This is a genomic window from Amycolatopsis plumensis, assembly GCF_042652605.1.
GTDB lineage: Bacteria > Actinomycetota > Actinomycetes > Mycobacteriales > Pseudonocardiaceae > Amycolatopsis > Amycolatopsis plumensis.
In genome coordinates, this window is sequence record NZ_JBHSJY010000001.1 from 6638258 (window position 1) to 6750586 (window position 112329).

Consider the following 112329-nt stretch of genomic DNA (forward strand, 5'->3'; position numbering starts at 1 on the left):
TGGTCCGCGCGCCAGCGGTGGATCGCGACGGCCCACAGCGCGTAGCCGCGGGACCAGCGTGCCTCGTGCCGCTCGGTGAGGGCGAGCGCCTCCTCCGCGGCCGCCGCGCCCCGCGGGTCGCCGAGGAAGAAGCGCGCGGCGGCCAGCAGGATCAGCGTGTCGAACACCAGCAGCGCGTCCCCGGCCGTGCGGTACCCGGCCAGCGCCCGCTCCAGCAGGTCGGCTCCGCCGGTCAGGTCGCCGGTGAAGAACGTGGCCATGCCGGCGCACTCCGCGTGGCCCGCTCGGAGCCGTTCGTCGTCGAACTCGGCGGCGAGCTCGCCCAGCTCCGCCAGCAGCTCCGCGTGCGGCGCGCCGGTCTGGATGGCGAGGAACGCCATCGCGTACAGCCCCCGGGCCCGGACCAGGGTGCGCTCCCCGCACAGTTCGAGGCCGCGCCGCAGGTACCCGCAGCCCTCCGGGACGAGACCGCCGCCGTACCAGAAGTTCCACAGCGAAGCCGCGATGTCCAGTGCCTGGCCGGCCCGCCCGGGATCGGCCAGGCAGTGGTCCAGCACGGCCCGGAGGTTGGCGTGCTCGCGGCGCAGCCGGGCGAGCCACTCCGACTGCCGCGGCCCGAACCCCTCGGCCCGGTAGCGTCGCGCGAGGTCCGCGTAGTACCCGGCCTGCCGGGCCCGGACGCCGGCCTCGTCGCCGTCCGCGGCCAGCCGGGCGCCGCCGTATTCGCGGACCGTCTCCAGCATGCGGTACCAGGCGTGCCGCCCGAAGGTGCCGTTCTGCCTGCTGAGGACCGACTTGTCCACCAAGCCCGTCACGACGTCCAGCGCGCTGTCGTCGTCCGCGGGGGAGCAGACGTACTCGGCGGCGTCGAGGTCGAACCCGCCGGGGAACACCGACGCCTGCGCCCACAGCCGCTGTTCCGCGGGCGTGCACAGCTCGAAGCTCCAGTCGATCGCCGCTTCCAGGGTCCGGCGGCGGGGGCGGACGGCGGCGGGCCGCGAGGTGAGCAGGCCGAGCCGGTCGTCGAGCCGCTCGAGCACCTGGTCGACCGACAGCACGCGCACGCGGACGGCGGCCAGCTCGATGGCCAGCGGGATCCCCTCCAGCCGGCGGCAGATCCGGCTCACCGCCGCCCGGTTGTCCGGGATGAGCTCGAAGCCGGGGGAGACGGCGGCCGCGCGGTCGGCGAACAGCGTCACCGCCTCGACCGGGCCGCCGGTGTCCCCGGCCCGGGGGACGGGCAGGGGCTCGACGTGCAGGAGGTGCTCGCCCTCCACGTGCAGCGTGTGCCGGCTGGTGGCCAGGACCCGGAGGCCGCCGGAGACCGCGAGCAGTTTCGCGACCAGCGTCGCGCACTCGTCGGCGACGTGCTCGCAGTTGTCCAGCACCAGCAGCAGCTGCTTGTCCTCGAGGTACTCGGCGAGCCCGGCGGCCTGGTCGCTGGTGCCGCGCAGGCCGAACGCCGTCGCCACGGTGTTCGGCACCAGGTGCGGATCACCCACGTCGGCCAGCTCGACCAGCCACACGCCGTCCGGGAACGCCCGGCGCACGTCGGCGGCGACCCGCAGCGCCAGCCGCGTCTTGCCGACGCCGCCCGCCCCGGTCAGCGTGACCAGCCTGGCCGCGGACAGCAGGCGTTTCGCCTCGCCCAGCTCGTGGCGCCGCCCGACGAAGCTGGTCAGCTCGGCCGGCAGGTTTCCGGCGCTCCGGCGGGAACGGACAGCCATGCGCAAAGTCTAGGTCCGCCACCCCGTGATGCCCCGCCGATCACGCGTGATGCCCCTTCAATCACGCGTGAAGCCTCTCGGAGCACACGAGATGCCTCTCCGGACAAACTTCGTCGTAGATATTGTTAACAATCTCATCGACGATTACTGTGCCGGTATCGAGACCCGAAGCGACGAGGACCCACCTTGATCATCGACTGCCACGGCCACTACACCACCGCTCCGCCCGCCCTCGCGGCGTGGCGCGACCGGCAGATCGCCGCGCTGGACGGCGCCGCCCCCGCGCCCACCGCGGCCGACCTGCGAATCAGCGACGACGAGATCCGCGAGAGCATCGAGGGCAACCAGCTCCGGCTGATGGACGACCGCGGCATCGACCTGACGATCTTCTCGCCCCGCGCCTCCTTCATGGCCCACCACGTTGGCGGCTTCGAGATGTCGGCGGCGTGGGCGGCGATCTGCAACGAGCTCTGCCACCGCGTCAGCACGCTGTACCCAGAGCGGTTCGCGCCTGCGGCGATGCTGCCGCAGTCCCCGGCCGTCGACCCCGCCACCTGCCTCCCGGAGCTGACCCGCTGCGTCGAGGAGTACGGCGCCGTGGCGCTCAACCTCAACCCGGACCCCAGCGGCGGCCATTGGACGGCCCCGCCGCTCACCGACCGGTCGTGGTACCCGATCTACGAGAAGATGGTCGAATACGACATCCCGGCGATGGTGCACGTCAGCACCAGCGTCAACCCGGCGTTCCACACCACCGGCGCGCACTACCTGAACGCCGACACGACCGCGTTCATGCAGCTCGTGCAGGGCGACCTGTTCACCGACTTCCCGGCGCTGCGGCTGATCATCCCGCACGGCGGCGGCGCGGTGCCCTACCACTGGGGCCGCTTTCGCGGCCTGGCGATGGCGCTGGGCAAGCCCGACCTGGAGGAGCACGTGCTGAGCAACGTCTTCTTCGACACCTGCGTCTACCACCAGCCGGGCTCGGACCTGCTCTTCGATGTCATCCCGGCGCGCAACATCCTCTTCGCCTCGGAGATGATCGGCGCGGTCCGCAGCGTCGACCCGCGCACCGGGCACCACTTCGACGACACCCGCCGCTACGCCGAAGCCGCGAACCTGTCCGAAGAGGACTGGGCGGCCATCCGCGAGCACAACGCCCGTGCCGTCTACCCGCGGCTGGACGCGCTCCTGAAGGGCCAGGGCCGGTGACCGCCCCCAAGACGCCCGGCTGGCTGGACTGGTGCGCCGAACCGTCCACACCGGACTTCCGGCTGCCGCCCGGCACCGTGGACGCCCACTGTCACGTCTTCGGCCCGCAGGCGGAGTTCCCCTTCGCGCCCGAGCGCAAGTACACGCCCTGCGACGCGAGCAAGGACCAGCTGTTCGCCCTGCGCGACCACCTCGGCGTCGCCCGGAACGTGATCGTGCAGGCCACCTGCCACGGCGCGGACAACTCCGCGATGGTCGACGCCGTCCGCGCGTCCGGCGGCCGGGCGCGCGGGGTCGCCACCGTCCGGCCCGACGTCGGTGCGGCCGAACTGCGCGAGCTGCACGCGGCCGGCGTCCGCGGCGTGCGGTTCAACTTCGTCAAGCGGCTGGTCGACGCCTCGCCCCGCGAGGACCTGAGCGCGATCGCGAAGAAGATCGCCCCGCTCGGCTGGCACGTCGTGCTGTACTTCGAGGCCGCCGACCTGCCCGAGCTGGGAACCTTCTTCGGCGCGCTGCCCACGCCGCTGGTGATCGACCACATGGGACGGCCCGACGTGACGAAGCCCGTCGACGGCCCCGAATTCCGGAGGTTGCTGGACTTCGCCGGGACCCACGACGTGTGGGTGAAGGTGAGCTGCCCCGAGCGGCTCACCGTGACCGGGCCGCCGTCCTACGCCGACGTGGTGCCGTTCGCCCGCCGCGTCGTCGAGGAGTTCCCGGACCGGGTGCTGTGGGGGACCGACTGGCCGCACCCGAACCTGAAGAGCCACATGCCCGACGACGGCCTGCTCGTCGACCACGTCCGCCACCTCGCGGACACCCCCGAAGCGCAGCGGAAGCTGCTCGTCGACAACCCGATGCGCCTCTACTGGCCCGGCGAAACCGCCTGAAACCCCCGAAGGGCATGCAATGCAGCACGCCAACGCGCTCAACCGGCTGAACCGCCTGCCGATCGCCCGATTCCACAAGTTCACCCTGTTCGCCGTCTCGTTCGCCTACTTCTTCGAGTTCGCCGACATCAACAGCTTCGCCACCACCGCGCCCAAGCTGATCAAGCTCTGGGGCGTCACGGTCGACCAGGTCGCGTACGTGACGTCGCTGTCGTTCGTCGGCATGTTCTTCGGCTCGGTCATCGCGAGCACCATCGCCGACCGCTGGGGCCGCAAGAACGCGCTCGTGCTGACGACCGTGTGGTTCGGCGTCTTCTCGTTCGCGGCGGTGTTCTCTTGGGACATCGTGTCCCTCGGCGTGTTCCGCGTGCTGACGTCCGCGGGCCTCTCGGCGATGACCGTGGTCGCGGTCATCTACGTCAACGAGCTGTACCCGGCGGCGAACCGCGGCAAGTACCAGGCCTACGCGATCGTGATCGGCATCTGCGGCACGCCGGTGACGAACCTGATCGCCAGCGTCGTGGTCCCGCTCGGGGACTGGGCGTGGCGGCTGGTCTACCTGTGGGGCGCGCTCGGCGTCCTGCTCGTGCTGTTCACGCGGCGGTTGAAGGAGTCGCCCCGCTGGTACGAAAGCCGCGGCGAGCACGCCAAGGCCGACGCCGTGCTGCGGGAGATCGAAGCCCAGGTCGCGGCCGAGAAGGGCCCGCTGCCGGAGCCGGCGCCGCCGGCGGGGGAGGCCCCGGTGGCGAAGGCGCCGCTGCGGTTGCTGCTGCGCAAGAAGTACCTGCTGCCGACGCTGCTGCTGACCGTCCTGTGGGTGACGCAGACGATCGGGTTCTTCGGCTATTCGAGCTGGGCGCCGACCCTGCTGGCCAAGGAGGGCTTCAGCGTCGAGAAGTCGGTGTTCTACGTGGCGCTCACGACGGTCGGCGCGCCGCTGGGCTCGTACCTGGCCGCCCTGGTCACCGACCGTTTCGAGCGCAAGTGGTGCCTGGTCGCCTTCGGCACCGTGATCGCCCTGTGCGGCCTGCTGTACGGGCTGACGTTCAACCCGGTCCTGATCGTGGTGTTCGGCTTCCTGGTCAACATGTTCGAGCGCGGCTACACGGCCCTCGGGTACGCGTATTCGCCGGAGCTGTTCGACACGCGCGGCCGCTCGCTGGGCACCGGCGTGTCCTACGGCCTGGGCCGGCTGTCGAACGCGGCGGGCCCGCTGATCGTGGCGGGGCTGTACAACGGCAGCGGCTACCGGAGCGTGTTCTTCTTCATCGCCGGGACGTGGCTGGTCGGCGCGGTGGTGCTGGCGGTCTTCGGGCCGCGGACCCGGCAGGCACGGCTGTGGCGCGTCACCGAACCGGCCGCCGTCTAGAACGCGTACCGGACGCGTAGGTAGGGCGCGTGGACGGCGATGAGATCCAGGAGCTCGTCGAGCAGGGCCCGCTTGTGGCCCGCGCGGTAGCGGACGTTCACGCCGCCGCCCTCGCTGCGCTTGGTCTCCTGCAGGTCGGGCCGCCAGAGGACCTGCTCGGCCTTCGGGTGCCAGCCGAGGTTGACCTCGTGCAGGGCGCGGTTGTGGGTCAGCATGATCACCTCCGCGGCCAGCTGGGCCTTGGTGACGTCGTTCGTGGCGTCGCCGAGGTCCCGCAGCAGCCGCGTCCAGTCCTCGAGCCAGCCGTCGTAGACGACGACCGGGCTGAGGTTGACGTGCACCTCGTACCCCGCGGCGACGAAGTCGTCCAGCGCGCGCAGGCGGTCGGCGATCGGGCTGGTCCGCAGGTCCAGCAGCTTGGCGGGCCGCTCGGGCATCAGCGAGAACCGGACGCGCGTACGGCCGCGCGGGTTCAGCTCCAGCAGCCCGCGGTGGACGTACTTCGTGGCGAAGGACGCCTTCGCGGTGGGTTGGCCGGCGAACAGGCCGATCAGGTCGGCGACGTTGTCGCTGACCAGGGCGTCGACCGAGCAGTCGGAGTTCTCGCCGAGGTCGTACACCCACGCGGCGGGGTCGCACTGGTTCGGCTCCGGCTTGGGGCCCTGCCGGGCGATGTGGCGGGTCAGGTACCCGGTGATCTGCTCGATGTTGGCGAAGACGGTGATCGGGTTGGAGTAGCCCTTGCGGCGCGGGACGTAGCAGTAGGCGCACGCCATCGCGCAGCCGTTGGACGTCGACGGGGCGATGAAGTCGGCCGACCGGCCGTTGGGCCGCGCGGTCAGCGACTTCTTGATCCCCACGACCAGTGCTTCGCGCTTGATGCGCACCCAGCGGCGGACGTTGGTCTCGTCGCCGTGGAGCTCGGGGATGCGCCAGTGGCTGTCGACCTCGACGACGGTCGCGCCGGGGAAGCGGTCGAGCACCTGGCGGCCGCGGGGAAGCTCGGCGGCGGCGGCCTCGACGTAGATGCGCGACGGCGCGAGCAGCTTCGCCCGTTCGAGGTCCGCATCTTCCACGGGGAGTTCACCTGCGCAGTTCCGGGGCCTCCGAGTCTACCCGCGGCGCTCGCCGGCGCCGGGCGTCGCCAGGTGGCGGAGCTGGTCGCGGGCCGCCGCGGCGACGTGGGGCCGGACGCCGAGCTCGCCGAGCATCTCGGCGGCGGCCGCCATCTCGGCGGTGCGGCGGACGGCGTGCCGGTACGAGCCGTCGACCAGGCGGTTCACCGTGGCCGCGTCCGCCGCGGTGAGCTCGCCGACGATGATCTTCCGCAGCCAGTCCTCGCACCCGGCCGCGCGGGCAGCCTGGAGCGCTTCGACCACGGCGGCGGACATGCCCTTGAAGAAGACGCTCCGCAGCAGCTTGCGCTCGGCGGCGAGCCCGGCCTCCCCGGGCATCGTCTCGACGGCCGCGCCGAGCGGGTTCAGCGTCGCGGCGACCGCGTCGGCGGCCGGTCCGGTCGCGAGCATCGGCACCCGCAGCCCCCGGCCGGGGACGGGTGCCATGATCGCCACGTCGGCGAACGGAACGCGGTGCTCGGCGGCGAGGGCGGCGAGTTCGCGTTTGGTGCCGGGGGAGGCGGTGTTCAGGTCGGCCCAGGCGCCCGGCAGTCCGGCGAGCCCGGCTTCGAACGCCCGGAGCGCGGCTGACGCGCTGTTGACGCTGAGGACGAGGTCGGCGCCCCGGGCAGCATCGGCTTCGGAATCGGTGGGGACGACTCCGTCCACGGCGGAGATCGCCGGGTCGTAGCCGCGCACGACGGCGCCGGCGGTCACCAGGTCTCGGGCCAGTGCGCTGCCCGCTTCGCCCAGTCCGAGTACCGCGATGGTTCCGGTCATAGCAGAATCCTCCTCGCCAGCTACGATCGAGTACACGATGTGCTCGACAAAATTGTCAACAAACGGAGCCGAGGGTATGACGGAGAGTGCGGCGGACCGGCAGCCGGGGGAGCGGTCCGCGGTGGCGGCCATCCGCGACGCCATCGTCCGCGGCGAGTTCGCGCCCAACCAGCGCCTGGTGGAGGCGGATCTGTCGGCGCAGTTCGGAGCCAGCCGCGCCACCGTGCGGGCGGCGCTGATCGAGCTGACCAACGAGGGACTCGTCGAGCGCGTGCAGAACCGGGGGGCGCGGGTCCGCGCGGTGTCGCTCGAGGAGGCCGTCGAGATCTCCGAGGTCCGGATGATGCTCGAGTCGCTGTGCGCGGCGAAGGCGGCCGAACGCGTTTCCGCCGCCGAGGTGGGGGAACTGCGCGAACTGGGCGAGCGGATGCAGGCGGCCGTGACGGGGGGCGACGTCGTCGGGTACTCGGGGCTCAACCAGCAGCTGCACCGGCGGATCCGCGAGATCAGCGGCCAGCGGACGGCGGAGCGGGTGCTGGAACGGCTGCGCGGGCAGAGCGTCCGCCACCAGTTCCGGCTGGCCATGCGCCCCGGCCGGCCGCAGGTCTCGCTCCCGGAGCACCTCGCGATCATCGACGCCATCTGCACGCACCGCCCGGAGCAGGCCGCCGAGGCCGCGCGAACCCACCTGGCCAGTGTGATCGAGGCCCTGAAGGCCGCCGACGCCGAGGTGTCCCCACTGCACCCCTGAGCCCCCGGCCGACCACCCGACCCTCCAGGTACGCAGGCCGACCCTCCAGGTACGCGAGCCGACCGTCCAGGTGCGCAAGCTAGCCCAGTTAGCCGCCAAAATTGTTGACAATTTCGTCGACCGAACCCTACGGTGGCGGTATGAAGCCCGTCATCGTCACCGATCCGCCCCGTGCCGACCTCGACCAGGTGGCGCGGCTGGGGGACTACGGCGTCGCCACCGTGCACGAGGCTCTCGGCCGCTCCGGTCTCCTCTCGGCCGGGCTCCGGCCGATCCAGGACGGCGTCCGCGTCGGCGGCACCGCCGTCACCGCGCTGTGCTGGCCCGGGGACAACCTGATGATCCACGCCGCCGTCGAGCAGTGCCGGGAAGGCGACGTCCTCGTCGTCACCACCACTTCGCCGTGCCAGGACGGCCTGTTCGGCGAGCTCTTCGCCACCGCGCTGCGCCACCGCGGCGTGCGGGGGCTGGTCACCACCACCGGCGTCCGCGACGTCGCCGACCTGCGGGCGCTCGGCTTTCCCGTCTGGTCCGCGGCGATCAGCGCGCAGGGCACCGTGAAGGCGACCGCGGGCGCGGTGAACGTCCCCGTCGTCGTCGGCGGGCAGCTCGTCCGCCCGGGCGACGGCATCCTCGCCGACGACGACGGCGTCCTCTGCGTCCGCCGCGAAGACGTCCCGAGTGGACTCGAGAAGGCTCGGGCGCGGCTGGAGAAGGAAGCCGCCGCCCGGGAGGCGTTCGCGACCGGCCAGCTCGGCCTGGACCGCTACGGCCTGCGCGAAAAGCTCGAGGCCCTGGGCGTCCGCTACCTGACCGCCGAGGAGTACGAGAAGGAGCAGGCATGACCGGCGTGCGCTGCATGCTCATGCGCGGGGGCACCTCGAAGGGGGCCTACTTCCTCGCCGAGGACCTCCCGGCCGACCCGGCCGCCCGCGACGACCTGCTGCTGCGGATCATGGGCACCCCCGACCCGCGCCAGATCGACGGCCTCGGCGGCGCCCAGCCGGTCACCAGCAAGGTCGCCGTCGTCTCGAAGGCCGCCGACGCCGGACACGACGTCGACTACCTCTTCCTGCAGCTCGGTGTGGAGGAGCCCACCGTCTCCGACCGCCAGACCTGCGGCAACCTGCTCGCCGGCGTCGGGCAGTTCGCCGTCGAGCGGGGGCTCGTGCCCGCCGGCCCGGAGCGCACCACCGTCCGCGTGCGGCTGCTCAACACCGGTTCGATCGCCGTCGCGACGTTCGCCACGCCCGGCGGCGAAGTCGACTACCGAGGCGGCACCGCCATCTCCGGCGTCCCCGGCACCGCCGCCCCGGTCGAGCTGGACTTCACCGGCACGGAAGGGTCGGTGTGCGGCAGCCTGCTGCCCACCGGCCACGTCCGCGACGACGTCGGCGGCCTCGAAGTGTCCTGTGTGGACAACGGGATGCCGGTCGTCGTCGCGCGCGCCGAAGACCTCGGCGGCGAGCCGGGCCTGGCCGAGCGGATCGACGCGCTGCGCATCGAGGCCGGGAAGCTGATGGGCCTCGGCGACGTCCGCGGCTCGTCCGTCCCGAAGACCACGCTGGTTTCCGCGCCCCGCCACGGCGGCGCGATCGCCACCCGCACCTTCATCCCGGTCAAGCCGCACCCGTCGATCGGGGTGCTCGGCGCGGTGAGCGTCGTGACGGCGTTGCTGCTGGACGGCGCGGTCGGGGCCGAGCTCCTGCGCAAGCCGCCGGCGGGCGAGCCGATCGAAGTCGAGCACCCGAGCGGCAAGCTCGCCGTCGCGATCGAGTTCGACGGGTCCCGCGTCCGCCGGTCGACGGTCATCCGCACCGCCCGGAAGCTGTTCGACGGCACCGTTTTCCCCCGTTCCTGAGGAGCCGGCCTTGTCTTCGCCACGCCACGAGGTCGCGCACCTCGGCCACGTCGAGCTGTTCACCCCCGAGCCGGAGCGGAGTCTGGACTTCTTCGTCCGGGTGCTCGGCCTGACCGAGAACGGCACCGACGGCGACTCGGTGTACCTGCGCACCTGGGACGACTACGAGCACCACAGCCTGAAGCTCACCGCGGCGAAGACCTCCGGCGTCGGGCGGACGGCGTTGCGCGCCTCCAGCGAGGAGGCGCTGCAGCGGCGCGTGGCCGCGCTGGAGGAGCGCGGGCTCGGCGTCGGCTGGGTCGACGGCGACACCGGCATCGGCCCGACGTACCTGTTCCGCGACCCGGACGGGCACGAACTCGAGCTCTACTGGGAAACCGAGCGCTACCGGCCGCCGGAGTCCCTGCGCCCGGCCCTGAAGAACCAGGCGCAGGCGTACCCGGGCCGCGGCGTCGGCGTCCGCCGCCTCGACCACGTCAACTACCTGGCCCGCGAGGCGGAGCCCAACGGCCGGTTCGTCTGCGACGTCCTCGGCGGCCGGGTGACCGAGCAGATCCGGCTCGACAGCGGCGTGATTTCCGGGCAGTGGACGCACTTCGCGCAGAAGTCCTACGACCTCGTCTACACGAACGACCGGACGGGTTCGCACGGGCGCCTGCACCACATCGCGTTCGCGACCGACACGCGTGAGGACATCCTGCGGGCCGCGGACATCGCACTGGACAACGGGGTCCACATCGAGACCGGGCCGCACAAGCACGCGATCCAGCAGACGTTCTTCCTGTACGTCTACGAACCCGGCGGCAACCGCATCGAGCTGTGCAACCCCACCGGACGGCTGATCTTCGCGCCGGACTGGGAGCCGGTCACCTGGACGGAGGCCGAGCGCGCGAAGGGGCAGGCGTGGGGGCTGAAGACGATCGAGTCGTTCCACACCCACGGCACCCCGCCGGTCTGAGCCCGGAAATCACCCGGCGGTGGCTGACATCCCGCCGCGGCGCGACTACCGTGGGCTACGGGGAAATCACCGGCGCAAGGGGGAGGCGCTGCGATGGGGGAGAATGCCGGCTGGGCACCGTCGGGATGGCCGCTGTGGGCCTTGCCCGGGCGGGTGCGGGTGCTCGTTCTCGGTGTGGTCCTGGCGGTCTTCGGCCTGATGGGGCTCGCGGCCCGGACGGTCCCGACGCCGGAGCAGTGGACGGCCGCGGGCTGGCTCGCCGCGGCGGCGCTGCCGCACCTGCACGCCTCGCACCTGGTCCAGCGCCGTCGCCGCGCCCGGGCCGGCACGCCGTACCTCGACCTCTGCAGCGTCTGGATCTTCGCCGGGGTGATCGTGCTGCCCCTGGTGCTCGAGCTGGCGCTGGTGGCGGTGCTGTACGCCCACCGCTGGGTGCTGGTCAACCGGTTCGACGCGGTCCGGCCGCCGCACCGCGCCGTGTTCACCGCCGCCACGCTCGCGCTGGCCGCGGCCGCCGCGGCCGGGGTCCTGCACTCGAGCGGCGTCCAGGAGCACCTCGCCGACGGCGCCCGGCCCGGCTGGCCGGACCTGGCCGCCGTGGTCGCCGCGGCCGCGGTGCAGTGGGCGGTCAACACCGCGCTCGTCGGCACGGTCATCGCCTGGACGGTCCCCGCCGAGGACCCCCGCCGTCCGCTGGGCAGCGCTTCGGACAACCTGCTGGAGGTGGGCCAGCTGGCGCTCGGCGTGTTCGTCGCGCTCGCGCTGCTGTGGTGGCCGCCGGCCGCGCTGCTGATGGTCGTCCCGACGTTCGCGCTGCACCAGTGCGTCCAGCTCGACCAGCTGAAGCTGGCCGCCCGCACCGACCAGCGCACCGGGCTGCTCAACGCGGCCGCCTGGCACGAGCAGGCCGAGCGCGCGCTCGAGCGCGCCCGCGGGCGGATCGCGGTGCTGATGATCGACCTCGACTGGTTCAAGCGCATCAACGACACCCACGGCCACCCGGTCGGCGACGACGTCCTCGCCGAGGTGGCCACGGCGCTCACCCGGGCCGTCCGGCGCGGCGACACGGTCGGCCGGTACGGCGGGGAGGAGTTCGCCGTCCTGCTGCCCGACGTCGACGAAGCCGAGGTCCGCGCGATCGCCGAGCGGATCCGGCTCCGGATCCGGGCGTTGCGCATCACCGCGAAGACGGGGGAGCCGGTGACGCTCTCGGCGACGATCGGCGCGGCGCTGCGCCCGGCGGAGCCCGGTGGAGGTCTCGACGGGCTGATCCGCGCGGCGGACGACGCGCTCTACGCGGGCAAGAAGGCCGGGCGGGACCGGGTGGCGGTCGCCACGCCTCAGTTCTGACCGGGATCGGCCGGGCCGCGGTGGTGCTGCAGGGCCAGCCCGCGGTCGTGGTCGAAGGTCACCGGGACCTCGGCGCCGACCAGGGGACACAGCCGCAGCGCCTCGCGGGTGACCGCGTCGTAGAGGTCGTCGGTCGCCGCGCCGGGCAGGTAGATGCCGACGGCCGCGCGGAGTTCGTAGCCGCCGTCGTCGCGGTGGGCCAGCGTGGCTTCGGCCGTGACCACGCTTTCGGCCGGCTCGACGTCGAGCGAAGTCGCCGCGATCGTCAGCGACTGGTGCAGGCAGGTCGCCAGCGCGGCGGCGTAGAGCCGCTCGGGGTTGAGCGCGTCGGCGGTGCCGTTGCCGCTGGGCTCGCCGACCGGGTAGGCGAGGTCGCCGCGGCCGTCCACCCGGACGCTGCCGCGGCTCGACGTCGCTTCCGCCGAGTAGATGTCCCGTGCCATCGCGTCCTCCGGGGTCGTTTCCGCGCGGTTACCCGGCGAAGACCGCCCCACACGCTCAGCTCGTCTCCCGCACTTCCAGGCGGTGCGGCGCGACGATCGACCGGGGCGGTTCCGGGTCGGCCGCCTGCCGCGCCAGCCGGTCGAGGGCGAGCTCGGCGATCCGGTCCTTGTCCGGTGACACGGTCGTGAGGGCCGGCACGCTGTAGCGGCCGTCTTCGATGTCGTCGAAGCCCGCCAAGGCCACCGATTCCGGCACCCGGACACCGCGGTCGGCGGCTGCCCGCAGCGCGCCCAGGGCCAGTTCGTCGGTGAAGCAGAAGACGGCGTCGGGCGGCCGGGGCAGGTCGAGCAGGCGCAGCATCGCCTGGTGGCCGTCGGCCCGGTGCAGGCGCCGCACCGGCACCTCCAGCTCCGGCTCGGCCGGCAGGCCCGCCTCGGCCAGCGCCTGCCGGTAGCCGTCGAGACGCTGGCGCGCGGTCGCGTTCAGCGAGCGCGGCTGGATGCCCAGCGCCGCGACCCGGTGGCGGCCCGCGGCCAGCAGGTGCCGGGTGGCGTCGCGGGCGGCGGCGACGTTGTCGATCGCGACGTGGTCGACGCCGGCGGTGCCGTCGTGCTCGCCCAGCAGCACCAGCGGGACGGGGTCGGTGCGCGCGGCCAGCTCCGCCGGGGCCACCGCCCACGGACTGAACAGGACACCGTCGACCAGCTGGCTGCGGCGGCCGTGCAGCAGCTCCTTCTCGCGCTCGGCGTCGCCGTCGGTCTGGTCGATGAGCACGGTCAGGCCCCGGGCACCGGCGATCCGGACCGTCCGCGCGGCGAGCTCGGCGAAGTACGGCGAGTCGATCTCCGGGATCACCAGCGCCACCAGCCCGGTCCGGCCGCGCCGCAGGGTGCGGGCGGCCAGGTTGGGGCGGTAGCCGAGCGCGTCGATGCTCGCCTGCACGCGTTCCCGGGTCGCCGGGGCCACGTACCGGAACCCGTTGACCACGTTGGACACCGTGCGCACCGAGACGCCGGCGTGCTCGGCCACGTCACGCAGTTTCGGGTTCACCCGTGCAGCGTACCTCTTGCAACGTGGCATGCCACGTTGCAAACTGAGCTGCCACGCCGTCGAGCTCCCAGGAGGCCAGGATGACCGTGCCCGCCCCGCTGCCCGCGGCCGAACTCGCGGCGCTGACCGAACGCCTGCACGCCGACGGCATCATCGGCCTGCCGCAGGCGTTCACCCGTGACTGGGTGCGCCGGCTCGGCGAGGACATCGACACGGCGTTCGCCGAGGCCCGCGCCCGGCCGGACGGCGCCGTCGGCCGCGGCCCGAACCGCTTCTACGTCGAGATCCACCCGGAGCAGCTGCGCGGGTTCACCGACCTCGTCACCCACCCGTGGATCACCGCCGTCGCCGAGGTGGTGCTGGGGCCGGAGTACCGGATCGTCGAGGTCGGCTTCGACGTCCCGCTCGCCGGCGCGGCCGACCAGCCGTGGCACCGCGACTTCCCGATGCCCGGCGAAACCGCCCGCGAACGGCGGCTGACGTCGCTGGCGGTGAACGTGACCGCCGTCGACACCGAGCCGGACATGGGGCCGTTCGAGATCGCGCCCGGCACGCACTGGGACGACGGCGGTGCGTTCGAGCACGGCATGTTCCCGCCGCGCGCGGCCTACCCGCGCTACCGGGAACTGGCGACGCGCAAGTACCCGCGGATGGGCGACATCTCGATCCGCTCGGCACTGACGGTCCACCGCGGCACCGCGAACCGGTCGGCGAAGGCGCGCCCGGTGCTCGTGCTGGGGCTCGACGCCCCGGGAGCGGGCAACGACGAGCGTCACGACACCGCGGTGACGAAGGAGTTCTGGGCCTCGCTGCCGGAATCGGTGCGGGCGCACCTGGACTGCCCGGTCGTCGACGTCCTGCGGCCGATCACCCAGAAACACACGATCGAGGGGCTCGTGATGGGGGCCTGATGTTTGGCGGTCCCGGACGCGGGCACCTGGTGGCCATGGCTGAAGCGGGAATCACCGAAATGACGGGCCGGGCCGGCGTCGTCGCGGCGCTGCGCCGCGTACTGCTCGCCTTCGGGGTCGGCGGTGCACTGGCGTGCCTCGCCTGGATGGCGTTGTGGCTGGCCATGCACGTCTAGCGGACGGCTCCGGCCACGCGAAGTGGCCGGAGCCGGGGTTTCACTGGCAGGCTTCGCAGTCCGGGTCGTCGATCCGGCAGGCGGCGCCGTCGGTGAGCGGGAAGTCGAAGTCCTCCAGCTCGGGCACGGCGACGGACTCTTCCGGGGTGGTGGTGGCGGACATGGCCCTCCCTTGTGGACGAACGGGTTCTCCTGTGTGTAGCGCCGAAGATCGCCGCGCATTCCGTGACGCGCACCACACCCGGGGATGACCGGCCGCACGTCGGACGATGTCCGTGTCGACGGCCGTCCTGGTGGGTAGTCCCTCTGCGGATGATCCCGGACGGAAGGTGCTCTCGTGCCGCAATGGGTGGGGGCGGGGCTGTGGGGCCTCGTCGGCGGGGTGGCGCTCGTGCTCGGCGCCGCCGTGGCCTGGTGGGTGCGGGTCTCGCGGCGGGGCGTCGCCGGGATCATGGCCTTCGGCGCCGGGGTGCTCATCTCCGCGCTGGCCTTCGACCTCGTCGACGAAGCCCAGCGGTCCGGCGGACTCTGGCCGACCGCGGCCGGCTTCCTCGGCGGCGCCGCCGTCTACGTCCTGATCAACGTCCTGCTGGCCCGCCGGGGTGCCCGGCACCGCAAGCGTTCCGGTGCGCAGCAACCGTCCGAACAGGACACCGCGGGCAGCGGGGCGGCCATCGCCGTCGGTGCCCTGCTCGACGGGATCCCGGAATCGGTGGTGCTCGGCGTGTCCCTGCTCGGGGGCGGCGGCATCGGCGTCACCGTGCTCGCGGCCGTGTTCATCTCGAACGTCCCCGAAGGCCTCTCCAGCGCCGCCGGCATGAAGACCGCCGGACGCAGTGCCGGGTACATCTTCGGCGTCTGGAGCGGCATCGCGGTCGCCAGCGGGATCGCGGCCCTCCTCGGCAACCTGCTGCTGCGGACGGCGTCCCCCGCGACCGTCGCCGCGATCACGGCGGTGGCCGCGGGGGCGATCCTCGCCATGATCGCCGACACCATGATCCCCGAGGCATTCGAGCGCACCGAGCTCTACACCGGGCTGCTCGCCACCCTCGGCTTCCTGACCGCGTTCGTCATCGGGCACGTCGGCTGAGCGCGACCGCGACGCCCGCTTCGCTGCGCCGCCGGGCCCACCGCTGGTGGGCCCGGCGCGGACTCGCCGCGGGCTACGCGGCCGCGCTGACGACGTGGCTGGCCGGGCCGAGCAGCGCGCCGAGCCTGTCGAAGTACCTGAGTCCTCTGGCCACCGCGGTATTCGGCGCGGACGGTCATCGGTTTCCCTCTCGGCGGCCTTCGGCGGTGGTCTTGAGGTCGGCGAGCCAGGCGTCGAGCCCGGCGGCCAGATAGCGAAGGGCGGTGGCGGGGTCGGCCTCGAGCTGCGCGCCCGTCCAGCTCTCCTCGGTGCGGACGAGCACGCCGCCGCGCACCGGGGTGAACGTCCAGACGTGCACGCCGCGGTCGATGCGCAGCCCGTCGCCGATCGCGGGACCGGTCCAGCGGACGCACCGGCCGGGCTGCATTTGCCCGACCGTCGACGTGATGACCAGCGTGGTCGCCGGGGTGGTGGGTGTCGCCGGGGCCGGGGTGGTCCAGCGGAACCGCGAACCCGGGCGCAGCGGACCGGCGTCGAGGCGCTTCGCGCTTGTGACGGACGGCTGCCACGCGGGCCAGCGCACCACGTCGGTGTGCAGTCTCCAGACCGCGGCGGCCGGCGCCCTGATGACCGTTTCGGTCCGGTGGTGCAGCTGCGCGGCCGGGTCGATGCCCGCGCCGCGGCAGCTCAGGGCCGTCGCCGGGGTGGCCTCGGCGACGGCGGCGGTGCCGGTGAGCCCCGCGGTGACCGCCAGCGCGAGCAGTGCCGAACTCATCATGACGTCCTCCGGTTGTTAGTGCCTGTCGTGATGGTTAGAAGCTATAACCACAGTCGTGTGAGTGTCAATAAGAAAAGTGATAGGGTCTAACAGTGATGACCGAGAGCCCGCGAGAGCGGTATCGAGCCCAGGTGCGCGAGGAGATCAAGCGCCACGCGTGGGAGCAGATCGCCGCGGCCGGCGTGCCCGCGCTGTCGCTCAACGCGATCGCCAAGCAGGTCGGCATGAGCGGCCCGGCGCTGTACCGGTACTTCGCGAGCCGGGACGAGCTGATCACCGCGCTCATCCGCGACGCCTACCGCAGCCTCGCCGACACCGTGCGCGTGGCGCGTGACGCGGGGGCGGACCTGGCCGGGCTCGCGAGCGCCATCGGGGACTGGGCGCGCAGCGACCCGCAGCGGTACTTCCTCATCTACGGCACGCCGGTGCCCGGCTACCACGCGCCCGAGGACACCACCGCGATCTCGTTCGAGGTCATGGCGGTGCTGATCGAGGCCTGCGCCGAAGGGACGGGCGACGAGCCGCCGACGCCCTTCGACACGCACCTCGAGACCCACCGCGACTGGGCGGGCGGCCACCCGGCACCGCCCGCGGTCCTGCACCGCGCGCTGTCCTTCTGGACCCGCCTGCACGGCGTGCTCTCCCTCGAGCTGGCCGGCCACTTCGCCGGCATGAAGTTCGACCCGGACCTGCTGATCACCGAGGAACTGGCCGCGCTGAAGCGGCGGTGATCACCCGGTCTGCTCCCGGATCCAGTCCGCCACGACGTCCACCCGGGCGATCGTTTCGGCGCCGGGCTGCGGGCACGGCGGCCCGGTGTTGACGATGGCCACCAGCGTCGCGGTGGCGTCGTCGTCGGAGGTGAAGAACGGGCCGCCCGAGTCCTCGGGGCAGGGGCCGTTCTCGACCGTGCGCCGGCCGACCGGCTGGGCCTCCAGGGTCGCCTGGCCGATGCCCGACACGGTGAAGCGGCCGCGCTTGAGGTGGTCGGACGGGCCGAGCACGGTCGCCGAGAGCGAACCCCAGCCGGCGAACTGGAGCTGCTGGCCGATCGACGGCCGGGTCGTGGCCAGCGTCACCGGCGCGATGTCGTCGACCGGGCTGCCGAGCTTGGCCACCGCCAGGTCGTTCACCGGCGACTGCCGCACGTCGACGACCTCGCTCGTGCGCCCGCCGGGGTCGGTGTCCTTCAGCCGCCCGACGGTGACGGTCATCGTGTACGGCGGCCGCCCGCCGATCCGGGCGTCCGCGATGTCGTGGAAGCAGTGTCCGGCGGTGACGATCCACTGCGGCGCGACCAGCGCCCCGCTGCACGCGCCGCTGCGCACCCCGCCGCCGGGGACCGGGATGTCGCCGGACGTCAGCTTCGCGTTGAACGGCAGGATCGGGTTGGGGGCCGGCCGGGCGGACGTCGTCACCGGTTCCCGGGCCGGGGCCGCGGGGTCGGGCCGGGTGTGCCCACCGGCCGCCGCGGCCGGGATCGGGCCCACGGCCGTCGTGCCGGTCACCGCGTGGGCGAAGGCGAGGCCGGCTCCGGTCAGCACCGCGACCGCCACCGCTCGTGCCCGGAACTGCCGCCGTCGATCCGAAGTGGTCCTCACACCTCTGATGCACGAGCGGGAGCCCGGAATGGTTGCGAGAAGCGGGCGGCTTTCGCGTTCGCGCCGGTCAGCCGCGCCGGCTGCGGGCCGGTTTCGCCGCCGCGATCGCCGGCCACAGCACCGAGACGACCGCTTCGGGGATTCCGGCCCGGCTTTCGCCGCGGTAGAAGGCGGCGAAGTAGCTGCCGAAGCACAGCGTCGCGATGGTGTGCTTGTCGATCTCGGCGGAGACCGCGCCGCTCTCCTGCAGCCGGGACAGCACGTCCTCGACCAGGGCGACCCGCGGTTCGACGGCGTGCTCCCGGAGGATCCCGAGCAGTTCGGGGGTCCGGATCGCCTCACCGGCGAAGTTGCCCATGAGCACCATGGCGTCCGGGTTGAAGTACGCGGGATCGAGCCGCCGGACGGCTTCGGTGAACGCTTCCCGCGGCGCCAGCCCGGTCAGGTCGACGGTGTAGGAGTTCCGCTGCTTGCGGAAGCCGTAGTCCAGCGCGTCCACGACGAGCTCGAACTTGGTGCGCCACCGCCGGTACAGCGTCGGACGGCTGACGTGCGCGTCCGCCGCGATGTCGCCGATGGTCATGAGCGAGTAGCCGTCGCGGACGAGCCGTTCGCGGGTCGCCAGGATGATCGCTTCGTCGAGCGCCGCGTCACGGGGACGCCCGCCGGGCTTCGGCGCGGTCTCCGCGGTCGGCTCCGGTTCCCGTGCTGACGCCATGGGAGAAATGTAGTGCAACGGCTCACTTGGCGCGGTCGCCCCGCACCGCGGCCCGGTAGGCCGACGGCGACAGGCCGATCTGGGCGCGGAACGCCGAAGCGAACCGGGACGGCGTCGCGAACCCGCACGCCTGCCCGATTTCCGTCACCGACAGGTCGCCGCGCTCCAGGTGGCGGCACGCCCGCTCGACCCGGACCCGGGTCAGGAACCGGTACGGCGTCTGCCCGGTCGCCGTCTTGAACACGCGCAGGAAGTGGAACGGGCTCAGGTCCGCCGCGGCCGCCAGGTCGGCCAGGGTCAGCGGGAGGTGGTGGTTCTCGCGGATGAACCGCACCGCGCGGCGGGTGCGCAGCTCGTCCCGGCCCGGCTCGCGCGGCGGGGGCGCCGCGGCGTGGTGGGTCAGCAGGTGGACGGCCAGGAACGTGCCCGCCGACTCCGCGTACAGCTCGTCCGCGCCGTTGAGGGCCGCCGCGCCCAGCGCCCCCGCCACGGACGCCAGCACCGGGTCTTCGACGGCGAGGGCGTCCGGGCGGCCGAGCCGGTTCGCGTCCCGGCCCCAGAGCTCGAGCGCCGTGCGGTCGACCAGCGCGGCCGGTAGGTGCACGTGCGTCGTCAGCGTCCGGCCGTCGCCGTGCCAGCGGAGCCGGGCCGCGTGGCCGGGCGCGGTCAGGCCGATCGAGCCGGGCCCGTAGTCCGCGCGCCGCCAGCGGGCGCCGTGGCGCGACTCGATCGTCTTGCTTCCCGCGGTGACCAGCACCAGGACCTGCTCGTCGACCGGCGGCACGTCGCACTCCGCCGTCACGACGTTGTCGAGCAGCCGCACGGCCAGCGAGGACCAGCGGCGGCTGAGCCGCACGCGGGTTCCCGGAACGATCGCCGAGGCCTCTTCCGACACGGTCCGATCCTAGCCGCGGGAAAGTCCTCAGCCGGCCAGTTCGGGCAGGGCCAGGGTGTGGTGGGTGTGCCGGACCTTGGCGTCGAGGTACCGCAGGTTGTCCGGGGTCGCGTGCACGCCGGTGGGCACCGTCCCGGCGACCGTGATACCCCGCTCGCGCAGCTGCCGGACCTTGTCGGGGTTGTTGGTGAGCAGGTCCACCTCGGCGATGCCCAGCGCGGCGAGCATCTGCGCCGCGGCGGTGTAGTCGCGGGCGTCCTCGGGCAGGCCCAGCGCGGTGTTCGCCTGGTAGGTGTCGAGCCCGGCGTCCTGCAGGGCGTAGGCGTCCAGCTTGGCGTACAGGCCGATGCCCCGGCCCTCCTGGCGCAGGTAGAGCAGGACGCCGCCGGCGCCGTCGATCCGTTCCACGGCTTCGCGCAGCTGCGGTCCGCAGTCGCAGCGGGCGGAGCCGAACACGTCGCCGGTCAGGCACTCCGAGTGCAGGCGCACCAGCGGCCGGACCGGGTCGCCGAACACGAGGGCGACGTGCTCGGCGCCGTCGGCCAGCCCGTCGAAGGTGACGACCTCGGCCGAGGCGGTGTAGCCGTCGGTGAAGCGCAGCGGGACCCGCACCCGGGTGCGGACGGTGGCGACGGGGATCATGGCGACTCCGTTCAAATTTGAACCTTGATCGCACCGTACCCCTTGAGTTCCAATTTGAACAACAGGTACCGTTGTGACATGGGTCGTCCGCGGTGGCTGAACGCCGAGGAGAAGCGCGCGTGGAACGCGTTCCTCGGCACGTACGAGCTGCTCAACCGGCGGCTGGACCAGCAGCTCAAGCAGGACTCCGGGATTTCCCACCTCCAGTACGTGATCCTCGCCCGGCTCAGCGGCGCCCCGGACCGCGAACTGCGGATGGCCGAGCTCGCCTGCGCCGTCTCGAACTCCAAGAGCGGGCTGACCTACCAGATCGGCCAGCTGGAGCAGGCCGGCCTGGTGCGCCGCCGCCCGTGCCAGAGCGATCCCCGTGCCGTCTACGCCGTGCTCACCGACGAAGGCATGGCCCTGCTGGAGCGGGCCGCGCCCGGGCACGTCGGCCTGGTGCGCGAGCTGCTGATCGACGTCCTCAGCCCCGAGCAGCTGCGGGCGCTGGCCGACGGCCTCGGCGAAGCGAACCGCCGCATGCTCGCGACCGGCGACACCGCCGCCGGCTGCTCCTGACCGCGATGGGTGCGATCGCAGCGAGTCCCGCGGCCCTGGTGGTCTACGTCGTCCTGCTCGCCGGGTTGGCCGGGTTCCTGGCGTACGCGTGGTTCACGCGGTACCGGGAGAACTGGGACGAGCTGCTGCGCAAATGGTCGGCCAAGCGCGACGGCAAGCGCCCGCCGGAAGACGAGGATTCGTGACCTGAGTCACTTCCGCCGCCGATTCCGGAACCCGCCCCCCGCCGCCTGAGAACAGCCGATGACACTGGCTGGACCGAAAGGCGGGCGATGACCCCGGAAGACCCCGATTCCGACGACGACGCGAGCGTGATCGCGCGGTCGCGGCAGGAGCCGAGCCTGTTCGCGGTCATCTTCGACCGCCACTCGCGGCACATCCACCGCTACCTGGCCCGGCGCCTCGGCCCCACGGCCGCCGACGACGTCCTGGCGGACACGTTCCTCATCGCCTTCGACAAGCGCGCGAAGTTCGATCCGGCCCGGTCGGACGCCCGGCCGTGGCTCTACGGCATCGCCACGAACCTCGTCTCGCGGCAGCGGCGGACGGAGGTGCGCGAGCTGAAGCTCCGGCTGGCCGTCGGGCCGCCGGCCGCCGACGAAGGGCACGCCGACCGGGTCGCCGACCGGGTCAGCGTGCAGGCCCTCGGCGTGCGGCTCGACCGGGCGCTGGCCGCCCTGCGGCCCCGCGAACGGGACGTCCTGCTGCTCACCGCCGCGGAGGGCCTGGCCTACCAGGAAGTCGCCGAAGCACTCGGCATCCCCGTGGGCACCGTCAAATCACGGCTCAACCGGGCCCGTGGCCGCGTCCGCGCCGAGCTCGGCGCCTTCGACCTCGTGAAGGAGACCTCCCGTCATGGATGAACTCGACCTGATCCGCGACCGCGCGGAGACCGTCGGCCTCGCGACGGCGGAGCACCTCGCCCCGGCCCGCGAACGGCTGCTGGCCGCCGCGCGCGGGGAACGGCGGCACCGGCCGGGGCGCTGGTTCTGGCTCGCCGGCGCCTCGATCGGCTTGGCGGCGGCGATCACCGCCGTGGTCGCACTGGCCCCCGCCGACCAGGTCGGTGTCGGGCCCGGCGTGGCGCACGCCGACCCGGTCAAGGTGCTGACCGCGGCGGCGGACAACGCTCTCAAGGAGCCGGCCAAGCCGCCGCGGCCCGACCAGTTCCTGTACGTGAAGACGGAGAACCCCGACCACCACGTCCGCGAGGTCTGGCGCTCGATCGACGGCACCCGCGACGGCCTGATCGGCACCGTCAAGGTGGGTGGCTGCCGCGACGGCAAGGCGCCGATGTACGGCACGAACGACCCGCGCGCGGAAGGGACGCTCGAGGACTGCCGGCCCTCGCCGGTCTACCGGACGGACCTGCCGACGACCGCCGACGCGATGCTGGCCTACCTCTCCGAGCACCAGGCCGATCGCGACGGCAAGGCCACCTACATCGGCAAGGACGTCTACAACCTCGCCTACGAGCAGGTTCTCCAGCCGGCGTCCTACGCGGCGCTGTTCGAGGCGGCGGCGCGGGTGCCGGGACTGACGGCCCTGGACCACGTCACCGACGGCGCCGGGCGCCCGGGGGTCGGGATCTCGTTCCCGATGCCGCCCGGCTCGAGCCCGCAGGCGAAGCCGATCGTGATGGTTTTCGACGCCACCACGTTCGAGTTCCTGGGCACCACCGACAGCGCGGTGACGGTGAAGACCTACGTCGACCAGGTGGGGCAGCGCCCCTGACGGCGCAATAAACGGCCGCCCCGGCAGCAATCACGGGAAAGCGCTGCCGGGTGCGCGCCGGTTAGCGTCGCCGGGTGTCCACTTCGGAAATCAGCGTCGAAGCGACGGTCAACGGCGAGGCCGTCCGGTTGCGGGTCGACCCGCGGGAGTCACTGCTCGACGTGCTGCGCGAGCGGCTCGGCCTGACCGGCACCAAGAAGGGCTGCGACCAGGGCCACTGCGGAGCCTGCACGGTGCACCTCGCCGGGCGGCGCGTGGTGTCCTGCCTGACCCCCGCCGTGCAGGCCGACGGCCGGGACGTCACCACCATCGAAGGGGTCGCGGGCCCGGACGGCGGCCTGCACCCGCTGCAGCAGGCGTTCGTCGACCACGACGCCCTCCAGTGCGGGTACTGCACGCCCGGCCAGATCATGTCCGGCCTGGCCTGCATCGCCGAAGGCCACACGCGCGACGACGACGAGATCCGCGAGTACCTCAGCGGCAACCTGTGCCGCTGCGGCGCCTACGCCGGCATCGTGGCCGCGGTCCGGCAAGCCGCGGGGGAGGCCTGATGCGTCCCTTCGCCTACTACGCGCCCGACAGCGTCAGTTCCGCCATCGACGCCTTGCGCGACGCCGGACCCGGCACCAAGGTGCTCGCCGGCGGCACCACGCTCTACGACCTGATGAAGCTCGGCATCGAGACCCCGCCCGCCGTCGTGGACGTGCACCGGCTGCCGGAGCTGGCCGCGATCGAGGCCGGGGACCGCGAACTCGTCTTCGGTGCCGGCGCCCGGATGGCCGACGTCGCCGGGCACCCGGCCGTCCGCGACGGCTACCCCGCGCTGGCCGAATCGCTCTGGCGCGCCGCTTCGCAGCAGCTGCGGAACATGGCTACCGTGGGCGGAAACCTGCTGCAGCGCACGCGGTGCGGGTACTTCCGCGGCGGACCGGAGTTCCCCTGCAACAAGCGCGAGCCCGGCAGCGGCTGCGCCGCCCGCGAAGGCCACGACCGCACCCACGCGCTGCTCGGCACCCGCGACTCCTGCATCGCCACCTATCCCGGCGACTGGGCGATCGCGTTGCTCGCCTTCGACGCGGTCGTCGACGTCGCCGGCCCGGACGGCGAGCGCACCATCCCCCTCGGGGAACTGCACGTCGAGCCGGAAGACCCGGCGCGGGAACACGTCCTGGACGCGGGGGAGCTGATCCTGCGCATCCGCGTCCCGGTGACCCCGGCCGGCCGCGGCTCGACTTACCTGAAGATCCGCGACCGCGAGTCCTACGCCTTCGCCCTCGCCTCGGCCGCGGTCGCGCTGACCGTCGAGGACGGCGTCGTCGGCGACTGCCGGATCGCGCTCGGCGGTGTCGCGACGCGCCCGTGGCGGGCCGCGGAAGCCGAACGCGTGCTGCGCGGGGCCCCGCTCACCGCCGGGAACGCCCGCCGCGCCGGGGAAATCGCCTTCGCCGGGGCCCGTCCCGGCACCCACAACGGATTCCGAGTCGAATTGGGCATCCGCACGGTCGCCGACGCCGTGCGGGTGGCCGGGGAGAGAGCCACCCGATGACGCCTCGTGCCGACGCCGTCGAGAAGGTCACCGGCCGGGCCGCCTACGGCACCGACCGCGTCCCGGACGGCCTGGCCCACGCGGCCCTCGTCCCGGCGCGGATCGGCCGCGGCCGCGTGTCGCAGGTGGACACCGCCGCGGCGGAGGCGGTGCCCGGGGTGCTGCTGGTGGTGACCCGGTTCGACGAGACGGAGCTGCGCGGGCCGGGCTTCATCATGGGCGGCGGGTTCTCCTTCCAGAGCCTCCAGCCGCTGCTCGACGACCGCATCGCCTACCGCGGCCAGCCGATCGCCCTGGTCGTCGCGGAGACGCCGGTCGCCGCGACCGAGGCCGCCGAGCTGGTCACCGCCCGGTACGAGCCCGAACCGGTTGCCGTCCACCTCGACGCCGAGGGCGCGACCACCCTGGTGCAGGAAGAGGCGATCCCGCTGCCGTTCCTCGCCGACATCAAGGTCGGCGACGCCGACGCGGCGATCGACGCGAGCCCGGTCCGGATCGAGGGCACCTACGAGCACGCGGCCCAGCACGCGGTCCCGATGGAGCTCAACGGCGCCGTCGTCGCCTGGCGCGGCGACACGCTGGTGGTCCACGAGGGCACCCAGAACGCCGCCGCGGTCCGCCACGGGCTGGCCCGGCAGCTCGGCCTCGACCCGGCGTGCGTCGAGGTCCGCTCGCCGTACGTCGGCGGCGGCTTCGGCCAGAAGAATTCGCTGCAGCCGCACCTGGCACCGCTCGCACTGGTGGCGAAGCGGCTCGGCCGTCCGGTCAAGCTCGTGCTGACGCGCACCCAGACCTTCCACAACGGCAGCTTCCGCCCGGCCACCCGCCACCGCGTGCGCCTCGGCGCGGACGAGACCGGGAAGATCCTCGGCGCGGTGCACGAGGTCGACCAGCAGACCTCCCGCCACGACCTGTTCCCGGCGATGCACACCGAAGTCACGTCCCGGCTGTACGGCTTCCCGGCCTTCCGCGGCCGCCATCGCCTGGTGCAGACCGACGTCCAGACGCCGGGCTACATGCGGGCGCCGTTCGAAAGCTCGGCGATGTTCGCGTTCGAATCGGCGGTCGACGAACTCGCCTACGCCACCGGCCGGGACCCGGTCGCGCTGCGGCTGGCCAACGACACGATGACCGACCCGGTGAGCGGACGGCCCTTCTCCACCCGCTTCCTCGCCGAATGCCTCCGCCGCGGCGCCGAAGACTTCGGCTGGGCCGCCCGCGATCCCCGGCCCGGCTCGATGCGCGCCGACGACGGCTCGCTCATCGGCTGGGGCGTCGCCGCGGGCAACTACCCTGGCCACATCGCCCCCGCCGTCGCGCACCTGACGGCCACCGCCGACGGCCGCGTCACCGTCGGTGTCGACGGTCACGAGATGGGCCAGGGCATCCGCTCGGCGATCGCGCTGCTCGTCGCGGACGACCTGGGAATCGACGTCCGGGACGTCGAAGTCCGCGTCGGCGACACCCGGTACGCGCCCCAGCACCTCACCGCGGGTTCGTGGGGCACCGCGACCGCGCTGCCCGCCGTCCACTCCGGACTGCGGGAGCTGCGCAGGCACCTCGACGCGGCCGACCGCGGCGCGGTCGACGTGGCCGCGGCCGTCGCGCGGCTCGGGCACCCGGCCGAGGTCGAGGTGGCCACGGTCGGACCCGGTCAGCCGCCCGAGGCCGTCGGGCAGGCGCGTGCCGGGCACCTGGCCATCTCCGGTCCGGTCTACCCGGAGTTCAGCACGTTCAGCTGGGTCGCCCACTTCGTCGAAGTCCGCGTGGAGCCCACGACGTGCCGGATCCGGGTGCCGCGGGTGGTCAGCGTCGTCGACTGCGGCCGGGTCGCCAGCCCGGTGACGGCGGCGAGCCAGGTCCGCGGCGGGGTGGTGTGGGGCATCGGCGGGGCGTTGCGGGAGGAAAGCCTCGCCGACCCGCGGTCCGGCGGTTTCCTCAACGCCACGCTGGAGGAGTACCCGGTCATGGTGAACGCGGACGTCGGCCGGATCGACGTCGGGTTCGTGGACGAGCCGGACCTGCGCTTCAACCCGGTCGGGGTGAAGGGGCTCGGCGAGGTCGCGATGGTCGGCGTCGCGGCGGCGGTGGCCAACGCCGTCCACCACGCCACCGGCAAGCGCCACCACCGGCTGCCGATCCGGATTGACGACGTTCTCTGAGCAGCCCGGGCGGGGTCTGCTCGGGCCGGTGTTCGTCCTGCCGGTGCGGGCGCTGCTCGCGGCCGGCGTTGGCCGGCCGGTGCGGACGCTGGAGGTGCTCGGCCCGCCGATCACCTTCGCGTTGCCGATCGCGTTCTGCTCGGGGCGGACGACCCGGCACCCTGCTGCCCGGCGGCTGGACAGGCTTGTCCGACACGGCCCTCGTCGCGGCCGGGGGCGTGGTACTGGCCCTGCTCGGCCGGGACACGGTGCCGCTGGCCGCGGGCATCTTCGCGGTGATGCTCCAGCTGACCTTGGTCGGGGAGGGCTGGCCCCTCCGCGGTCGTGGCCCGCACTGGCCGGATGTCGCGGCGCTGGCGTCGTGCTGGGTCGTGGGGTGGGGGCTCTGCCTGGGGCTGGTCGCGACCGGCGCGGTACCGGAGGACTACGCCGCGTGGTTCGCGGTGCTGGGTGCGCCGACGGTCGCGGGCTCGGCCATCGCATCGATGCTCGTCGTGGCGACGGTTTTCGAGGTCCGGCCGGCGGTCCAGGTGACCCTGCTGGAGCCGCTGGTCGCGCGCGGGGCCGCGGTGCCGGAGCGGCTGGCCGGGGCCTGGACCACCCACGCGACGCTGAACGCGCTCAGCCTGGCGGTGATCCTGCACGTCGCCGTGTGGCGGCGCCGACCGGTCTCAGCGCCGTGAGGCCACGGCCGCCAGCTGCTCGGTGATCTCCGCCAGCAGCTCGGTGGCCGCGTCGCCGAGCGCGGCCAGGTCGGCCAGCGTCGTCTCTTCGGTGGTCACGGGCACAGTTCTTCCTCCAGGGCCTCGTGGCGGGCGACGACGGCCTCGGCGAAGGCGGTGTGCACGCGCAGGTACTCGTCGCGGCCGACCGCCGTGTCGGCCCATTCGTGCCAGCGGATGTGCGCTTCGGCGACGTCGACCTTCGCGGCCGCCGCCACCGTGGCGGGGGAGGTGCCGGCGAGGATCGCGTGGTGCATGAGGGACGGCGAGGAGCGCCGGGCGAGCTCGGCCAGCGCCGCGAGGCGGGCGAGCTCCGCGAGCGTGTCGGACGTGACCGGACGCGGGCGCGGCCGGGGGACCGGACGCGAATTCCCGAGGTTGTCGGTCAAGACGCTGGTCATCAAACGACTCCCGAGGCTGGAGCAACCCGAACGGCGGATGTTTACCCCGGGCAAGCTGGGGTAAACGTCGTCGCTGGTGATCTCCGTCTCACCGCATCGGGTGGGCCACCCGGACGAGTGGCCCACCCGGAGGTCAGCTCGCCCGGACCGCCCCGCAGTGCCACGGGATCCGCTGCGGCCGGACGCTCTCCAGCGTCGGGACGACCGGCGCGATCGTGCCGTCGCGGCGGAAGGTCAGCTTGTCGATCGTCGTCTCGCGGTGCGTGCCGTCGCCGCCCGGGATGCCGAAGCGGTGGTAGGCGAGATACCAGTCGTCGGTCCCCGGGACCTGCAGCATCGAGCTGTGCCCGGTGCCGAGGACACCCAGGTGGGCGTCCTTGCTCAGGAGCACGCCGCGGTTGGTGAACGGCCCGGTGGGTCTCGGTGCCGTGGCGTAGGCGACGCGGTAGTCCGGGCTGCGCGTGTCGTCGACCGACCAGCTGAGGTAGTACGTGCCCTTCCGCTCCACCGTGAACAGGCCCTCGCGGAAGTCGGCCAGGCCGGTCAGGCGGGTGATCTTCGCGGGGTCGAAGGACACCATGTCGTCGTTCAGCGGGACGACGTAGGCGTTGCCGTTGCCCCAGTACAGGTACGGCTGTCCGGTGTGGTCGATGAAGACCGCCGGGTCGATCGCCTGGCCTCCGTCGGGGTTCGCCGCGATCAGCGGCTTGCCCGAGTCGACGAACGGGCCGGTCGGGGAGTCGCTCACCGCGACGCCGATCTTGGCCTCGGCGCAGAAGTAGAAGTAGTACTTTCCGTTCCTCTTGGCGATCGTCGGCGCCCAGGCGTTCTTGTCGGCCCAGCCGACGTCCTTGCCGAGGTCGAGGATGACCCCCTCGTCCTTCCAGTCGACGAGGTTCTTCGACGACCACGCCGAGAACTTCGTCCCGCTCCAGCCGTCGAAGCCGTCGGTGGTCGGGTACAGGTAGTAGGTGTCGCCGAACGCGACGATGTTCGGGTCGGCGTTGTACCCGGGCAGCACCGGGCTGCGCACCTCGTGCGCCTCCACCGTCCACACGCGACGGTCGCCGCCGGCGCCGGTCACGGTGAACTGCTTCGGCGAGCTGAGGTTGACGGTCTTCCCGTTGTCCGGCTTGCTGGTCGCGCCCGGCGCCAGCTCGAACTTCGGCGCGAGCCGGCGCAGGTCGGTGCCCGGCTTGACCGGCAGCACGACCGTCCCGGCACCGGCGTCGATCACCGCCGGCGTCTTGAGCGCGTCGAGCTGCACCGAGCGGATCGCGGTGCTGTTCGACGGCAGCGACGCGACCTCGGTCCCGGACAGCGCCCGGTTGTACAGCCGCACGTCCTTCATCTTGCCGGTGAAGGTCTTGTCGCTCGCGTAGACGGACCGGCCCAGGTAGTTCGCCGCGGTGACACCGCCGCCGAGGTCCGACGGCTTGATGGTGGCGCTGGAGTTGCGGGCGACCTCGACGCCGTCCAGGTAGAGCACCTCGACGCCGTTGCCGACGGTGAGCGTCACGTTCTTCCAAACCCCGCGCGGGAGCCCGCCCGCTCCGGCGGCCTGTTCGGTGGTCCAATTGCCGGTGGCGATGGCGCCGCGGAACCCGCCGCTCGCGGTGCCGCCGGTGGTGAAGAGATAGCCGTTGCCGGTGCCGTCCTTCGCGGTGTTGCCCAGGCCCCACAGGAAGTACGGCGTCTGCTGGTTCGGATCGACCAGGACGTCGGCCGACACGGTCGCCGCCGAGGCGCCGGTGAGCAGGTTGTTCGGCAGCTGGACGTGCCCGTTCCTGCCCCCGAAGGCCAGCGAGCCGCCGGCCCAGGAAACGTCACCGGCGAGGGCGCCGTCGTACCCGTGCCCGGTGGTGTCGGCCGCGACCGTGCCCGACTTCGCGTCGAGCGGCCAGTGCGCGACCAGGCCCTTCGCGTCGGCCTTGACCGGCGCCGGGGGCGCGCTCAACCGGCTCATCTCGGCCTGCGTGACCGGCAGGACGGTGCCGTGCCGCGGCGACGCGGGCAGGTGCGCGCCGGCCGACATCGTCCACTTGCCCGAGTTCAGGTCGGTGGTCTCGAAGGGGACGTAGCCGCGCCCGCCGAACTCGTCGATGAACAGGTACCACTTGTTTTCGGTGTTGGACTTGAACCCGGTCGGCCCTTCGCCCGCGGACAGGCCGGGGCTGGTCGCGGTGGCCTTGCCGATGCAGTCGGCGACGAAGCCGTAGTGCGGGTCGAGCAGGTCGGTGGCCTTCTCCTCGGTGATGAACTTGCTGCACGGCGTCGTCGACGTGTTGTTCCGCTCGTCCTTGGTGAACCGGTAGTAGGTGTCCTGGTTCTTGATGACCGTCGAGTCGATCACCGAGTAGCCCGGGTCGATCCAGACCTGCGGCGCGCTGAAGGTGCGGAAGTCGCGCGTGGTCGCGTACATCATCCGGTTGTAGCTGTCGCCGAGGTGGTTCGGGTCGTTCTCCGCGTACAGCTTCGAGGCCCAGTAGACGACGTACGTGCCGCGCTTGGCGTCCCAGAAGGCTTCCGGGGCCCACGTGTTGCCCGCGGTCGGCGGCGACACCTGGACGCTGCGCTGCCGCGACCAGTGCGCCAGGTCGGTCGACTCCCAGACCATGATCGACCGGCTCCCGGTGCGCTGGGCGGCGTCCCATCCGCGGCCGGCGTAGATCCGCAGGTCGGTGGCCAGCAGGTAGAACTTGTCGCCGTCGGGGGAGCGCAGGATGAACGGGTCGCGCACGCCCATCTCGCCGAGGCTCGACTTGAGCACCGGCTGACCGTTGTTGAGCTCGGTCCAGTTCAGCGGGTCGTTGCCCTTGCTGAGCGCCGAGTAGATCTGCTCGCCGTTGGAGGTGCCTTCGCCGGTGAAGTAGAAGAAGCTGTAGCCCGCCAGGGGTTCCTGGGCCGGCTTGGGAACCACGGTGGCGGTGAACCGCCGCGTGGTGCTCTCGCGGCCGAGGCTCACCTTCGCGGTCAAGACGACCTTCGCCGGGGCGGCGCCGGTCGCCGGCCGGGTGACCTCACCGGTCGGCGTGATCACCGACGGCGCGGAGGACGTCCAGGCGACTTTCGTCCCGTCCGGGCCGCTCGCCGGCAGTGTGAGGTTGCCGCGGACGTCGTCGATGTCGGGAACGGACAAGGTGTCCGCGGCGGCGCGGAGGCCGGTGCCGGTGTCGGCGGCGGGCGCGGCACCGGCGCCGGCGCCGCCGAGGGGGACGAGTGCGGCCGCGACGGCCAGCACGACGCCGAAACGGCGTGGGGAGAACAACTTCATCGTTGTCGGTTCCTTCGGGGCACGTCGGGGACCTGCGCATGTTAACGTTAACATGACTCGGGTACGCTGACTCTAGGTCGGCGTGGTCCGGTGGTCAAGAGCCGGGGCGGCGGTGGGCCGGTGCTGACAACGGTGTCACCGGCGGACTGGTCGCACGTGCTCGGCAACCCGATCGATATCGACCGACGGGATGACGACTTGCCTTTTCGTCACGTGCCGTCGTCGAAGGTGCTGTCGACAAAGGCCACGCCGGAATTACTCCGGGTGGCCTTTGCGGACTTCGGTGACCGTGCGGCTAGTTTCCGGTGTTTCCGCCGCCGCTGCTGGTGCCTTTGCCGTCCATGATTGATCGCGATCCTCTCTGGGGCGCGCCGGGCGCCCCCGTTCTGACTCAGGAATCCGGCCAGGAGAAAGCGACACCGTAGTTGTCGCGGGGATGGCAACGCTCGGTGAAGGTGTGCTCCACGTTGCCGTCGATGATCTGCAGCCGACGCGGGTCGTCACGCGGGGGTGGGGTGAGTCGTTGCCGTTCGGATTGTTCGGCGTACCACCAGCACGCGTCAGGCAGTTCCGCGTCGTCGAACCTGATTCGGATGGTCAGGCCGGAGACGGGAATGTGCCCGTTGAGAAGGCGCCCCGGCGCGATGCCGTGGTGATCTATCTCGACATTGACCCAGCGCCGTTCCTCCGTGATGTGATCATCGATTGCTTCGGAAACGAAAAAATGACTTTCGTTGCGCAGCAAAGGCCGAGGGAACCGCAGTTTGGTGACCAGCGATTCCCCGGTGCGAGAGCGTACTGGGTCCTCCAGACGGCAGTTCCACAGGGGTCGCACGGGGATGTTGGAGGGATCATCGGCCGACCAGCCGAATCCGGTCAGGGCCCGGGCCAAGTACCCGTCGACGCCGTCCTCCTGGGCGGTCACCAATCGTTCGGTGATGCGCCGGAACGCGGTCTTGTGCCGCATGAAGACGGTGGTGATGAACAAGACCACGAACACCGGCTGGGCGCCCTCGGTGGGTGAACGGTAGCCGGCCGCCGGATCTTCCGGCCGCACATCGGCCGCTGGGGTGTTTTCACCGACACCGGCTTCGCGCGAGCGGGCGAGGGCCAGGTAGGGCTCCCAGCCGCCGGGATCTCCGGCGAGCCGGACGAGGTGGTCCCGGATCATCGGGGCCAGCTTCTGCACGACGCCGTCCCGCCAGGCGCGGTGCATCGGTGTCGTGGTGGTCGGCGGTGGGTCACCGAAGACGCCCGGCAACGCCAGCAGCTGGCTGAACCGCCCTTCCAAGGTCGACTTCCACGGTTCCGCGATTTCGGGTCGCCGCTCCAGGCGGAAAGCCGCGTGAAGCGCGTTGCGGCGTCGCGATTCCTCGTTCGACCCGATCCGGTTCACGGCGTGGATGATCAAGCCCCAGACGGCGAGTGCCCGTGCCGCCGGGGTGCTCTCGCCGAGCGAGGCGGTGGGCGCGACCAGCGGCTCGAGCTGGACCGCCGACTCGCTTTCCGGCTCTTCGACGGCATGCTGCAGAAGGGCGAGCGGCCGGGTGTGCCGTCGCGTGGCCAGCCAGCGCAGCGCTGCTTCGATCTCCGTCGTCGAGGTGGCTGAAGGGCCGTGCCGCGCGCCTGACGGGTCGGTCACGGTTCCTCCGGAAGTGAAGCCGGACGGCTTCGGCGGCCAGGGCCGACGACGTGGGGCGAGCCCAGGCGACGGTCGGCGAACATCGACCAGGCTCCGGCGGCGAGAAACAGCGAACGGCCACGAAAGGCTCCAGGCGGTGGGGCAGTTCCGTGTCCTGCCGTCCTTACCGTGAAGTTCGCACAGTACCCCAAAAGTCGACCGGCCGTCCGGATTCGTTACGGCGATTCCCGGGTCCGGGGCCGCCGCGAGGGACGAGAGGACCCGTTGAGATGAGCAAAAGCGTCAATCCGTCGAAGGCCAACGGGTCGCGTCAGCCGGGCAAGAACCGGATCACGGCGGCTCTGGATGTGATCAAGGGAATCATGGTCGGAACCGGGGCTCTCTACCTGACCACCGGATCCGTGCTCGTCACCGCGATCGGTGCGGCAGTCGCGGCGATCGTGGGCGGCCTGTACCTGGTGGCGCGGTGACGGCTCAGTTCCCGAGGACGCCCGCGCGGGCGAGCTGCTCGGCGATCGCGGCGCGCGGGTACGGCGTCTTCCGGCTCTCGGTGTGGAGCGCGAAGTAGAAGTCGTTGACGACGGCGGCCAGCGGGGCGTACCGGCGCAGCAGCGGCGCCTGGCCGGCACCTCCCCGGCGGCGCACGCGCGGACGAAGTCGTTGCGGGTGCGGGGATCCGGCCATTCCCGCAGGCCGCGGACGTGCCGGTTGAGCAGGTGGGTCAGCACGTAGGCGCGGTCGTGGTCGGCGTGCTCGGCGAGGAACTGCGCTTCGGCGTCCGAGAGGTCGAAGCCCGCGGCCACGGTCAGGCCGAAGTCGGTGAGGTACAGCCGCTCGCCGTCGGTGACGATGTTGGCGAAGTGCGCGTCGAAGTGCTGGACACCCTGTGCCGCCAGGAAGCCGGTGATGTGCCGCAGGTCTTCTTCGAGCGGCAGGTCGTCGCCCACCCACCCGGCGAGGTCGTGTGGTAGGTGCTCGAGGAACAGGACGAGGTCGGTGCGCGCGCCCGCAAGCGCTTCCAGGCGGCGCCGCACGCCGAGGTCGCCGTGCCAGAACGTCACGTCGGCCTCGATGTCGGCGTGCGGGCGGGGCAGGCCCGGCAGGATTCGCCAGTGGTGCAGGAGCGGGAAGTTCTCGCACTCGCCGCCGCGGACCCACGCCGTCGTCATGAGGTGCGCTGCCAGCTCACGCCACGCGCCGCCGCCCGCGGAACCGACCCCGTAGTGCGACCACGGCGGCAGGCCGTAAAGGTCGGCCGTCGAGTGGGGGTTCGCCAGTTCGACATCGGTGAGCGGAACCCGTTTGACGAAGACGGGCTCGCCGGCGACCCGCAGCAGCCAGGACGAGCCACCGATGCCGGTGCCGAGCGGGCGGGCCGCGGCCAGGAGGTCGTCGCCGGCTTCCGCGAGGACGGCGGCGATCTGCTCGTGACGAGCCAGCCGGGACGTCATGCGCGCACCAGCGGCAGGTAGACCTCGTCGACGATCTCGACGAGCACTTCTTCGTCCACTGTGGTCAGACCGCGGGTGAGGTATTCGTTGCGCAGCAGCACGAGTGCCACCGTCGCGACGCGCGGGTGCCGGGCTCCCGGCCGGGCCTCGCCGCGGTCCACCGCCCGGCCGACCAGGGTCAGCCAGGCGGCGGCACCGCCTTCGGCGGCCAGCTCGTGCAGCTGCTCGCGGAGCTCCGGTTCGTCGCCCACGCCGGTGAGGAGGCTGCGCAGGGCCCGTGCGGCGGGGGACGTCTGGCCGCAGTTGATCGCCCGCAGCAGGGCCAGCGCGTCTTCGCGGAGGCTGCCGGTGTCGGGCGGCTTCAGCGTGTCCTCGGCGAGGTGGCGGTACGCGGCGACGCCGAGCGCGGCGCGGTTCGGCCAGCGGCGGTAGATCGCGTTCTTGTTGGTGCCGGCGCGCTGGGCGACGCCGTCCATGGTCAGGCCGGGGTAGCCGGCTTCGGCGAGCTCGGCCGCCGCCGCGCGCAGGATCGCCTCTTCCAGTTCGGTGCCCCGGCGCCGCGTCTTCGCCATGGACCCAGTATAGAGTACGGTACGAACCGTACCTTAACGACTGGGAGGAAGCATGCGAGCCAAGGGCATCGGCTACGACACGGGGTTCGAGCTCGGCGGGCGCTTCAACCGCCCGTTCGACCCGGACCTCGTGCGCCGCGAGCTGAGGATCATCCGCGACGACCTGCACTGCACGGCGGTGCGGCTGATCGGCACCGACCTGGACCGGATCGAGTTCGCCGCGCGCGAGGCGGCCGCGCTCGGGCTGGAGGTGTGGTTCTCGCCGTTCCCGTGGGACCGCGGCCCGGAGGAGGTGCTGGACCTCTTCGCCGACGCCGCCGAACGAGCCGAACGCCTTCGCGCGGTGGGCAACGAGATCGTGTTCGTCACCGGCGCCGAGCTGAGCCTGTTCTGCCACGGCTTCCTGCCGGGCGGCAGCCTCCCCAAGCGGCTGGAAAACCTGCTCGCTTCGCGGGACCTCGTGGCCACGCTGCCGGAGCGGGTCAACGCGTTCCTGGCCCGCGCGGTGGAGATCGTCCGGGCCCGGTTCGGCGGCCGCGTCACGTACGCGGCGATTCCGCTGGAGCGCGTCGACTGGGCGCCCTTCGACATCGTCTCGGTGGACGCGCACCGCTCGAAGGAGGTCGAGCACCTCTACCGCGAGGGCGTCCGGAACCTCGTCGCGGCGGGCAAACCGGTGGCCATCACAGAATTCGGCGTGACCCCCTACCGCGGCGCGGCGGATCTGGGTGCCCGCTCCGGCGAAATCCTCGAGTACGAAGACGACCTCCCGGTCCGGCTGAAGGGCGACTACGTCCGGGACGAACAGGAGCAGGCCCGCTACCTGCGCGAACTGGTCGAGGTCTTCACGACCGAAGGCGTCGACGCGGCGTTCGCCTGCACCTTCGTGTGTTACGGGCTGGTGCACCGGGCGGACCCGCGGACCGATCTGGACATGGCGAGCCCGGGCGTGGTGAAGGTCCTGGAGGAAGGGGACGGCGAGACCTACCCGGGCGTCCCGTGGGAACCCAAGGAGGCATTTGGTGCCCTGGCCGAGTGCTACGCCTGAGCCAGGAACTCCACCATCGCCGCCGTCAGTTCCGGGCTGCTCATCGCCGTGAAGTGGGTGCCCGGCACCCGGGTGAAGCGGCCGGCCGGCAGTGCCGCGGCGAGGGCGTCGGCCGTGGCGTGGCCGGCGTCCTCGCCGCCGACCAGGACCAGGGTGGGCGTGGTGAGCCGGTGCAGGTCCGTCGTCGGCACGTGGGTGCCGAGGACGTGCCGCAGTGCCACCGGATCACCGCCGCCCTGCCGGACCCAGTACGCCGGCGATCCGGGAGCCACGGGCTCGCCGTCGATCAGCGCGGTCAAGACGGCGTGGTAGCCGCCGGTCCCGGAAGCCGGCTTGAGGACGGCGTCGAGGCCCTGGCCGGCCACGACCGCGCGGCCCGGGCGGGCACCGCGGGCCAGCAGGCGCAGCACGACCCGGGCGCCGAACGAGTAACCGCCCAGGTCGTAGTCGTCGAGGCCGAGGTGCTCGAGGAGGGCGAGGCCGTCGTCGGCCAGGACATCGGGCGGGTACGCCGCAGCGTCGTGTGGGGCCGCGCTCGCCCCGTGGCCACGCAGGTCCGGGAGGATCACCCGGTGCCCGTGGTCCGCGAGCACCGCCGCGGGACCGAGCCAATCGCGTCCCGAGCCGGTGAATCCGTGGAACAGCACCAGTGCCCGCCCGTCACCGAGGGTGCGGTAGGCGAGTTCCCGGCCGTCGCGGCCGCGGAAGCGGTCCATGCCGGCGAACCTACAGCAGTCCGATGAACCAGCTTTCCAGCGCAAGACATCGGATGACCAGCCAGCTGTTCCGGAACTACACGGCGGCCCGCAAGTAGGTGCGCGTTCGCGCCACCAGGGTGACACTGGCGGCATGAGGGTCGTCGATGGATATCCCGGCACGCGCCGTCCCTCGGCGACCCGGTCGACGCCGTCGACCGCGCCGCCGGCGCTGCGCCGGGGTCCGTTGCTGGTCACGGCCGTCTTCGCCGCGCTCGGTGGCGCGGCGATCCCGGCGGCCGCGCTGCCCGCGCTGTGGCGGCTCTGGCAGCTGTACGCGATGCTGTTCGGCGCGGTGGCCGCCGTCGGGATCGTCGCCGCCGTCGCGGTGCTCGGGTGGCCGACGCGCAAGACGGCGCACTTCGGCGCGCTCGCGTCGGCCGGGGCGCTCGTCCTGTGGGTGGTCAGCCGTCCGCTCGGGCTGCTGACGCGGTTCGACGCGTGGCAGCCGGCGGACACGATCGCCGGTTTCACCGACTACGTGGCCGCTGCGCTGCAGGTCGTCGCGCTGTTCGGGTTCCTCGTCGTGTCCCGGCGCCGGGCGCACCCGTGGCCGTCCGCAGCGCGGCGGGTGCTCGCGTGGATCGTGCTGTTCCCGGTGCTCGCGGTGGTGCTCGCGACCGGCGTGGCGGGCACCGTCGCGGCCGGCGAGAGCAGCACCGGACCCGCCGCTTCGACGTTGCTCGACACGGGCCCTGGCACCTTCGAATACTGCCGCGCCGACGGGATTCCGCTGGCCATGGACGTCTACCGGCGTTCGGCGGGCGGGCCGCCGGTCCCGGTGGTGCTGTTCCTGCACGGCGGCGGGCTGGTCCTGGGCAACCGCAAGCCCACCGGGCCGGGGGCGCTGCTCGCCGGCTCCCGGTTCGGTCCGCTGCGGGACGAGCTGACCGCCCGGGGGTTCGCGGTCGCCGTGATCGACTTCCGGCTCGCGCCCGCGGCGCCGTGGCCGGCCCCGCTCGACGACGCCCGGTGCGCGGTCCGGTTCCTCAAGGCCAACGCGGCCGCGCTGGCCGTCGACCCGGCGCGGATCGCGGTGGCGGGCACCGGCACGGGCGGCACCTTGGCGTCGCTGCTCGGCGTCGTGCGGGGTCAGGACACCGGCCCGTACGCGGGCCAGGACAGCACGGTCCGCGCGGTGGCAGCCCTGTCGGCCCCGGCCGGCTTCGACCTCGCCGGCCTGGATCCGCTCACCCGCGCGTCGGTGCTCATGGCGCTGGGCCGCTCGCCGTCGACGCTGCGCGCGGCGAGCCCGCTGACGTACGCGGGCCCGGGCGCACCGCCGTTCCTGCTCGGCAACGGCGGCCGGAAGTCGGCGGAGTTCGCGGCCGGCCTGCGTGCGGCCGGGGTGCCGGTGACCGAAGGCCCGGTGTCCGACCGCGCGGTGGCGGACTTCTTCGCCGCCGCCGTGGGTTGAGGCTTGCCCTGGAGCGCACTCCAGGTCCTAGCGTGGGGACACACCGACCACGTCAGGAGCTTGTTTCATGGAACTCGGCTTCCACCTGCCCATCTTCGACATCGACGGCGGGACGTCCGCCATCGCCGGCGAGCTCGCCCGCGTGGGTTCCGCGGCGGAGGAAGCGGGCGCGACCTGGCTGTCCTTCATGGACCACTACTTCCAGATCGAGCCCACCGGGCTGCCCGCCGAGTCGAACATGCTGGAGGGCTACACGACGCTCGGCTACCTCGCCGCGCACACGTCCCGGATCGAGCTCGGCCTGCTCGTCACCGGCGTGACGTACCGGCACCCAGGGCTGCTGGCGAAGATCGTCACCACGCTCGACGTCCTTTCGGGCGGCCGGGCCACGCTCGGCATCGGGGCCGCGTGGTACGAGCGCGAGCACCGGGGGATGGGTGTGCCGTTCCCGCCGGTCGCCGAGCGGTTCGAGCGGCTGGAGGAGACGCTGCGCATCTGCCGGCAGATGTGGGACCCGGCGGACAACGGCCCGTTCGAGGGCAAGCACTACCAGCTGGCGGAAACGCTGTGCTCGCCGCAGCCGATCAACCGGCCCAAGGTGCTCGTCGGCGGCGCCGGGGAGCGCAAGACGCTGCGGCTGGTCGCCCAGTACGCCGACGCGTGCAACATCTTCGGCACGTCGCCGGAGGAGGTCGCGCACAAGCTGGACGTGCTGCGCCGCCACTGCGACGACCTCGGCCGCGACTACGACACGATCCGCAAGACGGTCCTGGCCAACAACCCGCGCCCGACCCCGGAAACCCGCGACGACTTCGTGCGTTCGATGGCGGCGTACGCGAAACTCGGCGTGCAGACGGCGATCGTCACCCCGACGACGGGTTCTCCCGCGGCGTGGATCGAGGGGATGGCCCCGGCGGTGCCGCAGCTGGCGGAACTCGGTTAGCGGTCAGGATCCGCGCGGTGACCAGCTCCGGCTGCTGCAGCGGCAGGGCGTGGGTGGCGCGCGGCACGATTTCGACGTCGAACAGCGGGTTGAGCGCCTTCACCCGCTGTTCGACCTCCCGCGCGGAGTGGATGACGCTGCGTTCGCCCAGGATCAGCCGGACGGGGACGCTCACCGCGCGCAGCTGGTCGTCGGTGAGCAGGTACTGCGGCGGGTGGTGCGCGCGGAACCTGAGGCCGCCGAACAGGAGGGGCCGCAGGGCGCGCCGGACCGCCGCGCGGGGGCGAGGGTCGAACCAGGTCGCGACCTCCCGCACGCTCCACCACAGGAACCTCCGGCCGATCGGCGCGAAGCCGGGTGGCTCGAAGGCGACCACGCCGGCGATCCGGCCGGGCGCGTGGGCGGCCAGGGTGAGCGCGAGCCATGCGCCCCGCGACACCCCGGCCAGCAGGAACTTCCCGGGTCCGAGCCCGTCGAGGACGTCGGCGAGCCACTCCGCGCAGTGTTCGCCGGTGGGCATCGGCCGCGTCTGGCGTGAGCGCCCGGGTTCGCCGAGCGTGTCGACGGCGAAGACGCGGTGCCGCGCGGCCAGTTCCGCGACGTGCGGGTACCAGGACAGCGACGTTCCCATGACGCCGGACAGCAGCACGATCGGTGGCCCGGCCGCGCCGCTCACCCGGACCCGGGTCGGGCCGTACCGCGTGCCGACGTCGAGATCTTGCACCGGCACGGGCCAGCGAGCGGCGATTTCGTCGTAAGCGGCGAAGTAGCGCTCTTCGCTGCGGGCGCTCTTGAACCGGCCGATCATGAACCCTCCCCAGGTTTCATGGTGCCACTTCATGGTAACACATTGTGGTCAATCCACAGTGGACAGTCCGGTTCCGGTGAACCGCTTCGCCGGTTCGTCCGTGTGCCCTGGTGAGGTGGCGACCCGAGAGGAGGGGCTGATGCCCCAAGTGCGCACGACAGGACGACACCGCAAACCCGCGACGATCGGACTCGCCGCACTGGTGGGAGTAGCAGGCGCCACGGCCGCGGCGATCGCGTTGACCAGCCCGGCGAGCAACGCGGCCACGGAGAAGTGCGGCGGCCTGGACACGGCGTTGCAGAACAACCTGACGTTCATTTCGAGCCAGCGCGCGGCCCCGGACACCCAGTCGGAGGCCCGGATCGCCAACCGCCAGGCGGTGATCGACCAGATCGAGCAGCAGCGCAAAGCCTCGGGCTGCGTTGATCAGGTGGCGGCGAACGAAGTGGCGGCCCAGTGCGCGGCGATCGCGGCGGGCGGGCAGAACGGCATGGCCGAGGAGAAGGACAAAGCCGCTGCCGGTAAGGGTAAAGGCAAGGGCATGGCGGCGGGGAAGGGTGCGGCCGACGAGAACGGTATGGCCGCCGACGAAAACGGGATGGCGGCGGGGAACGGCGCGGCCGACGAGAACGGCATGGCAGCCGAGAACGGCATGGCAGGGAAGAAGGCTGCGGCAGCCGAAAACGGTGCGGCCGAAAAGAAGGGCGCGGCCAAGAAGGGCGCGGCCGAGGAGAACGGCATGGGCGGTCGGAAGAACGCCGCCGACGAGAAGGCCGCGGCGGAGGATGCCGCTGCCGTCCAGGCCTGCGAGGTAGTCCAGAAGTGTCTGGTCCAGGCGACCGGCGCGGCCGACGCCAACGCCATGGCGAACGGCAAAACCGAGGAGAACGGCATGGCCGCCGACAACGGCATGGCCGGCCAGCAAGGTATGGCGGGCCAGAAGGACGCCGCCGACCAGAACGGCATGGCCGCCGACAACGGCATGGCCGGCCAGCAAGGTATGGCGGGCCAGAAGGACGCCGCCGACCAGAAGGGCATGGCCGCGGACAACGGCATGGGCGGCGCGGCCAACGAGAACGGCATGGGCGCCCAGCAGGGCGCAGCTGACGAGAACGGCATGGCCGCGGACAAGGGCATGGGCGCGGCCGACGAGAACGGCGCCGACCGGAACGGTAAGGCCGGCAAGAAGGAAGCCACTGGCCAAAAGAATGCGGCGAAGCAGAACGGCATGGCGGACCAGCAGCAGGACGCGGGCCGGATCGTTCTCTCCGCGCAGGACTGCGCGGCCATCCTGAACTGCGTTGCGCAGGCGGCGGATCCGGCTGCCGCGGAACAGCAGGGCATGGCCATCGAAGAAAGCCAGAAGGCCGAGAACCAGAAGGCTCAGGACCAGCAGAAGGCCAAGAACAACAAGGCCGAAAACAAGGCAGGCAATAAGGCGAGCGAAAAGGCCGATGCCGCCGCCGCGGCGGCGACCCAGTGCGTCGCCGCCGCAGTGGCCGCGGCCGGGAAGGCCCCCGCGGGACGCTGACCAGCCCCGGACCCGGACCGGCGGCCCCACGCCCCGGCCCGGGTCCGGCTTCTGCCCCCGTCCCAGCGACTCGGTCCGGTGCAGGCCGGGCCGCCCCGCCCAGCCCGGTCCAGGCCCGGCCTCCGCAAACCCCTCAAACCAGTCACCCGAACCGGTGATAGCGGGAACTCCGGCCCGCCGCCGTTCGTTCTCCCGATGAAGCGCAGTACCCTTGCGCCCGGATAACGACCGACGACAGCTTGAGGCTTCAGTGACCACCGACCCGGCGGCCGAGGACCTGCGCGAGGCGGCCGACGAGCTCGCCGTCGCCGGGCAGCTCCCGCGATTCCTGCTGATGTACAAGTTCGCCATCGAAGAGCTGATGACGAAGCTGCGGATCCTCAGCGAGGAGTTCGACTTCGTCCACCAGCACGACCCGATCGAGCACATCACCAGCCGGGTGAAGCGGCCCGAGGCGATCAAGGAAAAGGTGCGCCGCCGCGGTCTCGGCGGTGACTGGGTCTCCGCGGCCCACGTCCTCGACGACATCGCCGGCATCCGGGTCGTCTGCCCGTTCGTCTCCGACGTCCACGAGGTCGCCCGGATGCTCACCGCGCAGGACGACGTCGAGCTGCTGCGCACCAAGGACTACATCGCCAACCCGAAGGCGAACGGCTACCGCAGCCTGCACCTCATCGTCCGCATCCCGGTCTTCCTGTCCGACCGGGTGGAAAAGGTCAAGGTCGAGGTCCAGCTGCGCACCATCGCCATGGACTTCTGGGCGGCGGTGGAGCACAAGCTCTCCTACAAGTACCGCGACAGCGTCCCGGCCGACTTCGCCGGCGAGCTCGCCGCGGCCGCCCGGACCGCGGCCGACCTCGACCGGCGGATGGCCGCGCTGCACGAACGGATCCGCTAAGGCTCGCCCAGCGCGTCGAGCATGATCCGCAGCCCGAATTCGAACTCCGCTTCGTGGTCGCACACGGCCAGGTACGGCGCCGCCGCGGCGACCGCGGGCAGTCCGGACGCCGAAAGGTCCGCCAGGCGCCGGCCGCTGCCGCCGAGCGTCGGCGCGGCCTCGACCTCGCGCATCAGCGTGCCGATGAGGAACGCCAGCACCGCCCGCAGCCCGTGCACCGCGCGATCGGGTGGGTAGCCCGCCGCGAGCAGCGGGGCGAGCACCGCCTCCACCGGGGCCAGCGCCGTCATCGACGCGAGCCGGCGGGTGAGCACGAGCGGCGCCGCCCGCGGGTGGCCGAGCATCGCCGCCCGGAACCCGTGGGCCAGCGCCGACATCGTGCCCCGCAGGTCCGCGTCGGCCGGCGGCGCGGGGATCGCGGCCAGCAGGACCTCGGCGATCCCGTCCAGCAGCGCGTCCTTGCCGTCGACGTGGTTGTACAGGCTCATCGGGTCGACGCCGAGCCGCGCCGCCAGCTTCCGCATGCTGACCGCGGCCAAGCCCTCCTCGTCGACCAGCGCGAGCCCGGCGAGCAGAATTCGTTCTCGCGACAGGACACCCTGCGGGGGACGGCCGCGCCGGGTCGTCACGGCGCGAGCACCGCGGGCAGGTTCTCGTAGCCACGCAGGATGCGCGTCGACCGCCTGCGGCCGCCGGGCAGCACCCGCAGGCCGGGGAACCGGTCGAAGATCGTGCGCAGCCCGATCTCGCCCTCCATCCGCGCCAGCGACGCACCCAGGCAGTAGTGGCGGCCGGCGCCGAACGACACGTGGTCGCGCGCGCGGGCCCGGGTGACGTCGAAGACGGCCGGATCGGCGAACACGCCCGGGTCGCGGTTGGCGCCCGCCAGCACCGTCGTGACCAGCGCCCCGCGCGGCAGCGGAACCCCGGCGACCTCGGTCGCGCGCGTGGCCATCCGGCCGGTCAGCAGCACCGGCGGGTCGTACCGCAGCACCTCCTCGACGGCGTTGCCCCACAGCTCCGGCCGGTCCCGCAGCACGGCGAGCTGCCCGGGCTCGCCCGCGAGCAGCGCGATGCCGCTGCCGAGCAGGTTGACGGTCGTCTCGAAGCCGGCCGCCAGCACCAGGCCCGCGGTCGACTTCAGCTCCGTCTCGGTGAGGCCGACGCCGTCGTCGCGGGCCGCGACGAGCTTGCTGAACAGGTCGTCGCCGGGGTGGCGGCGCAGGTGGTCGAGGTGCTCGCCGAGCCAGGCGTCGAACTCGGCCAGCGCGGTCTCGACGTGGCGGAACGTGCGCCAGCCGAGCCCCAGGTCGAGGCTGGGCGCCGCGGCCGCGCCCAGTGACAGCACCTTGCCGAGGTCGGACGGCGGCACGCCGAGGATCTCGCTGATGACCGTCACCGGCAGCAGGCCGCAGTAGGTCTCGACGAGGTCGAGCGGGGCGCCGGGGTCGAGCGCGTCGAGCAGGCCGTCCGCGATCTCCTGCACCCGGCCGCGCAGCTGCTCGACCGCGCGCACGGTGAACACGCCGGTGACCAGCTTGCGGTAGCGGGTGTGCTCGGGCGGGTTGACCGCCAGCAGCGACGGCGGCCGCACCGGGTGCAGGTGCTCGCCCGCCGCCCACTGGCCCAGCCGGCCGAGCGCCGAGCCGTCGGACCCGAAGACGCCGACGCGGAAGTCCTCGCTGGAGAGCACCTCCCGGACGGCGGCGTGCGTGGTGGTCATCCAGCCGAACCGGGTGCGCGCGAGCGGACCGGCGTCGCGGATCTCCTCGAACAGGCCGGTGAGGTCCCGGCCGTCGGCGGCGGCGACCACCATCCGCCCCTGCAGGTCACCGCGCCGGGCCTCGCGGCGCAGCACGGTCCGGGGGAGTGCGTGGCCGAGGCCCCAGCGCACCACGGGTTTCGTCCAGGCCAGGGCTCCGGTCATGACATCCCCTCAGGTCGGCGTACCTACAATGTAGGTTATCGACGGCCGGTGCCGGGGCTATCGCGGTCGTCCGGACCTCTGCCCGAGCGGGGCGAGGAGCACGCCCAAGGCGACCAGCTCCGTCAGCGCCATCCCGCGTTCCACCAGGCCGAGCGGGATCAACGTCCACCAGCGCCCGTCCGAGGCCGCGGCCACCGCCACCGCGCCCAGGATCACCGCGAACCAGCCCAGCGACGCGATCGCCAGCACGACCGCCAGCCAACGCCGCCCGGGCGACGACGGGAACGCCGTGCGCGCCGCGACCAGCACCGCCAGCGGCAGGGCCACGAACGCCACCACGCTCGCGATCCGGTGCAGCGTGCCGCCGAAGTCCGCACGGGAGACCGTCGCCCAGTCCGGCTTGGGGAACGCCACGATGACCAGCAGCCCGACCGTCCACAGTGTCCCCAGGATGGCCGCGGGCACCGGGAGCCGGCGCTGGCCGCGCAGGACCGCCAGGCCGGCCGCCGAGCCGAGGGCGACCAGGACGACCGCGAGGTCGAAGACCCACTTGTGGTCGGACAGGCCGTATTCGCTGATCGTGCGGCGGGTGACGCTGATCTGGTCGGTGGGCGGGATGACCTGCAGCAGCAGCACCAGGCCGGCGCCGAGCACCAAGGCCGCGATGCCCGTCAGCGAGACCGCGACCGACACCCGTCGCGCAGGGAACGTGACCATGGACCGACGGTAGCCGACCGGCGGTTGAACTCCGGTGAAACGAGTGAAGCGGGTTGAACGGTGTACGACTTACGGCGGTGTCCGCGGCCGGATTTCCTCCATTAAGGTCGCTCGGTTCCGGTACGTCCGTGCGTGCCGGTCTCGGTCAAGGAGGTCGCTTCCTGTGGGGAATTCACCAAGACGGCTGGTGCTGCTGGCTTCGGCCGTCGCGCTGGCCGGAACGTTCGTCGCGTTGCCCGCGGGCACGGCGGGCGCGGCGCAGAACATCCTGCGCGCCGACAAGCCGGTGGCCCGTTCGTGCTTCGCGAAGGTGCTGCCCAAGGGTACTTCGGGCACCGATCGCCGGGAACTGACGTCCACTGTGGACGGTCTCGTCCAGGCGCGGCTCAAGGCGGCGCAGGGCGCGGAGGGCGACTGGGACGTCGCCGTGTTCGACAAGGCCACCGGCGCGGTGGTCGCCGCCTCGGCGGCGTTGCGCAGCCACGAACTCGCCGAAAGCTTCGTCAAGAAGGGACAGGAGCTCATCGTCCAAGGCTGCCGGTACGGCGGCTCGGCCGATCGGGTCCAGCTGGGGGTCGACTTCCTGGCGCTGACGCCGCAGGGCACGCCGACCGGCACCGCCCCGGCGGCCCAGCGCGCGGAACTCGTCCGCGTCGAGACGCCCACGCGCGCCGACAAGAACAAGCTGACCGCCCTCGGCCTCGACGTCACGGAGAAGGGTGACGCGACCGGGGTCGAGGTCGTGCTCGCCGGCGACGCCGACCGCAAGACGCTGAAGGACAGCGGCTTCAAGTCGAAGGTCATCGAGGCGGACCTGTCGGCCAAGTCGGTCCAGGACGCGAAGACCGACCGCCAGTACGCCGCCACGACCGCCGCTTCGGCGTTGCCGTCCGGGCGCACCAGCTACCGGCACCTCTACGAGTACAACTTCGAGATGAAGGAACTGGCTCGCAAGAACCCGAACCTCGTCTCGGCGTTCACGATGCCGGAATCGACGTGGGAAGGCCGGGACGTCGTCGGCGTCGAAATCGCCACCGACGTCAAGAACCTGACCGACGGCAAGCCGGTGAACTTCACCATGGGCGTGCACCACGCCCGGGAGTGGCCGGCGGGCGAGCACGTCATGGAATGGGCGTACGAGCTGGTCAACGGCTACGCGAAGGACCCGGCCATCCGGTCGCTGGTGAGCAAGACGCGCAACATCGTCGTGCCGATCATCAACCCGGACGGCTTCGAGATCTCCCGCGAGGCCGAGCCCAAGGGCGACTTCACCCGGTTCGACTACGAGATGAAGCGCAAGAACTGCAACGTCAACGACTCGCCGCCGCAGTTCGCGACCGGCGTGTGCAAGGCGAACCCGGGCGGCCGCGTGCGCGGCACCGACCCGAACCGCAACTACGGCGGCTTCTGGGGCGGCGCCGGCGCCGAGCTGACCTGGAGCGGCGACACCTTCCGCGGGTCCGCGCCGTTCAGCGAGCCCGAGGTGCGCAACGTCCGCTCGATCGTGTCCTCGCGCCAGGTGACGAACCTGCTGACGATGCACACCGTCGCGGCGCTCGTGCTGCGTCCGCCGGGCGTGGCCGACGTCCGCCCGCCGCTGGAGGAGCCGCAGTACAAGGCCCTCGGCGACAAGCTGGCCTCGCGCAACGGCTACACCAGCGAGCCGAGCTGGGCGCTCTACGACACGACCGGCACCACCGAGGACTGGTCGTACTGGGCGACCGGTGGCTGGGGCTTCACCATCGAGGTCGGCGGCAACGGCTTCCACGGCCCCTACGCCGACAGCGTCGTGGCCGAGTACGCGGGCCTGGCCCCCGCGGCCGGCGCCGGCAAGGGCGGCAACCGCCAGGCGTTCCTGGACATGCTGGGCAACGCGGCCGACCCGCAGCAGCACTCGACGCTGATCGGCTCGGCGCCCAAGGGCTACCAGCTCAAGCTGCACAAGACGTTCCAGACGCCGACGTCGCCGGTGATCCAGCCCGACGGCTCGACCAAGCCGCCGATCTACATCACCGACGACCTGAACTCGAAGTTCACCGCCACCGGCGGGCGCTTCGCCTGGTCGGTCAACCCGTCGACGCGGCCGTACGTGGCCGGCCGGTACGGACGCGACCCGCAGGGCCCGGCGCAGCAGGGCTACGCGGTCGCCAACCCGCCCGGTGTCCCGGCGATCAACCAGAACTACCCGGCCGACCCCACGGGTGACTCGTTCACCTTCCACGTCGACGGCCTGCCGAAGGTCGACAACGGGAAGTTCAGCGTCAACATCAACTGGGCGAGCACCTCGACCGACTGGGACCTGTTCATCTACGACGCGGCGGGCAACCTGGTCAGCTCGTCGGCCAACGGCGGCACGACGTCCGAGCACGCCGTGCTGTTCGACCCGCCGGCGGGCGACTACCGGGCCGTGGTGGTCAACTACGACCAGGCCGACCCGAACGCGGTCGACGACTGGACCGGCGACGTCTCGTTCTCGTCGCCGATCCCGCCGACCTACGGGACGAAGGAGGCCTACCAGCTGACCTGCTCGTCGCCGAACGGCAAGCTCGTCGGCGTGGCGGACGTCTACGCCGACCGCGGCCAGACGGTCGACGTCGGCGAGGTCTGCACCCGCAGCGCGCACGCGCAGAAGCAGCGCGCCTCGGGCGGCGTCCGGTAGGAGTGCGGTTCCGTTCGTGAAGGCCTCCTCGCTCGCGCGGGGAGGCCTTCACGTCGTTGTGGCGAGGATGACGCCGAGGACGACGAGAACCGTGCCCACGACGCGGTTGAGGGCCGGCTCGGCGCGGGCGTACCAGCGCTGGGTGGCGGGCGAGGAGAACAGCAGGGCGACGCTCAGGTGCCAGCCGGCCGAGGCGGCGACGATCAGCGCGACGGCGGCGGCCTTGACGGCGGTGGGTTCGGTGGGCGGCAGGGTGGCGGTGAGGACGCTCCCGAAGAACGCGGCGGCCTTCGGGTTGGTGAGGTTGCTGAGGACGCCGCGGCCGAAGGCGTTGCCGCGCCTCGCCGTCGGCTTCGCGGGATCGCCGGGCGGGCGGGGCCGCGGGGGCCGCCACAGCCGGATGCCCAGCCAGGCGAGATACCCGCCGCACGCGACGCGCAACGCCGTCGCCAGCCACGGCGTGCGGGCCAGGACAGTGCCCAGGCCGAAGACCGCGACCGCGGCCAGCAGCCCGCCCGCGGCGACCACGCCGAGCGCGATCGCGACCGCGGCGCGCCGGGTTCCGGTGGCGGCGGTGTGGGCGATGAGGACGAAGTTGGGGCCGGGGGTGATCGCGGCCGGGAGGTAGGCCAGCAGAACGGTGCCGAGCGTGGCGGCGGTCACGCGCAGGACCGCGAACTGTCGGTGTCCTCCGGTAGCGTGGAAATCGGGGGCTGCTCATGCCGCCCGGCCGCCTCCGACCACCTGGTCGCGCAGCCTCCGCAGCGTCTCGTGGTCCACAGTGGACGGATCCGCCGCCAGCCATTCGCCGATCTCGTGCAGGAACTCTTCCGGGGTCATCGGGGCGACCGCCAGCTCACCGGGATCCGCCGTGGTCAGTTCGCCGCTGCGGCTCGGGTATACGATCATCGCGCCCCGCAGCGCCACACCCGGCAGCAAGCCCCGGTAGGCCGCCAGGCTTTCGGTGAGCCGGCTGCCGCCGCCGCGGAACGGGCGGCCGTTGCGCAGCAGCCTGCCGTCCTCCGCCGTCTCGTAATGCCCCGGCAGCCACAGCTTCGACTCGATGAGCACGAGCCGCTTCCCGCACAGGACCGCGTGGTCCACGTCGGCGAACACCGAACCCGGCCAGGCGAGCCCGTGGAAGATGCGGACGCCCGGCAGCCGGGTCAGGTAGCCCTCGAGCAGGTCCGCGGTGAGCCGCTCGGCCAGCTCGTCGCGCTCGGTGCCGGGTGCGCCGAACACCGTGCGGCCGCCGAACTCCTCGGCGTACGCCTCGCGCGCCTTGGCGTCGCGCAGGTACCCGCGCGCCAGCCGCTGGACCAGCAGTGCGGTGCCGGCCGTGAGCAGCAGCCAGACGATGAGGACCGGCGTGCTGAACCCGACGCCGGTGACCAGCGGCAGGAGCACCAGCACCATCCCGGCGACCGCGACGACCACCGGCGTGTGCCCGGGCCCGCGGCGGCGGCCGTGCCGTGTCCGGGTGTCCTCGCCGGCGACGTGCCACCAGCTCAGGTCCTCGGCGTCCAGCTCGGGCAGGTCGGGGACGAAGCCGGGCTCGTCGCCGAAGCGCCGCCGGGGACGCGGCCGGACCGGCACCGGCACCACGGTCGCGCCGCCGTCGTAGCGCGCGCGGGCGGCCGGGTCGCTCAGGACGTCGTAGGCCTCGCGCAGCAGCCGGAACGTGCCGACCGTGCCGCCGCCGTCCGGGTGCATGGTCTTGGCCAGTCGGCGGTAGGCCGTCTTGACGTCGGCCGCCGTGGCGTCGCGGCGGAGGCCGAGCACCTCGTAGTAGTCGACGTCGGGCACGCGGGTGGTCACCTCCGATGGCTGCGCGAAGACTTTATGGGGTCGGGTCGCGGCGGCTGCCACCGCCTCGGCGGCGCGCCAGGGTGATGGTCCTCGGTGCAGGTCAGGGCGGTGTGAGGAGTTTTGCCGGTGACGGCCCGGAATCGGACGCTCCGGCGTGGTGCGGCCGGGTGTCCCGCGCGACGGCGGGTGCCCTGGTTTGGTGTCGACCGTCCACTGAGGACTCGGTGTCACCCGGAAGTGTTGTCATGGCGGAGAATGTCGGAGTTTCGGGTGACGGTTCGTAGTCGGGTTCTACCCGAATGGCCCTGAACATGTGTTCGAATCCTCGGCTACGCTTGGGCCATGTCCTCGACACCCCTCAGATGTGACGGGCCCACCGCCACCCCACCTCGGCAGCGGGCCCGTCACCCCCGTCCGCGCTCGCGCAGCAGGTACCGCTGCAGCTTGCCGCTGGCATTGCGCGGCAGTGCGTCGAGGAAACGCACCCGGCGCGGGTACTTGTACGGCGCGGCGACGGCTTTGGCGTGCTCCTGCAGGGCGTGTGCGACGTCCGGGCCCGGGGCGACGCCCGGCCGGAGCACGACGAAGGCCGTCACGACCGCGCCCCGATCCGGGTCGGGTGTGCCCACGACCGCGCACTCCTCGACGTCCGGGTGCGTCAGGAGCACCTCTTCGACCTCGGGAGCCGCGATGTTGTAACCAGAAGAGACGATCATGTCGTCGCTGCGCGCCACGAAGCGGAAGTAGCCGTCGGGTTCGCGGACGTACGTGTCGCCCGTGATGTTCCAGCCGTCGCGGACGTAGTCGGCCTGCCGGGGGTCGTCGAGGTAGCGGCAGCCGGTGGGACCCTGGACGGCGAGCAGGCCGGGTGTGCCGTCCGGAGCCGGCCGGCCGTCGACGTCGAGCACGGCGGCGCGGAAGCCGGGGACGACCTTGCCCGTCCGGCCGGGGCGCGCGTCGCCGTCGGCCGCGGAGATGAACACGTGCAGCATCTCCGTGCTGCCGATGCCGTCGATCAACGGCGATCCGACGACCTCCCGGTACCGCCCGGCCAGGGTGGCCGGGAGTGCTTCCCCGGCGGAGACGGCGCGCCGGACCCCGGCCAGCAGGGGGCCGTCGCCGGAGCCGAGGATCGCGCGGTAGGCGGTCGGGGCGGTGAACAGCACGGTCACCGCCTGCTCGGCGACGATCGACGCCAGCTCCTTGGGCGTCGCGCGTTCCAGCAGGAGCACCGACGCGCCGGCGTGCAGCGGGAACACCAGGAGGCCGCCCAGGCCGAAGGTGAAGGCCAGCGGCGGGGTCCCGCAGAAGACGTCGTCCGGGGTGGGCCGGACGACGTGCCGGGAGAACGTGTCGGCGATGGCGAGCAGGTCGCGGTGGAAGTGCATGGTCGCCTTCGGGGTCCCGGTCGTGCCGGAGGTGAAGGCGAGCAGGGCGACGTCGTCGGCGGCCGTCGCCACGTCGGCGAAGGTGGCCGGGTGCCGCGCGCAGCGTTCGGCCAGTTCCGTGCCGTAGGGCACGACGGGCAGGCCGGGCGGCAGCTCGCCGAGCAGGCGCTCGTCGCACAGGGCGACGCTCGGCCGCGCCTTCTCGACGATCTTGTCGAGCTCGTGGCGGCGCAGCATCGGCATGGTCGTGACGGCGACGGCCCCGGCTTTGAGGACGCCCAGCCAGCACGCCGCGAGCCACGGCGTGTTCGTGCCGCGCAGCAGCACGCGGTTGCCGGGCACGACCCCGAGTTCGGCGGTGAGGACGTGGGCGATCCGGTTGGCGCGGGCCAGGACGTCGCCGTAGGTCCACGTCTCGTGCGGCGAGCGCAGGCAGGGGCGGTCCGCGCCGAGGCGGGCGGCGGTCTCGTCGAGGAGCGTGGTCGCGGCGTTGAGGCGGTCGGGGTAGTGCAGCTCCGGCAGGTCGAACACCAGCCGCGGCCACTGGTCGCCGGGTGGCAGCCGGTCGCGGCAGAACGAGTCGGTGTGAGCGCTGGGAGAAAGCTGCATCGTCGCTCCTCGGTCTCGGCCGCCCCTGGCGAACGTAACACTCGTTGCGACCGTCGAGAAGGCGCAATGTCGTATCGATGACGACGGCGACGAGAAGGCGACACGGTGACGCGCGGGGCGGATCCCGGGTCACCCCGACGTGGGCGCGCGGGAACACGACGTCGCGGGCCGCCGCCCAGTAGCTTCTTGATCATGGTCGAGACGCCCGAACCCCCGCCCACCCTGGCCGATCCGCGTGCGCTGCTGCTGGGCTACCTCGACCACAACGCCACCGCCGTCCTGCGCAAGCTCGACGGCCTCTCCGAACGCGACCTGCGGCGGAGCGTGCTGCCGTCGGGGTGGACGCCGCTGGGCATGGTCAAGCACCTCGCCTGCACCGAACGCTTCTGGATCCGGTACCTGTTCGCCGGCGAGGACGTCGACTTCTCCTGGCCGGGCACCGCCGAGCAGGAGTGGTTCGTCGCGCCGGAAGAACCTTCGGCGGACATCACGGCTTTCTTCCTGGCGGAGCGCGAGAACTGCGCCCGGCTCGGCGCGAGCACACCGTTGGACGCCCGGGCCGCCCGGACGACCCGCCGCGGCGGCGCGGAAGAGCACCCGACGTTCGCGTGGATCCTGTGCCACCTGGTGCAGAGCTTCGCCCGGCACGCCGGGCACGTGGACGTCGGCCGCGAGCTGATCGACGGCGTGACCGGCCGATAGCGCGCTCAGGCCGGCGGGGCGACCGTCGCGTCCTGGCCGGCCCGGCGCAGTGCGTCGGCGACGAACCCGGTGGCCTTGAGCTCTTCGACCAGCTCGTGGAGGAAGGTGACCGTTTCCGGACGGCGGGCCGGGGTGGTGCAGACCGCCTGCCGGATCTCCATGAACCGCCCGGGGAGCAGGCGGGTTCCGGGGTGGGCGGCGACGTAGGCGGTCATCGGCTGGCGGATCCCGGCGGCGACCTCCAGGCCCTCGGTCTCGAACGCCGTGACGCCGTCCTCGCCGCGCACGATCGTGGCGTGCTCGACGGTCCGGGTCAGGTACAGGTCGTACACGGACCCCTGCTTGACCCCGATCCGGACGCCCGGCCGGTCGACGTCGGCGGTGGTAGCGAACGGCGAGCCGTCGACCACGGCGTACACGCCTTCGATGACGACATACGGCGCCGTGAACGCGACCTCGGCGGCGCGGGCAGGCTCGATCGCCAGGAACCCCAGGTCGGCAGCGCCCGAGGTCAGCGCTTCGAACGACTTGCGGGCCGCGTCGAAGCAGGCGAACTCCACGGGGACGTCCAGCCGCGCGGCCACTTCGCGGGCGAGGTCGACCGTGACCCCGCCCGGGTCGGCCGGGGTGCCGTGCGCGAGCACGGGGTTGCCGAGGTTGACGGCAGCGCGCAGCGTGCCGGTGGGCGCGAGGTCCCGGGCGACGGCGGAAAGATCTCCCATGACCGGCGAGGCTAACGGCGGGCCCGGGCGGGCGCCCCCCGAGTGTCGCTCACGCCACCGGCGGCTCGTCCGCGGTGGTCAGGGCGAACACCGTCTCCTGGTGGTAGACCTCGCCGGGGCGCAGCACGGTGCTGGGGAAGTCCGGGCGGTTGGGGGAGTCCGGGAAGTGCTGGGCTTCCAGCGCGAAACCGGCGCCGCGGTGGTACGGGCGGCCGCTCGTGCCGGTCAGGTTCGCGGTGAGGTAGTTGCCCGAGTAGAACTGCAGGCCCGGCTCGGTCGTCCACATGGTGAGCAGGCGCCCGGACCCCGGGTCCCACGCCCGGGCGGCGAACGGCGCGCCGTCGTCGAGCACCCAGTTGTGGTCGTAGCCCTGGCCGATCACCAGCTGCGGGTCGGGTTCGCCGACGCGGGTGCCGATCGGCACCCCCCGGCGGAAGTCGAACGGCGTGCCCTCGACCGGCACCGGGTCGCCGGCCGGGATCAGGTCGTCGCCGGTCGGGCAGAACCGGCTCGCGGCGATTTCCAGGCGATGCTCGTGGACGTCGCCCGCGCCTTCACCGGCCAGGTTCCAGTAGGTGTGGTTGGTGAGGTTGACGACCGTCGGCGCGTCGGTGGTGGCGCGGTAGGTGATGCGCAGCCGATCGCGCGGGTCGAGGCGGTAGGTGACCTCGGCGGTGAGCCGGCCGGGATAGCCCTGGTCGCCGTCCGGGCTGACCAGCGTGAGCCGCACCGCGACGCCGTCGCCGTCCCGGATTTCGGTGGCGGACCAGACCCGCGTGTCGAACCCGGCGGGGCCGCCGTGCAGGCTGTTCTTGCCGTTGTTCAGCGGCACCCGGTACTGGACGCCGTCGAGGGTGAAGGTGCCGCCGGCGATCCGGTTGGCGAACCGGCCGATCACCGCGCCCAGGAACACCCGGTCGGCCTCGGGCCGGTTGTTGGCGACGTAGCCGTCGAGGTCCGCGAAGCCGAGGACGACGTTGCCGAGCCGCCCCTCGCGATCCGGCGCCTCGAGGGACTGGATGACGCCGCCGTAGTCGAGCACGCGCACGACCGGGCCACCGGGCCGGCCGAGGGTGTACCGGTGGACATCGGTGCCGTCGGCCTGGCCGAACAACTCGCGGGTGAGTGCGGGTGCGGTCATCGGTGGGTCCTCCCCGACTGTTAGCGCTAACAGCCTGGGAAGACAGTAGGCTCGCGGCCGCGCACGGTCAAGGACACCCAGCGCGCCGCCGACCGCTATCGGCTCGAAGCACCCGACCGGCGGTCGCCCGGCCCTCGGCCGGAAGCGCCGGTTGCTGGAACTGTCCGGGTGGGGCGGCCCGTGCCGGGCGGTCTCGCCGGTCGCCGCTCAGGCTTGGCTTCGGCCGTCCACCGGCGGCCGCGTGCCCAGCAGCTGGTGGGCACGCAGGGCCATCTGGATCTCCAGCCGCTTCGCCGGGTCCGCCAGCCGGTCGCCGAACAGCTCGGTCAGCTGGCTCACGCGGTAGCGGACCGTCTGGGGGTGGATGCGCAACGCCTGGGCGATCTCCGGTGTGTTCCCGTTGTGCTCCAGCCAGCTCAGCAGCGTCTCCGCCAGCCGCGTCTGCTGCTTCGCCGTCAAGCCCGCGAACGGCGCGAGCGCGGTCGCCGACAGCTCGTCGAGCAGGAAGCGGTCGATCAGCAGCCAGTGCGTGGCCAGGTGGTCGGCCGTGTGGGTGACCGGGGCGTCGCCGGCCAGGCCGCGGCGGGCGAGATCGAGCGTGCGGCGGGCCCACCGGAGAGACGTCGCCGCGTCGGCCGGGCGGACGCGGGGCCCGACCGCCGCGCGCCAGCCCGGGAGGCGGCCCTCGAGCCCGCGCAGGTCCCGGTCGGGGTTGGGCGTCAGCAGGCACGGCTCGGGGCCGTCGAGGTCCAGCAGCACGTCGCCGGGCACCTGGGGGGTCGGTGGCGGGTGCTGGTCGGTCCGCGGGTCGAGTGCGACGACCGTGACCCACTCCGGCATCGCCCACTGCGCTGCCTTGGCCATCGTCGCCAGCGTCGCCGGGGACGACGGCGGGGTGGACAGCAGCAGTTCGAAGAGCCGGCGCCGCCGTCGCTCGAGCGTGCCGGACGCCATCGCCTGCGCCAGGGTGTACCCCTCGACCGAGCACGCGGAAATCTCTTCCACATAGGCGAAAATCGCTTCCGCGCCGACGCACAGCACGGCCGCCGGGAACCGGTGAGCCTGCCCCAGTTCGGCGACGTACCGCCACGCCGCGCGGCCACCCGCGCGGTAGGCGGCCTGCAGGGAATTGAGGCTGCCGCCGTCGTGGTGCACGCGCTTGCCGACCTCCACGAACAACTTCGCCCAATTGTCCTGTGTGGACGCCAGGTCCTCGATGCTGTCGATGCAGCTGAGCACCGCCTGCTCGATCGCGAGCACGATCATCTTGCCGAACTCGCCTTCGAGGGGCTTGGCGTACTCGGGAACGGCCCGCTGGACCTCCTCGAGGATCCGCCGGGCGAGCGGGTCGGCGTGCGGCCGGAACCGGCGCGCCATTTCCGTCGGCAGCGAGCACCACAGCTGCCGCGCACGGCCGGTGCCCCGCGGGTGCGGGATCGTCGCCTGCGTCGTCGTCCGGGTCATGGCTCACACCCCTTTGCCGCGCCTGGTGAACAGTGCGCGCCGTGCTCGGCGCGGACGTCATGTACTCACACGGGAACGGACTTGGCAACCGCCCTCCCTGCGCCGGGAGCGGCTTCTGTCACGCCGGGCGCAACGGCCGCACCGGCGTTTGTCACCTGCGGGACAATCCCGGATCACTAACTCCGGCAAAGGTTTCCGGAATCCGATTTGTGAACCGGGACGGTATCTTCGCGCCCCTTCCCGTTGTTAGCGTGATCAACCGGCACGCGGGAGGAGAACACCGATGACGGCGCTCGTTTCCTGGTGTTTCCGCCGGGCCGGCGTCGTGATCGTGCTCTGGCTGGTGGCGCTGGGCGGCCTGGTTTCGGCCGCGGTGCACACCGGCGCGGCCTTCCGCGACACGGTGGACCTGCCCGCCGCGGACAGCACGGCGGCGGCGAAATTGCTGCGCACCACCGGCGCCGCGGAACGCGTCGTCGTGCGTTCGCCGGACGGCTCGATCGACAGCGGCGCGGGCCGCGCCCGGCTCGACGCGCTCGCCGCCCGGCTGGCGGCGTTGCCGCACGTCGTGGCCGTCGATCCGCCGCCCGGCCTGCTGTCCGCCGACCGGCGGACGGCGGTGCTCACCGTGCGCTTCGACGCGCCGGCCGCCGACCTCGGGCAGGAGACGGCCGACGCGCTGGCCGCCACCGTCCGCGACGCCGGGGGACTGACCGCGGGCGCGTCCGGGGAGCTTGCCGCGATGACGGCGGCCGCGCCCGACCTGGGCAACGCCGGGATCGGCCTGCTCGCCGCGGCCGTGGTGCTGCTGGTGGCCTTCGGCTCGGTGACCTGCGTCCTGCTCCCGATCCTCACCGCGGCGGTTTCGGTCGGCTCCGCACTGGCCGTCGTGACGCTGTTGTCGCACGTCATGACCATGCCGAAGATCAGCACCGAGATCGCCGCGCTGCTCGGGCTCGGCGTCGGCGTCGACTACGCGCTGTTCGTGCTCACCCGCTACCGGCAGGGCCGCCGGGACGGCGCCGAGCCGGGGGCGGCGCTGGCCGTCGCGGCCGCGACCTCCGGCCGCAGCGTGGTCTTCGCCGGGGTCACCGTGTGCGTCTCGCTGGCCGGGATGGTCACCATCGGGCTGGCGTTCCTGGACGGGATCGCGGTCGCCGCCGCGATCTCGGTGCTGCTGACCGGGTTCGCCGCGCTGACCCTGCTGCCCGCGCTGCTGCGGCCGGTCGCCCGCCGGATGAGCCTGCGCCCGGACTCCCGTGCCGCCGGGTGGGCGCGGCTGGCCCGGTCGGTGACCGCGCGTCCCGGCCCGTACACCTTCGCCGCCCTGCTGGTTGTCGCGGTGCTGGCGCTCCCGATGACCGGGCTGCGGCTCGGCGTGCCGGACGCCGCGCTCGACCCGCCCGGCAGCATCACCCGGACCGCCGCCGAGCTGCTGGAAGAGGGCTTCGGGCCGGGCGCGGACGCACCGTTGCTCGTGGTCGGGACCGGCGGCGGCGAGTCGGTGGGCGCGCTGCGGGAGGCGCTGCTCGCGAGCGCCGACGTCGGGCCGCCCACCGCGTTGCCCGGCGGAGGGTGGCTGCTGACGGTGATCCCACGGACCGGCCCCGGCGATCCGGCCACCGGCGAGCTGCTCGCGTCGACGCGGGTGATGGCCAGGATCATCGGCAGCCCGGACGCGCACGTCGGCGGGATCGTCGCGGCCCGGGCCGACTTCTCCGCGGCGATCACCGCGCGGCTGCCGCTGTTCCTCGCCACCGTCGTCGGGATTTCGGTCCTGCTGCTGGCCTGGGTGTTCCGCAGCGTGCTGATCCCGCTCACCGCGGCGGTGATGAACCTGCTGACCGCGGCCGCCACCACCGGCGCCGTCGTGTTCGCCTTCGGCGGCCCGATCGAGCCGTACCTGCCGGTGTTCCTGTTCGCCGGGCTGTTCGGGCTGTCGATGGACTACGAGGTCTTCCTCATCGCCGGCATCCAGGAGGCCTGGCGCCGCCACGGCGACACCCGCACGGCCATCGTCGACGGCGTCGCGGCGACCGGGCGGACCATCACCGCGGCCGCGCTGATCATGGCGCTGGTATTCGTGTCGTTCGCGTTCGTCGACGCCCGGGTGGTGCGCGAGGCGGGCGTCGGCCTGACCGTGGCCGTGCTCCTGGACGCCGTCGTGGTCCGGTGCGTGCTCGTCCCCGCGGTGATGGCCCGGCTGGGCGCGGCGAACTGGTGGTTCCCGCGCCGCAAGGCCGCGGTCGCCGGCGAGCTCGTGGGGAGCACGCGATGAGCAGGCGGACCCTGGCCGTGCTCGCGCTCGGCGCATTCGTGACGACGCTGGACAACACGATCGTCGCCGCGGGCGCGCCGTCCATCGCCCGCGAGCTCGGCCTGGACGTCGGCGCGCTGCAGTGGGTCGCGCTCGGGTACATGCTGCCGTTCGCCGGGCTCCTGCCGGTGGCGGGCGCGCTGGTGGACCGCTGGGGCCGGCGCCCGGCCCTGACCGCCGCCCTCCTCGCGTTCGGCGCCGGCGCCGCAGCGGGCGGACTGGCGGGCTCGGCGTGGCTGCTGGTCGCCGCCCGGGTGCTGCAGGGGATCGCGGCCGCGTTCCTGGTGCCGGGTCTGCTGAGCCTGCTGCGGACGAACCTCGACGCGCGCGGGCGCACGCTCGGCGCGGCGGTCTGGACCGCCTGCCTGGCGGCCGCGCTGGCGCTGGGGCCCGCCCTCGGCGGTGTCTTGAGCGAATACTGCGGCTGGGCCTGGATCTTCTTCGTCAACCTGCCGTTCGTGGCCGCGATGCTCGTGCTGCTGCCGTCGACCGTGCCACCCGGCCGCGACGCGGGGACCCGCGCGCCACCGGCGTCGGCGATGGTCCTGGTGACGGCGAGCCTGGTGCTGCTCACCACCGCGCTGGCCGAACCCCGGCTCCGGCTCCCGCTGCTCGCCGCGGGGACCGCGCTCGGCGTCGCGTTCCTCGTCCGGGAACGGCGGGCGGCCGAGCGGCTGGTCCCGCCGGCCCTGACCGGGAACCGGGTGTTCCTGGGCTCGCTCGGCCTGCAGCTGTTGTGGGGACTGGGGATCTCCGGGATCTTCTTCTTCACGCCGTTGCTGCACCAGGAGTTCGTCGGGCTCGGCCCGGCCGGCGCCGGGCTGCCCCTGGTGCTGGTCGCGGTCGCGGTCGGGGCCGCGACGCCGCTGGTGCCCTCGGCCGTCGCCCGTCATGGTCCACTTCGGACAGTGGCGGCGGGGCTGGTGGTGGTGGGGGCGGGCCTGCTCGCCCTCGCCGCGGTGAACCACGTCCCTTCGCTGTGGCCGCGCGTGCCCGGCATGGTCCTGATCGGTGCGGGCTCGGCCTTCACCGTCCCGATGACGTCGCACGCGCTCGACGTGGTGGCGGAGCGGTATTCCGGCACGGCTTCGGGATTGCTCACCGCGGCGCGGGAACTGTCGAGCGCGCTCGGCGTCGCGCTGATCGGCGCGGTGCTGACGGCGGTGCGCGCGGCGCGGCTCGAAGCGGGGGTGCCCGCCGGGGCGGCGCTGGCCGGCGGGTACACCGCGGGCCTGCTCGTCGCGGCCGGGCTGACGTTCGCCGGCGCGCTGCTGGCCGTGCGCGTCCCGGCGAGCCGCGCCGCCGGGACCTCGTCGCCACGTGACAAACGTGCGGTCCCCTAACCCGTTTCCCCATGAGTATCGGAGATCGGATCGTTGACAACCGCACCGGCGCGGCTATTCACTGCGCCGGTAAACGCTCTCTGCGAGGATGCATGGAAACCATTTCCCGGCCGGTTCCCGGCACCGGTGTCCCCGTCGCCGCCGGCGAGTCGTTCGCGACCCTGCTGGGTCACTGGGCGCGCCGCCTCGGCGACCGGATCGCCGTGACCCACCTCGACCACCGCGACGGCGCCGACGGCCGGGCGGTCACGCTCACCTGGCGCGAGCTCGACGAGCGGGTCGAGGCGGTCGCCGCCCGGCTGTCCGAAGTGGCCGGTCCGGGGGAGCGGGCGGCGGTGCTGGCCGGGCAGTCCACGGGGTACGTCGTCGCGTTCCTCGGCGCGCTGCGGGCGGGACTGGTCGCCGTGCCGTTGTTCGCACCCGGCCTGCCCGGGCACGCGGGCCGGCTGGCCGCGGCGCTCGCCGACTGCGGTCCAAGCGCCGTGCTGACCACGGCTGCCGAAGGCGAGGCGGTCACCCGGTTCCTCGCCGAGGTGCCGGTCGATCCGGCGGTGATCGACATCGACGCCGTCCCGGCGGCCGGGGCGCGCGACTGGCCCGAGCCCGATCCGGACGCCCCGGCGTACCTGCAGTACACGTCCGGGTCGACCCGCTCGCCCGCCGGGGTCGTGCTGACCCACCGCAACGTGCTCGCCAACGCCCGCCAGGCATGTGCGGCCTACGGCGCCGAAAGCGGCACCACGTCGACGGTCAGCTGGCTGCCGCTGTTCCACGACATGGGGCTGATCCTCGGCATCGGCGCGCCGATGGCCGGCGGGCTGGAGTCGGTCCTGATGGACCCGCTGGCGTTCCTCGAACGGCCCGCGCGCTGGTTGCGTGCGCTCTCGGCCAGTCCCGGGGCGATCAGCGCGGCCCCCAACTTCGCCTACGCCTACTGCGCTTCCCGCGTCACCGAGTCCGAAAAGGACTACCTCGAGCTGAGCCGGGTCGTCTCGCTGATCAACGGCAGCGAACCGGTGCTGCCGTCGACGATCGCGAAGTTCCACGACGCCTTCGCCGCGTGCGGGCTGCGGCCGGAGGTGCACCGGTCCTCCTACGGCCTGGCCGAGGCCACCGTGCTGGTTTCGGTGACGGAGGCGGGGAAACCGCCCCGGCAGGTCACCTTCGACCGGGCCCGGCTCGCCGCCGGGTACGCGGAGCCGGCCACCCCGGGCGCGTCCGCCACGACGCTCGTCTCGTGCGGCCGCCCGGTCGGCCAGCGCGTGCGCATCGCCGACCCGGTGACCGGGCAGCCCGCGGAACCGGGCGAGGTCGGCGAAATCCGGGTCAGCGGCCCGAACGTCGGCCGTGGCTACTGGGGCCGGGCCGCGGCGTCGGCCGCCACCTTCGGCCTGCCGCCGCTCGATCCGGACACCGGCGAGGGCTGGCTGGCGACCGGCGACCTCGGCGTGGAGTTCGACGGCGAGCTGTACGTGACGGGCCGGCTGAAGGACCTGGTCGTCGTCGACGGCCGCAACCACTACCCGCAGGACATCGAGCAGACCGTCGAGGAACACCCGGCCGTCCGGCCGCACTCGGCCGCCGCCTTCGCGATCGACGGCGATGACGGGGAGGCCGCGGTCGTGGTCCTGGAACGCGCGAAGGACACCGAGGCCGACCTCGCCGAGGCGGCTTCGGCGCTGCGCGCGGCGGTGTCGGCCGGGCACGGGCTGCGCCTGCACGACGTCGTCTTCCTGGTGCCGGGCGAGGTGCCCCGGACCTCCAGCGGCAAGATCAGCAGGGCGCGCTGCCGAGCGTCCTACCTGGACGGTGCGCTCACCGCGCGGCGGCTCGGATGAGCGCGCCGGACGCCGCGGCGATCCGCGCCTGGCTGATCGCGCGGATCGGCGACGTGGCCGTCGACCGGCCACTGCACGAAACCGGACTGTCCTCACGGGACGCGACGAGCCTGGCGGCCGACCTCGGCGAGTTCGTCGGCCGCCCGCTCGCCCCGACCCTGGTGTGGCAGTACCCGACGATCGCGGCTCTCGCCGACCATCTGTCCACTGTGGATACAACGTCGGCGTACGTGCCGCTGCGGGAGGACGGCGAGCCGATCGCGGTCATCGGCCTCGGCTGCCGGCTCCCGGGCGGCATCGAGTCCCCGGAAGCGTTCTGGCGCTTCCTCGACGCGGGCGGCGACGGCATCGGCGACGTCCCCGAGGGCCGCTGGGAGACCTTCGCCCCGGCGGAAGACCTCGCCGGCGTGCCCGCGCGCGGCGGGTTTCTCGACGACGTCGCCGCCTTCGACGCGGCGTTCTTCGGCATCACCCCGCGGGAAGCCGAGGCGATGGACCCGCAGCAGCGGATCCTCCTGGAAGTCACCTGGGCGGCGCTGGAGCACGCGGGCATCCCGCCGTCCACTCTCCGCGGCAGCCGGACCGGGGTGTTCGTCGGGCTGTCGGCCACCGAGTACGGCTCGCTGACGATGACCGACGTCGGGGGTGTCGACGTCTGGTCCGGCACCGGCGCGGCGGCGAGCATCGCGGCGAACCGGCTGTCGTACCTGCTCGACCTGCGCGGGCCCAGCCTGACGCTGGACACCGCGTGCTCGTCTTCGCTGGTGGCGGTGCACCAGGCGGTGCAGAGCCTGCGCCGCGGCGAGAGCGAGACGGCGCTGGTCGCCGGGGTGAACGTCCTGCTCTCGCCCGGTATCACGGCCGGCTTCCACCGGGCGGGGGTGCTGGCCGCGGACGGCCACTGCAAGCCGTTCGACGCGGCCGCCGACGGGATCGCCCGCGGCGAAGGCTGCGGCGTGGTCGTGCTGAAGCCGTTGCGGGCGGCGCGCGGCGACCGGGTGCTGGCGGTGATCCGCGGCAGCGCGGTCAACTCCGACGGCCGCTCCAACGGCCTGACGGCACCGAACCCCGACGCCCAGGCGGCGTTGCTGCGCGACGCGTACGCCACGGCCGGTGTCGAGCCATCTTCCGTGGACTACGTGGAGGCGCACGGAACCGGGACGCCGCTGGGTGACCCGCTGGAGGCGGGGGCGCTGGCCGAGGTCCTCGGTGAGGGCCGTCCGGCGGACCGTCCGCTGCTGCTCGGGTCGGTGAAGAGCAACCTGGGCCACCTCGAAGGCGCGGCCGGGATCACCGGGCTGCTCAAGGTGGTGCTGGCGATGACGCACCGGCGGCTGCCGCCGAGCCTGCACTTCCGTTCGGCGAACCCGCACATCGACTTCTCTGCGTTGCGGGTGGTTTCGGCGGGGAAAGACTGGCCGCGGTACTCCGGGACGGCGCGGGCCGGCGTGTCGGCGTTCGGTTTCGGCGGGACGAACGCGCACGTGGTGGTCGAGGAGTGGCCGGCGGCGTCGTTCCCGGTGCGGGCCGGGGAGAGCGGGCCGCAGGTGTTCGCGCTGTCGGCCCGGTCGGCGGAGGTGCTGCGGGCGCGGGCGGGCGAGCTGGCGGACTGGCTGGCGGAGAGCTCGGCGCCCCTCGACGCGGTGGCGGCGACGCTGGCGCACCGGCGGGAGCATCTGCCGGTACGCGGAGCGGTGGTCGGGGAGACCCGGGACGAGGTGGTCGAAGGGCTGCGCGCCTTGGCCGCCGGTACCGAGCGCTCCAATGTGGCCTTCGGTGCGTCAGACGCACCCAAGGCGGCCTTCGGTGCTCCTCCCATGCCCCCACCGCCACCCTCAACGGAGGCGCTTCGCGCCGCTGCTTCATTCAACGCACCCAATGTGGCCTTGGGGCGCTTGGGCACTGGCGAGAACTTCGGGGAGCGGGGCGTGGTCTTCGTTTTCTCCGGGTATGGGTCGCAGTGGTCCGGGATGGGCCGCCTGCTGCTCCGCTCCGAACCCGCCTTCCGGGCCGAGATCGAGGCGCTCGATCCCGTCTTCCGCGTCGAAGCCGGGTTCTCCCTGCGCGAAGCCCTCGAACACGACCTGACCGACCTCGCCGCGACGCAGCTCACGCTGTTCGGCATGCAGCTCGCCCTGGCCGCCCTCTGGCGGGCGCACGGTGTCGTGCCCGCCGCCGTGCTCGGGCACTCCATGGGCGAGGTCGCCGCCGCCGTCGTGGCCGGGGCGCTCGGCGTCGCCGACGGCCTGAAAGTCATGGCCGCCCGGGCGCGGCTGCTCGCCGACCTCGACGAACGCGGCGGCGGGGCGATGGCCCTCGTCGAACTCTCCCCGGCCGAACTCGAGGAATTCCCCGACGTCACCATCGCCGTCTACGCCTCGCCGACCCAGTGCACCGTCAGCGGGCCCGCCGACCGCGTCGAGGCCGTCGTCGCGCACGCCGAAGACCTCGGCCGGCTCGCCCGGCGGCTGCCGGTCACGGGCGCCGGGCACTCCGCCGCCGTCGAGCCGGTGCTCGGTCCGTTCCGCGCCGCGGTCGCGGGATTGACCCCCGCCCCGCCCGGAATCCGGTGCTACAGCAGCGTCCACGACGACCCGCCCGCCTTCGACGTCGAGTACTGGGCGGCGAACCTGCGCCGTCCGGTGCGGTTCAGCCAGGCGCTGGCCGCGGCCGCCGCCGACGGGCACACGGTCTTCGTCGAGATCTCGCCGCACCCGGTGGCGCTGGCCGCGATCGACCAGTCCGGCGTCCTCGGGCTGCCCTCGGCGAGCCGCCGGATCGACGAGCGGACGGCGTTCCTGACCAGCCTCGCCCGGCTGCACGTCCTCGGCGGTGACAACCGGAGCTTCGCTCCGAGCCGGGGGCTCCGCCACCCGGACCCCCGAAAGAGCCGCCATCCCGGCGTCCTGGCCGCGCGGCCGCAGACACCGCCGGTCGAACTGCCCGGCCCGGTTTGGCGGCACGAACGCTTCTGGCCGCGCCGGACCGTTCGCACCGGCGGCGCGCACCCGCTACTCGGCGTGCACATCGAAGACCCCGGCGGCGGCCACCTGTGGCGTGGCGACATCGGCACGGCGGTGCTGCCGTGGCTGGCCGACCACACCGTCCGGGCCGTCCCGGTGTTCCCGGCCACCGGCTTCCTGGAACTCGCGCTCGCCGCGGCGGGGCCGGGCGGCCGCGTCCACGACCTCGAACTGCAGGAAGTCCTGCCGCTCGGCGACCACACCGAGGTCACCACGACGCTGCGCGGCACCGAGCTCAGTGTCCACACGAGAACCGGCTCGTGGGTCCGGCACGCGACCGCGCGGATCGGCACCGGCGGCACGCCGTCGGCGCCCTTCGGCGAAACCACCGGGGAACCGGTCGACGTCTACCGGGCGCTGGCCGAGCTGGGGCAGTCCTACGGCCCGGCGTTCCGCGGGTTGCGCCGGGTGGTCGCCGCGCCCGGGCGCGCGTCGGCCTCGATCGCGCAGCCGGACGCCGGCCACCCCGCCTACGTGCTGCACCCGGCGCTCGCCGACGCCTGCCTGCACGCGCTGGCCGCGGCCGTCGGCGAGGCGGACGCCCTCTACCTGCCGCTCAGCATCGGCGAGGTGGTGGTCGCCGGCGACCCGCGCCGCGGCGTGCGGGTGGACGCCGTGCTCCAGGAGTCCGGCGACGGCGTGCTAGGCAGCGTCCAGCTGGTCGACGTCGACGGCGTCGTGCTGGCCGAATTCCGTGACGTCTACTGCCGCCGCTACCGCGACGCGGCACTGGTGCGCCTGCTGTTCGAGGCGGCTTGGCAGCCTTCGCCGCTGCCTGCGCCGCCGGAATTGTCGGTGCCGGCCGGTAGAGTGGAAAACGGGGGGCGCCCCCGCGGGCCGAAGCCGGCGCACCGCTGGATCGTGCTGTCCGAAGACGGCCGGGAGTTCGCGGGCGAAGACGTCCGGACCGCCCGGCTCGACGATCGTGCCGAGCTTGCGAAACTGCTGCGCGACGGGGAATCCACCGCGGTCCTGGCCCTGCTCGGCGCCGCCGCCGAACCCGACCCGGCGCGCGGGGCCCGGCTGGTCGAGACGCTGTCCGGGGTCGTCGCCGAGCTGGCCGAACTGCCCGTGCCGCGGAGGTTGTGGCTGGTGACCGACGGGGCGCACGCCGTCGAGCCGGGCGAGCGGGGCGATCCGGGCCTGGCCGCGCTGCGCGGGCTCGTGCGCGTGCTCGCCTTCGAACACCCCGAACTGCGCGTCAGCCAGGTCGACGGGACGGACCGGCTGCGGGACGAGGTCCGCGCGGACGGGCCGGACGACGAAATCGCCTGGCGCGACGGGATCCGGTACACGCGGCGCCTGGTCCGGCCCGCGCTCGGTGAACCGGTGCGCGAGCCGGTCCGCGAGGGGGCGTACATCATCACCGGCGGCCTCGGCGGACTGGGACTGGCGGCCGCGAAGTGGCTCGCCGCCAGGGGCGCGACGCGGCTGGTGCTGAACAGCCGGCACGCCGCCGACCCCGGGCTGGGCGTCGACGTCCGCGTGGTGCCCGGCGACATCGCCGCTCCGGGCACGGCCGAGACGCTGGTCGCGGCGGCCGTCGAAGGGGGCGTGCCGCTTCGCGGGGTGCTGCACGCCGCCGGTGTCCTGGCCGACGGCGCCGCGATCAGCCTCGACGCCGACGCGCTCGAGGCGGTCTGGCGGCCGAAGGCTTTGGGCGCGTGGCGGCTGCACGAGGCGACGGCGGGGCACGACCTCGACTGGTGGCTGGTGTACTCGTCGGCGGCCGCGCTGTTCGGTTCGCCGGGCCAGGCCGCGTACGCGACGGCGAACGCGTGGGCCGACGCCCTGGTCGCGTGGCGCCACGCCCAGGGCCTCCCGGCGGCGACGATCGGCTGGGGCGCGTGGGGCGAGGTCGGTGCGGCGGCCGGTTCGGTCAACCCGGTGCTCGACCCGCTCGGCACCGAGGAAGCGCTGTCGGCGCTGGACTTCGTGCTGACCCGTGACCGGGTGACGACCGGGGTGGCCAAGGTGGACTCGGAGACCGTGCTGGAGCTCTTCCCGCGACTGGGGGAGCGGCCGTTCTTCGCCCTCTTCTCGCCGCGGGGCGAATCGTCCACCTGGGATGGTCTGGAGGCACTGCGCTCGGAAACACCGGAAGCGGCCCGCGCGGCGATCGCCGCGCATCTGGCGGGCTTGGTCGCGGATCTGCTGGGGCTGGCCGAGGTCGACCGGACGGTGCCGCTCACGCGGCTGGGCCTGGACTCGCTGTCGGCGATGCGGGCGCGGGGTGCGGTGGAACGGGACTTCGGACTCCCGCTGCCGATTCCGCTGCTGCTGCGGGGGGCGAGCCTGGCGGAGCTGGCCGGGCACCTGGCCGAGCAGGCGGGTTTCGGCACCGCCGGTCTCGCACCCGCTCCCGCGGTCACCGGACCGCGCGACCCGGCCGAACGCTGGGTGGCCCAGCACTGGCGCGCGGTCCTCGGCGGCCCCGAACCGAGCGTCCACGAGCCCTTCGGCGGTGACCTCGCCCAAGCCCGGCAGCTCCGGGCCGCCTTCGCCGAGCAGCTCACCGCCGTCCCCGAAGAAGACCGGCTCTTCGCCACCCCCACCGTCGCCGCGATGGCCGATCTGCTGCGGGCCGAGCTCGAAGGCCACGGCGGCGGTCCGGTGCGCCTTCTCCGCGACGGCGTCGACGGCGAACCCGTCTTCCTCTTCCACCCGGCCGGCGGGACCGCGAGCGTCTACCGCGAACTCGCCCGGCTGCTCCCCGAGGGACCACCCGTCTACGGCTTCGAACGCCTCGACGAGCACAGAACCGTCGAGGCCAAGGCCGCCCGGTACGCCGAGTTGATCCGGGACGTCCAGCCCCACGGTCCCTACCGGCTGGGCGGCTGGTCCTTCGGCGGCTGCCTCGCCTACGAGACCGCGCGTCAGCTGAACGGCGCCGAGATCGTCTTCCTCATCGACACCATCCTGCCGCTGCCCGCCACGGGCGAACCGGCGGACCTGCTGCTGGACCGCTTCGACCGGTTCGCCGCCCACATCGCCGAGACCTACGGCGTGCCGTTCGAGGTGCCCCGCGCGGAACTGGCGGAACTGGACGAAGACGCCCAGATCGGCTGGGTCATGGCGAAACTCGCCGAACAGGTGCCGGACATGGGCGCCGGTGTCCTCAAGCACCAATACGAGTCCTATGTGGACGCAAGGGTGGCCGAGCGGTACACGCCGCAACGCTACGACGGGCGCGTCGTCCTGCTGCGCGCCCGGGAACCGCATCCGCTGACCACCGCGCTGGACCCCCGCTACCTGCGCACCGACGACACCCTCGGCTGGGACGCCCACTGCGGCGACCTCGAAGTCGTGCGGGTGCCCGGCGACCACGTGTCCATGATCGATCCGCCGCACGTGGCGGTGCTGGCCGAACGGCTCGGGGCGGTGGTTCGGTGATGGACGAGCTCACCCCGACCACCGCGTTCCGGATCGCCGATCTCGCCGCCCGGCAGGACGAAGCCGTGCGGATCGCCGAAAAGCGGGCCGTCGACCGGCAGCACGCCAAAGGGAAACTGACCGCGCGGGAGCGGATCGGGCTGCTGCTGGACCCCGGGTCCTTCGTCGAAGCCGGCCAGCTCGCGCGGCACCGGTGCGCCGAGTTCGGGATGGACACGAACCGGCCGTGGGGCGACGGCGTCGTCACCGGGCACGGCACCGTCGACGGGCGGCAGGTCTGCGTGTTCTCCCAGGACTTCAGCGTCTTCGGCGGCAGCCTCGGCGAAGTCTCCGGCGAAAAGGTCCTCGAGCTGATGGACCTGGCCATGACCATCGGCTGCCCGGTCGTCGGGATCAACGACTCCGGCGGCGCCCGGATCCAGGAAGGCGTCGTCTCGCTGGCCTACTACGCCGAACTCGGGCGCCGCACCGCGCACGCCTCCGGGGTGATCCCGCAGATCTCGATGATCATGGGCCCGTGCGCCGGCGGGGCCGTCTACGCGCCGGCGATGACCGACTTCACCGTGATGGTCGACGAAACCTCGCACATGTTCGTCACCGGCCCGGACGTCGTGCACGCCGTCACCGGGGAACACGTCACCGCGCAGGAACTCGGCGGTGCGGCCGTGCAGAGCGAGGTCGCCGGCAACGCCCACCACCGGGCTGCCGACGAACAGGACGCCGTCGACTGGGTGCAGACGCTGCTCGGCTACCTGCCCGCGAACAACCTCGACCCCGGGCCCGCCTACGCCGACGACACCAGCCCCGGGCTCACCGCCGCTGACCTCGAGCTCGACCGGCTGGTGCCCGACTCGCCGCACCAGACCTACGACATGGCCGAGCTGATCGTGCGGCTGGTCGACGACGGCGAGTTCACCGAAGTGCACAGCGCCTTCGCGCCCAACATGATCTGCGCCTTCGGCCGGGTGCAGGGCCACACCGTCGGCATCGTGGCCAACCAGCCGCGGCACCAGGCCGGCGTGCTCGACATCGACGCGTCGGAGAAAGCCGCGCGGTTCGTGCGCTTCTGCGACGCCTTTTCGATCCCGCTGCTCACCCTGGCCGACGTCCCCGGCTACCTGCCGGGCACCGGCCAGGAACGCGGCGGCATCATCCGCCGCGGCGCCAAGCTGATCTACGCCTATTCCGAGGCGACCGTGCCGAAGGTGACCGTGGTCGTCCGCAAGGCCTACGGCGGCGGGTACGCGGTGATGGGCTCCAAGCACGTCGGCGCCGACGTCGTGCTGGCCTGGCCCACCGCGGAGATCGCGGTGATGGGCGCCGAAGGCGCGGTGCGGGTGCTCTACCGGCGCGAGCTGGCCGGGGTGCCGCCGGAAGAACGGGACGCCGCCCGCCGCCGGCTCACCGACGAGTACCGCAAGCGCCACGGCGGCCCGTACCTGGCGGCCGAACGCGGGTACGTCGACCAGGTCGTCACGCCGTCGCAGACCCGCCTCCAGGTGACGCGGGCACTGCGGATGCTGCGCACCAAACGCCAGAGCCTGCCGGCCCGCAAACACGGCAACATCCCCCTCTGAGGAGCCCCCTATGAAGCGGATCGCCTTGCTGGCGCTGTCCGTCGTCCTCCTGCTCGCCGGGGCCGTGGCGCCCGCCCAGGCGAGCCCGGCCGTGGCCGACGACGGCGCGAAAGTCGTCCAGGAGACCTGGCTGGACGCGCGGACCGTCGACCTGCAGATCAGCTCGCCCGCACTGGGCACCACCGGGATGGTGCGGCTGATCGTGCCGTCCGGCTGGGCGGCGCAGCCGACGCGGACCTGGCCCGTGCTGTTCCTGCTGCACGGCTGCTGCGAACCGGTCGACTACCGCTCGTGGGACCAGTTCACCGACGTCAAGGCGTTCACCGCGGCCAAGGACGCGCTGGTCGTCATGCCGACAGACGGTCCTGCGGGGATGTACACGAAGTGGTGGAACTTCGGCCTCAAGAGCACCCCCGACTGGGACACCTTCCACACCGCGGAGGTGCGCCAGATCGTGGAACGCGGGTATCGCGGCGGGACGCGGCGGGCGATCGCCGGGCTGTCGATCGGCGGGTACGGCGCGATGGCGTACGCGTTCAAGCACCCGGGGATGTTCGGCGCGGCCGCCTCCTACAGCGGCGTGCCCAACACGCTCTACCCGGGAATTCCGGTGTGGATCATCGGCATCCTGGCCCGGGCCGGCATCTTCAACTACCTGAACCTGTGGGGTGACTCGTTCGGGATGCAGCCGATCTGGTCGGCGAGCAACCCCTACGACCACGTCGACCAGCTGCGCGGCACCGCGCTCTACGTCTCCTGCGGCGACGGGCGGACCGGGCCGCTGGACCCGCCGGGGCAGTCGGACGTCCTGGAGCCTTCGGCGCTGCTGTCGTCCCGCAGCTTCACCGACCGCCTGCGGACCGCCGGCATCCCGGTGACCGTCGACTACTACGGCGCCGGCACGCACAGCTGGCCGTACTGGCAGCGGGCCCTGCACCAGTCCTGGCCGGTCCTGGCCGGCGCGCTCGGCCTTCCGGCCTGAGCGCAGTTCCCTTTCCCCGATGGAGGTTGTGGTGAAGCCTGCCCGATGTCGTGCCGTGCTTTCGGCGCTCCTGACCTGTTGCCTGGTGGCGCTGGGCGTCGCGGCGGCGAGCCCGCCCGCCGGGGCGGCGCCGCTGCTGCCCGGGCCGTTCGACGACTCCTTCTACACCCCGCCGTCGCCGCTCCCGGCCGGGAAGCCGGGTGACGTCATCCGCTGGCGGCCCGCGGTGCCGCTGCTGAACGCGCTCAACGCCGACGCCTGGCAGGTCATGTACCTGTCGACCAACGCGCTCGGGAACCGGAACGCGGTGACCGGGACGATCCTCGTGCCGAAGGGCGTGGACCCGGCCAAGGCGCCGATCATCGGCTACGCGGTCGGCACGCAGGGCCCGGCGTTCAAGTGCACGGCGTCCAAGGCGATGGAACGCGGCACGCTGTACGACCAGCCCGCGATCAACGACTCGCTGTCCAGCGGCTACGCGGTGGCGGTGACCGACTACGAGGGCTACTCGCCGTCGACCGTGCCCACCTACATCACCGGACAGTCCATGGGCCCGGCCGTGATCGACTCGGTCCGGGCGGCGCAGGACCTGCCCGCCGCTCGGCTTTCGCGGGGCGCCAAGGTGATCTTCCAGGGCTACTCGCAGGGTGGCGGCGGATCGATGTGGGCCGGGGAGAAGCAGCCGGCGTACGCGCCCGAGCTGAACGTCGTCGGCGTCGTCGCGGGCGGGGTGCCGGCCGACCTGACCGAGGTCGCGAAGGGCCTCGACGGCTACATCGGCTTCGGGTTCCTGGCCTTCGCGGCGGTCGGACTCGACGCCGCTTACCCGGATCTGAAACTCGATTCGTTCCTCAACGACACCGGCCGCCAGCAGCTGGCCGACGCGAAGAAGAACGCGTGCACCGCGGAACTTCTGCTGAACTATTCCTTCAAGAAGATCAGTGATTACACGACGTCGAATCCGCTCGGCACGCCGCAGTGGCAGGCGCGGCTGGCGCAGAACAAGCTGGGCGCCCACCCGCCGCGGGTGCCGGTGTTCCAGTACCACGCGAGCACCGACGAGATCGTCAACACCCCGCAGGCGGAGACGCTGCACCGGGCGTACTGCGCGGCCGGGGTGCGGGAGCAGTGGACCACCTACGTGGCCGAGCACGCCACCGGCATCCTCGCCGGCAACGCCGACGCGCACCAGTGGATCGTGAAGCGGTTCAACGGGGAACTCGCACCTTCCAACTGCTGATCCGGACGCAGTGAATGACTCATTCCTGGCGTCCGACGCCAGGAATGAGTCATTCACTGCATGGGGGCGGGGTCAGACCTTGCTCGCGGCGAAGGCTGCCGCGTCGTTGGCTTCGCCGCCGTAGCTCAGGTGGGCCAGGATGTTGAGGCCACCCGCCTGGCAGACCGGGTCGCCGAAGGCGCAGTAGTCCTTGGTGCGGCTCTGATACGTGCCGGTGACCGAGCGCCCGATCGCGCGGATCGGGTTGCCGAACAACAGGATCGCCGCGATCCGGGGCGCCAGGTCCGCCGGGATGGTCGCCACGATCGGGCCGCCGACGACCGCGCCGGCGCTGCTGATGCCGATCGAGTTGTCGACGACGTTGGCGCCCTGGGAGTAGCCGACCAGGACGAACCGCTGGGACGGGCAGGCCGCGGCCTGCGTGCGCACGTGGTTGACCAGGTCGGTGTTGCCCTTCTGCACCGACGCGGGCTGGCCGAGGTCGGCCGGGTAGTCGACGCGGTAGCTGCTCACCGACCGCGGGCGCAGCCGGCTCTGCACGGCCGAGAAGACCGGGTCGCCGACGATGAGGCCCAGCGTTCCGGGTTCGCCCGTGCCGCGGGCCACCGGGACGTCGATGTCGGTGCACGGCGCCGCGGCCGAAGCGGCCGGCGCGGCGGCGACGGTGAGCCCGGCGACGGCGAAGCCGACGGCGGCCGCAGCGGAAAACAGGCGGTTCTGGGGAAAGCGAATCATGGCTGATCACACCTCGTTGTGGGAAAAGGGGGTCGGCAAGCGCTTTCCGTGGGGGACGGAATTGCGTGCGTCGCTTGCGGTGATCGCAGCGTCGCAGTGGTCGCCGAACCCGGCAAGAGGCGAATTCCCGGAACGCCGGGAATTGTTCAGCCGGTGACAAACGGTCCGGTGTGGACGCTCAGGTGGCGCACTGCCCGGCCGGGCGCGGTGTGTCGAGGTGGTCCAGCAGCGCCGGATCCAGCCCGCGCAGCGCGGCCATGACGAACCCGGTGGCCAGCTCCCCGGCGGCGATCGGGTCGAGGCCGGGGGAGTGGGAGACGTGCATCGCCGCCCGTCCGACCAGGCCCACCATCATCTCGCCGAGCAGGTCCGCGCCGGGACCGACCGGGCGCCCGTGCGCGAGCAGGTGCTCGCGCACCTGGCCGACCACGTGGGTGGCGATGGAATCGGCCAGCGCGCGGCGCTCGTTCGACATCTCGTCGACGGCCGAATCGAACAACAGCCGGAAACTCTCCGGGTGCGCACCGGCGTAGCCGAACATCGCCATCACCGACAGCCGCACGCGCTCCTCCAGCGGGCGCGTGTTCGCCGTTTCGTACGCGCTGATCACCCAGGCGCGCAACGCGGCGACTTCCCGGCGGACCGTGGTGCGGAAAAGCGCGGCTTTGTCGCCGAAATGCGCGTAGAGGGTGGGCTTGGTGGAATCGGCGCGGTCCGCGATCAGGCCCATGGTGGCCTGCGCGTACCCCCGCTCGGCGAACACGGCGCGGGCGGCGTCGAGCAGCTGGTCGTCGGTGGGCCGGGCCGCCGGGCTGCGGCGAGCGCTGGATCGATCAGGAGGACTCTGCCGGCTCATGGAGGTGTACTGTACGGACTCCTTGCTTTACTGTCCGGTAAAGCACGCTCGATGGCATCCGGGGCTTCGCCCCGGGAGGGGTTCCGCCACCCGGACCCCCGAAAGAGCTCCGATCGCCGTCCCCCGGTGGAGGAACCCTGGTGTCCCGCGACAGTGCTCGGCAACCGGTCCCGGCTCCCCGCGACGCCGGCGAAGAAGTCGTCCGGCGAAGAGAGCTGGCCGCCCTCATGCGTCCGGCCCTGCCGGCGCTGGCGGACTGGATCGTCCGGGAGGTCGGGCGGGCGGTTCCCGTCTACGCCCGGCCCGGCGACGGCTCCTACGGCCGCGCGACCCGGCACGCCGTCGAGTGCGCCGTCGAGCTGTTCGTGGACCTGATCGAGGATCCGCTGGCCTCCCGCGACCGGCTGTACGAGACGTGCCGCCGGCTCGGCGTCGGCGAAGCCCGCGAGGGACGGACCCTCGACGACCTGCAGGCGGCCTACCGCGTGGGCACCCGCGTCGGCTGGCGCTGGATCATGCGGCTGGGCCGGCGGCACCGGCTGTCGTCGGCGGCCATGGCGCAGCTGGCCGAGATGCTGTTCGGCTACGCGGACGAGCTCGCCCGGATGTCGAGCCGCGGCCACCGCGAAGCCTGGGCGGAGATCGAGGGCACCCGGGCGGGCCTGCGGCGGCGGCTGCTGCGGCTGCTGACCGGGCCCGGCGCGATCCCGGACGCGGTTCTCGCCGAACTCGCGGCCGCGGCGGGCTGGCCGGTGCCCCGCGAGGTGGCGGCGGTCGCCGCCGAGACGACGGTGAGCACCTCGTGGGGGTCCGACGTCCTCGCCGACCTCGACCCGTCCCAGCCGTACCTGCTGCTGCCCGCCCCGGTGGACGCCAAGGCGCTGACGCGGCTCGGCACCCGCGTCGCGGTCGGGCCGCCGACGGAGATCGGCGCGGCGGCCCACTCCCTGCGCTGGGCGCGCGCCGCGCTGCGGCTGGTGGCCGACGGCGCGCTCCCGGACGCGCCCGTGACCTGGTGCACCGACCACCTGACGGAGCTGTGGCTGCTGTCGGACTCGCCGCTGGCCGAGCAGGTCGCCCGGCGGGAACTGGCTCCCCTGGACCAGTTCCCGGAGCGGACGCGCCGCCGGCTCGGCGAGACCCTGCTGTCCTGGCTGCAGAACGGCGGCAACTCCGAGAAGATCGCGGTCGACCTGTCGGTGCACCCGCAGACCGTCCGCTACCGCGTGCGCCAGCTCAAGCAGGCCTTCGGTGATCGCCTCGACGACCCCGACGCGCGGTTCGCCATGCAGGCCGCCCTGCGCGCGTCGGGGCTGCGGACCGGCCGGAACGAGTTCTCCGCTCCTGAAGCCCAGTAGGCCGCCCCGCTCACCTCCCGACCTTGTCCCCGGCGAGAACATGTTCTAGTTTTGGGGACGGAAGGTGGTGTGCCGGTGAAGACGGAGCTGGGCTTGGCCGGCGCGGTGGTGCTGGTGACCGGGGGCGTCCGCGGCGTGGGCCGGGGCATCACCGAGGTGTTCCTCGCCCACGGCGCCCACGTGGTCGCCTGCGCGCGGCGGGAGGCCCCGACCGACGCCGAGTTCGCCGCGTGCGACGTCCGCGACGAGACGCAGGTCGCCGCGCTGGTCGAGGGCATCGTCGAGCGGCACGGGCGCCTGGACGTGGTCGTGAACAACGCGGGCGGGGCGCCGTACGTGTCGGCGGCGGAGGCCTCGCCGCGGCTGCACGAGAAGGTCGTGCAGCTGAATCTGCTGGCCCCGCTGCTGGTCGCGCAGCACGCCAACGCGGTGATGCAGCGGCAGGAGTCCGGCGGGTCGATCGTGATGATCTCCAGCGTGAGCGGCACCCGCCCGTCGCCGGGAACCGCCGCTTACGGTGCCGCGAAGGCCGGGCTGGACAACCTGACCGCGAGCCTGGCGGTGGAGTGGGCGCCGAAGGTGCGCGTCAACGCCCTGGACGTGGGGATGGTCCGCACCGAGCAGGCGCACCTGCACTACGGGAGTGCGGCCGCGGTCGAGGCGGTCGGCAAGACCGTGCCGCTCGGGCGGCTCGCCGAACCGGCCGAGATCGGGCACTGTGCCGCGTTCCTCGCCTCCGGCCTGGCTTCCTACGTCTCCGGCGCGACCTTGCGCGTGCACGGCGGAGGAGAAGTGCCGGCCTTCCTGGCGGCGGCGGACGTCAACCATCGGGAGGATTCGTGAGCGGGTTGTGCCAGGGCCGGGTGGTCGTGGTGACCGGCGCCGGGCGGGGCATCGGGCGGGCGCACGCCCGCGCGTTCGCCGCGGAAGGGGCGTCGGTGGTGGTCAACGACGTGGACGGGGACGCGGCCGCGGAAGTCGCCGAGGCCGTCGGTGAAAAGGCGGTGGCGAACACCTCCGACGTGGCCGATTGGGCCGGCGCGAAGCAGCTGATCGACACCGCGATCGAGCACTTCGGACGCCTGGACGTGCTGGTCAACAACGCCGGCTTCCTCCGTGACCGGATGCTGGTCAACCTGGGCGAGGACGAATGGGACGCGGTCGTGCGGGTGCACCTCAAGGGGCATTTCGCGCCGTTGCGGCACGCGGCGGACCATTGGCGGGCCGAGGCGAAGGCGGGTCGCACACCGCAGGCCCGGGTGATCAACACGAGTTCGGGTGCCGGGCTGCTGGGCAGCGTCGGGCAGGGGAACTACTCGGCGGCCAAGGCGGGGATCGCCGGGCTGACCGTGGTGGCGGCCGCGGAACTCGCTCGCTACGGCGTCACCGTGAACGCGATCGCGCCGGCCGCGCGGACGCGGATGACCGAGGGCGTGTTCGCGTCGATGGCCCGCCCGGACGAAGGGTTCGACGCGATGGCCCCGGAGAACGTCTCGCCGCTGGTGGTGTGGCTGGGCAGTGAGGAGTCCGCGCACGTCACCGGCCGCGTCTTCGAGGTCGAGGGCGGGAAGGTCTCGCTGGCGCAGGCCTGGCGGCACGGTCCGGCCGTCGACAAGGGCGAGCGGTGGGACCCGGCCGAACTCGGCCCGGTGGTGAAGGAGCTGCTCGAGCGCGCGCCCGAGCCCGAACCGGTCTACGGAGCCAGTTGATGGGGATTCTGAGCAAGCGTGACGGGCACGTCGAGGTGGTCACCGTCGACTTCCCGCCGGTGAACGCGCTGCCGGTGCAGGGCTGGTTCGACCTGGCCGACGCGATCACGCAGGCGGGCCGGGACCCCGGCGTGCGCGTGGTCGTCCTCCGTGCGGAAGGCCGGGGCTTCAACGCCGGGGTGGACATCAAGGAGATCCAGCGCAGCGAAGGCTATGACGCCCTGGTCGGCGCCAATCGCGGCTGCTACGCGGCTTTCGGCGCGGTCTACGACTGCGCGGTGCCGGTGGTCGCGGCGGTGCACGGCTTCTGCCTCGGTGGCGGCATCGGTCTGGTCGGCAACGCCGACGTGATCCTCGCTTCGGAGGACGCCACGTTCGGCGTCCCCGAGGTGGAGCGCGGAGCCTTGGGCGCGGCCACCCATCTGGCCCGGTTGGTGCCGCAGCACCTGATGCGCACGCTCTACTTCACCGCCCGCAAGATCACCGCCGCCGAACTGCACGCGCACGGCTCGGTCTACCGGGTCGTGCCGCGCGCGGAACTCGACGAGGCGGCGCTCGACGTCGCCCGGGACATCGCGAAGAAGGACCCGCGGGTGATCCGGGCGGCCAAGGAAGCGCTGAACGGCATCGACACCCAGCAGGTGCACCGCAGCTACCGCTTCGAGCAGGGCTTCACCTTCGAGCTCAACCTGCTGGGGGCGTCCGACGAGGCTCGCGAGGAGTTCTTGAATGGCCGATAAGCGCACGACCGCCGACGACGTGGTGGCCGAGCTGAAGGACGGCATGACGGTCGGGATCGGCGGCTGGGGTTCCCGCCGCAAGCCGATGGCCCTGGTCCGCGCGATCCTGCGGACCCCGGTGAAGGACCTCACCGTCGTGTCCTATGGCGGTCCCGATGTCGGCCTCCTGTGCGCGGCGGGCAAGGTGAAGCATGTCGTTTTCGGTTTCGTGACGCTGGATTCGATCCCGTACGACCCGTGGTTCGGCCGCGCCCGCGAGACCGGGGCGATCGAGGTGACCGAGTACGACGAGGGCATGTTCGGCACGGCGCTGTCGGCGGCGATGCAGCGGCTGCCGTTCCTGCCGACCCGGGCCGGGCTCGGCTCCGAAGTCATGCGCGCCAACCCCCACCTGCGCACCGTCCGCTCGCCCTACGACGACGGCGAGGAGCTGGTGGCCGTTCCGGCGCAGCACCTGGACGTGGCCCTGCTGCACCTCAACCGGGCCGACGCGCGCGGCAACGTCCAGTACCTGGGCCCGGACCCGTATTTCGACGAGCTGTTCGGGCTGGCGGCCGAGCGCTGCTTCGTGTCGGTGGAGAAGGTCGTCGAGACGGCCGAGCTGACGGCGGGCGGGCCGGTGCAGTCGTTGCTGCTCAACCGGGGCAGCGTCGACGGGGTGGTGGAGTCTCCGCGGGGCGCGCATTTCACGACGGCGGTGCCGGACTACGGCCGGGACGAGCGGTTCCAGCGGCACTACGCGGCCTGCGCGAAGGACCTGGAGGCGTGGCCGAGGTTCGCGGACCGGTTCCTGTCCGGCGGTGACGAGCAGTACCTGTCCGAAGTGGACAAGTTCGAAGCGGAGGCGGAATGAGCGCGACCCGGGCCGAGATCGCCGTGGTGGCGGTGGCCGAGCTGTTCCGCGGCGACGGCGAGATCGTGGCCAGTCCGATGGGCCTGATCCCGCAGCTGGGGGCGAAGCTCGCGCGGTCGACGTTCGAGCCGGATCTGCTGATGTCCGACGGCGAGGCGTACCTGCTGACCACCGACGGCGTGGTCGAGGGGTGGCAGCCGTTCCGGAAGATGCTGGACACGATCGTCCCGCACGGACGCCGGCACGTCGTGATGGGGGCCAACCAGATCGACCGGTACGGCAACCAGAACATCTCCGCCATCGGTGACCACGCCCGCCCGAAGAAGCAGCTCCTCGGCGTGCGGGGCGCGCCGGGCAACACGATCAACCACCGGACGAGCTACTGGGTGCCCCGGCACTCGAAACGAGTCTTCGTGGAGACGGTGGACGTGGTTTCCGGGGTCGGGTACGACAACGCGGCCAAGGCCGGTGCGTCGGCGCAGAAGTACCACGACGTGCACCGGGTCGTTTCGAACCTCGGGGTGTTCGACTTCGGCGGCCCGGACCGCGCCATGCGGGCGGTGTCCCTGCACCCGGGCGTCACGCGGGACGAGGTCGTGGCGGCGACGGCGTTTGAGATCGACTTCACCGGCACCGGGACCAGCCGCGAACCGGACGGCGGCGAACTGCGGCTGATCCGTGAGGTGCTGGACCCGAAGAGCCTGCGGGACAAGGAAGTCCCGGCGTGAAGACGGCCCTGACCCGGCTGGTGGGGGTCGAGCACCCGGTCGTGCAGACCGGGATGGGCTGGGTCGCCGGCCCCCGGCTGGTCTCGGCGACCGCCGAAGCCGGGGCACTGGGCATCCTCGCGTCCGCGACGATGACCTTCGGCGAGCTGGAAGCGGCGATCGCCGAGGTGAAGAAGCGGACCGAACGGCCGTTCGGCGTGAACCTGCGCGCCGACGCGGCCGACGCCGGTGACCGCGTCGACCTGCTCATCCGCGAAGGCGTGAAGGTGGCGTCGTTCGCGCTCGCCCCGCGGAAGGAGATGATCGCGAAGCTGGCCGACCACGGGATCGTCGTGATCCCGTCGGTCGGGGCCGCCCGGCACGCCGAGAAGGTTGCGGCCTGGGGCGCGGACGCGGTGATCGTCCAGGGCGGCGAAGGGGGCGGGCACACCGGGGGAGTGGCGACCACGTTGCTGTTGCCGTCGGTGCTGGACGCGGTCGACATCCCGGTGGTCGCGGCCGGCGGTTTCTTCGACGGACGCGGGCTCGCCGCGGCGCTGGCCTACGGCGCGGCGGGAGTCGCGATGGGCACCCGGTTCCTGCTGAGCAAGGAGAGCACGGTCCCCGACGACGTCAAACGCCTTTACCTCGAGCAGGGTCTCACCGGGACGGTCGTCACCCGCCGCGTCGACGGCCTCCCGCACCGCGTGCTGCGGACCGAGCTCGTCGACAAGCTCGAACGCACCGGCCGCCTCCGCGGGCTCGCGCAAGCCGCCCGCAACGCCCTGCGCTTCCGGAATATCACCGGCCTGTCCCCGGTTGCGATGCTCCGAGAGGGCTTCGCGATGAAGCACGGCAACGATCTGACGTGGAGCCAGCTGGTCATGGCGGCCAACACCCCGATGCTGCTGCGGGCGGGACTGGTCGAAGGCCGGACGGACGCGGGAGTGCTAGCGTCGGGACAGGTGGTGGGCATGATCCACGACCTGCCCACGGTGGCGCAGATCGTCGAGGGCGCGGTGGCCGAGGCAGGTGAGATCCTGCAGCGCCTCGGCCGGGAAACGGGAGGATGAGCGGTGCTGAAGGTCGGATACAAGGCGTCTGCGGAGCAGTTCGGGCCGCGGGACCTGGTCGAGTACGCCGTGCGCGCCGAAGAGGTGGGGCTGGACTCGGTGTGGGTGTCCGATCACTTCCTGCCGTGGCGGCACGAGGGCGGCCACGCGCCGTTCGCGCTGGCGTGGATGCCGGCGGTGGCGGAGCGGACGAAGCGGGTGCAGATCGGGACGAGCGTGCTGACTCCGACGTTCCGGTACAACCCGGCGGTGATCGCGCAGGCGTTCGCGACGATGTCGCTGCTGTCGAACGGCCGGGTGATCCTGGGGGTCGGGACCGGTGAGGCGCTGAACGAGATCGCGGTGTCGGGGCGGGAGTGGCCGGAGTTCAAGGAGCGCTTCGCCCGGCTGCGCGAGTCGATCAAGCTCATGCGCGAGCTGTGGACCAGCGACAACGTCAACTTCGAGGGTGACTACTACCAGCTGGTCAACGCGCACATCTACGACCGGCCGGAGCAGCCGGTGCCGGTGTACGTCGCGGCCGGTGGCCCGGTGGTGGCGAAGTACGCGGGCCGGTCGGGGGAAGGGTTCATCTGCACCTCGGGCAAGGGCATGGACCTGTACACCGAGAAGCTGATGCCGTCGGTCAAGGAGGGCGCCGAGGCGGCCGGGAAGACCGTCGAGGACGTCGACCGGACGATCGAGATCAAGATGTCCTACGACCGGGACCCGGAGAAGGCCCTGGAGAACACGCGGTTCTGGGCGCCGCTGTCGCTGACCGCGGAGCAGAAGCACACGGTGTCCTCGGCCGAGGAGATGGAGCGGCTGGCCGACGAGCTGCCGATCGAGCAGGTCGCCAAGCGGTGGATCGTGGCGTCGGACCCGGACGAAGCCGTGGCCCAGATCAAGCCGTACCTGGACGCGGGCCTCAACCACCTGGTCTTCCACGGCCCGGGCCACGACCAGGAACGCTTCCTGACCCAGTTCTCCGAGGACGTCCTGCCGAAGCTGCGCGCCCTCGGCTGACCGGACCGGCTTCGATGCAGTGAATGACTCATTCCTGGCGTCCGACGCCAGGAATGAGTCATTCACTGCGCTCGGGTCAGAGGCGTTCGATGATGGTGACGTTGGCGGTGCCGCCGCCTTCGCACATCGTCTGCAGGCCGTACCGCCCTCCCCGGCGCTCCAGCTCGTGCAGGAGCGTGGCGAGGAGCTTGGTGCCGGTGGCCCCGATCGGGTGGCCGAGGGCGATCCCGCCGCCGTTCACGTTGACCCGGCCGGGGTCCGCGCCGGTTTCGTCCAGCCACGCCAGGACGACACTGGCGAACGCCTCGTTGACCTCGAACAGGTCGATGTCGTCCACGGTGAGCCCGCTCTTGCGCAGGGCGTGCGCGGTGGCCGGGATCGGTCCGGTCAGCATCCACACCGGGTCCGCCGCGCGCACCGACAGGTGGTGGATGCGGGCCCGCGGCGTCAGGCCGTGTTCGGTGACGAACGCCTCCGACGCCAGCAGGGCCGCGCTCGCGCCGTCGGAGATCTGGCTGGCCACCGCCGCCGTCAGCCGGGAACCCTCGCTCAGCGGCTTCAGGCCGCGCATGCGCTCCAGGCTCGTGTCGCGGCGCGGGCCCTCGTCGTGCCGGAACTCCTCCACCGGCACGATTTCCGCGTCGAACCGGCCCTCGTCGATGGCGGCCAGTGCCCGCCGGTGACTGCGCAGTGCGTATTCCTCCATGTCCGCGCGGCCGATGTCCCAGTGCTCGGCGATCATCTCGGCGCTGCGGAATTGCGAGACCTCGGCGCTGCCGTAGCGCTCCTGCCACCCCTTCGAGCCGGAGAACGGGTCGTCGAAGCCGTACTCGCGCCCGGCCAGCATGGCCGCGCTGATCGGGATGCGGCTCATGTTCTGCACACCCCCGGCCAGCACCAGGTCCTGGGTCCCCGACATGACCGCCTGGGCGGCGAAGTGCACGGCCTGCTGGCTGGACCCGCACTGCCGGTCGACGGTCACCCCCGGCACGTGGTCGCCGTACCCGGCCGCGAGCCACGCGGTGCGCGCGATGTTGCCCGACTGCGGGCCCAGGGTGTCGGTGCAGCCGAGGATGACGTCGTCGACCAGGTCGGCGTCGACGCCGGCGCGCTCGACGACAGCCCTGATGACGTGCGCGCCGAGGTCGGCGGAGTGCCACCCGGAGAGCGCGCCGCCGCGGCGGCCGACGGGCGTGCGGACCGCGTCGAGGAGGAAGGCTTCGGGCACGGGAGCTCCTAGGGGTGCTGGCTGCTGACGGAGACGACTTCGCCGGTGAGGTAGCTCGCGTAGTCGCTGGCGAGGAAGACCATGACGTTGGCGACCTCCCAGGGTTCGGCGGCGCGGCCGAACGCTTCGCGCTTGGTGAGGTCTTCGAGGAGTTCGTCGCTGGTCACCTTGGCCAGGAACGGGTGCATGGCGAGGCTGGGGGCGACGGCGTTGATCCGGACGCCGTGTTCGGCGGCGTCGAGGGCCGAACACCGGGTGAGGGCCATGACGCCGGCTTTGGCGGCGGCGTAGTGGGCCTGCCCGGCTTGGGCGCGCCAGCCGATGACCGAGGCGTTGTTGACGATCGCGCCGCCGCCGCCCTGGGCGACGAACTGCTTCAACGCCGCGCGGGTGCAGCGGAACGTTCCGGTGAGGGTGATGTCGAGGACGCGGGACCACTCCTCGTCGGCCATCTCCAGGACCGATTTCGTGCCGCCGAGCCCGGCGTTGTTGACCATCACGTCGAGCCGTCCGCACTGTTCGACGGTTCCCGCGATCAGGGCCTGGACCTGGTCTTCCCGGGTCACGTCGCACGGGATCGCTTGGACGTCGCCGAGTTCGGCGGCCTTCTCCTTCAGCCGCCGCTCGTGCCAGTCGCTGATGACGACCCGCGCGCCTTCTTCGAGGCAGCGTTTCGCCACCGCGGAGCCGATCCCGGTGCCCGCGGCCGCGGTCACCACGACCACTTTCCCCCGCAGCAGGTCGTGGCCGGGTGGGTAGGTCGGGATCACGGGCGAGCCTCCCGGGGTAGGCCGAGGACGCGCTCGGCGATGATGTTGCGTTCGATTTCGTCGGACCCGCCGTAGATGGTGTCGGCGCGGGTGAACAGGAACAGCCGCTGCCACTCGTCCAGCTCGTCCCCGTCGGAGACCATCGACCGCGCGCCCCGGGCCCGCATGGCGAGTTCGCCCAGCCCGCGGTGCCACTGCGCCCACAAGAGCTTGCCGACGGCGACTTCCGGCCCGGCGGCCTGCCCGAGCGTGCGCAGGGCGTGGGCGCGCAGGACGCGCAGGCCGATGCGGGCGCGGGTCAGGTCGGCGCGCAGCAGCGGGTCGTCGTAGGTGCCGAGCCGCCGGGCCAAGGCGGTGATGTCGTCCAGTTCGCGGCGGAAGCCGATCTGCTGGCCGAGGGTGGAGACGCCGCGTTCGAAGCCGAGGGTGGCCATCGCGATCTTCCAGCCTTCGCCCGGCTCGCCGACGATGTGGTCGGCAGGGGTGCGGGCGTCGTCGAAGAAGACTTCGTTGAACTCGGACGTGCCGGTGAGCTGCTGGATCGGCCGGATCGTCACGCCCTCTTGGCGCAGCGGCACGAGCAGGTAGGACAGGCCGTGGTGGCGCTGCGAACCGGGTTCGGTGCGGGCCACCACGAAGCACCAGTCGGCGACGTGGGCGAGGGAGGTCCAGATCTTCTGGCCGTTGATCACCCACTCGCCGTCCCGCAGCACCGCGGACGTGGAGACGGCGGCCAGGTCCGAGCCGGCGCCGGGTTCGGAGTAGCCCTGGCACCACAGCTCCCGCACGGCGGCGATGCCGGGCAGGAACCGGCGCCGCTGTTCGGGCGTGCCGAAGGCGATCAACGTCGGGCCGAGGAGCTGTTCGCCGATGTGGTTGACCCGCGCCGGAGCTCCGGAAGCGGCGTATTCCTCGTGGAAGGCGACCTGGTCTTCGAGGGACAGGCCACGGCCGCCGTGCTCGACCGGCCAGCCCACGCACGTCCAGCCCGCGGCGGCCAGATGACGTTCCCAGGCCAGCCGCAGGTCGAACTCCTCGTGCTCCCGCCCCGGCCCGCCGAGACCGCGCAACCGGGCGAACTCGCCGGTCAGGTTGCCGGCGAGCCAGTCCGCGACTTCGCGGCGGAATCGCGACGGTTCCACACACGCCTCCTTGCTGCCGGGCCGGTCCGGCACCTAGGGTAATGAGAACACGTTCTACTTTGTCGGTCCAGAGGAGGCAGTGGTGGGACAGACCACGATCCCGGCCGTCGTCCGCGATGCCGCCGCGAAGTTCGGATCCGCGGAAGCACTGGTCGACGGTCCGGTGCGGCTCGGCTACGGCGAGCTTCTGGAACGTGTTCGGACGGTCGCGCGGGCGTTCGCCGCGTGCGGCGTCCAGGCGGGCGATCGGGTCGCGATCGCGCTGCCCAACACCCATCACTGGGTCTGCGCCGCGCTCGGTGCCCTCTACGCGGGCGCGGTCCTGATCCCGGTCAACACCCGCTTCACCGCCACCGAGACGGTGGACCTGCTCGTCCGCGGCCGGGCCACGGCGCTCGTGGTGGCCGCCGACTTCCTCGGCACCGACCGCCACGCCGCGATCCGGGACACCGGCGCCGAGCTGCCCGAACTCGCCACGGTCGTCCGGGTGCCGCTGCAGGAGCCGCACCGGCCGGTCGAAGGCACGCTCGGCTGGGACGAGTTCCTGGCCCGCGCCGAGGAGGTTTCGCCGGCCGACGCCGAGGCGCGGGCGGACGCCGTCGCCCCGGACGACGTCAGCGACATCCTCTTCACCTCCGGCACCAGCGGCCGCTCCAAGGGCGTGCTCTCGGCGCACCGTCAGACCGTCGACGTCGCCGCGGCGTGGGCGGAGTGCGGCCAGGTCACCGCGGACGACCGGTACCTGGTGATCAACCCGTTCTTCCACAGCTTCGGCTACAAGGCCGGCATCGTGGTCGGCCTGCTGACCGGCGCGACGATCGTCCCGCAGGCGGTGTTCGACGTCCGCGAGGCGCTGAAGGTGATCGAACGGGAGCGGATCTCCGTGCTGCCGGGCGCGCCGACGGTCTTCCAGTCGCTGCTGCACGAGCCGCGCAAGGGCGACCTTTCGACGCTGCGGCTGGCGGTCACCGGCGCGGCCAGCGTGCCGGCCTCGCTGGTCCGGCGGATGGGGTCCGAGCTGGGGTTCGAGACGGTGTTGACGGCTTACGGCCTCACCGAAGCCGTCATGGTGACGATGTGCCGCCCCGGCGACCCCGCGGAACTCGTCGCGAGCACGTCGGGCCGGGCGACCGCGGGCTTCGAAGTGGCGATCCACGGTTCGCCGGGCGAGATCGTGCTGCGCGGGCCGAACGTGATGCTCGGGTACCTCGACGATCCCGAGGCGACGGCCGAGGCCATCGACGAGGACGGCTGGCTGCACACCGGTGACGTCGGCGTGCTCGACGCCGACGGCAACCTCACCATCACCGGCCGGCTCAAGGACATGTACATCTGCGGCGGCTTCAACGTCTACCCGGCCGAGGTGGAGAGCGCGCTGACCGAGCTGGCCGGCGTCCGTGACGTCGCCGTGGTCGGGGTCCCGGACGAGCGGATGGGCGAGGTCGGCAAGGCGTTCGTCGTCGGGTCCGGGCTGACCGAGGAGGCGGTCCTGGCCTTCGGCCGCGAGCGCCTGGCCAACTACAAGAACCCGAAGTTCGTCGAGTTCGTGGACGAGCTGCCCCGCAACGCTTCCGGCAAGGTGCTGAAGCGGCTGCTGACCGAGGAGACGGCATGAGTGAAACGGTGGTCCGGTTCGAGCGGCGGGGGCCGGTCGCGGTGGTGACGATGAACCGGCCGGACTACCGCAACGCGCAGAACTCGGCCATGACCTACGCCCTCGACGACGCCTTTACCGACGCGGTGAACGATCCCGAGGTGAAGGTGATCGTGCTGGCCGGGGCGGGGAAGCATTTCTCGGCGGGGCACGACATCGGGACGCCCGGCCGCGATGTGGACGTCCCCTTCGACCGGCGGGCGGTGCTGTGGTGGGACCACACCGACCGGGTCGGGGGTGATCAGCGGTTCGCCCGGGAGTCCGAGGTGTACCTGGGGATGTGCCGCCGGTGGCGGGAGATCCCGAAGCCGATGATCGCCAGCGTCCAAGGCGCGTGCATCGCCGGTGGGCTGATGCTGGCCTGGGTGTGCGACCTGATCGTGGCTTCCGACGACGCGTTCTTCGCCGACCCGGTGGTGCGCATGGGGATTCCGGGTGTCGAGTACTTCGCGCACCCGTGGGTCCTCGGCCCTCGCGCGGCGAAGGAGGTCTTGTTCACCGGCGAGCGGTTCACGGTTCAGCAGGCGAAGGAGTGGGGGATGGTGACCCGGATCGTGCCGCGCGCGGAGCTGGAGGAGCGCACTCTCGAACTCGCGGAGAAGATCGCCGGGATGCCGTCGTTCGGGCTGGCGCTGGCGAAAAAAGCGGTCAACCAGGCCGAAGACCTGATGGGCCTGCGGTCCGGAATGGACTCGGTGTTCGGCCTGCACCACTTCGCGCACGCCCACAACGCCGAGACCTCGGAGGACTCGCTCGGTGGGCAGTCGGCGCGGTCGATGCGTGACGCGAACAAGGGGACCTGATGGACCTCGACATCGACGAGGCTTCGGAGGCCTTCCGCGTCGAGGCCCGGGAGTGGCTGGCCTCGCACGTCCGTTCCCTGCCGTCGATGGACACCGCCGAGGGGTTCGAGGCGCATCGCGCGTGGGAAGCCGAGCTCGCCGAGGCCCGGTGGTCGGTGGTGTCGTGGCCGCGGGAGTACCACGGGCGGGACGCGTCGATGCTGCAGTGGCTGCTGTTCGAGGAGGAGTACTACGCCTCGGGTGCGCCGGGACGGGTGTCGCAGAACGGGATCTTCATGCTCGGGCCGACGTTGTTCGCCCACGGCACCCAGGAGCAACGCGACCGGATCCTCCCGCCGATGGCGACCGGCGAGCAGGTCTGGGCGCAGGCCTGGTCCGAGCCCGAGGCGGGCAGCGACATCGCGGCGCTGCGCAGCACGGCGGTGCGCACCGAAGGGGGCTGGCTGCTGTCGGGGCAGAAGACGTGGAGTTCGCGGGCGGCCTTCGCCGATCGGGCGTTCGGGCTGTTCCGGACCGACGCCGAGGCCCGGCGGCACCACGGCTTGACCTACTTCATGATCGACCTGCGCGCCGAGGGTGTCACCGTGCGGCCGATCCCGCAGCTGGACGGGGAACCCGGTTTCGCGGAGATCTTCCTCGACGGGGTGTTCGTGCCGGACGCGGACGTGATCGGCGAGGTGGGTCAGGGCTGGCGGGTCGCGATGACCACCGCGAACAACGAACGCGGCCTCTCGCTGCGCAGCCCCGGCCGGTTCCTCGCCGCCGCCGGCCGGCTGGTGGACCTGTGGCGCTCGCAGGGCGCCCCGGCGTCCACAAGGGACAGAGTGGCCGACGCCTGGATCGGCGCGCGTGCCTATCAGCTCTACACGTTCGGCACGGTCAGCCGCCTGCAGGACGGGGGAGAGCTGGGTCCGGAGTCGAGCGTGAACAAGCTGTTCTGGTCCCGTTTGGACGTCGAGCTGCACGAGACGGCGCTGGACGTCCTCGGCCCGGCCGGGGAGACCGATCCGGCCTGGGTGAACGGCTACCTGTTCTCCCTGGCCGGCCCGATTTACGGCGGCACCGACCAGATCCAGCGCAACACCATCGCCGAACGGCTGCTGAAACTGCCGAGGGAGGCCCGCCGATGAGGTTCCAGCTCTCGCCGGAGCAACGGCAGTTCGCCGCGACGCTGCACGAGCTGCTGGGCGGGGCGGACACCGCGGCCGCCGCCCGCGCCTGGGCGGCGGGGGAGCACGACCGCGGCCTCAAGCTCTGGCGGGCGCTCGCCGACGTCGGCGTCTTCGCGTTGCTGGTCGACGAGGACCACGGCGGGCTCGGCGCCGGTCCGGTCGACCTGGTGGTCGCCTGCGAAGCGCTCGGCTACCACGCCGTTCCGGGGCCGGTCGTCGAGTCGGCCGCGGTCGCCCCGGCGCTGCTGACCGGGCACCGGCTCACCTCCCTCGCCGAGGGCGATCTCGTGGCCACCGTCGTCGCGCCGCCGGAGGTTCCTCTCGCTCTCGACGCCGACATCGCGGGCGTGGTGCTGGACCTCACCGGCGCGCAGCTCACCGGGGCCGGCGACCTCGTGCGCTCGATCGACCCGGCGCGGCGGTTGTTCCGGGTTGCGGCCGCGGCCGGTGAGTCGAGTGGCGTCGCGTTCGACCGCGGGGTCCTGGCCGTGGCCGCCCAGCTCGTGGGCGCGGGGCAGTGGCTCCTGGACACGTCGGTGGCGTACGCGAAACAACGCAAGCAATACGGCCGGGCGATCGGCGAATACCAGGCGATCAAGCACCTCCTCGCCGACGTCGTCACCCGGCTCGAACTGGCCCGGCCGCTGCTGTACGGCGCGGCCGTCGCCGGGGAGACCTTCGCGCGGGACGTTTCGGCGGCCAAGGTGCTGGCCGGGGACGCCGCGGTGCTCGCCGCGCGCACCGCCCTGCAGGTGCACGGCGCGATCGGCTACACGGCCGAGCACGACCTCGGCCTCCGGCTGACGAAGGTGCGGGCCCTCGCCGGGGCCTGGGGGACCGGGTCGTTCCACCGCGCGCGGGTCCTCCGATGACCGACCCGATGGAGACCGAGGAAGCCCGGGCGCTGCGGGACGCCGTCCGGGCCCTGCTGACCCGCCGGTCGGGATCGGAGGCGGTGCGGGCCGCGATGGCGTCGCCGCTGGGGTACGACGACAAGCTGTGGTCGACGCTGTGCGAGCAGATCGGTGTGGCCGCCCTCGCGATCCCGGAGCGCTACGGCGGTGCGGGCGCCGGGCTCGCCGAGGCGTGCGTCGTGCTGGCGGAACTCGGCCGGACGCTCACCCCCGCGCCGATGTTGGGCTCGGCGGTGCTGGCGGCTCAGGCACTGCTCCTGACCGGCAACGACGCCGCGTGCCGCGAACTGCTGCCGGGCATCGCCGCGGGCACGACGCTGGCCGCGCTGGCCTGGTCCGGCGAGGACGGCCGGTGGACGCCGGCCCTGCGCGCGTCGGACGCGGGACTCGACGGCCGCGCCTGCTACGTCCTGGACGGCGACCTCGCCGACGTCCTGCTCGCCGTGGCCCGCGCCGACGACGGGACCGGGCTGTACGCAGTGCCGCTGGACGGGGTGCGCCGCTCGCGCGTGACGGGCCTGGACCCGGGCCGGCGGCTCGCGGTGGTCGAGTGTGCTTCGACGCCGGCTCGCCGTCTCGACGTCGGCGGGTTCGGTTCGTCGCTGCGGCAGCTGCGGGACACGGCGACGGTCGCGGTCGCGGCGGAGCAGGTCGGGGCGGCCGCGCGGGCGCTGGAGCTGACGGTCGAGTACACGAAGCAACGCCGGCAGTTCGGCCGTCCGATCGGGTCGTTCCAGGCGCTGAAGCACCGGATGGCGGACGTGCACGTCCACGTCGAAGCGGCCCGCTCGGCGCTGTACGCGGCCCTGGTGAACGGCGACGCCGAGGCCGTCGAGACCGCGAAGGTCGTGTGCGGCGAGGCGTTCGCGCACGCGGCGGCGGAGATGATCCAGCTCCACGGCGGTATCGCGATCACTTGGGAGCACGACGCCCACCTGTACTTCAAACGCGCCCACGGGACAGCTCTGCTCTTCGGTCCCCCAGGCCTCGTGAGTGGTAAGGCGGGTTAGAACCCGCCTTACCACTCACGAGGGTCAGCGGGGCGGTGGTGCTTGTCGAGGGACCCGGGGGTCAGCCGGTGAGGCGGGCGGCCGAGCCGGGGAGTTCGCGGTTCGCCTCGTCGAGGCGGTGGGCGATCACCCGGCAGGCCCGGCAGGCGGCGACGTGGCCGGCGACGGCGTCCGCCCGGCGCGGCGGCAGTGCGCCGCGGACCCAGGCGCCCATCCGGCGGCGCGGTTCGCGGCAGGCCGGCTCTTCCGGCTCGGGTACCTGGACCTGCAGATAGGCCTGCCGCAGGCCTTCCCGCGCCCGCATCGCCAGCGCCGCGACGCTGTTCGGCGACAGCCCCAGCGAAGGGGCCACCTCCGTCGGGGTGCCGCCCTCGGCCTCGGTGCGCCACAGCACCGTCCGCCACCGGCCGGGCAGCGTGCAGTAGGCCGACCAGACGAGCCGGGCGTTCGACCGGTGCAGGGCGAGCTCGTCGGCACCGGTCGACCGCCCGGACTCGGGGACGGTGGCCCACAGCTCCACCCGGTTGCGCTGCCGGCTCCACCGGGCCACCAGGTTGCGCAGGGTCACCACGAGGTAGGGCCGCAGGTCTCCCTGCGGCCCGCCGCCGGCCCGCACGATCGTCAGGACCCGGGCGAACGTCTCGGCCACGAGATCGTCCCGCTCGGCGGGCTGCCGCGCCCACGCGCCGGCGGTCCGCCACAGCGGCTCGGCGTGCCGCCGGAAGAGCCGCCCGGCCGCGTCGAGATCCCCCGCCCGCAGGGCGGCGAGCAGCACCGCGTCCGGCACGTCGTCGGCTGGTTCCATGACCTCCGGGTACCCCGAGTAAGAGGTACAGCGATGTCCGTAATCGCCGGTCAGCCCGATCGGGTGGTTTGACCCGTCCGCCGATTATCGGGATTTCGGGCGGCTCAGACCGCGAACACCTGGTCATCGTCGGCGAAGGCCTTGAACTCCAGGGCGTTGCCCGCCGGGTCGAGCAGGAACATCGTCCACTGCTCACCGGCCTGCCCCGCGAACCGGACGTACGGCTCGATCACGAACTGCGTGCCCGCGGCACGCAGGCGCTCGGCGAGCGCCTGGAACTGCGGGACGGTGAGGATCAGGCCGAAGTGCGGCACCGGCACGTCGTGGCCGTCGACCGGGTTGTGGACGCGGTCCGGCCCGGCCGGCGCCAGGTGCGTGACGAACTGGTGGCCGTGCAGGTTCCAGTCGACCCAGGCGTCCGCGCTGCGGCCCTGCTCGAGGCCGAGGACCTCGCCGTAGAACCGCCGGGCGGCGGTCAGGTCGTCGACGGGCATCGCCAGGTGGAAGCGGGGGAGAGTCATGTCTGAATGTTAACATTGAGACATGAGTGCTCACGTGGCTCCCGCCCGCCGCCGCGGGCTGGCCGACGAGGTGGCCGACCGCATCCGCGACGCGATCTTCGACGGCGGGTACGCGCCGGGCAGCCAGCTGCGCGAGGTGGAGCTGGCGGGGGCGCTCGGCGTCAGCCGCGGGCCGGTCCGGGAGGCACTGCTCAAGCTGGAACGCGAGGGGCTGGTCCGCGGCGAGTGGCACCGGGGCACCACCGTCACCGCGTTGTCCGAAGTGGACGTCGCCGAGCTGGACAGCCTGCGGGCGGCGCTCGAACAGCTCGCCGTGGCCCTGGTGGTGGACCGGGCGCCCGACCTGGCGGAGATCGACGCCGTCGTCGCCCGCATGGACCGGGCGGCCGACGAGCACGAGATGGTCCGCTGCGACCTCGCCTTCCACGACGCGGTCTACGCCGCCGCGGGCCACCGCCGCCTGCGCGAAGCGTGGGAGGCGATCCGCTCCCAGGTGCACCTGTTCCTGCTGACGCGCATCGGCCTGGAGTCCGAGGGCTACCTCGCGGGCATCCCCGCCGAGCACCGCGAGCTCGCCGAGGCGCTGCGCGCGGGGAATCGGGACGCGGCGCTGGAGCTGTTCGCCGTGCACCGCCGGCGTGCCTCCGAGGTGCTGCGCGGCTCAGAGCACTAGGTCCGCCGGGCCGCCGATCTCCCGCACCTCGCCCGTGGATTCCTGGCGCTCCAGCGGGTCCGCGTCCGGCAGCTCGCCGAACGACAGGCCGGTCAGCTCGGCGATCCGGCGCACCGGCACCTGGTACGTGCGGTACGCGCCGTAGTCGAACTCCGTCGCCGCCTCCAGGCCGTGGATGAGTTCTTCCTGGCTCAGCAGGTACGCCGTCGCCGAGAGGGTGCCGTCGGCCTTCACCATCGCGACGACCTTCCAGAACTGGCGGGGCAGCTGCACGCCGCGGTACCGGTCGTCGTCGGCGGCGAGGACCGGGCCGGTCACCACGCTGACCTTGAGGTCGAAGGTGTCCGCGTTGTTCAGCACGTAGTCCTCGAGCCCGGCCCAGGTCGTCTTGTTCTGGTTGAAGTCCTTGTGCTGCGGCGAGCAGTTCGTGAAGTGGAACGTGTCGTCGTTGCCCAGCTGCGCGATCGCCTCGGTCGCGCCCCACGCCGGGTCGAGGCGGCGGACCAGGTGCCCGCGATCGAGGGGGTTGTCCCGGTAGATCTCCTCGCCGACCTGCTCGGTGACGGCGACCCGCGGGTCGAGCGACCAGTGGTCGGCTTCGCGCCGCAGCGCCCGGTTGGTGCGCCCGTCGATGTTGACCGCGGTGAACATCGCCAGCCGCCGTTCCCGGTGCATGACGACGCTGAAGTGGTGGTACGGCAGGACGTACCGCGGCTCGCCGGTGGCCTGCCGGTTGATCGCCGCCAGCGGGAGCAGCGCGTCGGACAGCCCGGGCAGCGGGACGACGTGCCCGGGCAGGAAGGCCGGGTCGTACCCCTCGCGGTTCGAGTAGTCGGGGTCGATCCGCCCGGCCACCGGTTCGGCGCGCAAGCGGATGTCGAACGGCATCGAGAGCGTCAGCACCGGCGAAGCACCCGAAGCGCCGTTGCCGGCGGCCGGCTGCGCGCGCTCGGGACGGGTGGCCAGCTGGTCGAGCAGCGCCCGCTGCGCCGGGGCGAACGGCTGCTCCCGCAGGAACTTCAGCAGCTTGCTGACCCGGATGCCTTCGTTGAGGTACCCGCCGTACTCCGCGTGGCCCGCCGCCGGGACGCTCGCGTGGTGCAGCGCCACGATCTCCCACTGGTCGTTGAACACCGGCGAGCCGGACGACCCGGGTTCGGTGTCGGTTTCGTAGTGCAGGAATTCGTCGAGGACGTCGACGACCCGGTTTTCCCGCAGCGCGACCTGTTTCTTGCCGCCGCCGGGGTGCTGGACGATGGTGACGAAGTCGCCGACGATCGCCTTGCCTTCGCTGGCGATCAGCCGGTTGAACCCGAAGGGACGCAGCTCGTCCGCGGTCGCCCGCACCGCCACGAGCGCGAAATCGAGCGCCCGGTCGGCGGCGAAGAAGCGGTCCGGGTCCAGCGCGAACGCCCGCACCGGCCGGGGCAGGCCGTCGATGCCGTCCTGGTAGTCGAACTCGATGAGGCTGAACCCGGCGGCCTCGGCGTCCGGCAGCACGTGGTGGTTGGTCAGCAGCAGGTCCGGCGACACGAGCGATCCCGTGCCGTAGCCGACGAGCCGGCCTTGGGCGTTCCGGATGTTCACCCGGCCGACGGCGGCCGACGCCGTGACCCCGCCTTCGAGGTAGCCCACGCCGAGCAGGTCGTCGGTGAGCACGATGCGTTCGAGGATGGCGCCGGCGGCCGTCATCGCCGCCGGGTCCCCGGCCGCGATCGCCGCCGGGCTCACCGGCCGGACGTCGGGGTAGTAGCGGCCGAGCCGGTCGATCCGGGTCGCCACCCGGCTCGGCTCGTCGGCCTCGGCGATGCCGCCGGGCTTGCGCAGCAACGCGATCTTGGCCTGCCGCTGTCCGGTACGCTCCGCGGCCCGCGCGGCCGCGGCCTGCTCCTGCTCGGACTGCCGGTCCGTCTTGACGTCCACGATGCCTCCCCGCGAGCGAGCCGGAAACATCGCGTTAGTCGCGGCACCGGAGAGCGCGTTACACGATTCGCGGCGCGTCGCGGGGAGCTCTTTTTCACTCACGCACGCACGGGCAGCACGATCGCCGACGCGTGCGCGGGGTCGTGGTGGACCTCCTGGTCCGCGGCGCGCAGCGTGACGGCGGTGGCGTGCGGCTCGCCGGTACCGGGATTGCGGGCGTAGCGCGGGAAAGCGCCGCTGGAGACCTGGACGCGGATGCGGTGCCCGCGCCGGAACCGGTGCGCCGTCGGCCACAGCCGGACGGTGACGGCGGCGAGCTCGTCCGCGTCGCGCAGGCTGGTGAGGCCGTCGCAGACGTTGACCGACCGGCCGTCCGGGCCGACGTCGCAGAGCCGGACGAAGACGTCGGCGAACCGCAGGCCGGAGCGGAACCAGATCTCCGCGTGCACGTCCCCGATCACTTCCACGTCCTCGCCGAGCACGGCCGTGGTGTAGGTCAGGACGTCGGCGCGCGCTTCGAGCGCCGCGTTGTCCACTCGGCCCGCGTCGGGCGCCATGCGCACGCCGCCGGCCGCCGGGGTCGGGTCCGCCGGGTCGTAGCGGTAGCGGTCCGGCGCGGACTCGCCGGGGACGCCCCGGCGCCAGCGTGCCGCCGGCCTGCAGGTGGAACCGCTGCGGCGCATAGCCTTCCGGCGGCCAGGACGCGAAGTCCCGCCAGGCTTCCTCGCCCATGACGAACAACCGGACCGGCGCCCGCTCCGGCGGTTCCACGCCGCGCGCGTGCGCGAGCCCGAATTCGAGGGTCTCCCGCAGCGAGACGCTCGCGCCGGTGAGCAGGTCGCCGGCGTGGGTCCACGGCCCGACCGTGAGCCGCGGCCGCCGTCCGGCGTCCTGCAGGGTCCGGAAGTCGCGGAGCTGGCCGGGCAGGAAGATGTCGTACCACCCGGCGATCGAGCTGACCGGCACGGTGACGCCGTCGACCCGGCCCCGGTGGTCGATCGCCGCCCACCGCGGGCTCGTCTCGGGGTGGGCGAGGACGTCCTGGAGGTAGTCCGAGCGGTGGCCGATGGCGACGACGTCGGCCTGGGCGAGTGGCAGCGTGTTCAGCGCCCGGCGCACCTTTTTCGCCTGGCTGCGCCGCCGAAGCAGCGCGAAGCGGCGCTCCTGGGTGGCGACCTGGACACCCCAGCCGAACGGTGTCTCCAGCGAAAGGCCGTCCTCCCGCAGGAACTCCAGCGTCAGCCCGGATTCGGTGATGTGCGGGACCATCGCCTTGACCTGCGGCGGCAGGCGATCGGCCACCGCCCACTGCACGTAACCCAGGTAGCTGGCGCCGGTGAGCACGATCGCGTCGCCGAACCAGGGCTGCCGCACGACCCAGTCCAGCGTCGCGGCGCCGTCCTCGTGCTCCTGCCGCAGCGGATCGAAGACACCGCCGGAGCCGAAGCCGCCGCGGGTGCTCTGGATCAGCACCTGGAACCCGCGTTCGGCCAGGGGACGCGCCAGGATCGCGCCGAACACGCCCCGGCGGCCGTACGGCGTGCGCACCAGCGCGGTCGGGAGCCCGGCCGCGCCCCCGCGCGGCGCCCAGTGGTCGGCGAGCAGTTCGGCGCCGTCGGGCATCGGGACGCGCAGGTTCCGCTGGACGGTGAGGCGCCGGGTGGCCGGCGCGGGCAGCTTCAGCAGGCGTTCGACGAGACGGCTGATCACCGGCCGGCCTCCTTCGTGATCATCGCGGTGACGACCGTGTGCATCCGCTGCAGCCGGCCGGCGAACTCTTCGGGGTCGAGCGGGTCCGGCCCGTCGACGACCCACGCGTTGACGACCGCCCCGGCCCCGCCGGTCAGGAAGGTGGCCAGGTCTTCGACGCTCTCGGCGTCGAGCCGCCCGCCGAACGCGCGGCCGAGGTTCTCCCGGTTGACCGGCAGGAACAGGCCGGTCAGCGCCTTGGTGAGGGCGAACGCGGACGCCCCGGTCAGCAGCGCGCGGTAGAAGCGCCGGTACCGGGCGAAGTGCCGGCCCAGCGCCAGCAGCGACGCGCGTTCGCCGTCGGGGACCGCGAGATCGGCGAGCTCGCCGAGCAGCTCGCGCCGGACGAGGTCGAGCGCGGCCTCCAGCAGCAGCGTGTCGCGGTCGCCGAACTGCTGGTACAGCACCTGGCGGCTGACGTCCGCGGCTTCGGCGATCTCGGACACCGGGACGGCGGTGGAGTCGCGTTCGGACACGAGCTCGACCGCCGCCCGCATCAGCGCCGCGCGCGACCGGCGCACCCGCCGGTCTTTCGACGGGGCTTCGGTGGTCCAGTCGTCGATCACCCGTCCGATAATGGACAGGTGTCAATAAAATGGCAAGTGTTCTCTAGCGCTGCCCTTCCGCCGGGATGCGAGGATGCGGCCATGTCTTCGACCATGCGGGCCTTCGTGCTCACCGGGCCGCGGGAGTGTTCGGTCCAGGAGGTGCCGGTGCCGCGGGCCGTGGCGGGGGAGGTCGTCGTCGATGTCGAACGCGCCGGGGTGTGCGGTACCGACGTCGAGTTCTTCACCGGCGCCATGGCCTACCTCCACCAGGGGCACTCCGCCTACCCGATGCGGCTCGGCCACGAGTGGGCGGGCACGGTCACGGAGGTGGGTGAGGGCGTGGACCCGGCCTGGCTCGGCCGCCGCGTCATGGGCGACACCATGCTCGGCGACCGGACCTGCCGCCGGTGCCGCCGCGGGCACCAGCACACCTGCGAACGCCGTCAGGAGGTCGGCATCCGGGGTGGCCGGGCCGGGGCGCTGGCCGAACGGCTCGCCGTTCCCGCGTGGTCGCTGCACGCCCTGCCCGACCCGGTGGACGCCGTGCTCGGCGCGCTGGTCGAACCCGGCGGCAACGCCCTGCGCGCGGCCCGCGCGACCGGGGCAGGCGCGGGAGACCGGGCGCTGGTGCTGGGACCGGGGACGATCGGGCTGCTCACCGCGATGTTCCTGCGTGCGGCGGGCGCCGAAGTGCACCTGCTGGGCGTCGATTCCCTCGACTTCGCCCGCGGCCTCGGCTTCGCGCACACCTGGACCCGGGAAACGCTGCCCGGCGCGCCCTTCGACGCGGTCGTCGACGCGACCGGCGCCGCCGGCTCACCCGCGCTGGCGGTGGAGCTGGTGGAGCCCGCCGGCCGGGTCGTCTACATCGGACTGTCCGGGCAGCCCAGCTCCCTCGACACCCGCGCGCTGGTGCTGAAGGACGTCACGGCGGTCGGTGTCCTGTCCGGGTCGCCGGGCCTGGCCGAGACGATCGCGGCGTACGCGAGCGGTGCCGTCGACCCGCGCCCGCTCGTCGCGGCCACCGTGGGCCTCGGTGACGTCGGAGCGGTGCTCGCGGGCGAGTGGATCGGCGGCGCGGGCCCGAAAGTCCACATCGACCCGCGCCGCTGAGGCGCTCAGAGCTGCTCGAAGAACCCCAGCAGTGCCGCGGTCACCTCGGCCGGGCGTTCCATCTGGACCCAGTGCCCGGCGTCCGGGACGTCGACGACACCACGCAGGTCGGTCGCGGCCCGGGCGATGCGGCTGCTGTCGGTGAACGCGCGAGTGAGGTCGCCGTCGCCGCACAGGTAGAAGGCCGGCCGGGTGATCGGCGTGTCGCGCCACGCGGCCAGGAGCTCCCAGTTGCGGTCGATGTTGCGGTACCAGTTGAGCCCGCCGGTGAATCCGGAGCGGCCGAACGCCTCGACGGCCGCGTCGACGTCGTCCTCGCTCAGCCAGGCCGGCAGCGTGGCCGGCTCGGTGAAGCGGTCGAGGAAGCCCTCGCCGTCCCGCACGACCGGGGCTTCCGCGGCCCCGCCGAGCAGCTTGCGGAACGTCGTGCGCAGGTCGGCGCCGAACTCGGCCTCGGCGACGCCGGGGCGCTGGAAGTAGTTCTGGTAGAAGCCGTCGCCGAACCGCTCGCGCAGCAGGCTCAGCGGCGGCGCGGGGGCACGGAGGGCCGGCGGCACGCTGAGGCCGGCGACGCCGCGGACCACGTCGGGACGCAGCAGCGCGGTGTGCCACGCGACGGGCGCGCCCCAGTCGTGGCCCACCACGATCGCCTCCCGCTCGCCGAGCGCGTGGATCAGCCCGACGACGTCGCCGACGAGGTGCAGGAGCGTGTACTGGCTCGCGTCCGCGGGGCAGTCGGTGCCGCCGTACCCGCGCTGGTCGGGCGCCACGACGTGGTAGCCCGCGCCGGCCAGCGGACCCAGCTGGTGCCGCCACGAGTGCGCCGTCTCCGGCCAGCCGTGCAGCAGCAGCACGAGCGGGCCGCTGCCCTGCTCGGCGATCTGCATGCGGAGCCCGCCGACCTCGACGGTCCGGTGCGTGAGCATTCGCTTCCCCTGTTCGCCGGTGTCCACTCCGGACCGTACGGCAGGACGCCGGGGGAGGCCGCCCGCCGGCGTCGTTTCCGCAGATCACCGAACCGGTGCTGTGACAGGGTTCTCAGGCGCTCGGCGAGGCGAGTGTCGTCGGCCGGGTGCGCCCGCGCAGGGTGACGTCTCCGGTCGCCGTCCACCGCGCGGCTTCCGGCTCGGCCGCGGCCTGGACCGCCGTCCAGGAGGCGAGCAGGCGGCCGGGAGCGTTCTTGGCCAGCTCGGTCAGGCGGGCGGCTTCGTTGACCGGGTCGCCGATCACCGTGTATTCGAAGCGGCGCGGGTCGCCGACGTTCCCGGCCACCGCGTCCCCGGTGGCCACCCCGATCCCGGCCGGGCCGTCCGGCACCTCGGCGGCCAGCCGGCGGGCGATCGCGCGGCCGGCGGCCAGTGCGCAGCTGGCGTGGTCGCCCAGCGGCGCGGGGGCGCCGAAGACGGCGAGCGCGGCGTCGCCGACGAACTTGTTGACCAGGCCGTGGTGCCGGTCGACCTCGTCGACCACCACCGCGAAGAACCGGTTGAGCAGCCCGACGACCTCCTCCGGCGGGCGGCTCGCGGCCAGCGCCGTCGACCCGACGAGGTCGACGAACAGCACCGAGACCGTGCGGACCGTGCCGCCCAGCTCGGCCGGGGTGCGCATGGCCTCGACCGCGACTTCGTGACCGACGTGTTTGCCGAACAGGTCGCGCAGCCGTTCGCGTTCGGCGAGTCCCGCCGTCATGTCGTTGAACCCGGCCTGCAGCAACCCCAGTTCGGTGCCGTCGTAAACCGGGATTTCGACGCTGAAGTCCCCGGCGCGGACGCGCCCGAGCGCGTGGCGGACCGAGGAGATCGGGTTCACCACCGAGCGGGCGGTGAACACGGTGACCAGCAGCCCGAAGCACAGCACGACCAGCCCGAGCGCGATCACCGACACGGCGAGCTTCGTGGTGGAGACGTCGCCGCGCACCCAGGCCAGCGCCGCGGTGACCACCAGCCCGGCCACCGGCACCCCGGTCCCGAGGCACCAGAACAGCAGCATCCGCCGGTTGACCCCGCCGTTGACCGGCCGCGGCGGCGTGGTGCCCGTCAGCGCCAGTGCCGCGTACGGCCGCAGGGCGAATTCGCCGAACAGGTAGGCGATCGCGCAGACGACGACCGCGGCGAAGGCGACGACGAGGAACGCGGTGAGCGCGACCGACGGCTGCAGCACCGCGGCGAGGCCGCCGAAGACGAGCGTCGCAACACCCCACAACACGGCTTGCATGCGCGTCAGCCGCATCGGGACAGCCAGGCTCGCGGCGCGTTCGGCGTCGGTCGGCCGGCGTCCGTCGGACGCCCAGCGCAGCGTCCGGAGGGCGCCGCGGGTGCCCCACAGCGTGCCGGCGACGACCGCCGACACGACGTACACGGGTACTGCGACCGTGGTGACGCGGACGAGCTCGCCGGACATCCCGGGCGCCGGCATGAGCAGGGCCGCGAGGCCGGCCACGATCAGCGCGCCGATTACGTTCGTGGCGATCAAAGCGGCCGTGAGCAGGCGTTGGACACGCCGGCGCAACGCGGTGGCGTGCTGGTCGAGCGGCCCGAGCAGGCCGGAGCCGAACGGCTCCGCGGGGGAGCGTCCTGAGGTCACGATTTGAGTGTACGGTCGTTCACTGAAAAGACCGGAGGCGGGTACCGCAAGTATGTGTTACGGTTGGTAACAGTGAACTTGGGTAACACCTGACGAGGAGGTCGGTCGTGACGAGCATCAGCGAATCGGGCGTGTCGGACCGGGAGACCGTGGCGCGGCGGCTGCTCGACTCGTCGGAGCAGCTGTCCTACGACCCGGTCAAGGAGGTCGACTGGGAAACGCCGCTGGACACCGATTACCACGGCGCCAGCCCGGAGTGGAGCACGCTGTACGGCACCTCCTACTGGGCGGACATGACGCCGGAGCAGCAGCGCGAGCTGACCCGCCAGGAGGCGGCGTCGGTGGCCAGCACCGGGATCTGGTTCGAAATGATCCTGCAGCAGATGGTCCTGCGCGACTTCTACGCCAAGGACCCCACCGATCCGGCGTTCCAGTGGGCGCTGACCGAGATCGCCGACGAGTGCCGCCACTCGATCATGTTCGCCCGCGGCGCGGCGAAGCTGCGGGCGCCCGCCTACCGGCCGCGCCGGTTCGTCGTCGAGCTGGGTCGCGTCTTCAAGGCCACCGCGACCGGCGAAGCCGCCTACGCGGCGATCCTCGTGGCCGAAGAGGTCCTCGACGTCATGCAGCGCGACTGGATGCGCGACGAGCGGGTGGTCCCGTTCGTGCGCACCATCAACAATATCCACGTCGTGGAGGAGTCGCGGCACATGAAGTTCGCCCGCGAGGAGACCCGCGAGCGGCTGCGCGGCGCCGGGTGGCTGCGGCGGCAGATCAACGGCCTGGTCGTCGCGATCGCGTCGTACTTCATCGTGACGAGCATGGTGAACGGCAAGGTCTACGAGAACGCGGGGCTCGACGGCAAGCGGGCGCGGCGCGAGGCGAAGGCGAACGAGCACCACAAGTCGATGCTGCGCTCGAGCTGTTCCGGGCTGATGGAGTTCCTGCACTCGGCCGGCCTGCTGACCAAGCCGTCGCTGTGGTTCTACAAACGAGCGAACCTGATCTGACATGGCCTTCGCGATCACGCAGACCTGCTGCACCGACGCGTCCTGCGTGTCGGTGTGCCCGGTCAACTGCATCCACCCGACGCCGGACGAGCCCGCCTTCGGGACCACGGACCTGCTCTACATCGACCCGGACACCTGCATCGACTGCGGTGCCTGCGCCGACGCCTGCCCGGTGGACGCGATCTTCCCGGCCGGGGAGCTGACCGGGCCGCTGCGGGCGTACGAGGAGATCAACGCGGAGTACTACGCGGGCCGGGACGTGCTGGCCGAGGTTTCGGCCGCGCCGAACTTCCACCGGTGGTCTCCGCCGTCGTTCGCGCGGGTGCTGCCGAGCGACTTCGCGCCGCTGGACGTCGCGGTCGTCGGGACCGGCCCGGCGGGGATGTACGCGGTGGAGGACCTGCTGCTGCACACGAACGCCCGCGTGACGCTGATCGACCGCCTGCCGGTGGCCGGCGGCCTGATCCGCTACGGCGTCGCGCCGGATCACCCGTCGACGAAGAAGATCGGCGAGACGTTCGCGCGGTTCCACGACCACCCGCGGCTGCGCCTGCGGCTCGGCGTCACGGCCGGCCCCGACCTGGCGGATCGCCACGACGCGGTGATCTACGCGGTCGGGGCGACGGAGCCCCGGCGCCTCGGCATCCCGGGCGAGGACCTGCCCGGCAGCTGGCCGGCCGCGACGGTGGTCGGCTGGTACAACGGCCACCCGGAGGTGACGCCGCCGGACCTGTCCACCGAGCGGGTCGTCGTGGTGGGCGCGGGCAACGTGGCCCTGGACATCGCCCGGATCCTCACCGCCGACCCGGACGCGCCGTCGAGCACGTCGATCGCGCCGGACGCGCTGGCGCGGTTGCGGTCGTCGAAGGTCCGCGAGGTGGTGCTGCTGGCCCGCCGCGGCCCGGAGACGGCCGCGTACACGCGTCCGGAGTTGCTGGCCCTGGCCGCGCGGGGCGGCTTGGTGGTGGACGAGGACGCGCGCGTGGCGGCGGCGATCGACGGCGCGGCGCCGGGGGAGAAGGCAGCGTGGCTGCGGGGCGTGCCGCGGGAGCGGGTGGACTGGTCTTCGCCGCCGTCGCCGGAGGGCCGCCGGATCGTGCTGCGGTTCCACTCGGCGCCGGTGGCGTTCGAGGGTGACACGGAGGTCCGCGCCGTGCGGACGTCGGACGGCGCCGAGATCCCGGCGGGCCGCGTGATCCGGGCGGCGGGGTTCCGCGGGGCGCCGGTGCCGGGCCTTCCGTTCGACGACGAGGCGGGGATCGTGCCCAACACGGCGGGCCGGGTGCCGGGGCGGCCGGGCGTGTACGTGGCGGGCTGGATCAAGCGCGGGCCGTCGGGCGGGATCGGCGCGAACAAGGCGTGCGCGAGGGAAACGGTCGGATCACTCCTGGAGGACGCGGTGGCCGGGCGGCTTCCGGCGCGGCGGAAAGCGAAGCTGTTCGGCCGCGCCTGAACGGTTGCCGGATGCAGTGAATGACTCATTCCTGGCGTCGGATGCCAGGAATGAGTCATTCATGACGTGGGAGGGAGCGGGCTAGCGGCACCAGTGCGGGCCGGTCGTCCAGCCCAGCAGCCGCCGTCCCGGGCCGTCCGGCAGCGTGCCGTCCGGGGAAAACCGCGCGCCCGACACGACCGCGGCCAAGCCGGTCACCGCCGGGCCGAACCGATCCCGCAACCCCGCCTGCGCCACCAGCTCGTCCAGCCGCGCCACGGCCGCCCGCTGCTCCTCCTCCGTACAGAAGCTCAGGAAGAAGATCGCCTGCCGCCACGCGTACGCGATGTTCTTGAGCAGCTGCCGGTTCCACGAGCGCTGTCCCGCCAGGCGGCGCACCACCCACGTGAAGACCTGCGCCGCCGGCTCGAGACCCAGGCGCGACCGCAGCTCCAGCGTCTCCGTCAACACCGCCAGGTTGTGCGTCGTGAGGATCTGGCTCTGCTCGATCACCATCCCGTTGCCCGCCACCGACCGCCGTCGCCGTCCGGCGCGGGCCTCGCAGACCGCCGCGAAGTCGTCCGCCGTGCGGCGCAGCAGCCTGCGCGGTGGGGCCGGCCACTCGTCCGGCAGGTCGTAGTAGCGGGCGTACAGCGTGCCCGCCATGATGCGGCTGGTCGCGGCCGCCGCCGTGCGCCACTTCCCGGTGAACGTGCCCACGAAGATGTCGGCCGCCAGTTCCTCCAGCAGCGGCATCGGCAGCCCCGCCTGCTTCGCCAGCGCGCCGAGCTCGCGCACCAGCGGGTTCGGCAGGATCGCCTGCGGGAACGAGCCGAGCGCCAGCAGCACCGTCTGCGTCAGCGTCTGCCGCGCGGCCCTCGCGACGTCGGGACGCCGGGCCCGGAACGGCTCCAGGGCGCGGATCCACGGCAGCTCTTCGAGCCGGACCTGGTGCTCGAGGTCGAGCAGCAGCAGCCCGCGGCGACGGCGGAAGGCCGCGTACGTCTGCGCGTAGAGCGCCGCCAGCCGCTCGTCCTCGACGTTCGCCGCCATCAGCTGCGCGGTGATCTGCGGCAGCACCGCCGCCAGGACGTCGCCCGAGGGGATCACGCCCCGCGCGACCAGCTCCTCGACCGGCGCCTCCAGCGCGCGCGCCACCTTCGCGACCAGGTGCGGCGGGACGGCGTCCGCCTCGACGACCGGGTCGAGCGCCGGGAGGCCGCCGTCGCCGGGGTAGGCGTCGAGCCGCCCGGCCAGGACGGCCGCGAGTTCGGCGTGCGTCGGGCGCGCGGCCACCGCGGCCTGCGCCGCCCGCAGGGCCGCCCGCCGTTCCGAACCCGGCTCGCCGTGCTTGGTGATCGTGTTGGCCAGCGCCCGGCGGATCCAGCCGACGTCGCGCCCGGTGAGCCGCGCGCTCGCGAACCGGCAGAGCGTCAGTGCCCGGTACAGCCGCGCGAAGTTGCCCTTCGGCTGCCGGTGGGCGGTCGAGGCCCGGTGCCGCGCGCACGCCGTCGCGTAGTCCGCGAGCCACTGCGCCCGCCGCGACCCCCACCCCTCGGGCCAGGTCCGGCACGGCCAGCCACCGGTGACGCCGTCCTCGGTCAGCCGCGGCAGGTCGCCCTCGACCGTTTCCGCCCAGAGGGCGACCAGCCGGTCGTACAGCGGGTGCCACACGCGCAGCGTCTCCAGCATCGCCGCGATCGCGGGCCGGGTCGTCGCCGACCGCAGCGTCTCGCGCACCTCGCCGACCGTGGCCAGCCGCACCAGCGCGCCCGACGGCCGCGGTGCCGCGCCGGGCAGCGGGGCCAGGCGCAGCCGGTGCAGCAGCGGCCGCAGCTCGGCGACCAGGTCGAGGGCGGCCTCGGCGTGCCCGTGGTCGAGCAGCCACGCGACCACCGGGAGCGCGGCGTCCTCCGGGACCTCCACCCGGTAGGCCTCGGTGGCCAGTGCCGCGCGCAGGACGGCGAGCCCGGCGTCGGTGAGGTACCCGAGGTTGACGCGCTCGCGGTCGGTGGTGCCCGGAGTTTCGCTCGGCACGGCGGCGAGTTCCTCCGGCCGCACCGGAACTTCGGCGAGGTACCGGCCGGTGGCGAACCCGCCGTGCGCGACTTCGAGGGTCACCCAGGCCGGGGTGCCCGCCACCGGGGTCCGCGAGCCGATGTCCAGTGTCCCGCCGGCCATGCCGGCGAGCACCGCCCGCCACCGCGCGGCCTTGGCGTGGGCGCGGCGGCGGACCGCGGTGTCCGTTGTGGACGAAGCGGTGCGCAGCGCGCGTTCCAGCTGCCCGTAGGCGTAACCGGGTGACGCCTCCTGTGCCATGTGGACTCCCCCTGAGGAAAAAACCGAGACTTGGAGGCAGGAATCGAACCTGCGCCTTCCCGGAGAACAGCCGGGTGTTCTGCCTGCTGAACTACTCCAAGCTGCGGGAGACATGGAGGCGGGACTCGAACCCGCGCCCCCCGGTCCGAGCCGGGCGATCTGCCGCTGATCCACTCCATGCGATTCCCCGCACCGGAAGGGTAAGCCGCGGTGGGGGCGCGGGGCGACCGACTTTCCGGGCCGTCGCCGGGCTCGCCGGGGTCGCCGTCCGGGGTTACGATTAATCTGAATCAAAGTCAGATTCAGGTTGGGGAGCGGATGACCGAGAGCCGGCTGCGCCGGGTGCCGCGCCAGGCACGGTCGCGCGAGAAGGTCGCCAAGGTGCTCGCGGCCGCCGATCGCCTGCTCGGCGAAGAAGGCGTCGAAGCGCTGACGACGACCCGCGTGGCCGCCGAGGCCGGCGTCTCGGTGGGCGCCCTGTACCAGTACCTGCCGGATCGCGACGCCATCGCCGAGGCGCTGGGGGAGCTCTACCTCGCCCGCCTGGAAGAGCTGATGGACTCCTTCGCCGAGCAGGCGGCCCGGGAGGAGTGGACCGATCCGGTCGGCCTGCTCGTCGACGCTTTCGCCGGGCTCTACCGCGCCGAACCCGGGTTCCGCGCGCTGTGGTTCGGCCGCGGCCTCACCGACGGAACCCGGGAAGCCGACCTCGCGCACAAGCGCGTGATGGCCACCGGCGTGCACCGGATCCTCGTCGCGCAGCACCTGCTGTACGACGACTACGAGGCCGCCGTGGCGTGCCGCACGGCGTTCCTCGCCGCCGATGCCGTGATCCAGGAGGCGTTCCGCGGCGACGGCTCCCCGGAACTCCTGGAGCCGGTCAAGACGATGCTGCGTGCGTACCTCGGGCAGCAGCCCCGGCCGTAGCGACGAGGAACTCCTCGCCCCGCACGACGCGGAGCCCGTCGGCGCGGTCCGCGAAGTACCGCGCATCCAGCTCGGCGCCCGAGACGTGCACCGCGTCCCGGAACCCGGCTTCACGGGCCATCGCCAGCATTTCCGCGGGGGAGAAGGAACTGACGAACGGTGTCCCCGCCGCCTCCGCACGGCGTGCGGTGGCCAGGTGGCGGGCGCGCTCGCCCTCGTCGAGGAGGCCGGCCGGCAGCATGAACGTCATCGCCAGCGTGGTGCCGGGGGCGAACCCGGCGATCCGGCGCAGCGTGGCCGCGTTCGCCTCCTTCGACAGGTACATGCTGACGCCGGTGGACGCCACGACCGCCGGTTCGTCCGGGGCGAAGCCCGCGGCGGCGAGCCGGTCCCACCACGGCGTCGTCTCGAAGTCGACCGGCACGAAGTGCAGCCAGTCCGGCACCCCGAGGCCGAGTTCGGCCAGCCGCGCGCGTTTCCAGGCCTGCGGGCCCGGCTGGTCCACTTCGAACACGCGCAGGCGGGACGCGATTTCCGGGCGCCGCTGGGCGAAGGTGTCCAGCCCGGCCCCGAGGATCACGTACTGGCCGACACCCCGGCCGGCCTGCTCGGCGACCAGGTCCTCGACGAACCGGGCCCGGGCCACCATGCCGGCCCGGTAGCGGCCGGCGGTGGCCGGGTCCATGTCGTCGCGCTGCCGCCAGCCCGCGCCCGGGCCGGCCAGCCGCAGGCCGAGCTCGTCGGCGAAGACGTGCGGCGGCGGATCGACGGCGACGTGCAGGGCCCGCCACAACGCGGTGCGCACCGCCGTGCTGTCCGGCGCGGCCACTGTCAGGCCTTCCCCGGCGCCGACAGCGTCCACGTCCGCCCGTCGGGGTCGCGGACGGTCATTTCCCTGGTGCCGTAATGGGTTTCCTCGAACGGGGTGACGACTTCGACGACGTCGTCGGCCTCGAACTTGTCGGCGTCCGGAACCTTGAACACGATCTGCGTCCGCGGCTGCTGGCTCTCGGGGACCTCGGCGATGAAAAGCCACGGGCCGTCGCCGTTGCGCAGCTGCCCGGAGTTGTGGTCGGTCGCGAAGTCGATTTCGTACCCCAGGGCCTGGAAGAACTTGGCCGCCTTGCCCCAGTTGTGCGTCTCCAGGTACATCGCCTCGATGCCCTCGGTCGTCATGTCAGTGCTCCTCTTCGGGATCGGTGGCGAGATAGGCGCGCAGCGCGGCGGCGACGAGCGCCGAAAGTGACTGCTCGGTCTCGACGGCCCGGTGCTTGACCTGCCGGATCAACCCGATCGGCAGGTACACGTTGAACTGCTTCACGTCTTCATCGCCCACACGGAGAGGCTAGCATGCTAGCAAGCTAGGCGCACCGGTCCGGGCACGATCACCGAGATCGACCCGGACAGGGTTGTGGCCCGGGCGCCGGGCCCGGGCCACAACTCACGTACTCAGTAGCCGTAGACGGTTTCGTAGACCCGCTCGGCGTTGGCCGCGACGAGCCCGTTGGCCCACAGCTGGTTGACCCGGGCGCGCTCGGTCGAGTTCGGGAAAGCGTTGGTGCAGGACGGGCCGGGGCCGCCACCCGACATCAGCTCGGAGCACGGACCCGAGTAGTGGTCGGGCAGCCCGAGGGCGTGCCCGGTCTCGTGCGCCGCGATGCGGGTCGGGTTGTACTGGCGGGCCTGGGTGTAGTCGATGAAGATGGTGCCGCTGCCGTGCCCGTTGGTGGAGGCGTAGGAGCCGCGGGGGTCGTTGCCCTCGGTGTAGCGCAGGCTCGCGCCACCGGAGTTGCGCTCCACGAGCCGGACGTTGGTGACGCTGTTGTTCCAGTTGGCGGCACCGGCGTTGATCACCGAGCGGAACGACGGTGCGCTGGAGGTGCTGTAGTAGACCGTGGTGACGGCGGCTTGCTGCTCGGTGGCGGCCGACGCGGTGCCCGCGGCGAGCGGGGTCACGGTCAAGGCAAGCGCGACGGCGCCGGCCAGGGCGAACTTCCTCGACATCGGAAGACTCCTCGTGGGGGGACGGGGATTTGCCGGAATTGCGCGCGCTGTCGAGAATTTACCGCCAAGACACCTTTACCGGAGCCGACTAACGTAGGGCTCGGGAAGTGGTGATTTCCCAGTACTGAAGTCGGGTTGACAGCGGCCGGTCAGGCGGTCCGGGTCAGGGCGAGGAGCTGCTGCTCCAGCTTCCGCGCCGCCGCCACGTCGATGCCCGCACCCCACAGGGGTGCCGTGCTGGCGCCGTCCGCCGCGGCGATCACCAGGGTGACGACGTCGGCCGAGAGGCCGTCTTCGCGGAGTTCGCGGTCCCACCTCTGCGCGTCCGCGCGGGCCAGGTCGGCGATCTCGGGGATCGAGATCAGCTGGGCGATCAGGGCGATCGTCTCGCGGACCGCCACCTCGTCGTAGGAGGTGTCCAGTGACGCCCGGACGTACGCGCGCGTCAGCCGGCCCGGGGCGGTGTCGGCCGGGTCGAGTGCGGCCTGCACCTCGGTGCGGAACGTGTCGAGCAGGTCCTGGGCGAGCGTGCGCACCAGCGCGTCCTTGGCGGGGAAGTGGTACAGCAGCCCGCCTTTCGACACGCCGGCCGCCCGGGCGATGTCGTCGAGGGACGCCGACACCCCGCGGGTGCGGATGACCGTCGCGGCGGCGTCGAGCAGCGCGCGGCGCGTTTCCTCCGGGCTGCGCCCGGCCTTGCGAGGCATCGTCAGTCCTTTCCGGACGGAATGGTACGCCAGGCGATCGCCGCGGCGACGGCGGTGACGGCGGCCGCCGCGAGGGACGTCACCTGCATGGCGCCGGTGAACGCTTCCCGTGCCGCGCGGGCGAGTTCGGAGTCCGGGGCCAGCACGCTCGCGGCTGCGGCCAGGGAGTCGCGGACTTCGCCGGGGACCGGGCCCGCCGGCAGGAACGCGCGGTAGACCAGGTTCACCACCGAGCCGAGGATCGCGATGCCCAGCGCCGCCCCGAGTTCGTACGCCGTCTCGGAGATCGCCGACGCCGAGCCGGCTTTGTCCCGCGGGACGGCCGACAGCACCGAATCGACGGTCAGCGTCAGCGCCAGCCCGACGCCGAGTCCGACCGGCACGAGCGTCAAGCCCAGCCACCAGTACTGCGGCGCCCGTTCGGCGACCGAGACCAGCGCGAGGCCCAGCGCGGCGACGGCGAGGCCAGCCGCCACGGCCCGGCCCCGGCCGAGCCGCCCGGCGACCACGCCGACCGCGGCCACGACGGCGATCGAGGCGAGCGTCGCGGGCATCTCCGCGAACCCCGCCTGCAACGGCGAGAAGCCGCGGACGAGCTGCAAGTACTGCGAGAAGAAGAACAGCAGCCCCATCAGCGCGAAGACCGCGATGAAGTTGGCCAGGACCGCGCCGCTGAAAGCGCCGTTGCGGAACAGCGTGACGTCGATCAAGGGCGCCGCCGCCCGCCGCTGACGGCGGAGGAACAGGACGCCGGACACCAGCCCGAGCACCGCTGCCACGCCCACCTGGACGTCGGGCCCCGCGCTGACCGCGTGCTTGACCGCGTAGACCAGCGGCACGACCGCAGCCAGCGAGAGCCCGGCCGAGAGCAGGTCGAACCGCCCCGGGTTTGGGTCGCGCGACTCCGGCAGCAGCCACGCGCCCGCGATGAGGAAGACGACCACGATCGGCACGTTGATCAGGAACACCGAGCCCCACCAGTAGTGCTCGAGCAGCGCCCCGCCGACCAGCGGGCCCAGCGCGATGCCCCCGCCGGACCCGGCCGACCAGATCGCGATGGCGCGGGTGCGCTCGCGCGGGTCAGCGAACAGCGTCCGGATGAGCGACAACGTCGACGGCATGATCGTCGCGCCGGCGATCCCGAGCAGCAGCCGGGCGACGACGAGCACGCCGGCGGTGGGGGAGAAGGCGGCCAGCGCGGAGGCGAGCCCGAACGCCGCGGTCCCGATGAGCAGCACCTTCTTGCGCCCGAACCGGTCGGCGAGGTTCCCGGCCGTGACGAGTAACCCGGCCAGCGCGAGGGAGTAGACGTCCCCGATCCACAGGATTTCGGTGGCGGTCGGCGCGAGTTCGCGGGTCAGGGACGGCACGGCCAGGTAGAGCACGGTGCCGTCGACCGCGAGCAGCAGCACGGCGCCGACGAGGACGCCCAGCGCGGCCCAGCGGCGACGGGGGCTCAGGAGCCCGGCGGAGGTCGGCAGGGTGGAGGTCATGCGAGTTACTATACCGTCTGGACGGTACAGTAAGCCTGGTGAGACGGCTCACGGGTACGCTGGCGGAAGAAGAAGGAGGCGAACGTGACGGCCGAGGACCTGATGATCGAGTTCGCCTTGACGCGCCTGGACCACCCCGAGCTCGACTTCGAGGAGATCGCCGGGCTCGTCGTCCGGCGCGGCGGGCCCGAGCGGGAGCTGGAGTTCGCCGCCCGCAACCTCGCCGACCGCGGGGAACTGCGCGGGGCGGCGTTCCCGACGGCGGTGGAGTACGTGCTGCGGGTGGTGCTCACCCTGCGCGGGCCGTCCGACTAGTCCGGTGTGGACGCCGTCCCTCAGGCGTCGACGGCGGCGCGGCTCAGGCCGCGGCGGTCGAACACGAGCTCACGCGCCGTCCCCAGCGCCGTCGCGATGGCTCCCGCCAGGACCGCGTCCTCGCCCAGCTGGCCGGCCACGATCTCCGGGACCACCGGCGTCGTCGCGGCCAGTGCCCGGCGCATCGGCCCGGCCAGCAGGTCCGTGTTGCCGCCGATGCCACCGCCCAGCACGATCAGGCGCGGGTCCAGGACCGCCGTGACCGAAGCGACGACGTACGCTAGCTTCTCCGCCTCCTCCTCGACCACGCCGAGCGCCACCTCGTCGCCCGCGCGGGCCAGGCGGAACACGTCCTTCGCCGACCGCGCTTTCGCCAGCCCCCGGGCCCGGGCCGCGGCCACCACCGCCTGGCCCGCCGCCGCCGTCTCCACCGGCCCGGGGCGGCGCGCACCCGCGCCCGACGGCCGGACGCCGAAGGGCAGGTCCGCGATCTCGCCCGCCGCGCCGTGCGCGCCGCGGAACAGCTCGCCGTCCACCAGCAGGCCCATCCCGATCCCGGTGCCGACCGTCAGGCAGACCAGCACGTCCACACCCAGCGCCGCGCCGAGCGCGTGCTCGCCCACCGCGCACAGGTTCGCGTCGTTCTCCACCACCACGTCCGAACCCGCGACGGCCAGCGCCGCGACGAGCTCGTGCAGCACCCCGCGCCGTTCCCAGCCCGGCAGGTTGGGGGCGCGGTGCACCGTGCCGGTCGCCGGGTCGGGGACGCCGGGGGTGCCGACCACCGTCGAGACGACCTCGTGCGGGCTCAGCCCGGCCGAGGACACCGCGCGTTCGACGGATTCGCCGACCGTGCGCACCAAGGCGCTCGCCGACCGGCACCGGTTGGGCTCGTCGAGCCGCGCGACGATGCTGCCCTCGAGATCGGCGACGGCGATCCGGATCGCGCGGCGCCCGATGTCGACGCCGACGACGTGCCCGGCGTCCGGCGCGGCCTGGTAGACGACCGCCGCGCGGCCCGGGCCGGCCAGGCTGCGCCCGGTGGTCCGGACCAGTCCGTGCTGCTCCAGGTCGAGCAGGGCCTGGCCCACCGTGGGTTTCGACAACCCGGTGTCGGCGGCGATCCGGGGTCGCGTCGCTTCGCCGTGCACGCGCAGCCGGTCCAGGACCAGGCGCTGGTTCAGCGCCCGCATGTGCGCCGGAGTTCCGACCTGCGGCCCGTTTCGTCCCACGCGTCCTCCTGAGTGACCGCAAGTTTATCCGCGGAAGCCTTCCGGCCTCGAGCGTTCTATGTTAAGAAACTTTACTAACTACTAGTCGGAGGCACGTCGTGAGTTCACCCACTCGATCCGGGGAACCGCCCGCGCTGGAGCGCAAGATCGGTCCGCTGCAGGCCACCGCGATCAACATGACCCAGATGTGCGGGATCGGCCCGTTCGTCACGATCCCCGCCATGGTCGCCACCATGGGCGGCCCGCAGGCGATGTTCGGCTGGATCATCGGGGCGATCGTCGCGCTGGCCGACGGGCTCATCTGGGCCGAACTCGGCGCCGCCATGCCGGGCGCCGGCGGCACGTACCTCTACCTGCGCGAAGCGTTCCAGTACCGCACCGGACGGCTGATGCCGTTCCTGTTCGTCTGGAGCGCGGTGCTGTTCATCCCGCTGATCATGTCGACCGGCATCATCGGGCTCGTCCAGTACCTCGGCTACCTGATCCCCGGCGTCACCGACGACGCGGGCACGACCCCGCTGGGCAAGATCATCGGTGTCGGCATCACGCTGGTGATCATCCTGGCGCTGTTCCGCAAGATCGGCCAGATCTCGAAGCTCACCACGGTCCTGTTCGTCATCATGCTCGCCGCGGTGCTGACGACGATCGTCGCGGCGTTCTCCCACTTCAGCGCGGCCCAGGCGTTCGCCTTCACCCCGGGCGCGTTCAGCTCCTCCGGCGACGGGACGTTCTGGGGCGGCCTCGGCGCCGGCCTGATCATCGCCATCTACGACTACCTCGGCTACAACACCTCCGCCTACCTCGGCGGCGAAGTGCGCAGCCCGGGTCGCACGCTGCCCCGCTCGATCATCTTCTCCATCCTCGGCATCATGGGCCTGTACTTCCTGCTGCAGGTCGGCGTGCTCGGCTCGATCCCCCTCGACCAACTGAAGGACGCGAAGTCGGTCGCGTCGTCGGTGCTGGAACAGGTGTGGGGCACCGGGGTCGCCAAGACCATCACCGTGCTGATCGTCATCGCCGCCATCGGGTCGGTGTTCGCCGGCCTGCTCGGCGGCTCCCGTGTGCCGTTCGAAGCCGCGCGCGACAAGGTGTTCCTCCCGGTGTTCGGCAAGCTGCACCCGAAGCTGCACCTGCCGACCGCGGGCGTGCTCACCATGGGCGCCATCACGATTCTCGGCTCGCTGTTCACCCTGACCACGGTGATCAACGCGGCGGTGGCGACCCTGGTCATCATCCAGTCGCTGGCCCAGGTCGCCGCGATCGTCGTGCTCCGCTTCCGGCAGCCGAACCTGAAACGGCCGTACCGGCAGTGGCTCTTCCCGGTGCCGACGATCATCGCGGGCATCGGCTGGGTCTACATCTACGTCTCCGCCGACTGGCTGTCCATCGGCTTGTCGCTGGGCTGGATCGTCATCGGCGCGGTCGCCTACCTCGTCTACGCCAAGGCCGAGCGCACCTGGCCGTTCGGGCCCAAGGAAATCAAGGAAGCTTTCGCCACCGAACCGGAAGGGGTTCAGGCATGACCCGGAAGCTCGCGGTGCTCGCCGCGCTGCTGCTCGTGCCCGGCGTGCTGAGCGTGGCCGCGCCGGCGTCCGCGCAGCAGGACCTCGCGAAACCGCACGGGTTCACCACGATCGGCCTGCAGGGCTGGCAGGTCCTCACCACGGCGAGCGTCAAGGACGGCGGCGACAAGGTCTCCACGCCCGGGTACGCCACCCGCGGCTGGCTGCCGGTGAAGCCGGACGACGCCGGCGCGCCCGGCACCGAGATCAACGCCCTGGTCCAGAACGGCCGGTGCCCGGACGTCTTCTACTCCGACAACATGCGCAAGTGCTTCGGGTACGTCGACAAGCTCGGGCCGGTGGTGACCAAGCCGTTCTCCGACCCGTGGTGGTACCGCACCGACTTCGCGCCGGACATCCGGCCGGGGCAGAACGCGAAGCTGACCATCCCGGGCATCGTCGGGGAGGGCGACGTCTGGGTGAACGGCACGCTCGTCGCCACGACGGACGTGGTGAGCGGCGCGTTCGCCGGGCACACCTTCGACGTCACGAAGCTGGTGAAGCCGGGCCGCAACACCTTGGCGATCAAGGTCTACCCCAACGACCCGACGAAGATGTACACGCTTGACCAGGTCGACTGGGGCCAGATCCCGCCGGACAACAACACCGGCCTCCAGTTCCCGCCCACCCTGCAGGTGTCCGACGCCCTGACCGGCGACAACGCCCACGTCGTCCAGGACAACGCGCCCGACCTGTCCAGCTCGAAGCTGACCGTGAAGCTCGACGTCACGAACAACGCGGCCAGCGCGCAGACCGGGGACGTCGCCGCGACGGTCACCCCGCCCTCGGGCGGCGCGCCGGTCGTCGTCAAGCAACGCGTCACGATCCCGGCGAACACCAAGCGGACGGTCGTGTTCGCGCCGGTCGGGATCGCCCACCCGAAGGTGTGGTGGCCGTACTCGATGGGCGACCAGCCGCTGTACACGCTGACCACCGCGGTCTCGCAGGACGGCGTACTGTCGACGTCGTCGAGGAGCACCTTCGGCATCCGCACGGTGACCTCGCGCCTGGTCGGCAAGTCCGCGCCGCTGCCCGAAGGCGCGCGGCAGT

At 72.7% G+C, this 112329-nt stretch carries 103 protein-coding genes, 2 tRNA genes and 1 pseudogene (2 of these 106 only partly in view); 56 read left to right on the top strand and 50 right to left on the bottom strand.

From position 1 onward, the window contains the following. Window positions 1-1727 carry the 5' portion of an ATP-binding protein gene (locus tag ACFPLC_RS32230; protein ID WP_378192227.1) on the bottom strand. It extends 562 nt beyond the left edge of the window, so only the first 1727 of its 2289 coding nucleotides appear in the window; its start codon is at window positions 1725-1727; its stop codon lies off the left edge, out of view. 186 nt (window positions 1728-1913) lie between these two features. On the opposite strand from ACFPLC_RS32230, the gene ACFPLC_RS32235 reads away from it, so the two are divergent. The 3 genes from ACFPLC_RS32235 to ACFPLC_RS32245 are packed head-to-tail and all read left to right on the top strand — an operon-like array spanning window position 1914 to window position 5198. Further along, entirely contained in the window at window positions 1914-2939 is a 1026-nt protein-coding gene (locus ACFPLC_RS32235; RefSeq protein ID WP_378192226.1) for an amidohydrolase family protein, read from the top strand. Next, window positions 2936-3829: an amidohydrolase family protein gene (locus ACFPLC_RS32240; RefSeq protein ID WP_378192224.1), complete on the top strand. Its 894-nt coding sequence runs from the start codon at window positions 2936-2938 to the stop codon at window positions 3827-3829. Before ACFPLC_RS32235 ends, ACFPLC_RS32240 begins: the two co-directional genes overlap by 4 nt. A 19-nt stretch (window positions 3830-3848) precedes the next feature. After that, window positions 3849-5198, top strand: a complete 1350-nt coding sequence (locus tag ACFPLC_RS32245; protein ID WP_378192222.1) for an MFS transporter — start codon at window positions 3849-3851, stop codon at window positions 5196-5198. Here ACFPLC_RS32245 and ACFPLC_RS32250 read toward each other — a convergent pair. Further along, window positions 5195-6274, bottom strand: coding sequence for a spore photoproduct lyase family protein (locus ACFPLC_RS32250; protein WP_378192220.1), 1080 nt, complete (start codon window positions 6272-6274; stop codon window positions 5195-5197). The two genes, ACFPLC_RS32245 and ACFPLC_RS32250, sit on opposite strands and share 4 nt — an antisense overlap. 36 nt (window positions 6275-6310) lie before the next feature. After that, window positions 6311-7093, bottom strand: coding sequence for an NAD(P)-dependent oxidoreductase (locus tag ACFPLC_RS32255; protein ID WP_378235997.1), 783 nt, complete (start codon window positions 7091-7093; stop codon window positions 6311-6313). Window positions 7094-7169: 76 nt separating this feature from the next. Here ACFPLC_RS32255 and ACFPLC_RS32260 point away from each other — a divergent pair, with 76 nt between their 5' ends. From ACFPLC_RS32260 to ACFPLC_RS32280, 5 genes are all read left to right on the top strand, one after another. Continuing rightward, window positions 7170-7844 (top strand): GntR family transcriptional regulator, encoded by a 675-nt coding sequence (locus tag ACFPLC_RS32260; RefSeq protein WP_378202004.1) that lies wholly within the window; start codon window positions 7170-7172, stop codon window positions 7842-7844. A gap of 140 nt (window positions 7845-7984) precedes the next feature. Further along, complete coding sequence (locus ACFPLC_RS32265) at window positions 7985-8689, top strand: 4-carboxy-4-hydroxy-2-oxoadipate aldolase/oxaloacetate decarboxylase (RefSeq protein ID WP_378202001.1); 705 nt, start codon at window positions 7985-7987, stop codon at window positions 8687-8689. Then, the gene (locus ACFPLC_RS32270; RefSeq protein WP_378201998.1) at window positions 8686-9705 is read left to right on the top strand and encodes a 4-oxalomesaconate tautomerase; all 1020 of its coding nucleotides are present in this window, start codon (window positions 8686-8688) and stop codon (window positions 9703-9705) included. Before ACFPLC_RS32265 ends, ACFPLC_RS32270 begins: the two co-directional genes overlap by 4 nt. Before the next feature lie 10 nt (window positions 9706-9715). Next, on the top strand, window positions 9716-10663 hold the full coding sequence (locus tag ACFPLC_RS32275) for a catechol 2,3-dioxygenase (RefSeq protein ID WP_191306735.1): 948 nt from the start codon (window positions 9716-9718) through the stop codon (window positions 10661-10663). Between the two features lie 93 nt (window positions 10664-10756). Further along, window positions 10757-12013: a GGDEF domain-containing protein gene (locus tag ACFPLC_RS32280; protein WP_378201995.1), complete on the top strand. Its 1257-nt coding sequence runs from the start codon at window positions 10757-10759 to the stop codon at window positions 12011-12013. Here ACFPLC_RS32280 and ACFPLC_RS32285 read toward each other — a convergent pair. Both ACFPLC_RS32285 and ACFPLC_RS32290 read right to left on the bottom strand, forming a co-directional pair. After that, entirely contained in the window at window positions 12004-12456 is a 453-nt protein-coding gene (locus ACFPLC_RS32285) for an OsmC family protein (protein WP_378201992.1), read from the bottom strand. The genes ACFPLC_RS32280 and ACFPLC_RS32285 overlap by 10 nt on opposite strands. 55 nt (window positions 12457-12511) lie before the next feature. Continuing rightward, on the bottom strand, window positions 12512-13507 hold the full coding sequence (locus ACFPLC_RS32290) for a LacI family DNA-binding transcriptional regulator (protein ID WP_378201989.1): 996 nt from the start codon (window positions 13505-13507) through the stop codon (window positions 12512-12514). Window positions 13508-13587: 80 nt separating this feature from the next. On the opposite strand from ACFPLC_RS32290, the gene ACFPLC_RS32295 reads away from it, so the two are divergent. Further along, complete coding sequence (locus ACFPLC_RS32295; protein ID WP_378201986.1) at window positions 13588-14418, top strand: phytanoyl-CoA dioxygenase family protein; 831 nt, start codon at window positions 13588-13590, stop codon at window positions 14416-14418. Window positions 14419-14453: 35 nt separating this feature from the next. Further along, complete coding sequence (locus ACFPLC_RS32300; RefSeq protein WP_191306731.1) at window positions 14454-14594, top strand: hypothetical protein; 141 nt, start codon at window positions 14454-14456, stop codon at window positions 14592-14594. 40 nt (window positions 14595-14634) lie between these two features. Here ACFPLC_RS32300 and ACFPLC_RS32305 read toward each other — a convergent pair whose 3' ends face one another. Further along, on the bottom strand, window positions 14635-14757 hold the full coding sequence (locus tag ACFPLC_RS32305) for a hypothetical protein (protein ID WP_255410490.1): 123 nt from the start codon (window positions 14755-14757) through the stop codon (window positions 14635-14637). 174 nt (window positions 14758-14931) lie between these two features. Between ACFPLC_RS32305 and ACFPLC_RS32310 the strand changes: the two genes are divergently transcribed. After that, window positions 14932-15684, top strand: coding sequence for a ZIP family metal transporter (locus tag ACFPLC_RS32310; protein ID WP_378201982.1), 753 nt, complete (start codon window positions 14932-14934; stop codon window positions 15682-15684). 175 nt (window positions 15685-15859) lie between these two features. On the opposite strand, the gene ACFPLC_RS32315 is transcribed toward ACFPLC_RS32310, so the two are convergent. Beyond that, window positions 15860-16459 carry an SRPBCC family protein gene (locus ACFPLC_RS32315; protein WP_378201979.1) on the bottom strand — a complete coding sequence of 200 codons (600 nt, stop codon included), beginning with the start codon at window positions 16457-16459 and terminating at the stop codon, window positions 15860-15862. 98 nt (window positions 16460-16557) lie between these two features. On the opposite strand from ACFPLC_RS32315, the gene ACFPLC_RS32320 reads away from it, so the two are divergent. Next, complete coding sequence (locus tag ACFPLC_RS32320) at window positions 16558-17193, top strand: TetR/AcrR family transcriptional regulator (protein WP_378201976.1); 636 nt, start codon at window positions 16558-16560, stop codon at window positions 17191-17193. On the opposite strand, the gene ACFPLC_RS32325 is transcribed toward ACFPLC_RS32320, so the two are convergent. From ACFPLC_RS32325 to ACFPLC_RS32340, 4 genes are all read right to left on the bottom strand, one after another. Beyond that, window positions 17194-18063, bottom strand: coding sequence for a S1 family peptidase (locus tag ACFPLC_RS32325; RefSeq protein ID WP_378201974.1), 870 nt, complete (start codon window positions 18061-18063; stop codon window positions 17194-17196). It abuts the gene before it with no gap. Window positions 18064-18130: 67 nt separating this feature from the next. Next, on the bottom strand, window positions 18131-18781 hold the full coding sequence (locus tag ACFPLC_RS32330; protein WP_378201971.1) for a TetR/AcrR family transcriptional regulator: 651 nt from the start codon (window positions 18779-18781) through the stop codon (window positions 18131-18133). 22 nt (window positions 18782-18803) lie between these two features. Then, complete coding sequence (locus ACFPLC_RS32335; protein WP_378201968.1) at window positions 18804-19676, bottom strand: helix-turn-helix domain-containing protein; 873 nt, start codon at window positions 19674-19676, stop codon at window positions 18804-18806. A 27-nt stretch (window positions 19677-19703) separates the two neighbouring features. Continuing rightward, window positions 19704-20318, bottom strand: coding sequence for a GTP cyclohydrolase II (locus ACFPLC_RS32340; RefSeq protein ID WP_378201965.1), 615 nt, complete (start codon window positions 20316-20318; stop codon window positions 19704-19706). Window positions 20319-20396: 78 nt separating this feature from the next. On the opposite strand from ACFPLC_RS32340, the gene ACFPLC_RS32345 reads away from it, so the two are divergent. The 8 genes from ACFPLC_RS32345 to ACFPLC_RS32380 all read left to right on the top strand — a co-directional run bounded on the left by ACFPLC_RS32345 (window position 20397) and on the right by ACFPLC_RS32380 (window position 27004). Beyond that, on the top strand, window positions 20397-20879 hold the full coding sequence (locus ACFPLC_RS32345) for a MarR family winged helix-turn-helix transcriptional regulator (protein ID WP_378201962.1): 483 nt from the start codon (window positions 20397-20399) through the stop codon (window positions 20877-20879). Between the two features lie 5 nt (window positions 20880-20884). Next, complete coding sequence (locus ACFPLC_RS32350) at window positions 20885-21064, top strand: hypothetical protein (protein ID WP_378201959.1); 180 nt, start codon at window positions 20885-20887, stop codon at window positions 21062-21064. 87 nt (window positions 21065-21151) lie between these two features. After that, entirely contained in the window at window positions 21152-21742 is a 591-nt protein-coding gene (locus ACFPLC_RS32355; RefSeq protein ID WP_378201957.1) for an RNA polymerase sigma factor, read from the top strand. Next, window positions 21735-22613, top strand: coding sequence for a CU044_5270 family protein (locus tag ACFPLC_RS32360; protein WP_378201954.1), 879 nt, complete (start codon window positions 21735-21737; stop codon window positions 22611-22613). Before ACFPLC_RS32355 ends, ACFPLC_RS32360 begins: the two co-directional genes overlap by 8 nt. A gap of 74 nt (window positions 22614-22687) precedes the next feature. Beyond that, window positions 22688-23164, top strand: a complete 477-nt coding sequence (locus ACFPLC_RS32365) for a (2Fe-2S)-binding protein (RefSeq protein ID WP_378201951.1) — start codon at window positions 22688-22690, stop codon at window positions 23162-23164. Further along, on the top strand, window positions 23164-24159 hold the full coding sequence (locus ACFPLC_RS32370) for an FAD binding domain-containing protein (protein ID WP_378201948.1): 996 nt from the start codon (window positions 23164-23166) through the stop codon (window positions 24157-24159). The genes ACFPLC_RS32365 and ACFPLC_RS32370 overlap by 1 nt, the downstream gene beginning before the upstream one ends. Then, window positions 24156-26321 (top strand): xanthine dehydrogenase family protein molybdopterin-binding subunit, encoded by a 2166-nt coding sequence (locus ACFPLC_RS32375; RefSeq protein ID WP_378201945.1) that lies wholly within the window; start codon window positions 24156-24158, stop codon window positions 26319-26321. The genes ACFPLC_RS32370 and ACFPLC_RS32375 overlap by 4 nt, the downstream gene beginning before the upstream one ends. A gap of 185 nt (window positions 26322-26506) precedes the next feature. Further along, on the top strand, window positions 26507-27004 hold the full coding sequence (locus tag ACFPLC_RS32380) for a hypothetical protein (protein WP_378201942.1): 498 nt from the start codon (window positions 26507-26509) through the stop codon (window positions 27002-27004). Window positions 27005-27099: 95 nt separating this feature from the next. Here the strand turns inward: ACFPLC_RS32380 and ACFPLC_RS32385 are convergent, their stop codons facing one another. The 5 genes from ACFPLC_RS32385 to ACFPLC_RS32405 form a co-directional block, all read right to left on the bottom strand. Then, entirely contained in the window at window positions 27100-27444 is a 345-nt protein-coding gene (locus ACFPLC_RS32385) for a hypothetical protein (protein WP_191306718.1), read from the bottom strand. 133 nt (window positions 27445-27577) lie between these two features. Next, window positions 27578-30718, bottom strand: a complete 3141-nt coding sequence (locus tag ACFPLC_RS32390; protein ID WP_378201939.1) for a family 43 glycosylhydrolase — start codon at window positions 30716-30718, stop codon at window positions 27578-27580. A 391-nt stretch (window positions 30719-31109) separates the two neighbouring features. Next, on the bottom strand, window positions 31110-32360 hold the full coding sequence (locus ACFPLC_RS32395; protein ID WP_378201936.1) for a hypothetical protein: 1251 nt from the start codon (window positions 32358-32360) through the stop codon (window positions 31110-31112). Window positions 32361-32575: 215 nt separating this feature from the next. Then, entirely contained in the window at window positions 32576-33811 is a 1236-nt protein-coding gene (locus ACFPLC_RS32400) for a hypothetical protein (RefSeq protein ID WP_378235998.1), read from the bottom strand. Continuing rightward, window positions 33808-34383, bottom strand: a complete 576-nt coding sequence (locus ACFPLC_RS32405) for a TetR/AcrR family transcriptional regulator (protein WP_378201921.1) — start codon at window positions 34381-34383, stop codon at window positions 33808-33810. The genes ACFPLC_RS32400 and ACFPLC_RS32405 overlap by 4 nt, the downstream gene beginning before the upstream one ends. Window positions 34384-34435: 52 nt before the next feature. On the opposite strand from ACFPLC_RS32405, the gene ACFPLC_RS32410 reads away from it, so the two are divergent. Next, the gene (locus tag ACFPLC_RS32410) at window positions 34436-35431 is read left to right on the top strand and encodes a hypothetical protein (protein ID WP_378201918.1); all 996 of its coding nucleotides are present in this window, start codon (window positions 34436-34438) and stop codon (window positions 35429-35431) included. Here ACFPLC_RS32410 and ACFPLC_RS32415 read toward each other — a convergent pair. After that, complete coding sequence (locus ACFPLC_RS32415; RefSeq protein ID WP_378201915.1) at window positions 35422-36147, bottom strand: alpha/beta fold hydrolase; 726 nt, start codon at window positions 36145-36147, stop codon at window positions 35422-35424. The two genes, ACFPLC_RS32410 and ACFPLC_RS32415, sit on opposite strands and share 10 nt — an antisense overlap. A gap of 133 nt (window positions 36148-36280) precedes the next feature. On the opposite strand from ACFPLC_RS32415, the gene ACFPLC_RS32420 reads away from it, so the two are divergent. Together ACFPLC_RS32420 and ACFPLC_RS32425 are read left to right on the top strand one after the other, a co-directional pair. Then, window positions 36281-37603, top strand: coding sequence for an alpha/beta hydrolase fold domain-containing protein (locus tag ACFPLC_RS32420; protein ID WP_378201912.1), 1323 nt, complete (start codon window positions 36281-36283; stop codon window positions 37601-37603). Window positions 37604-37670: 67 nt separating this feature from the next. Further along, entirely contained in the window at window positions 37671-38546 is an 876-nt protein-coding gene (locus ACFPLC_RS32425) for an LLM class F420-dependent oxidoreductase (protein WP_378201909.1), read from the top strand. Here the strand turns inward: ACFPLC_RS32425 and ACFPLC_RS32430 are convergent. Together ACFPLC_RS32430 and ACFPLC_RS32435 are read right to left on the bottom strand one after the other, a co-directional pair. Beyond that, window positions 38467-39387: an alpha/beta fold hydrolase gene (locus ACFPLC_RS32430; RefSeq protein ID WP_378235999.1), complete on the bottom strand. Its 921-nt coding sequence runs from the start codon at window positions 39385-39387 to the stop codon at window positions 38467-38469. The genes ACFPLC_RS32425 and ACFPLC_RS32430 overlap by 80 nt on opposite strands. Before the next feature lie 15 nt (window positions 39388-39402). Further along, window positions 39403-39645, bottom strand: coding sequence for a hypothetical protein (locus ACFPLC_RS32435; RefSeq protein WP_378236000.1), 243 nt, complete (start codon window positions 39643-39645; stop codon window positions 39403-39405). A gap of 4 nt (window positions 39646-39649) precedes the next feature. Between ACFPLC_RS32435 and ACFPLC_RS32440 the strand changes: the two genes are divergently transcribed. Both ACFPLC_RS32440 and ACFPLC_RS32445 read left to right on the top strand, forming a co-directional pair. After that, a complete protein-coding gene (locus ACFPLC_RS32440) occupies window positions 39650-40885 on the top strand; it encodes a hypothetical protein (protein WP_378236001.1) in 1236 nt (411 codons plus the stop codon). Window positions 40886-41135: 250 nt separating this feature from the next. Next, window positions 41136-41783: a GTP pyrophosphokinase gene (locus ACFPLC_RS32445; RefSeq protein WP_191306707.1), complete on the top strand. Its 648-nt coding sequence runs from the start codon at window positions 41136-41138 to the stop codon at window positions 41781-41783. Here the strand turns inward: ACFPLC_RS32445 and ACFPLC_RS32450 are convergent. From ACFPLC_RS32450 to ACFPLC_RS32460, 3 genes are read right to left on the bottom strand one after another with little or no spacing between them, the layout of a single operon-like run. Further along, entirely contained in the window at window positions 41780-42412 is a 633-nt protein-coding gene (locus ACFPLC_RS32450) for a TetR/AcrR family transcriptional regulator C-terminal domain-containing protein (RefSeq protein ID WP_378201900.1), read from the bottom strand. The two genes, ACFPLC_RS32445 and ACFPLC_RS32450, sit on opposite strands and share 4 nt — an antisense overlap. Further along, window positions 42409-43710: a cytochrome P450 gene (locus ACFPLC_RS32455; protein ID WP_378201897.1), complete on the bottom strand. Its 1302-nt coding sequence runs from the start codon at window positions 43708-43710 to the stop codon at window positions 42409-42411. Before ACFPLC_RS32455 ends, ACFPLC_RS32450 begins: the two co-directional genes overlap by 4 nt. A gap of 57 nt (window positions 43711-43767) precedes the next feature. Next, complete coding sequence (locus ACFPLC_RS32460) at window positions 43768-44427, bottom strand: DUF998 domain-containing protein (protein WP_378201895.1); 660 nt, start codon at window positions 44425-44427, stop codon at window positions 43768-43770. A 187-nt stretch (window positions 44428-44614) separates the two neighbouring features. On the opposite strand from ACFPLC_RS32460, the gene ACFPLC_RS32465 reads away from it, so the two are divergent. Next, window positions 44615-47086 carry a M14 family zinc carboxypeptidase gene (locus ACFPLC_RS32465; protein ID WP_378202022.1) on the top strand — a complete coding sequence of 824 codons (2472 nt, stop codon included), beginning with the start codon at window positions 44615-44617 and terminating at the stop codon, window positions 47084-47086. A gap of 48 nt (window positions 47087-47134) precedes the next feature. Here ACFPLC_RS32465 and ACFPLC_RS32470 read toward each other — a convergent pair whose 3' ends face one another. From ACFPLC_RS32470 to ACFPLC_RS32480, 3 genes are all read right to left on the bottom strand, one after another. Next, window positions 47135-47749: a LysE family translocator gene (locus ACFPLC_RS32470; RefSeq protein ID WP_378201892.1), complete on the bottom strand. Its 615-nt coding sequence runs from the start codon at window positions 47747-47749 to the stop codon at window positions 47135-47137. A 54-nt stretch (window positions 47750-47803) separates the two neighbouring features. After that, window positions 47804-48892: a J domain-containing protein gene (locus ACFPLC_RS32475; protein ID WP_378202019.1), complete on the bottom strand. Its 1089-nt coding sequence runs from the start codon at window positions 48890-48892 to the stop codon at window positions 47804-47806. A 407-nt stretch (window positions 48893-49299) separates the two neighbouring features. Then, a complete protein-coding gene (locus ACFPLC_RS32480) occupies window positions 49300-50892 on the bottom strand; it encodes an AMP-binding protein (RefSeq protein WP_378201889.1) in 1593 nt (530 codons plus the stop codon). 192 nt (window positions 50893-51084) lie between these two features. Between ACFPLC_RS32480 and ACFPLC_RS32485 the strand changes: the two genes are divergently transcribed. Continuing rightward, window positions 51085-51594 carry a DinB family protein gene (locus tag ACFPLC_RS32485; RefSeq protein ID WP_378201886.1) on the top strand — a complete coding sequence of 170 codons (510 nt, stop codon included), beginning with the start codon at window positions 51085-51087 and terminating at the stop codon, window positions 51592-51594. 5 nt (window positions 51595-51599) lie between these two features. Here ACFPLC_RS32485 and ACFPLC_RS32490 read toward each other — a convergent pair whose 3' ends face one another. From ACFPLC_RS32490 to ACFPLC_RS32500, 3 genes are all read right to left on the bottom strand, one after another. Next, window positions 51600-52316 (bottom strand): transporter substrate-binding domain-containing protein, encoded by a 717-nt coding sequence (locus tag ACFPLC_RS32490; protein WP_378201884.1) that lies wholly within the window; start codon window positions 52314-52316, stop codon window positions 51600-51602. A 49-nt stretch (window positions 52317-52365) separates the two neighbouring features. Beyond that, window positions 52366-53457 carry an aldose epimerase family protein gene (locus ACFPLC_RS32495; protein ID WP_378201881.1) on the bottom strand — a complete coding sequence of 364 codons (1092 nt, stop codon included), beginning with the start codon at window positions 53455-53457 and terminating at the stop codon, window positions 52366-52368. Window positions 53458-53664: 207 nt separating this feature from the next. Next, the gene (locus ACFPLC_RS32500; RefSeq protein WP_378201878.1) at window positions 53665-54921 is read right to left on the bottom strand and encodes an RsbRD N-terminal domain-containing protein; all 1257 of its coding nucleotides are present in this window, start codon (window positions 54919-54921) and stop codon (window positions 53665-53667) included. Window positions 54922-55204: 283 nt separating this feature from the next. Here ACFPLC_RS32500 and ACFPLC_RS32505 point away from each other — a divergent pair, with 283 nt between their 5' ends. The 7 genes from ACFPLC_RS32505 (at window position 55205) to ACFPLC_RS32535 (ending at window position 70634) form a co-directional block, all read left to right on the top strand. After that, entirely contained in the window at window positions 55205-57199 is a 1995-nt protein-coding gene (locus tag ACFPLC_RS32505; RefSeq protein ID WP_378201875.1) for an MMPL family transporter, read from the top strand. Then, window positions 57196-58581, top strand: a complete 1386-nt coding sequence (locus ACFPLC_RS32510) for an MFS transporter (protein WP_378201873.1) — start codon at window positions 57196-57198, stop codon at window positions 58579-58581. Before ACFPLC_RS32505 ends, ACFPLC_RS32510 begins: the two co-directional genes overlap by 4 nt. Before the next feature lie 92 nt (window positions 58582-58673). Continuing rightward, on the top strand, window positions 58674-60419 hold the full coding sequence (locus ACFPLC_RS32515; protein WP_378201870.1) for a fatty acyl-AMP ligase: 1746 nt from the start codon (window positions 58674-58676) through the stop codon (window positions 60417-60419). Then, window positions 60416-66835 carry a beta-ketoacyl synthase N-terminal-like domain-containing protein gene (locus ACFPLC_RS32520; RefSeq protein WP_378201867.1) on the top strand — a complete coding sequence of 2140 codons (6420 nt, stop codon included), beginning with the start codon at window positions 60416-60418 and terminating at the stop codon, window positions 66833-66835. The genes ACFPLC_RS32515 and ACFPLC_RS32520 overlap by 4 nt, the downstream gene beginning before the upstream one ends. Further along, window positions 66835-68412 (top strand): acyl-CoA carboxylase subunit beta, encoded by a 1578-nt coding sequence (locus ACFPLC_RS32525; protein WP_378201864.1) that lies wholly within the window; start codon window positions 66835-66837, stop codon window positions 68410-68412. Before ACFPLC_RS32520 ends, ACFPLC_RS32525 begins: the two co-directional genes overlap by 1 nt. Window positions 68413-68422: 10 nt before the next feature. Then, window positions 68423-69394, top strand: a complete 972-nt coding sequence (locus ACFPLC_RS32530; protein ID WP_378201861.1) for an alpha/beta hydrolase — start codon at window positions 68423-68425, stop codon at window positions 69392-69394. Between the two features lie 19 nt (window positions 69395-69413). Then, window positions 69414-70634 (top strand): lipase family protein, encoded by a 1221-nt coding sequence (locus ACFPLC_RS32535; RefSeq protein ID WP_378236002.1) that lies wholly within the window; start codon window positions 69414-69416, stop codon window positions 70632-70634. A gap of 72 nt (window positions 70635-70706) precedes the next feature. Here ACFPLC_RS32535 and ACFPLC_RS32540 read toward each other — a convergent pair whose 3' ends face one another. Further along, window positions 70707-71369, bottom strand: a complete 663-nt coding sequence (locus ACFPLC_RS32540; RefSeq protein ID WP_378201858.1) for a cutinase family protein — start codon at window positions 71367-71369, stop codon at window positions 70707-70709. Here ACFPLC_RS32540 and ACFPLC_RS32545 point away from each other — a divergent pair. After that, on the top strand, window positions 71368-71526 hold the full coding sequence (locus ACFPLC_RS32545; RefSeq protein WP_378201855.1) for a hypothetical protein: 159 nt from the start codon (window positions 71368-71370) through the stop codon (window positions 71524-71526). The genes ACFPLC_RS32540 and ACFPLC_RS32545 overlap by 2 nt on opposite strands. Before the next feature lie 21 nt (window positions 71527-71547). Here the strand turns inward: ACFPLC_RS32545 and ACFPLC_RS32550 are convergent, their stop codons facing one another. Further along, window positions 71548-72225: a TetR/AcrR family transcriptional regulator gene (locus ACFPLC_RS32550; RefSeq protein ID WP_191306691.1), complete on the bottom strand. Its 678-nt coding sequence runs from the start codon at window positions 72223-72225 to the stop codon at window positions 71548-71550. A gap of 140 nt (window positions 72226-72365) precedes the next feature. Here ACFPLC_RS32550 and ACFPLC_RS32555 point away from each other — a divergent pair, with 140 nt between their 5' ends. The 8 genes from ACFPLC_RS32555 to fgd all read left to right on the top strand — a co-directional run bounded on the left by ACFPLC_RS32555 (window position 72366) and on the right by fgd (window position 79670). Further along, complete coding sequence (locus tag ACFPLC_RS32555; protein ID WP_378201853.1) at window positions 72366-73583, top strand: RsbRD N-terminal domain-containing protein; 1218 nt, start codon at window positions 72366-72368, stop codon at window positions 73581-73583. Between the two features lie 75 nt (window positions 73584-73658). Next, window positions 73659-74426 (top strand): SDR family oxidoreductase, encoded by a 768-nt coding sequence (locus tag ACFPLC_RS32560; protein ID WP_378201850.1) that lies wholly within the window; start codon window positions 73659-73661, stop codon window positions 74424-74426. Next, window positions 74423-75292 carry an SDR family oxidoreductase gene (locus ACFPLC_RS32565; RefSeq protein WP_378201847.1) on the top strand — a complete coding sequence of 290 codons (870 nt, stop codon included), beginning with the start codon at window positions 74423-74425 and terminating at the stop codon, window positions 75290-75292. Before ACFPLC_RS32560 ends, ACFPLC_RS32565 begins: the two co-directional genes overlap by 4 nt. Beyond that, on the top strand, window positions 75292-76032 hold the full coding sequence (locus ACFPLC_RS32570) for an enoyl-CoA hydratase family protein (protein ID WP_378201844.1): 741 nt from the start codon (window positions 75292-75294) through the stop codon (window positions 76030-76032). The genes ACFPLC_RS32565 and ACFPLC_RS32570 overlap by 1 nt, the downstream gene beginning before the upstream one ends. Further along, window positions 76022-76885, top strand: coding sequence for a CoA transferase subunit A (locus tag ACFPLC_RS32575; RefSeq protein ID WP_378201841.1), 864 nt, complete (start codon window positions 76022-76024; stop codon window positions 76883-76885). Before ACFPLC_RS32570 ends, ACFPLC_RS32575 begins: the two co-directional genes overlap by 11 nt. Continuing rightward, window positions 76882-77613 carry a CoA-transferase subunit beta gene (locus ACFPLC_RS32580; RefSeq protein ID WP_378201838.1) on the top strand — a complete coding sequence of 244 codons (732 nt, stop codon included), beginning with the start codon at window positions 76882-76884 and terminating at the stop codon, window positions 77611-77613. The genes ACFPLC_RS32575 and ACFPLC_RS32580 overlap by 4 nt, the downstream gene beginning before the upstream one ends. Beyond that, window positions 77610-78665: an NAD(P)H-dependent flavin oxidoreductase gene (locus ACFPLC_RS32585; protein WP_378201835.1), complete on the top strand. Its 1056-nt coding sequence runs from the start codon at window positions 77610-77612 to the stop codon at window positions 78663-78665. Before ACFPLC_RS32580 ends, ACFPLC_RS32585 begins: the two co-directional genes overlap by 4 nt. A 3-nt stretch (window positions 78666-78668) precedes the next feature. Continuing rightward, the gene (gene fgd / locus ACFPLC_RS32590; RefSeq protein WP_191306684.1) at window positions 78669-79670 is read left to right on the top strand and encodes a glucose-6-phosphate dehydrogenase (coenzyme-F420); all 1002 of its coding nucleotides are present in this window, start codon (window positions 78669-78671) and stop codon (window positions 79668-79670) included. A 76-nt stretch (window positions 79671-79746) separates the two neighbouring features. Here fgd and ACFPLC_RS32595 read toward each other — a convergent pair whose 3' ends face one another. The 3 genes from ACFPLC_RS32595 to ACFPLC_RS32605 are packed head-to-tail and all read right to left on the bottom strand — an operon-like array spanning window position 79747 to window position 82810. Beyond that, a complete protein-coding gene (locus ACFPLC_RS32595) occupies window positions 79747-80898 on the bottom strand; it encodes an acetyl-CoA C-acetyltransferase (protein WP_378201831.1) in 1152 nt (383 codons plus the stop codon). 8 nt (window positions 80899-80906) lie between these two features. Then, entirely contained in the window at window positions 80907-81668 is a 762-nt protein-coding gene (locus ACFPLC_RS32600) for an SDR family oxidoreductase (RefSeq protein ID WP_378201828.1), read from the bottom strand. Beyond that, a complete protein-coding gene (locus ACFPLC_RS32605; RefSeq protein ID WP_378201825.1) occupies window positions 81665-82810 on the bottom strand; it encodes an acyl-CoA dehydrogenase family protein in 1146 nt (381 codons plus the stop codon). Before ACFPLC_RS32605 ends, ACFPLC_RS32600 begins: the two co-directional genes overlap by 4 nt. An 82-nt stretch (window positions 82811-82892) precedes the next feature. On the opposite strand from ACFPLC_RS32605, the gene ACFPLC_RS32610 reads away from it, so the two are divergent. From ACFPLC_RS32610 to ACFPLC_RS32630, 5 genes are read left to right on the top strand one after another with little or no spacing between them, the layout of a single operon-like run. After that, window positions 82893-84425, top strand: a complete 1533-nt coding sequence (locus ACFPLC_RS32610; RefSeq protein ID WP_378201822.1) for a FadD3 family acyl-CoA ligase — start codon at window positions 82893-82895, stop codon at window positions 84423-84425. Beyond that, window positions 84422-85267, top strand: a complete 846-nt coding sequence (locus ACFPLC_RS32615; protein ID WP_378201820.1) for an enoyl-CoA hydratase — start codon at window positions 84422-84424, stop codon at window positions 85265-85267. Before ACFPLC_RS32610 ends, ACFPLC_RS32615 begins: the two co-directional genes overlap by 4 nt. After that, window positions 85267-86397 carry an acyl-CoA dehydrogenase family protein gene (locus tag ACFPLC_RS32620; RefSeq protein WP_378201817.1) on the top strand — a complete coding sequence of 377 codons (1131 nt, stop codon included), beginning with the start codon at window positions 85267-85269 and terminating at the stop codon, window positions 86395-86397. The genes ACFPLC_RS32615 and ACFPLC_RS32620 overlap by 1 nt, the downstream gene beginning before the upstream one ends. Next, window positions 86394-87311: an acyl-CoA dehydrogenase family protein gene (locus tag ACFPLC_RS32625; RefSeq protein WP_378201814.1), complete on the top strand. Its 918-nt coding sequence runs from the start codon at window positions 86394-86396 to the stop codon at window positions 87309-87311. Before ACFPLC_RS32620 ends, ACFPLC_RS32625 begins: the two co-directional genes overlap by 4 nt. Continuing rightward, a complete protein-coding gene (locus ACFPLC_RS32630; RefSeq protein WP_378201811.1) occupies window positions 87308-88363 on the top strand; it encodes an acyl-CoA dehydrogenase family protein in 1056 nt (351 codons plus the stop codon). The genes ACFPLC_RS32625 and ACFPLC_RS32630 overlap by 4 nt, the downstream gene beginning before the upstream one ends. A gap of 61 nt (window positions 88364-88424) precedes the next feature. On the opposite strand, the gene ACFPLC_RS32635 is transcribed toward ACFPLC_RS32630, so the two are convergent. Further along, on the bottom strand, window positions 88425-89168 hold the full coding sequence (locus ACFPLC_RS32635; protein ID WP_378201808.1) for a sigma-70 family RNA polymerase sigma factor: 744 nt from the start codon (window positions 89166-89168) through the stop codon (window positions 88425-88427). Window positions 89169-89272: 104 nt separating this feature from the next. Then, window positions 89273-89689: a VOC family protein gene (locus ACFPLC_RS32640; protein WP_378201805.1), complete on the bottom strand. Its 417-nt coding sequence runs from the start codon at window positions 89687-89689 to the stop codon at window positions 89273-89275. A gap of 22 nt (window positions 89690-89711) precedes the next feature. Here ACFPLC_RS32640 and ACFPLC_RS32645 point away from each other — a divergent pair, with 22 nt between their 5' ends. Then, on the top strand, window positions 89712-90362 hold the full coding sequence (locus ACFPLC_RS32645; protein WP_378201802.1) for a GntR family transcriptional regulator: 651 nt from the start codon (window positions 89712-89714) through the stop codon (window positions 90360-90362). On the opposite strand, the gene ACFPLC_RS32650 is transcribed toward ACFPLC_RS32645, so the two are convergent. From ACFPLC_RS32650 to ACFPLC_RS32660, 3 genes and pseudogenes are all read right to left on the bottom strand, one after another. Beyond that, a complete protein-coding gene (locus tag ACFPLC_RS32650) occupies window positions 90351-92285 on the bottom strand; it encodes a DNA/RNA non-specific endonuclease (protein ID WP_378201799.1) in 1935 nt (644 codons plus the stop codon). The two genes, ACFPLC_RS32645 and ACFPLC_RS32650, sit on opposite strands and share 12 nt — an antisense overlap. 98 nt (window positions 92286-92383) lie before the next feature. Beyond that, a pseudogene (locus tag ACFPLC_RS32655) lies at window positions 92384-93995 on the bottom strand (CocE/NonD family hydrolase). After that, window positions 93992-94600, bottom strand: coding sequence for a TetR/AcrR family transcriptional regulator (locus tag ACFPLC_RS32660; RefSeq protein ID WP_378201796.1), 609 nt, complete (start codon window positions 94598-94600; stop codon window positions 93992-93994). Before ACFPLC_RS32660 ends, ACFPLC_RS32655 begins: the two are co-directional and overlap by 4 nt. Window positions 94601-94681: 81 nt before the next feature. On the opposite strand from ACFPLC_RS32660, the gene ACFPLC_RS32665 reads away from it, so the two are divergent. Further along, window positions 94682-95695, top strand: a complete 1014-nt coding sequence (locus ACFPLC_RS32665; RefSeq protein ID WP_378201793.1) for a zinc-dependent alcohol dehydrogenase — start codon at window positions 94682-94684, stop codon at window positions 95693-95695. A gap of 5 nt (window positions 95696-95700) precedes the next feature. Here the strand turns inward: ACFPLC_RS32665 and ACFPLC_RS32670 are convergent, their stop codons facing one another. Further along, window positions 95701-96648 (bottom strand): alpha/beta fold hydrolase, encoded by a 948-nt coding sequence (locus ACFPLC_RS32670; protein WP_378236003.1) that lies wholly within the window; start codon window positions 96646-96648, stop codon window positions 95701-95703. A gap of 85 nt (window positions 96649-96733) precedes the next feature. Next, complete coding sequence (locus ACFPLC_RS32675; RefSeq protein WP_378201787.1) at window positions 96734-98278, bottom strand: adenylate/guanylate cyclase domain-containing protein; 1545 nt, start codon at window positions 98276-98278, stop codon at window positions 96734-96736. Window positions 98279-98385: 107 nt separating this feature from the next. Here ACFPLC_RS32675 and ACFPLC_RS32680 point away from each other — a divergent pair, with 107 nt between their 5' ends. Both ACFPLC_RS32680 and ACFPLC_RS32685 read left to right on the top strand, forming a co-directional pair. Beyond that, the gene (locus ACFPLC_RS32680; protein WP_378201784.1) at window positions 98386-99288 is read left to right on the top strand and encodes an AurF N-oxygenase family protein; all 903 of its coding nucleotides are present in this window, start codon (window positions 98386-98388) and stop codon (window positions 99286-99288) included. Between the two features lies 1 nt (window position 99289). Further along, a complete protein-coding gene (locus tag ACFPLC_RS32685; RefSeq protein WP_378201781.1) occupies window positions 99290-100741 on the top strand; it encodes an FAD-dependent oxidoreductase in 1452 nt (483 codons plus the stop codon). Window positions 100742-100822: 81 nt separating this feature from the next. On the opposite strand, the gene ACFPLC_RS32690 is transcribed toward ACFPLC_RS32685, so the two are convergent. The 3 genes from ACFPLC_RS32690 to ACFPLC_RS32700 form a co-directional block, all read right to left on the bottom strand. Beyond that, window positions 100823-103039, bottom strand: coding sequence for a hypothetical protein (locus ACFPLC_RS32690; protein WP_378201778.1), 2217 nt, complete (start codon window positions 103037-103039; stop codon window positions 100823-100825). A 28-nt stretch (window positions 103040-103067) separates the two neighbouring features. Next, window positions 103068-103140: transfer RNA gene (locus ACFPLC_RS32695), tRNA-Asn, on the bottom strand. Between the two features lie 9 nt (window positions 103141-103149). Next, a tRNA-OTHER gene (locus ACFPLC_RS32700) sits at window positions 103150-103219 on the bottom strand. A gap of 138 nt (window positions 103220-103357) precedes the next feature. Between ACFPLC_RS32700 and ACFPLC_RS32705 the strand changes: the two genes are divergently transcribed. Continuing rightward, the gene (locus ACFPLC_RS32705) at window positions 103358-103966 is read left to right on the top strand and encodes a TetR/AcrR family transcriptional regulator (protein WP_378201775.1); all 609 of its coding nucleotides are present in this window, start codon (window positions 103358-103360) and stop codon (window positions 103964-103966) included. On the opposite strand, the gene ACFPLC_RS32710 is transcribed toward ACFPLC_RS32705, so the two are convergent. From ACFPLC_RS32710 to ACFPLC_RS32735, 6 genes are all read right to left on the bottom strand, one after another. After that, a complete protein-coding gene (locus ACFPLC_RS32710) occupies window positions 103920-104795 on the bottom strand; it encodes a class I SAM-dependent methyltransferase (RefSeq protein WP_378202013.1) in 876 nt (291 codons plus the stop codon). The genes ACFPLC_RS32705 and ACFPLC_RS32710 overlap by 47 nt on opposite strands. A 2-nt stretch (window positions 104796-104797) precedes the next feature. After that, the gene (locus ACFPLC_RS32715) at window positions 104798-105142 is read right to left on the bottom strand and encodes a VOC family protein (protein WP_378201772.1); all 345 of its coding nucleotides are present in this window, start codon (window positions 105140-105142) and stop codon (window positions 104798-104800) included. 1 nt (window position 105143) lies between these two features. Further along, the gene (locus ACFPLC_RS32720) at window positions 105144-105302 is read right to left on the bottom strand and encodes a CopG family transcriptional regulator (protein WP_378201769.1); all 159 of its coding nucleotides are present in this window, start codon (window positions 105300-105302) and stop codon (window positions 105144-105146) included. A 113-nt stretch (window positions 105303-105415) separates the two neighbouring features. Further along, window positions 105416-105970: a snapalysin family zinc-dependent metalloprotease gene (locus tag ACFPLC_RS32725; RefSeq protein WP_378201766.1), complete on the bottom strand. Its 555-nt coding sequence runs from the start codon at window positions 105968-105970 to the stop codon at window positions 105416-105418. Between the two features lie 149 nt (window positions 105971-106119). Beyond that, complete coding sequence (locus ACFPLC_RS32730; protein ID WP_378201763.1) at window positions 106120-106677, bottom strand: TetR/AcrR family transcriptional regulator; 558 nt, start codon at window positions 106675-106677, stop codon at window positions 106120-106122. Window positions 106678-106679: 2 nt separating this feature from the next. Beyond that, window positions 106680-108170, bottom strand: coding sequence for an MFS transporter (locus tag ACFPLC_RS32735; RefSeq protein WP_378201760.1), 1491 nt, complete (start codon window positions 108168-108170; stop codon window positions 106680-106682). An 84-nt stretch (window positions 108171-108254) separates the two neighbouring features. On the opposite strand from ACFPLC_RS32735, the gene ACFPLC_RS32740 reads away from it, so the two are divergent. Continuing rightward, complete coding sequence (locus ACFPLC_RS32740) at window positions 108255-108485, top strand: hypothetical protein (RefSeq protein WP_378201757.1); 231 nt, start codon at window positions 108255-108257, stop codon at window positions 108483-108485. Between the two features lie 20 nt (window positions 108486-108505). Here ACFPLC_RS32740 and ACFPLC_RS32745 read toward each other — a convergent pair whose 3' ends face one another. After that, window positions 108506-109678 (bottom strand): ROK family transcriptional regulator, encoded by a 1173-nt coding sequence (locus ACFPLC_RS32745; RefSeq protein WP_378202010.1) that lies wholly within the window; start codon window positions 109676-109678, stop codon window positions 108506-108508. A 137-nt stretch (window positions 109679-109815) separates the two neighbouring features. Here ACFPLC_RS32745 and ACFPLC_RS32750 point away from each other — a divergent pair, with 137 nt between their 5' ends. Both ACFPLC_RS32750 and ACFPLC_RS32755 read left to right on the top strand, forming a co-directional pair. After that, window positions 109816-111240 carry an APC family permease gene (locus tag ACFPLC_RS32750; protein ID WP_378236004.1) on the top strand — a complete coding sequence of 475 codons (1425 nt, stop codon included), beginning with the start codon at window positions 109816-109818 and terminating at the stop codon, window positions 111238-111240. Next, window positions 111237-112329, top strand: the 5' portion of a protein-coding gene (locus tag ACFPLC_RS32755; RefSeq protein WP_378206765.1) for a glycosyl hydrolase 2 galactose-binding domain-containing protein. The gene runs 1724 nt beyond the window's last position; only the first 1093 of its 2817 coding nucleotides appear in the window; the start codon lies at window positions 111237-111239; its stop codon lies off the right edge, out of view. Before ACFPLC_RS32750 ends, ACFPLC_RS32755 begins: the two co-directional genes overlap by 4 nt.

Coding starts and splice junctions, on each gene's coding strand:
- ACFPLC_RS32545 (WP_378201855.1), top strand. CDS start 71,368: ATGGCTGATCACACCTCGTTGTGGGAAAAGGGGGTCGGCAAGCGCTTT.
- ACFPLC_RS32480 (WP_378201889.1), bottom strand. CDS start 50,892: ATGCAGCTTTCTCCCAGCGCTCACACCGACTCGTTCTGCCGCGACCGG.
- ACFPLC_RS32730 (WP_378201763.1), bottom strand. CDS start 106,677: ATGCCTCGCAAGGCCGGGCGCAGCCCGGAGGAAACGCGCCGCGCGCTG.
- ACFPLC_RS32350 (WP_378201959.1), top strand. CDS start 20,885: ATGGGTGCGATCGCAGCGAGTCCCGCGGCCCTGGTGGTCTACGTCGTC.
- ACFPLC_RS32495 (WP_378201881.1), bottom strand. CDS start 53,457: ATGACCGCACCCGCACTCACCCGCGAGTTGTTCGGCCAGGCCGACGGC.
- ACFPLC_RS32265 (WP_378202001.1), top strand. CDS start 7,985: ATGAAGCCCGTCATCGTCACCGATCCGCCCCGTGCCGACCTCGACCAG.
- ACFPLC_RS32385 (WP_191306718.1), bottom strand. CDS start 27,444: ATGACCAGCGTCTTGACCGACAACCTCGGGAATTCGCGTCCGGTCCCC.
- ACFPLC_RS32285 (WP_378201992.1), bottom strand. CDS start 12,456: ATGGCACGGGACATCTACTCGGCGGAAGCGACGTCGAGCCGCGGCAGC.
- ACFPLC_RS32715 (WP_378201772.1), bottom strand. CDS start 105,142: ATGACGACCGAGGGCATCGAGGCGATGTACCTGGAGACGCACAACTGG.
- ACFPLC_RS32665 (WP_378201793.1), top strand. CDS start 94,682: ATGTCTTCGACCATGCGGGCCTTCGTGCTCACCGGGCCGCGGGAGTGT.
- ACFPLC_RS32360 (WP_378201954.1), top strand. CDS start 21,735: ATGGATGAACTCGACCTGATCCGCGACCGCGCGGAGACCGTCGGCCTC.
- ACFPLC_RS32500 (WP_378201878.1), bottom strand. CDS start 54,921: ATGACCCGGACGACGACGCAGGCGACGATCCCGCACCCGCGGGGCACC.
- ACFPLC_RS32260 (WP_378202004.1), top strand. CDS start 7,170: ATGACGGAGAGTGCGGCGGACCGGCAGCCGGGGGAGCGGTCCGCGGTG.
- ACFPLC_RS32255 (WP_378235997.1), bottom strand. CDS start 7,093: ATGACCGGAACCATCGCGGTACTCGGACTGGGCGAAGCGGGCAGCGCA.
- ACFPLC_RS32575 (WP_378201841.1), top strand. CDS start 76,022: ATGGCCGATAAGCGCACGACCGCCGACGACGTGGTGGCCGAGCTGAAG.
- ACFPLC_RS32640 (WP_378201805.1), bottom strand. CDS start 89,689: ATGACTCTCCCCCGCTTCCACCTGGCGATGCCCGTCGACGACCTGACC.
- ACFPLC_RS32530 (WP_378201861.1), top strand. CDS start 68,423: ATGAAGCGGATCGCCTTGCTGGCGCTGTCCGTCGTCCTCCTGCTCGCC.
- ACFPLC_RS32300 (WP_191306731.1), top strand. CDS start 14,454: ATGGCTGAAGCGGGAATCACCGAAATGACGGGCCGGGCCGGCGTCGTC.
- ACFPLC_RS32430 (WP_378235999.1), bottom strand. CDS start 39,387: ATGAAGTGGCACCATGAAACCTGGGGAGGGTTCATGATCGGCCGGTTC.
- ACFPLC_RS32355 (WP_378201957.1), top strand. CDS start 21,152: ATGACCCCGGAAGACCCCGATTCCGACGACGACGCGAGCGTGATCGCG.
- ACFPLC_RS32305 (WP_255410490.1), bottom strand. CDS start 14,757: ATGTCCGCCACCACCACCCCGGAAGAGTCCGTCGCCGTGCCCGAGCTG.
- ACFPLC_RS32375 (WP_378201945.1), top strand. CDS start 24,156: ATGACGCCTCGTGCCGACGCCGTCGAGAAGGTCACCGGCCGGGCCGCC.
- ACFPLC_RS32625 (WP_378201814.1), top strand. CDS start 86,394: ATGAGGTTCCAGCTCTCGCCGGAGCAACGGCAGTTCGCCGCGACGCTG.
- ACFPLC_RS32525 (WP_378201864.1), top strand. CDS start 66,835: ATGGACGAGCTCACCCCGACCACCGCGTTCCGGATCGCCGATCTCGCC.
- ACFPLC_RS32630 (WP_378201811.1), top strand. CDS start 87,308: ATGACCGACCCGATGGAGACCGAGGAAGCCCGGGCGCTGCGGGACGCC.
- ACFPLC_RS32580 (WP_378201838.1), top strand. CDS start 76,882: ATGAGCGCGACCCGGGCCGAGATCGCCGTGGTGGCGGTGGCCGAGCTG.
- ACFPLC_RS32685 (WP_378201781.1), top strand. CDS start 99,290: ATGGCCTTCGCGATCACGCAGACCTGCTGCACCGACGCGTCCTGCGTG.
- ACFPLC_RS32745 (WP_378202010.1), bottom strand. CDS start 109,678: ATGCGGGCGCTGAACCAGCGCCTGGTCCTGGACCGGCTGCGCGTGCAC.
- ACFPLC_RS32645 (WP_378201802.1), top strand. CDS start 89,712: ATGAGTGCTCACGTGGCTCCCGCCCGCCGCCGCGGGCTGGCCGACGAG.
- ACFPLC_RS32400 (WP_378235998.1), bottom strand. CDS start 33,811: ATGACGTCCCGGCTGGCTCGTCACGAGCAGATCGCCGCCGTCCTCGCG.
- ACFPLC_RS32515 (WP_378201870.1), top strand. CDS start 58,674: ATGGAAACCATTTCCCGGCCGGTTCCCGGCACCGGTGTCCCCGTCGCC.
- ACFPLC_RS32550 (WP_191306691.1), bottom strand. CDS start 72,225: ATGAGCCGGCAGAGTCCTCCTGATCGATCCAGCGCTCGCCGCAGCCCG.
- ACFPLC_RS32415 (WP_378201915.1), bottom strand. CDS start 36,147: ATGGACCGCTTCCGCGGCCGCGACGGCCGGGAACTCGCCTACCGCACC.
- ACFPLC_RS32735 (WP_378201760.1), bottom strand. CDS start 108,170: ATGACCTCCACCCTGCCGACCTCCGCCGGGCTCCTGAGCCCCCGTCGC.
- ACFPLC_RS32390 (WP_378201939.1), bottom strand. CDS start 30,718: ATGAAGTTGTTCTCCCCACGCCGTTTCGGCGTCGTGCTGGCCGTCGCG.
- ACFPLC_RS32345 (WP_378201962.1), top strand. CDS start 20,397: ATGGGTCGTCCGCGGTGGCTGAACGCCGAGGAGAAGCGCGCGTGGAAC.
- ACFPLC_RS32295 (WP_378201986.1), top strand. CDS start 13,588: ATGACCGTGCCCGCCCCGCTGCCCGCGGCCGAACTCGCGGCGCTGACC.
- ACFPLC_RS32485 (WP_378201886.1), top strand. CDS start 51,085: ATGGTCGAGACGCCCGAACCCCCGCCCACCCTGGCCGATCCGCGTGCG.
- ACFPLC_RS32635 (WP_378201808.1), bottom strand. CDS start 89,168: ATGGAACCAGCCGACGACGTGCCGGACGCGGTGCTGCTCGCCGCCCTG.
- ACFPLC_RS32690 (WP_378201778.1), bottom strand. CDS start 103,039: ATGGCACAGGAGGCGTCACCCGGTTACGCCTACGGGCAGCTGGAACGC.
- ACFPLC_RS32615 (WP_378201820.1), top strand. CDS start 84,422: ATGAGTGAAACGGTGGTCCGGTTCGAGCGGCGGGGGCCGGTCGCGGTG.
- ACFPLC_RS32370 (WP_378201948.1), top strand. CDS start 23,164: ATGCGTCCCTTCGCCTACTACGCGCCCGACAGCGTCAGTTCCGCCATC.
- ACFPLC_RS32620 (WP_378201817.1), top strand. CDS start 85,267: ATGGACCTCGACATCGACGAGGCTTCGGAGGCCTTCCGCGTCGAGGCC.
- ACFPLC_RS32725 (WP_378201766.1), bottom strand. CDS start 105,970: ATGTCGAGGAAGTTCGCCCTGGCCGGCGCCGTCGCGCTTGCCTTGACC.
- ACFPLC_RS32705 (WP_378201775.1), top strand. CDS start 103,358: ATGACCGAGAGCCGGCTGCGCCGGGTGCCGCGCCAGGCACGGTCGCGC.
- ACFPLC_RS32570 (WP_378201844.1), top strand. CDS start 75,292: ATGGGGATTCTGAGCAAGCGTGACGGGCACGTCGAGGTGGTCACCGTC.
- ACFPLC_RS32410 (WP_378201918.1), top strand. CDS start 34,436: ATGCGAGCCAAGGGCATCGGCTACGACACGGGGTTCGAGCTCGGCGGG.
- ACFPLC_RS32340 (WP_378201965.1), bottom strand. CDS start 20,318: ATGATCCCCGTCGCCACCGTCCGCACCCGGGTGCGGGTCCCGCTGCGC.
- ACFPLC_RS32270 (WP_378201998.1), top strand. CDS start 8,686: ATGACCGGCGTGCGCTGCATGCTCATGCGCGGGGGCACCTCGAAGGGG.
- ACFPLC_RS32425 (WP_378201909.1), top strand. CDS start 37,671: ATGGAACTCGGCTTCCACCTGCCCATCTTCGACATCGACGGCGGGACG.
- ACFPLC_RS32520 (WP_378201867.1), top strand. CDS start 60,416: ATGAGCGCGCCGGACGCCGCGGCGATCCGCGCCTGGCTGATCGCGCGG.
- ACFPLC_RS32320 (WP_378201976.1), top strand. CDS start 16,558: ATGACCGAGAGCCCGCGAGAGCGGTATCGAGCCCAGGTGCGCGAGGAG.
- ACFPLC_RS32455 (WP_378201897.1), bottom strand. CDS start 43,710: ATGACCGGAGCCCTGGCCTGGACGAAACCCGTGGTGCGCTGGGGCCTC.
- ACFPLC_RS32535 (WP_378236002.1), top strand. CDS start 69,414: ATGGAGGTTGTGGTGAAGCCTGCCCGATGTCGTGCCGTGCTTTCGGCG.
- ACFPLC_RS32510 (WP_378201873.1), top strand. CDS start 57,196: ATGAGCAGGCGGACCCTGGCCGTGCTCGCGCTCGGCGCATTCGTGACG.
- ACFPLC_RS32420 (WP_378201912.1), top strand. CDS start 36,281: ATGAGGGTCGTCGATGGATATCCCGGCACGCGCCGTCCCTCGGCGACC.
- ACFPLC_RS32490 (WP_378201884.1), bottom strand. CDS start 52,316: ATGGGAGATCTTTCCGCCGTCGCCCGGGACCTCGCGCCCACCGGCACG.
- ACFPLC_RS32505 (WP_378201875.1), top strand. CDS start 55,205: ATGACGGCGCTCGTTTCCTGGTGTTTCCGCCGGGCCGGCGTCGTGATC.
- ACFPLC_RS32315 (WP_378201979.1), bottom strand. CDS start 16,459: ATGAGTTCGGCACTGCTCGCGCTGGCGGTCACCGCGGGGCTCACCGGC.
- ACFPLC_RS32330 (WP_378201971.1), bottom strand. CDS start 18,781: ATGGCGTCAGCACGGGAACCGGAGCCGACCGCGGAGACCGCGCCGAAG.
- ACFPLC_RS32280 (WP_378201995.1), top strand. CDS start 10,757: ATGGGGGAGAATGCCGGCTGGGCACCGTCGGGATGGCCGCTGTGGGCC.
- ACFPLC_RS32540 (WP_378201858.1), bottom strand. CDS start 71,369: ATGATTCGCTTTCCCCAGAACCGCCTGTTTTCCGCTGCGGCCGCCGTC.
- ACFPLC_RS32405 (WP_378201921.1), bottom strand. CDS start 34,383: ATGGCGAAGACGCGGCGCCGGGGCACCGAACTGGAAGAGGCGATCCTG.
- ACFPLC_RS32245 (WP_378192222.1), top strand. CDS start 3,849: ATGCAGCACGCCAACGCGCTCAACCGGCTGAACCGCCTGCCGATCGCC.
- ACFPLC_RS32460 (WP_378201895.1), bottom strand. CDS start 44,427: ATGGTCACGTTCCCTGCGCGACGGGTGTCGGTCGCGGTCTCGCTGACG.